This is a genomic window from Litchfieldella anticariensis FP35 = DSM 16096 (assembly GCF_000409775.1).
Classification (GTDB): Bacteria; Pseudomonadota; Gammaproteobacteria; order Pseudomonadales; family Halomonadaceae; genus Litchfieldella; species Litchfieldella anticariensis.
In genome coordinates, this window is the sequence record NZ_KE332377.1 from 747373 (window position 1) to 860676 (window position 113304).

Sequence of the window (113304 nt, forward strand, 5' to 3'; positions counted from 1 at the left end):
AAGATCCTCAACGACAAAGTGGTTGGCGAGGCGGCGCGCAATTTGTTCGCCGATGCACAGGCAATGCTGCGCAAGCTGATCGACGAGAAACATATCACGGCACGTGGCGTGATTGGCCTGTGGCCGGCCAACAGTGTCGATGACGATGTGATCGAAGTCTATGCCGATGAATCGAGAACCCGAGTCATCGAGCGGTTGCATCATATCCGCCAACAGATGACCAAGAATCGCGACGGCACCTGTTACAGCCTGGCCGACTTCGTCGCACCTAAGTCGAGCGGCAAACCCGATTGGGTCGGTGGGTTCGCAGTGACTACCGGGCATGGCGTCGAGGAACTTACCAAGCGCTACGAGGCCGCTGGCGATGACTACAACGCCATCATGGTCCAAGCGCTGACCGACCGTCTCGCCGAAGCTTTTGCCGAGCGTATGCACGAGCGAGTTCGCAAGGAATTCTGGGGCTATGTCCCCGAGGAAAACCTCGATAACGAGTCGCTGATCGCTGAGAAATACCAAGGCATTCGACCTGCCCCCGGTTACCCTGCCTGCCCCGACCACACCGAGAAGGCCACTCTGTTCCGCCTATTGGAGGCCGAACGCAATACCGGGCTCACACTGACCGAAAACTATGCCATGTGGCCTGCCGCAGCGGTATCCGGCTGGTACTTCTCGCATCCCCAGTCCAAGTACTTCTCCACCGGCAAGATCACTCGTGATCAGGTCGAGGTGTTGGCTGAGCGCAAAGGCATGTCGCTGAATGAGCTAGAGCGTTGGCTGTCACCGGTGCTCTCGTACGATCCCGACTGAACCGCCTCCATCTCGTGGGCCCGAGCAAGTGCTCGGGCCCTGAACCCACATACTGGAACACGGCATGCTGCCTGAGCGCTCCCGCCGCGACATCATCTTGAAACTCGCCCTACCGATCATCGCCGGCATGCTCTCTCAGAGCTTGCTCAATCTGATCGATGCCGCACTGGTCGGCTCATTGGGCGAAATCGCCTTGGCGGGTGTCGGCATTGGCGGCTATGCCATGTTCCTGATCACAGCCATGGTGTTTGGCCTCTCTTCTGGGGTACAGGCCCAAACTGCACGCCGACATGGGGAACAAGACTGGCAGCACCGAGCGATAGCTCTGAATGCCGGGTTGGTGATCGCCCTCGCAGTCGCCTTGCCCTTGATGCTGCTATGTCTATGGCAGGCACCACGCCTGATGTGGTTGATCAACCAAGACCCACAGGTGAATCAGATAGCGGTCGAGTATTTTCGCTGGCGTGTCGCGGGGTTGATACCTGTGGCCATGATCTTCTGCTTTCGTGGCTATTGGAACGGTATTCAACAAACGGGAGTCTACCTGCGCATCATTCTGATCATGCACATCGTCAATGTGCTGTCTAGCATTGGACTGATTTTCGGCTATTTCGGGTTCCCTGAAATGGGAGCCACGGGTGCCGGAGCCGGCACGACTCTGTCGTTGTTCGTGGGGCTCGCTATCTGGTCGGTATTCAGCATCAAGAGTGCGGCCAGCAGCGGCTTCCTGATGCGTTTGCCCCGTCGCGAGACCTTCGTCGCCACTCTGAAGCTGGCTACCCCTCACTCCTTCCAACAGCTATGGTTCGCCGCAGGATATGCTGTGTTGTTCTGGATACTCGGCCAACTGGATACGGCTAGCGTCGCGGTGGGGCATGTCCTGGTCAACCTGTCGCTGTTTCTGATCCTGCCAGGTGTCGGGCTGGGAGTTGCCGCCATGAGCCTGGTGGGACAGGCCATGGGGCGTGAGGCACATAACGATGCTCATCGTTGGGGATGGGAAGTGGTTCGAGTCGCCTGGGTTTGCCTGGGACTATTGGCATTGCCAATGATGTTCATGCCTGATCTGGTCCTGGGGCTTTTTCTACGCGATGCCGAGCTGATCCAGATGGGGGTGGTTCCCCTCCAACTCACTGCCTTGATGATCGTCCTCGATGCTGCTGCCTTGGTTCTGGGGCAAGCATTGCTGGGCGCTGGCGCTAACCGGACCGTCATGGCCACAACGCTGACCATGCAGTGGCTAGTCTTCTTGCCCCTGGCCTGGTGGGTTGGCGTCGTGCTGGACTATGGCCTGATAGGAATCTGGTGGATCCAGCTCGGCTATCGTTGCTTGAATTCGTTGTGGTTCGCTGCGATTTGGCAGCGCCGTCACTGGCAACGTCTGGTACTCTGATGTTACAGAACGTTCCCATTCAACCAAGAGACCCTTGTCATGTGTCTGGTTGTTGCGTACCTGCTTAGCCTCATGTCGGAATTGCCTATTGCTGGCTTCTGGCAGGTGCCAACGGAGATCGAACGATGATCCAGCATGCCTCATTGAATCGCTTCTTCCTGGAGCGCATCATCCCTCTGGGGCTAGTGGTCACTCTATTCTTGGGTCTGATCAATGCCTGGCACCTGCAATACCGCTTCGAGCAAGAATTGGCACGCAAACAAGTCGAACTGCTACGTATTGGTGCCACGACTCTAGCGGTACCGATGTGGAACTTCGATCAGCAAGGTATCTCCGATCTCGTCGATACTTTGCTTGCCGACCCGGATGTGGCAAGTGTCGCGATCCACGATGCCGATGGCACCCTACTCCTCGCTCGACACGACAATCATCGCCTTGGTGGCCAGCAAGCCCAATCCAAACCGATCCTCTTCGAGGATATGCAACTGCGTCGTGTGCTGGGGAGTGTCGAGCTCGTATTCACTCGACAACGCTTGGCTTCTCAAATTCTCTGGTCAGTACTCTACACCCTGCTAGCCGTGGGTCTGATGGTGCTTGTTGTCTCATTGTGGACGCTGAGCTTCAATTCCCGACATGTGATCGCTCCACTCAATGCCATCCTCGACACACTTCGAGCACTGCGTGCCGGGAAGGGGTTCTCACCAGTAGGAACCCATGCTCCCGGGGAAGTTGGCCAGGCGCTGAGAGCCTTTAATACACTCGGAAGACAGCTTGACCACGCTCGTCACGAAATTGCCCAACAGGCGCGGCACGATGGACTGACCGGCCTGCTCAATCGCATCGGCTTCCAGGAAAGACTCGCCGACTGGCTCAAGGCCAATCCCGGGCAACCCTTGGGTATCCTGCACTTGGATATCAACCATTTCCGCTGGATCAACGAGAGCTTCGGCCAGGATGCAGGCAGCGGCATCTTGCACGATGTCGCCCAGCGCCTCCTGGTCATCACCGATGGCCGTACCGCCCTCCCCCCCGCGCGGCTCGGTGGCGACGAATTCGTACTCGTGTATACCGATGCCGATGCGACGCGCTTGGCAAAAGAGGTCCGCCACCTGCAGCAAGCCATGCTTACCCCCATGTCAGTTGCAGATGAAGAGCTGTTCGTTTCATTCAGCATTGGTGGTGCGCTCTTCCCTTTACATGCCAACACGATGGAAAGTCTTCTCAAATGCGTGGAGCAAGCCCTTCATCAGGGCAAAGAGCGTGGGCGTGGCGATTACCGGCTCTATCGCCCCACGACCTCACGTCTTCCCGCCAGTGAAATGATCAGTCTGGAGCGCGATCTGCATTATGCGCTGCATCACGATGGCTTGCGTTTGGTGGTACAACCCATCGTCAGCCGTCATGAAGCAGCAATCAGTGGCGCGGAGACGTTGGTTCGTATCGAGCATCCTACCCGTGGCGAGCTCTCTCCCCAGACCTTTATCCCGGTGGCCGAAGAATCCGGGCTCATCATTCCCATCAGCCAATGGATGCTGGAACAAGGCATGGCTTGGCTAGCCACTATCAGCACACAGGGGTATCAAGACCTGACGCTGTCATTCAATGTATCGGTGCGTGAATTCCATGATGGCGGGCTGGTCGAACGGCTGAGCACGGCCCTGGCACGCCATGAACTCGCTGCTGACCGTATCATTCTCGAGGTGACGGAGAATCTGATGCTGGAACCAAGCCAAGGAATCCTCGACCAGTTCAACGCTATTCGAGCACTGGGCTGCCGTCTTGCCATCGACGATTTTGGTACCGGTTTTTCCTCGCTAAGCTACCTTCAAAGCCTGCCCTTCGATATCATCAAGGTTGATCGCAGCTTTGTCCGCGATATGCCTCACAACCGGCAACATACCTTACTCGTCGGAGCCATTGCCGAGATGGGCCACGCACTTGGGTTGGCAGTCACGATGGAAGGAATCGAGTCCGCCGAGCAAGCTTCGCAATGCTGGCGTCTTGGGGCTGACCATCTTCAGGGCTATTACTTCAGCAAACCCTTGCCAATGGAGCATTTCCAAGATCATTTGGCGGGCGGAGTCGATTGCTCGACGCTACCCTGAGGCGCTAATAACTCTTTAATAAAATTCTATGATCATTTATTCTTTCATAGAATAAACAGAGAGGAGTATGGTCCTATCTCGGCCTATTCCTTCATCCGCCCTGACTAGCAGGACACGCCTGAATGTATCGGTACGACACCTACGACCAGACGCTTGTCGACGAACGCGTTGCCCAGTTTCGCGACCAGATGGAACGCTATCTGGCCGGGCGCCTGGGAGAAGACGAATTCCGACCGCTGCGCCTCCAGAATGGTCTCTATATTCAGAAGCATGCGCCTATGCTGCGTATCGCCATTCCCTACGGCATGCTATCGAGCCGGCAATTGCGGGCACTGGCCGCAATCACACGCCGTTATGACCGGGGTTACGGCCACTTCAGCACTCGCCAGAACCTGCAATTGAACTGGCCGGCGTTGGAGGATATCCCCGATATTCTCGGTGAACTTGCCAAGGTGCAGATGCATGCCATCCAGACCAGTGGCAACTGTATCCGTAATACCACCAGCGATCAGTTCGCCGGCATCGCCGAAGATGAGATCGAGGATCCGCGCCCTTGGTGCGAGTTGATCCGTCAATGGTCGACGCTACATCCAGAGTTTGCCTTTCTGCCACGCAAGTTCAAGATTGCGGTGACTGGCGCCAAGGAAGATCGTGCCGCCATTCAGGTACACGATATCGGTTTGCGGCTATGGCGTGACGATAACGGCGAACTCAAGGTCAAGGTTTTGGCCGGAGGCGGCCTGGGGCGCACACCGATGATCGGTGACGTGGTATGCGAGGATCTGCCATGGCAGCACCTGCTGACCTATCTGGAAGCCTGTGTCCGGGTCTATAACCAGTTCGGCCGCCGCGACAACAAATTCAAGGCGCGTATCAAGATTCTGGTCAAGGCGCTTGGTATCGAGGAATATCGGCGCCGAGTCGAGGCCGAGTGGACGCATCTCAAGGATGGTCCGCAGACACTGACCCAAGCTGCCGTGGATGCTGCTCGCGCCCATTTCCCCGAACCCGAACGTCGCCCCGTGCCCGAGCAAGCTATCGCCGATTTCGAGCGCTTGAGAGCGGATAACCGCGCCTTTGCACGCTTTGTGACCAACAATGTCACTGCGCACAAGGTAGCTGGCTACAAGGCGGTAACGCTGTCACTCAAGCGTCGTGAACATGCGCCTGGTGACGTCACTGCCGACCAGATGGAAGCCGTTGCCAATCTTGCCGACCACTATAGCTTCGGCGAAGTTCGTGTCACCCATGAGCAGAACCTGGTGCTTTCCGATGTTCCTGTCGACCAACTCGAGTCCTTGTGGCAGGAACTCGATGCATTGGGTATGGCCAATCCCACGGTCGGTACGCTTAACGATATCATCTGCTGTCCAGGGGGCGATTATTGCAGCCTGGCCAATGCGGTATCGATCCCTATCGCTCAAGCATTGCAGGAGCGCTTCGAGAGTCTCGACTTTCTCTATGATCTCGGCCCGTTGGACCTGAACATTTCCGGTTGTATGAATGCTTGCGGACACCACCACGTAGGCCACATCGGTATTCTTGGCGTCGACAAGAAAGGTGAGGAATACTACCAGGTCTCGCTGGGTGGCAATGCCACCGACGATGCATCGTTGGGCAAGATCCTGGGCCCATCCTTCTATCGCGAGGATATCCCCGATGTGATCGACAAGGTGCTCAACGTCTATGTCGAGCAGCGCCATGATGACGAACGTTTCCTCGATACCTATCGACGGATCGGCTTGAAACCCTTCAAGGAGCGGGTCTATGCCTGACAGTCAACTCGAGCATGCCCAGACCTTGATCAAGCTGGGACAACCTGAAAAGAACACTTGGGCGCTGTCTCGTGTCGACGATGCCCTGCCTCAAGCACGGCCGGTCATCGTGCCACTTGCTCTATGGCTCGATAACAGCACCGATAGTCAACTGGCGCCTTGGTTGTCGAGTGACACCGAGTTGACGAGCGACCTCGTCAAACGGCTGGGCGATGCTCCGCTGATCGCCATCGACTTCCCAAGCTTCACCGACGGACGTGGTTACACCTTGGCTCGCCTACTTCGCGAGCGTTACGGCTATCAAGAGGAAATCCGTGCCATCGGCGATGTGTTGGTCGACCAACTCTATTATATGAGTCGCTGCGGCTTCGATGCGCTGGCGTTACGTGAGGACCAGCATCTCGACGACGCTTTACGCGCCTTGGGAGCCTTCAGTGTCAGTTACCAGCCAGGCGTGGATGTCAAGGAAGCGCTCTTCGAACGTCGCCTTCGCGAAGAGCGACGTACCTGACTCCAAGTCGTCAGAACCCTCCGATACCTACCCGGCCTCGTGCCGGGTATCACCCCCGCCGTTTCTGCTGTCGCTCCCGATTACGTGCCCGCGCCCGTTCGGATTTCCTGAGCATCACATACGTGGCCCCCAGCCCGCCGTGTGCCGGTTGAGCTGACACATAAGCCTGGACTTCCTCGAATTGACACAACCACTTGGCCAGATAAGAACGCAACACATTAGGTGGGCTATCGATCTCCCGCCCTCGCCCATGCACGATCAGCACACAGCGCAACTCATGCTCATGTGCCTCTCGAATGAAGGAGAATAGCTCGCGCCGACACTCGGCCAGGGGGCGTTTAAGAAGATGCAAGCGTGCTTCCGGTGCATAGCCGCCATGTCTGAGACGCTCCAATACGCCGGTTTGAATGCCGTCGCGACGATACTCGAAAGGATCATGGGGAACTACCAGATCGACGAAATCGTCAGACAGGAAGTTGCTATCCTCATCGCTGGCCATCGCGCTCTCACGGCGTACCAACTGTGCCTCGGAAGGTGTATCACGACGTTGTCGTGACAGGTCGGCCTTGTTCTTTCCCCGGGATAGAGGGGTGACCTTGCCCATCAGGTCCTGAAAATCCACATCGCCCTGAGACATGTGCAGCCCTCCCGGATCGCTATTCGGCACCAATAATATCAAAATCAACAGGGCATCTTCAGGGACCCTTGAGTTCGTTAGTCATTACAGTGCATACCGTGGCTGGGAGAAAGCGTCAAAATCGTGACATCATTGGCGCGATACTTTGAACGTTCCGGAGATGGCCGTTGATCTACCTGCGATACCTGCTGCTCGGTACTACAGGCACTACCCTCGCGGTGTTCGGCTATCTGTGGCTAACGCTGCTAAGTCCCTTCACTTATCACCCCCCCGAAGGCTTACCAACGATCAAGAGCGGCGAACATCAGGTTTTCGTGTACGGTACGTTGCGCTATCCCCTTGTTCGTTGGCTGGTATATGGCCGTACAGGAAATCCTGAACCCGCCACCCTCGAGGGTTATCGACGTAAAGCACTAGATCTTGCTACCGCGCCGAAAGGGAAAGTCGAAGGTCTGTTGCTACGCGTCAGCGCCAAGGAGCTAGCAAGACTGGATCGTTACGAACGTCTGGGCATCCGATATGAACGCACCCGAGAGACATTGTCGAACGGTCAACAGGTATGGGCTTATCGGCGGCTTTGAATATACTCATCAGGCAACAAAATAGATAACGGTATAAATGATAGCATCGGTTGTGAACTTGCCGCCGGGGCCCCTACAATACGCTAATCTGTTGATTTCACGGTAAACCAAAACGCCATGGCCAGTTTGACGCTCTACCACAACCCGCGCTGTTCCAAATCACGTCAAGCACTAGCTCTGCTAGAAGCTCAAAATATCGAATTCCAAGTGCATCGCTATCTCGATACCCCCCTTGATGTACCGGCACTGGAAGCCTTACTTCAGCGGCTCGACGGCGGACTTCCCCAACTGCTGAGGACTTCCGAAGCCGAGTGGAAAACTCTAAGCGTGTCCAGTGATGACACTCAAGGGGTACTGGCCGCTATCGCTGAGCATCCTAAACTGATGCAGCGTCCTATCCTTGATCGTGGCGATCGTGCAATCGTTGGTCGCCCGCCCGAGGCGGTCTTGCCACTGCTCTCCGACTGATGTCGCGCCTCCTTCTACTGGAGTCTCCATGACCGCTGATCTTCCCTATGTCCTGATCCTCTACTATTCCCGCTATGGTGCCACTCGCGCCATGGCTGAACAGGTGGCCGCTGGTGTCGAGTCCCTATCTGGAATCGATGCGCGTCTACGTACCGTTCCCGCTGTATCCCCAACCTGCGAAGCAGTGGCGCCAGAGATTCCTGCAGAAGGAGCGATTTATGCCAGCCTGGACGATCTACGCCATTGCTCCGGGCTAGCATTAGGAAGCCCAACTCGCTTCGGCAACATGGCTGCCCCGCTCAAGCACTTCCTCGATGGCACCAGTGAATTATGGATGAACGGCAGCCTAGTCGACCGCCCGGCAACCGCTTTTACTTCAACGGCCAGCCTACATGGCGGCCAAGAGAGCACACTGCTGAGCATGCTGATGCCCTTACTGCACCATGGCATGGTTTATGCGGGTTTGCCTTACAGCGAAACCACCCTCTTCACGACCCAAAGTGGCGGCACTCCCTATGGCGCCAGCCACCTGGCTGGATCGAGAAGCGACCGTCCACTGGATGATGATGAACGTCAGCTGGCTTTCGCCCAAGGCCGACGGGTGGCCAGATTGGCGCTGGCCCTAAAGACACTGCATGGGGGCCTCTGATGCGCCAATTATTCGAACGCCTGGAAGAGCGTCATGGACTGGATATCTTGTCTCAACGGTCACGCCAGGTCGTGTTAGGGAGCTATGTCGCCCTACTCGTGCTATTGAGTTACGGTGGGCTGAGACTACATGGAGTAGAGGAAAGCAGCATAGCTCCTTTTGTACTTCGAGTGCTCCCGCTGATCCTGTTTCTGCCTTCGATCCTGGCTCAGCGCCCACGCGGACACGCCTGGCTAGCTTTCGTCAGTCTGCTGTACTTCATGCAAGGCGTGATGATCACCACCCTGCCAGGACAAACCTTGCTGGGTATGCTCGAAATTCTGGCGTCGTTGACCCTGTTCGTCGGCAGCATGTGTTATGCCCGCTTCCGCAGCCGCCAGCAACGTCGGTAACGTAACTGGACATCTGATCGGGTGTTGAGCCCGACGTCATCAACGGCGAAGATGTAGAAAAAACCCAGGGAGATCGCCATGACACGTGATATTGCCAAGATTCGGCGCGACTATGAAGGGGGCAGCCTGGATGAGTCCACCACTCCAGATACGCCGATGACGCTGTTCGATGAATGGTTGACCCTAGCACTGGAGTCAGAGGGAGATGATGGCAATGCCATGACCCTTGCCACTGTCGACAGTCAAGGGCTTCCTCATGCACGCATCGTCTTGCTCAAGGGCGTCGACCAGGGTGGATTGGTGTTCTATAGCAACTACCAGAGTCACAAGGGCAGTGAGCTGGCCAACGTTCCCTATGCTGCCCTAGTGTTTTGGTGGCCATCGCTCGATCGCCAGGTCAGGGTCGAAGGGAGTGTGGAGCTGATTTCCGATGACGAGTCCGATCGTTATTTCGCCAGCCGCCCACGTGGCAGCCAGCTTAGTACCTGGATTGCCACGCAGAGCGTGGAGATTCCTGATCGCAGTTGGATCGAGGAGCGCAAGAGACGTTTCGAGCAACTCTACGAAGGCCAGGAGATCACTCGCCCTGCACATTGGGGAGGATACCGAGTAGTACCGGAGATGATCGAATTTTGGCAAGGCCAACCCAACCGACTGCACGATCGCATTCGCTACGAACTACGCGAAGGGGATTGGGCCAAGTTTCGTCTCGCCCCCTAAGCGGCTTCTTGCATCAAGACGCCCGGCTTCTGAACCGTCCAATAGTTGGGGACAGCTCATTCAAGCCGGGCGTTCATGTCTCCAACCATGGGTCAATCCGGCTGGCTTTCCAGACGATGCCGCTGCCACTCGCTTTGCGGCTCATTCAGACGCAGACTGGCATCCACCACCTGTTCTTCCATGTTGTAATGCATGCGAAAGCCCAGATGCTTCATCAAGGCGCGCATGGGGTGGTTATCGACCATGATCTTGCCGAACATCTCCAGCGTTCCCACGCTCTTGCAGTAACGGATCATCTTGTTCATCAGCAAACTTCCAAGTCCTTGGCCATGAAGATCATCGCGGATGATCACCGAGAACTCGGTACGTATGTTGTCCGGATCGTTCCATACCCTCACCACGCCCAACATTTCCTTGCTATCGTCGTCCCGGTGATGCTCGGCAATGAATGCCATCTGCCGGTCATAGTTGATATGGGCAAGCAACGACAAGTCGCGTTTGGTCAGATCGGCCTTGTGATGGAAATAGCGAAAACGAATGCTTTCTTCGGAAAGCTGGGTATGGAAACTGGTGATCAGAGGAGCATCCTCTGCACGAATCGGACGCACCTCTACCTGCATGCCGTTGTCGAGTATCACCCACTCACGTAATTCCTCGGGGTACGGCATGATCGCATAGCGGGCCGGCATGCCCAGGTCCATGGCAAAATCCACCGCCATCAATCCATCGCGGTTGAGCAACAAAGGATTGAGCTCTAGCCCTTTCATCTCCGGCAGATCCGATGCCATCTGCGATAATTTGATCAAAATCTGGCAGAGACGCTGAATGTCGCACTGAGGGTCTCGCGAGTGTTCGCGTATCAGCTTGGCCGCGTGTGTACGCGACACCAGGTCATCGGCCAGTGTCATGTTCAGAGGCGGCAAGGCCACATGCCGATCGGCGAGCACATTCACCTTGTAACCGCCGATACCGAATACGATCACCGGACCGAAAACGGCGTCACGTGTTACTCCGGCGCAAAGCTGCATGGAGTGCTTGCCACGCTGCATGGGCTGGAGACAGTACTCACGAATGGTGATATCGGGAAATTTCTCGCACACCTTCGCTTCCAAGCGACGCATGCCTTCGGCTACCTGTTCGTGCGTTTCCAGGTCTTGCAGCAGGCCGGCAGAGAGCTTGTGCGGATGGCGTCGATAACGATACGGCACGCAATTGTGCTCATGCACGACTTTCAGAGCCATGGATTCATTGAAGTCGGTCGCCGCCTGGGCGCCCTCTTCCGGTGTGGAGCAATACCGGCTGGGCGCCACGGGAATCCCGTAGGCTTCTAGAACTTGAGCCGTCTCCGAGTGCGTGAGACATTCACGCCCTTGCTCCTTGGCCTGCTCGATCAATGTCCTGCAACGCGCACGAATCTCTGGCGTCGCGGTGAACGGCAAGCTCGGCGGTGTCTCCTGCAATAGCGCTTGCACACGTTGATAGTCGACCATGTGCATGAAGGCCTTGACGGCCTTCTCCGGTGATACGTAGGTCGGAATCCCCGCCAAGTTGCTTTCGTGACGTGCCGATAGCGCCTCTTCCAACCCCATCCAACTGGTCAGCAGGTTGCGCCTGAAGCGCTTGCGATTGGCCACGATGGCCTCAGCCGTGATCTTGGAAGGCGCCAGCCGAGTCGGTGCATGCACCACCAATACCGCATCCACATTGGCATCGGAAGCCACTATCTCCAAGGCATTGACCATCTTTTCCGGCGAGGCATTTCCACCCAAATCAACCGGATTGCGTCCCGGCAGGGTCATGTCGAAGTCTCCCTCGCGCAGCGCCTGGCAAGTTGCACCATCGAACTCGGCCAGTCGTCCCCCTGAGCTGATGAGCTTGTCGATGGCGAGCATGGCCGGCCCCAACCCATTGGAAACGATCGCCAGCCGGTCTCCACGTAGAGGCTTCATGCGTGACAGGGTCTCCAGCGCGTCGAAAAGCTCGTCTGAATCATCGACACGCACGACCCCGGCTCGGGCCAAGGCGGCATCGAAGATGACATCGCGATTGTCAATGCCAGGGGTCGGAGGTACGCCAGACAACTCCGATTGCGGTGTGCGCCCACTTTTGATCGCCAGCACCAACCGGTGACGCGAAGCCTCGCGCAAGGCTGTCATGAAATGCTGAGCATCGCGGATATATTCCAGATGCAGCAGGATCGCTTGAGACGGCGCATACTGATTGATGTAATCGATCAGGTCAGGCAACAACACATCGACACTGTCGCCAAGGGTGACCAAATGCGAGAAACCAATGCCGCGACCTGCTGCCCAATCGATCATGGCATTGCCCAGCATTCCCGATTGCCCCAAATAGGCAACGCGTCCAGGCCGGATTGGCTGGCTAGCATAGGTGGCATTCAACTTCCGGCCCGGTACGACCACTCCCAGACATTCTGGCCCCAGAACCCGGATGCCAGAACGGCGCGCGGCCCTGAGCATGCGCTCACGAATCGAACCTCCATCGCGGCCACGATCATCAAGATGCGAGCCGCCAGCAAGCACCATGGTGGCCTTGACACCGAAGCGCCCCAACTGCTCGATCAACCTGGGTACCGTGTCGACCGGAGAGCAAATCACTGCGAGATCGGGGACTTCAGGCAAGTCACGTACATGCTTGACACAAGGTCTTCCGAAAACATCTTTATATCCTTTGGGATTGACCGCCCATACCGGCCCTGGGAATCCAGCTTCCTGAAGGTTGCGGATGACCAATCCCCCCATCGAATGGGGTTTCTCGGATGCGCCTATCACTGCCAGACTACGTGGCTCGAAGAAGTGGCGCAGGAATCGTGTGCCCAAGTCTTCCTCCCTCTTCAGGATGGTCTGCCTCTGTGTACGACTTATTGACACTGTCGTGCAAGGGGTATCGCCAATTATGGTCGCTCTATCTCGGCTGGAGTCCACCATGATCACCTCCTATATCACACACCCCCATTACCATTGTCACCACATGGGGCCTGAACACCCTGAGAGCCCCCAACGGCTCGAGGCGATCCGAGCGCGCCTGGCACTGACCGGTATTCTGCAGCAGACCATGCAGTCGGAAGCCAAGGCCGCCACCGATGAGCAAATTGCCCGGGTGCATCCTGCACGACACATCCAAGCATTGGCTAAATGTGTCCCGAAACATGGCCTTGTCGCTCTCGACGGCGACACGTTGATGAACCCCGACAGTCTAACAGCTGCCTATCTGGCTGCCGGTGCCGCAGTTCGTGGGGTCGATCAGGTCTTTCGCCAACAGGCCGACAATGTCTTCTGCGCAGTGCGGCCACCGGGCCACCATGCCGAAACCACCGACGCCATGGGCTTTTGCTTCTTCAACAACGTCGCCGTAGGCGCCGCCCATGCGCGAGCCCACTACGGGGCTGAACGGGTCGCCATCCTTGACTTCGATGTTCACCAAGGCAACGGTACCGTGGACATCTTCAAAGGGAATCCGAACGTCTTGGTCTGTTCGAGCTTCCAATTCCCCTTCTATCCGTGGCGCTACCTCAGAAGCGAATGGCATAACATCATCAACACGCCGCTGGCAGCCGGTACCGGCAGCGACGAGTTCAGACGCGCCATCGAGGACGACTGGCTACCTGCCCTGCATGCCTTCAAACCTGACTTGGTACTAGTGTCGGCAGGTTTCGATGCCCATTACAACGATCCATTGGCCGAGTTGTGCTTGAAAGAAGAGGATTACTATTGGGTCACACAACTGGCCATGGACATCGCCGCTCTGTACGCCGATAACCGCCTGGTATCGGTGCTTGAAGGTGGATATGACCTCGACGCCCTCGGGCGCAGTGTCGAGGCCCACGTTACGGCCTTGCTGGGCTTGCCCTATTCGCATTGAGGTTGTTGTTTCCCTGCCTCCGGAAACCCTCACTCGATGTGCAACACCGCTTGACGGACCACGATACTTGGCGAGGTGTCGTGGTTGAGTATTCGGGCTACGTGCCCGGCCACTCGTCGGGTATGATTTGTGATAGGCTATCAGGAAATAATGTTTCCAATAGTGAATCGCCCATGTCCGCCACCACCGATCAGGATGCCGCCCTGCGCATCGCCTCCGGTCGCAAGGCCTTCGTCGAGCCGCTGCGGCTGGGAGAGCGCCTCAAGGAGATCCGGCTCGCCAACCAGTGGACGCTGGAAGACGTCAGCCAACGCACTGGTCTGGCCCGCTCCACGTTGTCAAAAATCGAGAATGACCAGATCTCACCAACTTTCAGTGCCGTTCAGAAGTTGATCGGTGGCTTGGGTATCGACCTGCCCCAGCTTCTCAGTCCACCCAAGACTCAAGCTCGCACGCTCGGCCGTCGCGATCTCACACGGGTCGGCGAAGGGCAATTGCATCCTACCCCGACCTACGAGCACGAACTGCTCTCTTGGCAACTGGCCCAGAAACGCATGATCCCGTTCAAGACTATCGTCAGGGCTCGCCACTTCGAAGAGTTCAGCGAATGGGTACGCCATGACGGTGAAGAGTTCTTGATCGTGCTCGATGGCGAGATCATGCTCTACACCGAATTCTACGAACCTCTGAATCTCGTGCGTGGCGACAGCATCTACTTCGACAGTGACATGGGCCATGCCCTGGTCTCGATTAGCGAAGAAGATGCCGTGGTGCTTTCGGTATGCACACGGGGGATGCAGCCTGATTGAGCCTGGAGCGTATTGTCAGTACCTGCAGTGATACCAAAGACCAAGTCGGCCGGCATTTTGCCGGCCGACTTGGTCATAAGTTTTCTTATCTGGATAACAGTCCAGGCAACCAAGTGATCAGTCCGGGCCATAGAGCAAGCACGAACAGCATACACAACTGGATCAGAATAAAAGGAGTCACTCCTTTATAGATTTCGACGGTTTTCACACTCTCCGGTGCAACACCGCGTAGATAAAACAGCGAGAAACCAAAGGGCGGGGTGAGAAAAGAAGTCTGCAGGTTAATGGCGATCATGATGCCCAACCATACCGGATCCAAACCCAAGGTAAGCAACACTGGCGCCACGATGGGCACCACCACGAAAGTGATCTCGATGAAGTCGAGGATAAAGCCCAGGAAGAAGATCACCAGCATAACGATCAAAGTGGCTCCCCACACGCCACCAGGCATATCTTCGAACACACCATGCACCAGGTCATCACCGCCAAAGCCACGAAATACCAACGAGAACAAAGCAGCCCCGATCAGGATCAGAAACACCATGCACGTGATCTGGGTAGTTGAGATGACGACTTCGCGGAGCTTCTCTTTACTCAACTGCTTCTGTGACAGTGCCAGCAGCAAAGCTCCCATCGCGCCAACACCGGCCGCCTCGGTGGGAGTGGCAATACCGGCAAGAATGGAGCCCAGCACGGCCAGGATCAGCAATAGCGGCGGCACGAGGCTACCAATGAATGAAACCCTACGCTCTGATTCGACCTCGAGATCATTGGCCGTCAAGGCTGGAGCCGAGGTGGGCTTGAGCCACGCCACCAAACAGATATAGACCACATAGCACAGCACCAGCAGCAAGCCAGGGATCAACGCACCCACGAACAGATCGCCTACCGAGACGGTTTCCGGTGAGAAGAGGCCCATGTTGATCTGGGCTTGCTGATAGGCACTGGAGAGCACGTCCCCCAACAATACCAACGCAATGGAAGGCGGGATGATCTGGCCCAAGGTACCGGTGGCACAAATGGAGCCGGTAGCCAAACTCGGGCTATAACCACGCTTCAGCATGGTGGGCAATGATAACAAGCCCATGGTGACCACGGTGGCCCCCACGATACCGGTACTAGCGGCCAACAACATGCCAACCAGTGTCACCGAGATTCCCAAGCCTCCACGCAGGCGGCCAAACAAAAGTGCCATGCTGTTGAGCAGGTTCTCGGCGACCTTGGATTTTTCCAACAGCGTACCCATCAGCACGAACAGGGGAACCGCCATTAACGTCTGATTGGTGAGGATGCCGTATATGCGGCTTGGCAAGGCATGCAGGAAGGCTGAAGCGAAAGTGTCGGTGACAATACCGATGCCTGCGAACAGCAAGGCGGTACCCGCCAAGGAATACGCCACTGGATAGCCGAACAACAACACCAGGCATACCGCGCCGAACATGAACAAAGGGATGAGTTCAACCAAGGCTAGCGCCCTCCTTTGCAACAAGGGTTGGGTATCGACCGACGAGAATCATCAAGTTGCGAGCCAATTCCGCAATCCCCTGTAGGGTCATGGTAACGACCAGTACCAGCATCAAACTCTTGAGCAGGTATACCAATGGCAGGCCACCTGATTCCGGTGATGCTTCCATGAGCGCCCAGGATTTGGCGACGTAACCGAAGCAGAACCATCCGGTGAAAAGACAGACCGGCAGCAGGAGGAATAGCGTACCGAGCAGGTTGATCACTGCCCGACCGCGCGGTGACAACGTCCGATAGAAAATATCCACTCGCACATGCCCGTCATGTTTCAGAGTAAAAGCAGAAGCTGTCATGAACAGGATGGCATGCAGATACATCACGCTTTCCTGCAAGGCAATGGAACCGGTGTTGAACAGATAGCGCAATACCACCACCAGGAACATCAGCGCCATCATCACCGGCAGCAGCCAAGCAGTGGCACGGCCGACGACTTCGGTGAAGCCATCAATGGTTTCGCATAGTTGCTGTAGCATTCGCAGGCCTATTTGAATGATAACGAGAAATACTAGGAGTAATCGGGATGTGGGGAGCATGCCTGATGCGCTGATTCCGCAATCAAAACTCCCCACACGAAGCCATTTATCTACCCAATTGCCTATTGCCCCCGTGTCTCGATATAAGCCTGTTCCGCTACGTGGTTATAAGCTGCCGCCCCCTGCTGGTAGGCTCGGTATGATTCATATATCCGGGTAGCCATTGGATCTTGCTCAGCCAACTCTTGCACCACTTCATCTGCATAGCCCTGTAGCTTCTGGAGCAGATCTTCCGGGAATCGACGCAACTCGACACCAGATTCCTGCAATTGATTCAAGGCTTCGATATTGCGCGCATCATATTCCACCAGCATGTCATAACTGGCAGTCTTGGCTGCTTGTCGCACGATCGCCTGCAGATCTTCCGGCAGCGTTTGGAAAGCCTCTTCATTGACAATGAATTCAAACATGCTGCCGGGCTCGTGCCAGCCTGGATAGTAGTAATACTGAGCTGCGGTGTTCAGGCCGAATGCACGGTCATTGTATGGACCGACCCACTCGACGGCATCGATAGCACCAGTCTGAAGCGCGGTGAAAATCTCGCCGCCTGGCAACGATACCGGAACACCACCGGCACGGCTGAGCACTTCTCCACCCAAGCCCGGAATACGCATCTTCAGACCTTCAAGGTCTTCGATGGAATTGATCTCCTTGTTGAACCATCCCCCCATCTGAGTGCCAGTGGAGCCTGCTGCCAGCGGTACCACACCATGAGGCCGATACAACTCCTCCCACAACGCCATTCCCCCGCCATATTGCAACCAGCCATTGGTTTCAGATGCAGTCATCCCGAAAGGGATAGCAGCGAAGAACTGCGCTGCGGGAAGCTTGCCTTTCCAGTAATAGGAACCGCTATGCCCCATTTCGGCCGTGCCATTGGAGATCGCATCGAATACTTCAAAGCCTGGCACCACCTCTCCAGCTCCAAATACGCGGATCTTGAGCCGACCACCGGACATGTCATCGACCATCTTGGCAAAGTTCTCTGGTGCAACACCCAACCCGGGGAAATTCTTCGGCCAGGAGGTCAGCAGTGACCAGCGATAGGTTTGATCACTGTCTGCAAGAGAAGGAGCGGATACACTAAGAGTCACGAGAGTGGCAAACAAGCTGCCCACCCCGAACCTTTTCAGGAACTGGCGTTTTTTCATCATGATAGGAAACCTCAAAGCATTTATCGTTATTGAAATCATATGGCTATCTTCCAATACCCAGAGCCACTGTAATGGAAGTCACCAGCAGGAAATATTCGTATGACTACGCAGATGACCTACGGAGAATCACTTAGCCTTATCCGTAAAACTACGTACTGATACGACCTTGGTCGCAAAGAAGGTTGTCCAGCAATAAATTCGCTTACAATGCCACGTCATAGGGAAAGCCAAAGCGAAACGGACACACTCCCTTCTTGCTGACCAATACACTATGTCGTCATCATCCATGTCCCTCAGAACGAAGATTCTTCTGCTCGCTGTGTTGCCCTTACTGGTGGTGACATCGTTGATCACACTGATGACCGTCAATCAGGCCCGCCAGCTGGGAAAGGAAGAAATCCTCACGTTCGAGCGCAATTTACTGGAAGCCAAGCGCACTGAACTCAAGCACTACGTCAGTTTGGCATTGACCTCCATTGAACCGGTGTACCGTAACGCCGATCCCAATGACCCTGCTGCAAGAGAGTTGGTGAAAGCCATCCTGAATAGCTTGACTTACGGAGAAGATGGTTATTTCTTCGTTTACGATCTGGAAGGGACCAATCTGGTACACCCCAAACAACCTGAGTTGGTTGGGCAAGCACTTTATGACCTGCAAGACATCAATGGCAACTATGTCATCCGAAACCTACTGGAAGTCGCTATCAACGGCGGTGGGCATTACCGTTATATGTGGAATAAGCCCTCGTTAGGCAAAGTCGTGGACAAGTTGAGTTACGCAGTCATATTGCCAGATTGGGATTGGATGTTAGGCACAGGCATTTATATTGACGATGTCGTCAATGAAATAAACAATATCAAGGCTCAAGTCAACAGAAATGTCCGCAACACATTCCTTACAGTAATGGCAATTATCACCGTAGCCACGGCATTTATCGTAATGGTAGGAGTCGTTATCAACGTACATGAACATCGATTGGCGGATGGCAAACTAAAAGAGTTATCTCAGCAAACAGTACTGTTCCAGGAAGATGAAAAACGGCGGATTTCTCGAGAACTTCACGACGGCATCAATCAACTCATGGTGTCGGTGAAATATCGTATCGAGTTGAGCATCGAGAAAATGCGACTGAGCGATCATAGTGCCAAGCAAGACCTCCACAAGGGAGCACAGGTACTGAATGAAGCCATTCACGAAGTGCGCCGCATCTCGCGTGACTTGCGTCCCAGTATCCTCGACGACCTAGGACTAATGGCCGCATTGGATAGCTTGCTGGGAGAGTTCGTCGAACGCACCGGCATTCACCTGGAGCAGCATACACCACCCTACCGACATCGCTTGCCAGACCAGATTGAAACCACACTATACCGCATCGTGCAGGAAGCGCTGACCAACATCGAACGACATAGCGAAGCTAGCCATGTCCGCTTGAATACCAGTTGGAGCAACCATTCATTCCAGCTGACGATCCAGGACAATGGCAAGGGATTCCTGATCAAGGAAGCGCTGTATCAACGTGGCATTGGCTTGAGAAACATGCGGGAACGGGTGGAGTTCCTCGGTGGGGACTTCACCATCCATTCAGAACCAGAGCATGGAACGAAGCTGAAAGCTCTGTTTCCGATCCCCGTTCACGTTTGAGGCCCCCCCTGCTGATAGTCATCAATCCGAGCAGCACATGACAAGGACAATAAACATGAGCACGAATCAGCCGATAAGCGTTCTCCTCGTGGATGATCATCCACTGGTGCTGGATGGCATTCGCGCCCGACTGGAACATGAGAACTGTATTCAAGTCGTCGGAGAAGCCAATAACGGTGAGCAGGCACTGTCTCTAGCAGCACATCTGCGGCCCGACGTCGTCTTGATGGATATCAGTATGCCAGTCATGGGCGGGCTGGAGGCAACCCGCCAGTTCCACGATCTCTTTCCCGAGATGCGTGTACTGATTCTCAGCATGCATGACAATCAGGAATACATCATGAGTGTCATGCAAAGTGGCGCCAGTGGCTACATCCTCAAGGATGTCTCCTCCCAAGAAATGATTGGCGCCATCATCAGTGTCCACCAAGGCAACAGCTATTACAGTTCAGGCGTATCTCAAACCCTGCTGGATGGATATAGTCGGCATCAAAACGAGTCCCGGCTTCTTACACCTCGCGAAGAAGCCGTATTGACATTGCTAGCGCAAGGCAAGAATACCAAGGCGATTGGCCGAAATTTGGGTATCAGCCCCCGTACAGTGGAAACACATCGCCAAAACATCAAGCGCAAACTGGATATCCACACGCCTACAGGGCTGGCAAAATATGCCATCGAACATGAACTGACCTGATACCCGTAGCGATCGGTCAGCCCGCTGAGCGACGGCCCGAAACATCGCCTGGGCGTTTGGCCGGCACCGCATCCAATATCAGACGATCGCTGGCATGAATGGCTTGAAAATGCTTCCCCTTGGCTCGTGCGATCAACAACACGCCAAAACGCTCGGCCAGTTCTGCCCCCTTCTGCGTCACCCCCGAGCGCGACACCAATACACTGATACCCATCTGCGCCACTTTGAGTACCATTTCCGATGTCAATCGGCCGGTGGTATAGAAAATATCCGCCCCAGTGCTAGGTACCTCGTCGAGCCACTGGCGGCCTGCCAGGGTATCCACGGCGTTATGCCGCCCCACGTCCTCGATGAAATCCAACACTTCTTCTTGCCGGCACAGTGCACAGCCATGTACGGCCCCAGCACTCCGGTAGGTTTCGTTATAGGCACCGAGATTTTGTAGCAAACGATAAAGCACCGACTGCGACAGTATGGTTCGAGGTAATGGTTTGAGGGCAGTGGAATCGAGTAACCGACCAAACACTGTGCCTTGGCCGCAACCGGTGGTGACAGTGCGCTGCCCCAGGCGTTCCTCCAGATCCTCGGGTAGATGGCGAGCCACCACGGCAGCCGCTTCTACCTCCCAATCCACATGCACGGCCTGTAGATCTTCCAGGCCCCCCAGCAACCCCTGATTACGCAGATAGCCCACCACTAACGCCTCGGGATCGGCGCCGAGCGTCATCAGTGTGACGATCTCACGCTTGTTCAGGTACACGGTCAAGGCACGCTCCGCTGCGATCGCTTGGCAGCGATGCTCACCGTATTCGTCAATGACATCGATCTCCAAGGTCGCGGGTAGTCGCGCTCGACTCAAGCTAATCTCAGTCATCCGCTGGCTCCGTAGCAAAGCGTTGATAGTTAATGATGGCATTCTCGACACCCAGTGTCTTTACTCAAGAGTGGATAGTACGAGAGCGAGAATCATGACAGCCACTAGCAGCACTCGAGTATTGAGTTTCGACTTGGCGAGCGAATCCCGGCAAGTAAAAGGGTTTACCACCACCCACTGGAAAATCAAAGACCTGCAACCCGGCGACAAGGGCCTTTGGGCTTTGACACTGCAGCTCTACCTTACCGAACGAGCCGCATACCGTTTCAACCTGATGGCGGATACCCCGCGGCTATTCATTCGTTGCGGAGTGGCTGACGACATACCACGACCGTCGGCCATTACTGCCAGCCAGGACGTCGCTGCCAGTTGGCTGGATGGGGAACAACAAGTATTGGAAATCGACATGCCATTGGCGATCCAGGCCTGGCTGGAGGCATACCTTGCTCGCCACGGCGAAGCCCCCGACGAGGGTCGCAAAAAGAAACGCAATGGGCCTGGGCGTGCCCGGGAGAACATCGCATGAACCGACTGTCCCGTTGGTCGCAGCGCAAGCTTGGTGCAAAAGACGCTGACAACGAATCGGAGTACACAGAGCAAGCCGAGGAGCCAGTCACGCCGATCCGTGACCAAGCCGATATCAAGCCAGCAACTCAAGAAGATACCGAGCCTTCCGATCTCGAGCCCGGCAGCCTGGACGATACGTTGCCCGACCCAGACACCCTGCCCCCCGGCAGTGACATCAAAGCCTTCATGGTGCCAGGAGTCAGTGCCGGCCTGCGCAAACGCGCCTTACGCCGCCTGTTTGCCGCGGAGCGCTATGGCATCCGGGATGGCCTCGACGACTACGACGATGACTACCAGCAGCGCCTCAAGCCCTTGGCCAGCGAAGTCGCACAGCGGTTAAGGAAGTGGACTGACAAACTCGATGAGACATCCAGCGAAACGGCTGAGACCAATCACGAGGCAAAGGCGACCAACGAACAGGCAGCGGCAGCAAAGTCCGCCAATGATGGAGACACTCCTGAAGAGACCCCCGACCTGACGATTACGGCTCCCCATGATAGCGAGTCGCACTCCACGACCAAACATTAGACGAATGATGTGTTGGCAAAAAATCACAAACCGACCAACACTGAAACATTAGTAAAACTTAACAATAACGAAACGACCATCGACCGTGAGACTTCATGAATCAGCGAATCACCCTGATGCCGGTGGATGACTCTCGCAACCGGCAAGCAAGAGAGCACGCGCATCATCGGGTATCCTGGCCAGTCAACCTCACACCTGCCAGTGTGAGTTATGTCAGTGACGGCCATGCCCTGATTGTGGGCAATGAACGTGACGCCCGATTTGCCGCTCGCTCGCTCCGAAACAAGGGTCTGTCATCCGTGACCCTATTGTTTACCGCTCCTGTCAGCGAGTCCCACGACTCACTCGACGAGGAAACCATCGACATCTTGCTGGCCGATACCGTCGACCTGAACAGCCATACCCTGGCACCCAGCCAAGTCCAAGCACTGCGTATCGAAGGATATCTGGGCCGTTTCTCGGTCAGCCTTTTACAGGATGGTGTCTCGCTGAACCTGGCAACAGCCCTGGTCTCTCGTGACCATTTCGATCTGATTCTGGATCTCGGTGAAACACCGGTCCTACCACTTGAGCTACCTCCCCCCGGTTACATAACCAGCGGCCTGGACGACAGTGATCGGGATGCGACGCTTGACGCGTTCGCCAACCTGGTCGGTGAATTCGACAAGCCGCGTTATTTTCAGATCAACAACGACCTCTGTGCTCACTCCAACAGCGGTAACATCGGCTGCACGCGCTGTCTGGATGTGTGTCCTGCCGATGCCATCACCAGCCATCAGGGACGCATCGAAGCATGGGTCGAGATCGATCCCTTCCGTTGCCACGGTGTTGGCAGTTGCACCAGCAGTTGCCCTACCGGCGCCATTCAATACCGCATGCCGGAAACCCAACGTCAGCAGGAGACCCTACTGGCTTGGCTGGATGCATACCGACAGGCCGGGGGCATAACCCCGGTGGTACGCTTTGGCGAAGCGGAGGATATGGCTGGTGAGGATGCTGCCGGTCATGTCCTTGATATCCCTCTCGAGGAACTCGGCGCCGCCGGCCATGACCAGTGGCTTGCTGCCTTGGCCGGTGGCGCGGCCGAGGTACGGATTCAGTACCACGGGCGTATGCCCGAACGCCTCGTTGCCTTTATCGATGACCAACTCGCACAGGCCCATACCCTACTCGAGGCTTTGGGCCACTCCCGAGATCGTGTGAAGCGCATTGACGCTGGTGATAACGTAGCCCGTGACGCCTTGCCAACGTTTCCCCCGCTGACAACCGGCACCTTGGCTTTCGAGACCACCGGAAAGCGTGAACGCCTGAATCAGGTGCTCGCGCGACTAGTCGAACTGGGCCGATTCGATGGGCAACGCCACCGGATGCCGGCTGGTGCCGCTTACGGCAACATCGAAGTGAACACTGCAGCTTGCACACTCTGCATGGCCTGCGTCGCCAACTGTCCCACCCCCGCGCTGGCAGCCGGACTGGACAGCCCACAGTTGAGTTTTCGAGAAGCCGACTGTGTCCAGTGCGGACTCTGTGCTGCCGCCTGTCCGGAGAATGCCATCTCTCTAGCCCCAGGATTTTTGTCCGACAAGACCCGCGAGCAGCGGCATGTATGCCACGAGGAAGCAGCATTCGAGTGTATTCGCTGTGGCAAGCCCTTCGCCTCGGCCAGCGCCATCGCCAACATCAAGGCCAAGCTGGCCGACCATCCCTATTTTGCCGGCGACGCCCTTTCGCGACTGGAAATGTGTGAAGACTGCCGCGTGCGGGATGTCTGGCAAGAACTGGCACGTGACCCCGAATCGCAACTCAAGGTATGACCACGATGAGCGAGATCACCACGCTACCGAATGACGCCGAACTCGAGGAGACTCAAGCGCTTCGGGCCGAGATCTATCGACTGCTGTCACGACTGCTTCGAGAGGCTCCTGACCAGCCACTGCTCGACTGGTTGTCCGCCTTGGAAGTCGAGAACGATGGCAGCGCACTCACCTCATGCTGGTCGTCGCTAGCCATCGCTGCTCGTGAAGCCTCATCCGACGCATTGACGCGCGCCCATTTTCGTCATCTGGTGGGGGTGATCGAGGGTGACGTGATTCCTTATGCCTCCTGGTATCGAAACGGCGACTTGATGGATGAAGCCCTGATTACTCTGCGCCGCGATATTAAACAGTTGGGGTTTGAACGCTCCGAGGACACTCAGGATCCGGAAGATCACCTGGCCGCGATATGCGAAGTGATGGCCATGTTGATCGAAGCCCATTCCAGTGCCGAAGCGACATTCTTCATGAAGCATCTGGCACCTTGGGCCTCACGCTGTTTCGCGGATTTGGAAGCGGTTGACACCCTCTTCTATTCGCGACTCGGTCGTCTCGGACGAACGTTTATCGATATGGAGTTTGGTCGCCTAGAGGATGAGGCGAATCATGAAACGGTTCGGCTCGTCGAGCCTTGACACCATCACATTGGATCGTGATGACACAACGACAACAACGCCAATCAACGGCCATTGCTTGATCGAGGAGACACCCATGCGCAAGACACGCAACCCAGAGCGGCGCCGCTTCCTGAAAACGCTCGGAATGGGCACGGCAGCAGCCGGTGCGGCTGCAACCGTCGGCCACATCACCCTGGCTGAAGCAGAAACCGCCCCTGCGAAAAACACGGAAACCTCCCAGCAATACCGGGAAACCGACCATATTCGTACCTTTTACGCCACCCTGCGTGATTGACGGCTCGCCAGCCAGGAGATCGATGCCATGCGTTTATCTCGAAAATCCGATACCCCGAAGGCTGCCGGTCTAGGTATTTCCCGTCGCCAATTCCTCAAGCGTAGCGGTGCTGCCACCGGCGGGCTGGCCGCTGCCGGTTTCCTGAGCGCCCCGATGATGCGCAAGACCAAGGCTGACGAGAAGACGCCGGTGCTGGATGGGAAGGTAGAAACGAAGCGTACCATTTGCTCCCACTGCTCAGTGGGCTGTGGCGTCTACGCCGAGGTCCAGGAAGGCATCTGGACGAAGCAGGAACCAGCCTTTGACCATCCCATCAACCGCGGTGCCCACTGTGCCAAGGGCGCTTCGCTGCGTCAGCACGGCCACTCCAAACATCGTCTGAAATATCCCATGAAGCTGGTCGGTGGTGAATGGCAACGCATGAGTTGGGACGAGGCCATAGAGGAAATCGGCAACAAGGTACTGGAACTCACCGACCAGCACGGCCCCGACAGCATCTATTGGCTAGGCTCAGCCAAATTCAACAACGAGCAGGCCTATTTGCTGCGCAAGTTCGCTGCGTTGGCCGGCACCAACAATACCGACCACCAGGCACGCATCTGTCACTCCACCACCGTGGCCGGGGTCGCCAATACCTGGGGCTACGGGGCGATGACCAATTCGCTCAACGACCTGCAGAACAGCAAGTCGATCATGTTCGTCGGCTCCAACCCTTGTGAAGCACACCCTGTCGCCATGCAGCACATCCTGCTGGCCAAGGAGCGCAGCCAGGCCAACATCATCGTGGTCGATCCGCGCTTCACACGCACGGCAGCCAAGGCCGACAGCTATGTACGCATCCGGCCCGGTTCCGATGTCGCCTTCATCTGGGGGCTACTGTGGCACATCTTCGAGAACGGGTGGGAAGATCGCCAATACATCGACCAACGCGTCTACGCCATGGACGAGGTCCGTGATGAAGTCGCCAACTTCCCTCCCGATGTGGTCGAGAACATCACCGGTGTCCCCGAGGAGACAATGCGCGATACCGCTCGGCGACTGGCCGAGAATCGGCCCGGTTGTGTGGTGTGGTGCATGGGCGGTACTCAACACACCACCGGCAACAACAACACCCGCGCCTACTGCATCCTCGAGCTGGCACTGGGCAACATCGGCAAATCCGGTGGCGGTGCCAACATCTTCCGCGGCCACGATAACGTCCAGGGCGCTACGGACCTGGGACTGATGTCTCATTCCCTGCCCGGCTACTACGGGCTGGAGGAAGGTGCCTGGAGGCATTGGGCTCGCGTCTGGGACCTCGACTACGATTGGCTCGAGAGCCGCTTCGACCCGAACGAATACGTCGATGGCAAGCCGATGAATGCCAACGGCATCACCGTCTCACGCTGGATCGACGGGGTGCTCGAGGAAGACGAGAGCATCTCCCAGCGCACGGCGTTGAAGGCAATGTTCTACTGGGGCCATGCCGTGAATTCTCAGACCCGTGGCCCGGAAATGCGCCAGGCGATGCAGAAACTCGACATGATGGTGATCGTCGACCCCTACCCGACCGTGGCAGCCGTCATGCACGACCGCAGCGACGGGGTCTATCTGCTGCCTGCCTGCACCCAGTTCGAAACCACTGGCAGCGTCACCGCCACCAACCGCTCGCTGCAATGGCGCGACAAGGTCATCGAACCGTTGTTCGAGTCGAAGCCAGACCACGAGATCATGTACCTACTTGCCCATAAGCTAGGTTTCGCAGATCAGCTCTGCAAACACATCCAGGTCAACGGCTCCGAACCATTGGTCGAAGACATCACTCGGGAGTTCAACCGTGGTATGTGGACCGTTGGCTATACCGGCCAGAGTCCCGAGCGTCTCAAGGCTCATCAGCAGAACTGGCACACTTTCAGCTTCCGTACCCTGCAAGCCGAAGGTGGTCCAGCAGATGGTGATTACTACGGCCTGCCTTGGCCCTGTTGGGGTACCGCCGAGATGGGCCATCCTGGTACGCCAATCCTCTACGACACCAGCAAGAAGGTCTCGGAGGGTGGTCTGACCTTCCGTGCCCGCTTCGGTATCGAGCGCAATGGTGAGAACATCCTCGCCGATGGCGTCTTCAGCCAAGGCTCGGAACTTGAAGACGGTTACCCGGAGTTCACCGCCGACATGCTCAAGGATCTCGGCTGGTGGGCTGATCTCACCGACCAGGAAAGGACAGAGGCCGAAGGCAAGAACTGGAAGACCGACCTTTCCGGTGGCATCCAGCGAGTCGCCATCGCCCACGAGTGCGCACCGTTCGGCAACGCCAAGGCACGCTGTAACGTCTGGACTTTCCCCGACCCCATTCCCAAGCATCGCGAACCGCTCTATACCAGTCGACGCGATCTGGTCGCCGACTACCCGACCTGGGACGATGTGGCATCTCACTACCGCCTACCGACCCTCTACAAGAGCATCCAGGAAAAGGATGTCACCGGAAACTACCCGATCATCCTCACCTCCGGACGCCTGGTCGAATATGAAGGCGGCGGCGAGGAAACCCGCTCCATGTCCTGGCTAGCTGAACTGCAGCAGGAAATGTTCGTCGAGATCAACCCGGCACTGGCCAATGACTTGGGAGTTGCGGAAGGCGATATGGTCTGGGTCGAGGGCGCCGAAGGGGGACGCGTCAAGGTCAAGGCCTTGGTGACTCCTCGCGTTGCGCGCGAGGTGGTATTCATGCCCTTCCACTTCGGCGGCATGTTCCAGGGCGAAAACCTTCATGACCGTTATCCCGAGGGGTCGGCACCCTACGTGCTTGGTGAAGCGGCCAACACTGCCACCACCTACGGCTATGACTCGGTGACCCAGATGCAGGAAACCAAGTGCACCCTGTGTCGCATCGAGAAGGTAAGCTGAGGAGAATACCATGGCCACAATGAAATTCATGTGCGACGCGGAACGCTGTATCGAATGCAACGGCTGCGTTACCGCCTGCAAGAATGCCAACGAGGTGGAATGGGGTATCCAGCGTCGCCGTGTGGTAACTCTCAATGACGGCGAGCCCTCCGAAGTCTCCATCTCGGTGGCCTGCATGCACTGCGACGATGCCCCGTGTATTGCCGTCTGCCCTACCGAGACGCTGTATCAGCGCGATGATGGCATCGTGCTGCATGACAAGGATCTGTGCATCGGCTGCGGTTATTGCCTCTACGCCTGCCCCTTCGGGGCACCGCAGTTCCCCACGCAGAGCGCCTTTGGTGAACGCGGCAAGATGGACAAGTGCACCTTCTGCGCCGGTGGCCCCGCCGAGACCAAGGAAGAGGAATACCAGAAGTACGGCGCCAATCGCATCGCCGAAGGCAAACTGCCACTCTGTGCCGAAATGTGTTCGACCAAGGCACTGCTTGCCGGTGATGCGCAGACGGTGGCCGATATCTTCCGCCAGCGGGTCGTCCAGCGCGGTCACAAGGATGGCGCCTGGTCCGGTAACCCGAGGGCCGATGCCGACAACCTCGCCTACGATGCCAGCCGTCAGGGCTAAGGAGGTACCATGTCCACTCCCCACACCTGGCTGGTGTTCTGGCGAACGCTGGCATTCGCCCTGGTGGTATTGGGCAGTTTGAGTCTTTCCACCACCACGGCACTGGCACAGGCCGATCCGGAAAGGGAAATTTCCACTGCCGTGCCGGCGGTGGATGCCGACGTCTGGCGGCAGGTAAAAAGCGGTGAAACGGGAGCCAACTACCGCGACAGTCGCTTCGACTCCAACTACAACCTGATCAATGCCAGTGGTGAAACCTGGCGACAGATTCGTAACCGATGGGTCTCGCCCTTCGGCATGATCGCAATTGGCGCGATGCTGGCGATGATCGTGCTGTTCTATCTGATCGTCGGCCGCAAGCACCTGGATGAACCACGCAGCGGGCGCAAGCTACTGCGCTGGACGATATTGGAACGCTCTCTCCATTGGTCGGTTGCAACACTTTTCATCGTTCTGGCCCTGTCCGGGCTCAACCTGTTATACGGCAAGTTCGTGTTCAGGCCGCTATTCGGTGATGCCATCTGGGCCAGCATGATGTCCGGTACCAAGGTGCTGCACAACTACATTGGGCCAGTGTTCGGGATCCTGTTGGTGATCATCCTGGCCAAGTTCCTGGTGCGCAACCTACCCAAGAAGCATGACTGGGCATGGTTCAAACAAGGAGGTGGGTTGATCGGTAAGGGTCGCCATCCAGATGCCGATTTCGCCAATGCCGGTGAGAAAGTCTGGTACTGGTTGCTCGCTACCGCCGGGCTCGCAGTGGTCGTCAGCGGGTTCGTCCTCGACTTCCCCAACTATGGTCAGGACCGCGATGCCATGCAATGGGCCAATATCATCCATGCCATTGGCGCACTCGGGCTCACGGCGGTGGCATTAGGACACATCTATATCGGCACGCTAGGGACCGAAGGATCGCTGGAAGGCATGGCCACCGGTTACGTCGATGAGACCTGGGCCAAGGAGCACCACAACCTGTGGTACGAAAAAGCCAAGGACCAGGCCGTCGATGTCAATGATCCCGGCCAGCCCAGCCTCGGTAACGAACCCACCAGCCCCCAACGATCGAGTTGATCATGATGTCGTTCCGACACCGCCCACGGGCGGTGTCTTTTGTTATGCTTGAGGCAATTTCCTCAAGGAGTTCCATGTCATGCATCAACTCGACGATAGCACTCGCACTGAATTGGAAGCCGCCGCCTTCCGTCGCCTGCTCAGACATCTCGACGAGAACAAGGACGTGCAGAACATCGACCTAATGATCCTGGCCGACTTCTGCCGCAACTGCCTGTCGAAGTGGCTGGTGGCTGCTGCCGAGGAGCGCGGTACCGAACTCGATTACGAAACGGCACGCGAATACGTCTATGGCATGCCTTATTCTGAATGGAAAGACAAGTATCAGATGCCGGCAACACCCGAACAGCTGGCCGCTCTGGAAACCCGTCAACAGAAGAAGAAGGCACAGGAATGAGCGACGAGTTCGTCCCACTGCAGTGTGCGGTGCTGACGGTTTCCGATACCCGCACCGAAGAGACTGATCGCAGCGGCCAAGCCTTGGTTGAGCGTCTAACCGAGGCTGGTCATGTACTGGTTGAGAAACGTATCGTCGTCGATGACGTTTATCGCATTCGTGCCCAGGTTGCCGCTTGGATCGCTAATCCGGAGATCCAGGTGGTACTGACCACCGGAGGTACCGGCTTCACCGGGCGTGACTCGACACCTGAAGCCGTGCGTGTGCTGCTGGACAAGACCATTGAGGGCTTTGGTGAACTGTTCCGGCATCTATCCTGGCAGGAGATCGGCAGCTCGACCATCCAGAGCCGTTGCCTTGGAGGGCTATCCAACGCCACGGTGGTGTTCTGTCTGCCCGGCTCTACCGGAGCCTGTCGCACCGCATGGGACGGCATTCTGCGCGAACAACTCGATAGTCGCCACAAGCCATGCAACTACGCGAACCTGGTCATTCCCGGTCGAGGTACGCATGGCTAACGAGCTACAAAGTGTCGAAACGGCACTGGATGCACTGCTCGATGGCGTCGCTACCTTGCCTAGTGAAATCTTGCCTTGCGAGCAAGCTGCCGGTCGGGTACTGGCCAATTCCGTGACTGCACGCCTGGATGTCCCACCTTTCGACAACAGCGCGATGGATGGTTATGCCGTGCGCGCTGTGGATACCGGCCGGGTGCTACCCATTTCCCAGCGCATTGCCGCCGGAGAGTCTGGCGCACCGTTGGATGCCGGCACCTGTGCACGCATCTTCACCGGCGGTGCCATCCCTGCTGGCGCGGATTGCGTGGTGATGCAGGAACGAGTGGAAATACGCGACGAGGGCGTATGGATCCCAGCTGACATTCCAGCCGGAGATAACGTCCGCCGCCGCGGCCGTGATGTACACGCCGGTCGCGAATTACTGCCCGCTGGTACACGCCTCGAGGCAGCTGCACTGGGTCAGCTCGCTTCCCAGGGGATCACCGAGGTGGCAGTGCGCCGGTGTCCACGCATTGCATTGCTTTCGACAGGGGATGAAGTCATCTCACCCGGCGAGCCACTTGCTGCGGGACAGATCTATAACTCCAACCGACCGATGCTGAAACGCCTGCTGGAACGTTTCGGGGCGGATGTCGTGCACCTCGCCAGTGTCCCGGACGACTACGTGACGACTTGTGACATGCTGGCCGAAGCCGCCGAAATCGCCGATGTGGTGATTACCACTGGCGGTGTCAGTGTCGGTGAAGAAGACCACGTCAAACGCGCTCTGGAGCATCTGGGACAGTTGGACATGTGGCGCTTGGCCATGCGACCCGGCAAGCCCCTGGCCTTGGGTAGGCTACCCAAGACACATGGTGAAGCCCGCTTCGTCGGGTTACCTGGCAATCCGGTTTCTGGTTATGTCGGCGCCTGGCTATTTTTGCGTCCATTGATCGGCGAACTCCTCGGCTGCCCAGTACTCAAGCAGCTGCCACGCATTCATGCACGTAGTGAGTTCGCTACGCGTACCCAGGCGAGGCAGCACTACATGCGAGTCGCACTGATATTCGACCCCGCAGGCCCGAGAGCCGCAGCATTTGCCGACCAGAACTCCGCAGTACTGTCATCATGTATCGCAGCCAATGCACTAGCCGTAATTCCTGCTTACAGCGAACTAAAGGAAGGCGATACAGTGGAATGTTTATGGCTGGTCGAGGGCTGATCCCACGGAAACACTGAATAAATGCCTGCGCAGCTCAATCACCGCGTTACGCGGTGCTCACAAGCCTTACATATACCCCATATGCTCCAGTTGCTGCGCTCCGGGCGCCTTGTGCTTGAAGCCACTCGTCGATTTATTCAGTGCTTCCTACACCCAGTCGTTCGTGTAACTCTTTCCATAGCGCCTGGAAATCCACTTCCAGGCGCTGGTAGTCGGCTTCCATCCATGGCACCAGCAAAGCCAGTCGATTAGGCCCCGACAGGCGGCGGCCGATATTTGTCACCGCCATGCACGTGAAGGAAAAGTCAGCGTAGCGACGTAACCAGTCCTCTTCGACCAGCACCGGCATCATCGGCGCCAGCCGCTCCGGTGCCGGACGTTCTTCAAGCAGACGATAACAGCGAGCTACCAATCGCTGGTGAGCCGTTGACGTTTGCATGCGCCGGGCTAGGAAATGATCCCATAACAGATCCAGAGCGATCCCGGCGTAACGCCGCTGATCTACAGGAGCGCGATGTCGCGCCTGGAGTACGATATCGTGAGTATCGACGAACGCATCGACCCGCCGGTGATGTCGAATGCCGTCGGCAACTATCGGCCTCCAGGCCGACAGATCGGGCCCTTTCACACCATCAGCAATCAAATTTCCGTACAGAAAATCGTCGCTGCCACCATGGGCCAATGCGGCATGGGCAAGAAAATTCATGTGGGTTACAGGCAGTTGGCTGGTTTGGGCAATCCAGCCAAACGTGCCCCTACTTTGGCAGGGCTATCAGGAAATAATTTCATCAGGTGCAAGGATTTGCCTTTCTCGGGACCTAACGCCTGCCCCACGGCCTTGACCAGGGGCCGCATTGACGGCGCTGCCTCAAAGCGAGTGTAGAAATCGCGTAGCACCCTGATGACATCCCAGTGATCCTGAGTCAGCTCGCGACCTTCCTCAGTAGCCAGTGCTTGTGCCACTTCGGGCGACCAATCTTCAAGGTGCACGAGATAGCCTTCGGGATCCAAGGGGATATCCCTGTCGCCCACCCTAAGATAACGGTATATTTCGGTTGCTGCCATCAGAACCAACTCACTGTCTTGTCGGCTTCTTCGGTCAAAGTGACGAAACCGTCTACATCGACTACCAATACCCGATCATCACAGCGCCCCTCCAGCCCACGCGATACCAGATCCTCGCGCAGTGCGAAGAGCCGACCGATCACCGGCTCGAAATAGCGCACTAGTTGCGGCAATGCGCCTTGCACCGCATCCTCGATCAACAACAAACGGTCATCCGGTCCCATGGCATCCAGGGCCTGCTGAAAGATGCGACTCGCGGACGGCGACCGGTTGAGTATGTGCAGAATCATGCCGGCTTACTCCTTATGAGGCCCAGCCCCGTCGACTAGAAATTCAAGATCTGCCGATGATGAGCCAAGACATTGGCAATGTCCTCACTCTCGACGAGCGATACCGTCACGGACAGGTCACTGACGCCGATTCCGCGCTCGACCAATGCTCCCCGATCGACCAAAAGCGTCTCGATATCGTACATTCCCAACATTTCTAGCATCGGTTGCGTCCCTTTCTGCCCCAACGGCCCCACCTGCTGCCCCCCCAACAGGGCCATTACACCATCACCGAGAAACAGCAGGCTGACACGCTGACCAAAAGCAGCCGCCACCAGAGCGGCATCCAAACCCTCTCGCAACCAGCTACTACCATGGGGCCCATGGCGTAAAATCACTAGTAGATCACCGTTGGGAATGGCACTCATATCCTGTCTCGTCATGTTGCATCTCAAGGGGAGAAGGTCACCAGACGATCATGGTGACTACCAGCCTCAATCAGTTGACCCAGTCCGGTCAATTCAAAGGGGGCCTCGAGACTGTGCCCCTGCTTTCCATGGCGCGCCGCTTCGCGCTCATCAAGCAGCCCCCGACGCAAACCTGCCGCAATGCACACCAGCAGCTCAGTACCATGCTCGTCATTCAAGCGACGCCAGGCATCGAGTAGATGCGGTTCATCCTGAGGAGGCGCTGACAGGCGCGCAGCGTTGTAGACACCATCATGATAGAAGAACACCGTTGCCAGATGGTGGCCACGCGCTACGACCGCCTGCGCAAAGCGCAGCGCTGAATGCGATGCCTGGTGGCTATAGGGTCCGCCTTGTACCAGTAGCGCATAACGCATGACCTGAATCCTCATCGATGAGAGCTACAAACAGACTGGCCCCACCAAGTCGGCGGGGCCAGCGCTTTACCACACGCATATTGTCAATCGCTGCTCATGATGCCCAGCAACGAAAGCAAGCTGATGAACAGGTTGTAGATCGACACATACAGCGTAATGGTGGCGAGAATGTAGTTGGTCTCACCCGCACGGTGGACAATCTCACTCGTTTGGTAGAGGATCGCCGCCGAAGAGAACAGCACGAAACCGGCGGAAACCGCCAAGGAAAGCGTCGGGATGTTGAAGACCAGCGCCGCCACCATGGCCAGAACCAGTACGATGGCTCCCGCCAACAAGAAGTTCCCCAGGAAGCTGAAGTCCTTCTTTGTCACCAAGGCCACGGCCGACAGACCAATGAAGGTTGCCCCCGTCATTGCCAAGGCGTTCATGATCAGCGTCGGACCACTGGGTAACGCCAGATAGGCGTTGAGAATCGGCCCCAACGTGAAGCCCATGAAGCCAGTGAAGGCAAAAGTAGCCAACAGGCCCGCCGCGGAATTGGCGGTCTTATGGACCAAGAACATCAGTCCATAGGCACCGATGAAGAACACCAATATGTTCATGCGTTCGATGCCCATTGCCATGGCCGCCCCAGCGGTCACAGCAGAGAACAGTAATGTCATCGCCAGCAAGGCATAAGTGTTGCGCAGTACCTTGTTGGCACTGACAGCACCCACCTGGCGGTGAGTTACCTGCGTATCATGATAGGCCATCGATCGATGCTCCTTCTGTTGTTGATCAAGCCTGCCGGCCAAGAATGCCGTCTCGAGGTTCTCAACGCAAGATTTACCGCTTAACGTTCGAACCACCGGTCACTTGCTAACCACCCTGGATTCTCGCCGCACATGCAGTGTTATGTATGGGGGCTAAGCGCCAATTTCGCAAGTGCAAATACACCGTCACTAGCACGATTACCCAAGCCGGCCACCTGCTCCAGCGTAAACCATCCCAGTGCATGGACATCATCGGCGGCCGTTCCTGAGCCTCCCTTCCAGGCACAACGCACCGCCACCAGGACAAAATGATGGTACCCGATGCCTTCAGCCACCTCCTCCGCCTGCATGTCCAACGCTGTCAGCACTTCTTCCGCGCGCGCGTCGACACCGGTTTCTTCATGTAGTTCACGTTCCGCTGCATCGAAAAGCCGTTCGCCCCATTCGATATGGCCACCGGGGAAGCCCCAACACCCGGCATCCGGGGGGTTGCTCCGCTGTACCAACAACACCTTGTGATCATGCACGACGACAGCCAATACCGCAGGCACGGGCCTGTGCTCCCTCTCGCGCTTCGTCACCTCGCCTCCATGACTCATTCGCCGATCATCCTGATCACATCCACAAGTCGTATCAGCGTAAGTCGCCCCGTAGTGAACGCTCCGGTATCGATATAGTAGACGTTACCCAACCATAGCGGTTCCCTAAGGATGGTATGGCCAACCACCACGCCATCGATGCCTGTGACTCGTGACGTATCGCGTCGCTCGATGCGTCGGCGCGACCATACCAGATGGTGTTCCAAGGCATCGTCGCCGGGCACGATCATGGACCAATCGGTTGGCGGCTCGGCATGCACGATCCCCACGCGGGCTCCTTCAACCTCGATCTCGAATGCATAGGGCATATGGGGCAAGGCCTCGCGCAAGCGCTCGCGGACCTCCTGCGGGTCCTCGTCGCGCACCCACACACCACCATTGAGCAGCCACATGCCCCAACGTCCCAGTTCAAAGGCATCATGGGCCAGCAACTCGTGATTGCCGCGTACCGAATGGAACCAAGGTTCGAAAGGAAGTTGCAGGCACTCCAGGGAACTGGGCCCTCGGTCGATCAAGTCCCCGACACAAAATAGACGATCACGCTGGTAATCGAACCCGGCCCGCTTGAGTTCTCTTACCAGCAGGTCGTAGCAACCATGTATATCGCCCACGACATAGTCCGTACCCGCTGTGTTGGTTGCGAAGCGTTGCAGCATAACCTCCCCTCTACCAGCGTTCCTATCACCAGTATCGCTACTGGGTAGCCGAGTTGTCGAAGCGTCATGGACGCAATGTGGTGCCTTGGCAGGAACATCCAAAGAACATCGGGAGTCTCTACTACGAGTCAATCAATCACGAGGTAAGAATGCTAAGAAACGCCATAGAAATCAGGAAGGTATTCGGCAAGGAAGGCGTTCGCTACGAAGTCTACGATGCCGATACCGGTACCAGCCTTGGCGTATATGACACCATTGCAGGGGCTGAAGAAATGCGCCAAAGCATGAAATCCTCCCAGGATGCCGAACAGGAAGAAGCGAACGATCCCGATCCCACGGTGGAATGACGGTAGCACCGACGCGCACACTCTTCATTGAATGCAAAAAGCCCACCGCACCTTTACGATTCGTGGGCTTTCTCATCTCTGTCCAGCCAGCAGTGTTACGCACATGTTTGTAACCATGTGTTACGAAAGACTATGCTAGTAAAAACGCGCAACAATAATAGGCTTGGACAATGAAGAAAATAATAGTCCTGGGAATGATATGTATTGTTGCCGCAGGCGTTTACGTACTAGTCCTGGATCAACCCGAACAAGAGAACGTGGTGGTCGATCCTAAGAACCTGACTCCTGAGCAGGAAGAGTATTGTGAAAGGGTCGAGCAATGGAACAGGGAAGAAATGCTGGACATCGAGCAAAAGTGGCGTTGGGGCAGCCCCGATACCAAAGGCACCTATGACCAGTGGTGCAGGGAACGTTGAGTTCCGCGCAGTAAAAAACTGAACAGAAACATTCGGCAGATCACCTGCAAAGAAAAAGGCATCAGCCAAGTAGCTGATGCCTTTCGATATTCTGATAGTGAGTGGCGGAGGGACAGGGATTCGAACCCTGGAAGGGCGTTAACCCTTGCCGGTTTTCAAGACCGGTGCATTCAACCGCTCTGCCATCCCTCCGGCTCACGGCGGTGAATATTACCAGCTCTTACGTGTTCGTCAAGAGCCTGTTTGCGATCAAGACGTTATCGCTTCTTGATGACGGGTCAATGATAAAGGCGTAGCCCGACCTTGGTGACCTTATTGCCTTCCATCTCACTGACGACCCAGTGGATACCATGCCAGCCCACGTCATCGCCTACCACAGGGTGCCCACCAACGCGCAGCGATACGAACTCCGCCAGGGTCATGTCCTGTTCCCCTGGGCTCAGGGTCAAACCATAGGCCGCCGCCACATCGCTCATCAGGGCATCGCCATCCAACGTGAATGTCCCGAAGAAGGCACGTTCCCGCTTCAGCTTGGCATCGCCATTGAACAGGCGATTGAGCGCCGGCAGGTCACCGGTACGTCCTATCACACATACCACATCCCCCGCCCGTAGACGCGTACTGCCTTTGGGATGCAGCATGGCATGCTGACGGAATAGTGCCGATATCAAAGCGCCGGATGGAAAACGCAACAGTCGGATCGGAACATCGTCGAGATCTTCATTCTCGACCTGGTAGACGAACATTTCATAATCGTTTTCTGGCAGGACACCCAAGGGACCACGCCGGTTGGGAGTTACACCCAGCGGAACCTCGACCTTCATCCAGCGCGCCACCTGCGAGAGAGTCGCCCCTTGGATCAACAGCGACATCAACACCACAGCGAAGGCCACATTGAAGTAAAGGGAGGCATTTTCCACCCCGCCGATCACCGGAAAGATCGCCAGTACGATCGGCACGGCACCACGCAAGCCCACCCAAGAAATGAAACCAATTTCTCGCCAGCGGAATTTGAAGAACGGCTTGATCGATATCAGAACCGCCAAGGGCCTGGCGATGAAGATCAAAGCCAGGGCCACCAAGGAAGCCGGTAACGCATATTCGAGCATCTCGCTGGGTGTGACCAACAGCCCCAACACCAGGAACAACCCGATCTGGCTCAGCCAGGCCAACCCATCATGGACAGGCAAGATGAAGTTGAGATGTCGACCAGGCTGGTTGCCGATCATCAATCCCGCGAGATAAATCGCCAGGAAACCGCTACCTCCAAGCCCGCTGGTCAAACCGAAGACACAGAAACCCAATGCCAGTGCCAGTAATGAGTAAAGTCCTGGCGCCAGGTCCAACGAGCGCAACAGACGGGCGATCGACCAACCGGCTCCAATACCAATGAGCAGCCCTAGCCCGAACTGAGATACCAGAAAGGTCAGCGTCTCACCGATGCCGCCGATTTCGCCCACTAGCAGTTCGACCAGCATAATGGTCAAAAAGATCGCCATCGGGTCGTTGGTCCCCGACTCGATCTCCAAGGTGGCCCCGACCCGCTCATTGAGATTGACACCGCGCCCACTGAGCATCGAGAACACGGCTGCCGCATCGGTGGAACCGACAATCGCCCCAACCAGCAACCCTTGTACCAAGCTGAGGCCAAAGACCCACATCGCGATCAATCCGACCAAAGCGCTGGTGATGAACACTCCCAAGGTAGCTAGCGACAAGGCCGGTTTGAAGCCAACACGAAAGGTCTTCAGCCGTGTACGCAAACCGCCATCGAGCAGGATCATGGCCAGCGCCAAGTGCCCGATCAAGAACGCCAGCGAGTAGTCGTCGAACTGGATACCCAGCACTCCTTCTTCGCCCGCGAGCATCCCCAGGCCCAGGAAGATCAATAACAAGGGAAGCCCCACCATTGCCGACAAGCGGCTGGCAAGGATACTCAAGGCGATCAGGAGGCCGCTGAACAGGAAGAGAGTATTGATGCTATCCATGGCAACAGAACGTAATCGAAAAACGAATTATGCCATGCTCCCGGCTCGGCGGCGATGACGAAGGCCAGGAACGACAGCTTAGCGACTATGCAGACAATGTAACCAAAGGATAAACTTGGCTTTCCGTATCACTGGTCATGCTTGCCATCGCAGGCCAGAAGATTCGCTGGTGGAGACACTCTGATGACGAGCATGCAACGCCGCTTGGGTGGGGTATGCCTGGCCCTGTTCGTAGCGTTGATTCTGAGCACTCCGCTGCTTACCGGCAGGCCAGATAGCGTTCAGGCCAACCAAGTCGACGACGAAGCCGCACTAGAGGTAATCGAGGTAGTATCCCGTATTGCGGATGGTGAGCCTACGACCGGTGGCGGCCCAGGCATCGATACACCAGGCCCGCCGTCAGGCGTTCCCGTAGTGCCACCCTCCATTATCCTGCGTGCCCCGGAACCTATTGCGCCGCCGCCTACGCGGGAACTGAATGTGGTACTCGATTGGTACCTCAGTCCTCAGCATGCGGCCTTCATCGTGGCGCGTGAGCGAGGTGATTTCGATCAGCAAGGGCTCAAGGTCAGCTTTTCAGCGCCCGCCGATCCAAGCGTACCCACCAAACTCGTCGCTGCCTCACGGGCTGACCTGGCCTTAGGTCGTCAACCACAGCTACACCGGCAGATCGATCAAGGGCTACCACTGATCCGTGTTGCTACCCTGGTTGGCACACCACTCAATAGCTTGGTCGTTCGCGAAGGTAATGGCATCGGTGCCATCTCTGAGTTGAGGGGCAAGACCATCGGCTACGCTACCCAAGACGATATCCAGCCGGCTTTGGCCATCATGCTTGCCCATCACGGCGTGACACTCGACGATGTCACCTTGAAAAGAGTGGATTTTGCCCTGGGGCCGGCATTGGTAGAAAAGCGTGTCGATGCCGTGATTGGCGCCATGCGTCATGTTGCCCCTTTCCAACTTGTGGAGGAAGGGATTGTGCCCTTGAGCTTCATGGTCGAGGAGCACGGACTGCCGCGTTATGACGAACTGATTCTGATAGCCAATCGCGATCACCTCAATGGACAGCGAGACGATATTCGCCGGCTAATTGCCGCTCTCGAAGATGCAACCCACTGGATCATCAACCATCCCGACGAAGCCTGGGAGCTAATGATACGTAGTGAGCCGGGACTGAATACCAAAGCCAACCAGCAGGCTTGGCCAGGCATGCTACGCCGACTGTCGTTGCGCCCGGCAACGCTTGATGCACGCCACTATCTGAACTTCCAGACCTTTCTTTATGAACAAGGACTAATTCAGGAGCGATACCCCATCGAAAGGCTTGCTGTGGATCTGAGTGCTCCCTGACGGAACGGCCAACCTAGTTTAGACCTGCCGTCTTCCTTCGACCTGGTCGAGAAAGGCATTGACCGTGTCCTGGAAGGCGTCAGGGCGTTCAGCGTGTAGCCAATGCCCCGCATCGAGCGAGACGATCTCAGCCTGCGGCAACACCTCATGCACCCGAGGCAACATCTCATCGGTGACATAATGCGAGTTGGCTCCTCGCACCACCAAGGCCGCCCCCTCATAAGGGCGATCACCATCTGGCTCAGCCCGGATGTCCTCATAAGCGTCCTGGATCTGATCAAGCCCGACCCGCCATCGCATGAGACCGTCTTCATCGCGTACCAGGTTGGTAGCCAGGAACAGACGAATGGGCTTTTCCGGCACATACTCCGCCAACAGGGCATCGACTTCACGTCGATTGTCAGGCGACTTGGCCTCCACATGGCGCAACCCGGCAAATATTGCATCGTGACCATGGCCATAGCGTACCGGCGCGATATCAGCAACCAACAGTGAAGCCACTCGTTGTGGATGGAGTCGCGCCAAGGTCATGGCCACTTTCCCCCCCATTGAATGGCCCAGCAGATGGCAGTGCTCGATATCCAACCGATTCAGCACGCCCAGCACATCGTCAGCCATGTCACGGTAACTCATTCCTTCGGCATGCGGTGAGCGACCATGATTGCGCAGGTCCATGGCCACCACGCGTCGCCGTTGCTGCCACTGCTTGATATGCGAGCGCCAGTTGTCGGCACTCCCCAGCAAACCATGAATGACCACCAGTGGAGTCCCCTCGCCGCCGGTGTCGAGGGTGTGAAGTTCCAGCGTCATGGCATTCTCCTTGCGATATCTCCAAGAGGTTGGCTGCTCAACGTGAAATAGGTGTCGTCAACTCAGGGGCACGATCTGTCTGGCCGGTCCTTCCCATCAGGCGACGACTGAGCCATCCCAACAACAGCCCGTACAGCGGCAGGAAGAACAGCAGACTGATCCCTAGCTTGATGACGTAATCGACCCAAGCGATTTCCGGCCAGTTAGCAGCCATGAAAGCATCGGGGCTATTGTGAAAAGCAATCGAAAAGAACGCGAAGGTATCGGCCAAATTGCCGAACAGCGTGGAAACCGCTGGCGCCACCCACCACAAGCGCAGTCGGCGCAAGCGATCAAAGACATGAATGTCCAATAGTTGACCGAGCACATAGGCCATGAAACTGGCCAACGCAATACGCGCCACGAACAGGTTCCAATCCCCCAGCCCTTCGAGACCGGCGAAGCTTCCTCGTGGAAAGACCACCGAAACCACATAGGAAATCACCAACGCTGGCAGCATTACCCGCGTGATGATTGCCCTCGCTGGTTCCTTGCCGAACAGTCGCACGGTCAGGTCAGTGGCCAAAAAGATGAATGGAAAACTAAACGCTCCCCAAGTGGTATGCCAACCAAACATCGTGAACGGCAACTGTACCAGATAGTTGCTGGCAGCGATGATGAGGATATGAAAAGTGACCAGAGCCGCCAACAAGCGACGAGTTTGGGAAGACGACAGTGCGAACATTATCTGCAAGCCTTTTTTTGCCAGGAGGGGTGAGGGAACCCTCGAACATACGCGACGCCACGGCTTATGCCGTGGCGTCAATCATTGGTAGGGAGTGATTATACGCGAGTCAGGGCCATACTGCGCAAGCTCATACCTGCCGCGCATCCGTAGCCTGCCCTACGTCACGGGCACACATGGCATCACGCACGTGCTCGAGGCTAGTGGGATCATCGATGGTCGACGGCACGCCATATTCCTTGCCATCCGCAATATGACGCAGCAATTTGCGTAGGATCTTGCCAGAGCGCGTCTTGGGCAACCGCGACACCACCAGCACCTGCTTGAAACAAGCGATGGCGCCGATCTTCTGGCGAACCAGAGCGATCAGCTCTTCTTCCAGTGCCACCTCATCACCGGAAAAGCTATCCTTCGGAATCACCAGCCCCACTGGCACCTGCCCCTTCAGAGCATCGTGAATGCCGATTACAGCGCATTCAGCCACCACTGGGTGTGCCCCCAACACCTCCTCCATCTCTCCGGTTGAAAGCCGATGACCGGCGATATTGATCACATCATCAGTACGCCCCATGATGAAAAGGTAACCTTCGTCATCGAAGTACCCTCCATCTCCGGTCAGGTAATATCCCGGAAAGGCCGCCATGTAGGCGCCATGGAAGCGCTGGGGATCGCGCCAGATACCCGCCAGACATCCCGGCGGCATGGGCTCGCGAATCACCACGCTGCCCTGCTCGTTGGCCGCGGCCGACTCACCGTCACGGTTCAGTACTTGAACATCGAACCCTGGCACCGCCACGGTTGCCGAACCAGCCTTGATCGGCATCGCTTCCAACCCCTGCAGGTTGGCGACAATCGGCCAGCCGGTTTCGGTCTGCCACCAGTGATCGACGATAGGCACTGACAATAAATCTTCCAACCAGTGGAAGGTTGGTGGATCGAGTCGCTCACCCGCCAGGAATAATGCCTTAAGACTGGAAATATCATGCTTGGCCAGCCACTGACCATCCGGATCCTCTTTCTTGATCGCCCGGAACGCCGTGGGAGCGGTAAAGAAGGTCTTGACTCGATACTCCTCGATCAAACGCCAGAAAGCGCCCGCATTCGGGGTACGCACCGGCTTCCCCTCATAGACGAGCGTGGTGCACCCCCGCAGCAGAGGACCATAAACGATATAGGAATGTCCCACGACCCACCCCACGTCGGAGGCCGAGAAGAACACCTCGTCCGGTGCCATGTCATAGATGGTTTCCATGGAGTAGTACAGAGCCACGGCATGACCGCCATTATCGCGCACTACCCCTTTGGGCTTGCCGGTCGTACCTGAGGTATACAGGATATACAAAGGATCCGTGGCTTTGACCGGCACACAAGGTACCGGCTTGGCAGCATCTACCAATGCTTGCCACTCGTGGTCACCTTCACCGAGTTCGGCATGCAGCTGATCGCGCTGCAGGATCACAGTCGCATCCGGTTGATGGCGGCTGGTGCGTAGCGCTTCGTCGACGATTGGCTTATAGGGAATCACTCTGTCGACTTCCACACCACAAGAAGCGGCAATGACGACCCGGGGTTCGGCATCTTCAATGCGCACCGCCAGTTCATGAGGCGCGAAGCCGCCGAATACGACCGAATGCACAGCACCCAATCGCGCGCAGGCATACATGGCGATCAGGGCCTCCGGCACCATAGGCATGTAGATCACCACTCGATCGCCCTTTTCAACACCTAACTCGGCCAAAGCACCGGCGAACATTGCCACCTGGTCACGCATCTCACGATAACTCAGTTGCCGCTTGGCGCCCGTAACCGGAGAGTCCCAAAGTATCGCGGCCTGCTCACCACGCCCCGATTCGACATGATGATCCAACGCCGCATGGCAAGTATTCATTTCTCCATCCACGAACCAACGAGCATGCCCCTGATCGTCATATTCCAGAATGGTCTGTGGCGAAACGAACCAGGGAATACGTTTGGCCTGCTCGGCCCAGAAGATTTCAGGATGCTCGATGGACTGGCGGTATTCATTCTTGTAGGAGCTCATGACAGTACCCAGTTGGCGGCCCAGTATGCGAGATGGATGACGACATCCACTCTGCTGATTGTTGACACTGTAGAGCATGAAAACAAATTTTCACTTCATACCATCGGCTAACTAGCCGACAACCCACGCCTATTGTCAACAATCTTACGGCCCCATCCATTCAGGACTAAATCCTTAGTCACATTGACTTATCGTTAAATGCTTGCTTGAAAAAGGCTTGCCGAGTTCTTGAAGCTTTACTAAACAAATATTGAGGCTTCACTAAAATGAGATAACAAACAAAAGACGGGAGCGTCACCCACTCGCTGCCACGGCGTCGGGTAATGGGATGGTCGTGAATGGCTTGAATGGCGGCCGCTACCCGCAAAGCCTGACGACCAGGAGACATGACATGAGCACACGCCAACCCGCTAGCCAACTGCTGGATGCAGGGGATCCGGTACTCGGCGAAGCCACCGCCTTGCTCAAGGCGATGGCCAACGAAAACCGGTTGCGTATTTTGTGCTTGCTCAACGGTACCGAATTGTCGGTGTCGGAGCTCAATGCCAAGCTAAGTCTGAGTCAGTCGGCGCTTTCCCAACACCTGGCCATTTTGCGACGCGAAGGCATGGTGACGACTCGTCGCTCCTCACAGACTATCTATTACTCGCTGCAAGGAGAACATGCCAAGCGCATCATCGATGCCCTGGCCAAACTCTACTTGGCATGATCGTGACATGCGGAAAGCGATCACATCGATGTGATCGCTCCGCGGAAGCGGCTATTTACGTAGCCAACGGCTGGCATCGGCCACCTCGATGGTGCGTTCCACTCCTCGCTCCACTCCCTTGGCGATGGCCAACCCCAAGCGCTCGCTCAATCCTTTGCGTGTTTCCAAGCGCACGGTCAGTATCCTGGCATCGCTCATACGCTCCATCAGGTAGGCCTCACTGGTGCCCAAGCTATCCGCCAATCCACGCTGCACGGCATCGCTGCCATACCAGATCTCCCCAGTCGCCGCGCTATCGATATCCAACCCAGACCGCCGCTCGGCGACATAGCGCTTGAACAACTCGTGAGTGTTTTCCAGATCTTCAACGAACTTCTCCCTGCCCTCTTCCGTGTTTTCTCCAAAAACGGTGAGGGTACGCTTATAGCGACCGGCGGTAAGTACCTCGACATCGATATCATGGCGCTTGAGCAAGCGATGAACGTTGGGCAACTGCGCCACCACACCGATCGAACCCAACACGGCGAATGGCGCGACATGCAGCCGGTCAGCGCAACAAGCCATCAGATAACCACCACTGGCCGCTACTTTATCGACACAGACCGTGGTGCTCACTCCAGCCGCACGCAGTCGATCCAATTGGGCAGCCGCCAGACCATAGGCATGTACTAACCCTCCAGCCGACTCCAACCGGATCACCACCTCGTCACCTTCTTTGACGACCCCCAACAGGGCGGAGATTTCCTCGGCCAGGCGTAAGGCCCCGGAAGCCTTCAAATCCCCATGAAAATCCAACACCCAGACACAGGATCGTTCAGACTGCCCTTTTGCCTGGCGTTTCTCATCCTTGTCTGCACGCCGAAAGGCTTTGAGTTGCCCTTTGCGCAATCCCCGGGCGGTACGGGCCAAGCGCAAACGTCGACGGCGCTGAAGGTAGCGTTCATTGAGTTCTTCGATGCACAGTCGTGTGCGATCACTGGACTCATGCCGGACTCTCGCCACCAAGGCTATGACCAATGCCGCAACGACCAGCAAGGTCAACGCCTGGGCCAGAAACATACCGTAATCCGTTAGCCATTCGGTCACTAAACACTCCTCCAAGAAACGACCCGTTCCATTGTCCGTGCCACCACGGTGATACAACACAAGAAGCTTGCTCCAAACGCGTGTTTTAAATAATCTCCTTTTCCACCCGTGGTTCGACATCAAGGATATACGACATGGCCAACCCCATTATCGAGAAGCTTCAGGCTCGTTTCGATACCTCTGCCGCCCAAGATATGGACGACGTCTTCCAGTTTCTTTTCGACGACACCGACGACTACTACTTGATCGTCAAGAATGGCAATCTCGACGTCAAACAAGGTGAGCACGATGATCCTTCAGTCACCCTGTCGATGAGCACCGACACCCTGAAAGGCATCATGAACGGCGAAGTCAATGGTATGACCGCCTTCATGACTGGCAAACTCAAGGCATCAGGCAATGTCATGCTGGCTACTAAGCTGACGAGCCTCTTCCCTACCACATAAGCACAGCTCTCTGCCCAAAGGCCGCTCGCCGCCTTCACCGGACCTTACGCGCCACACTTCCCAAGTGCATCTCGATCAGGGTCCGGGAAATGGAATAGAGCGGCGGCAATTGCGGCAACTTCCCCGGCGAGAACCACGCCGCATCGACAATTTCCTCGCCATCGATACGAATACGGCGGCTAGCAGCCTCGGCAAAAAAACCCAGCATCAACGAATGGGGGAAGGGCCAGGCTTGGCTACGGTAATAACTGACACGCCCCACCGCGATACCCACTTCCTCATAAATCTCACGCCGCACGGCATCCTCGGCAGACTCACCCGGCTCGATGAAACCTGCCAGAGTCGAGTACCGGCCGGGAGGGAAACGCGGGCTGCGTGCCAACAACATGGCATCCCCATGCGTCACAAGAGTAATGATGCACGGTGATATACGCGGATAGTTGCGGTGTTCGCAAATAGGGCAGCGCATGGCAAATTCGTGTGCCACACGCGCTGTCCGACTCCCGCAGCGACCACAGAAACGATGGTCTCGCCACCAGGTTCCCACTTGCAGGGCAGTCGACAAGAGTGAGAATTGCGACTCGGGGAGTTGCGATAACCACGCCCGACCATCTAGCCAATCCGCTCCCGGCGCCGACTCCTCAACCACCAGAGCCACTGGAGTATCATGCCACCACCCCAGCGGCAACGCCGACTCAGGCCATTTCTGGAGCGATTGCAGCAGACCACCATCCGCCCCAGGAGCGATATGCCCTTGAGCCATACGAATCAGAAAACCCTGGTCTGCATTGGTTGGCAGATCACGGCGGAACATCACTGCTGCTTCCGATCCAGCGCTCCCCAGCCTGGCAACTCATCCCACCGACACTGCCCAGCCGTTTGGCGAAGCTTTTCCAGCTTAGCGTGATGAGCCGCCAACTCGTCATCATCGGGACACAGTACCGCCAATCGCCCCCGTTCTGCCGCCAACCGACGAATACCGGCATGCCCAGCATCAGGTTCATCACTAGCGTGCTCTTGCGACAATCCATCCAGAGATAGAGCCGTCTGGCCCCCAGTCATCGCCAGATAGACCTCGGCCAGGATCTCGGCATCCAGCAAAGCGCCATGCAATACACGGTGGCCATTGTCAATGTCGTAGCGCTTGCACAGAGCATCGAGGCTGTTGCGTTGCCCCGGATGTTTGTCACGCGCCATCTTCAGGGTATCGAGTACACGACAATGCTCTGCCACGGGACCCAGCATGGGTTCACTGCGAGCCTGATTGAGCATCAGGAACTCATGATCGATGAAGCCCACGTCGAAGGCAGCGTTATGGATGATCAGTTCGGCGCCGCGAATGTAGTCCCAGAACTCATCGGCGATGGCCGCGAACACAGGTTCGCCGGCGACCCGCTCGTTGGTAATGCCATGGACCTCGATCGCTTCGGCATCGATATCGCGTTGAGGATTGATGTACTGGTGATAGTTGTTGCCGGTAAACCGGCGATTGACCATCTCCACTGCCCCGATCTCGATCAGCCGATGGCCTTCCTTGGGATCGATGCCGGTGGTTTCGGTATCCAGAATGATCTGACGCATGCTATTTCTCAGCTCTCGGCAAAAGCGTGCGATCAGACTCGCGACGCTTGATGATCGTCGATGGCTTCATTGGCCAGTGCATCTGCCCGTTCGTTACCGGGATGCCCACTGTGTCCCTTTACCCAATGCCACTGGATGCGGTGTCGGGCCACTTCGTCCAGCAAGGACCGCCACAACTCGGCATTCTTCACCGGCTGACGGGCCGATGTTTTCCAGCCGCGCTTTTGCCAGCCATGAATCCACTCGGTAATTCCCTTGCGCAGGTATTCGGAGTCGGTCCACAGATCAATCGCACAAGGGCGCTTGAGCTCGCGCAGTGCCATGATGGCCGCCGTCAGTTCCATGCGATTGTTGGTAGTATCGGTTTCGAACCCCTTCAGGTCCTTCTCATGGCGGCCACTGACCAGCACAGCGCCCCAACCTCCTGGCCCAGGGTTACCACGGCAGGCACCGTCGGTATAAATGGTTACATGGGGAAGCGAGGTATCAGTCACCCTCTGTCATCCTTTCCGGTTGGCGACTTATCCGGGTGGCATGCCCCAACGAGGCTCCCCCGAGCGACGACCCAATGGCCAACTTGGGCCGTTGGATCTGCGCCAATTGTGACTTGCGCCGGGCACGTATCATGAAGGTGTCACCCAATGGCAGATTATGACGACGTCCCAGGGTTTCCAGCATGGCATTGCGTGGCGCTCGGCCCGGCAAGTGAAAACCGCAGTAGTCTACCCGCTCGATCTCGAAGTCGACAAACGCTAGCCAATCACCCAACCGGCCGGGAGTACGCCAATGCCCCCGCCATGGCAAATGACGACGACGCTGAGGCCACACCCGCGATAGGCCAGTCACTCCCAGCGGCCCCCAGCCAAAGATGATCAAGCGCCCGCTATCGGCCGTCACTCTCGCGGCCTCTTGCAGCACATGGTGTGGATCTTCCACCACTTCCAACAGGTGGTGAACGATCACCAATTGCATCACCCCGTCAGGCAATGGCAAGCGATCGGGTTGGCAAACCAAAGTTTGGGATGATTCTGCCAATTCTGCGGTCGGTGCCCAGCGTATAGGGTGACGTATCGGGCACATATCCCCCAAGCGTGGCGCCATCCCCAACTCGAGACTGTAGGCGCCAAACAGGCGCTCACATACTGGCCCCAAGCAAGCGCGCTCCGCCTGCCAATGAGCCTGCCCATCGGCCGAACCCCAATAGCGGCGGCCATCGCGCACCAACTGCGCCAGCGATATCATAACATCCGAATTTGACACAGCGCGGCGTTCTCCCCACAGTATTCGGTTTTGCGCAGCCTATTCGTCACTAGGCAATGTTTATTATTTACCACCGGTCGGCCCGGCACCAACGACCTCGCTTGAAACTCTTGAAACTATAGCGGGAGCGGCACGGATGGTTAAGTCGATGACTTGCAACGCGAGGACAGCGATCCCATGTTGAGCGTGACACCGATTCCGGCCTTTAGCGACAACTATATCTGGCTAATGCGCCAGGATACGAGCCCCGAAGTTGCCGTTGTCGATCCCGGCGATGCCAGTCCTGTGATCGACGTGTTAGAGCGTGAAGGGCTCAAGCTTGGAACGATTCTGATCACGCACCATCATCATGACCACACTGGCGGCCTGGCCGAACTCATCCGCCAATACCGGCCACGCGTCATCGGGCCGCAAAACCCTAATATCGAGGGAATCGACGAACGTCTCGTCGAGGGAGACGAATGCCTGATCCTGGGGCGCCGCTTCGAAGTTATCGAAGTACCCGGCCACACCCTGGATCATATCGCCTTCTTCGCCGCGGGTATTCCTCCCCTGCTATTTTGTGGCGACACCCTGTTTTCCAGCGGCTGCGGGCGCTTGTTCGAAGGTTCGCCCGAACAAATGCATGCCTCCCTCACGAAATTGGCGGCACTGCCCAATGAGACGCTGGTATTCGCCGCTCATGAATACACGCTGGCGAATCTGCGTTTCGCCAAGGCTGCCGACCCTGAGAATACTGTCATCGACGAGTATCTCGAAGAATGCCAACGAGCCCGAGAGCAGGACAAGCCCACCCTGCCAAGCAATCTCGCCAGGGAGTTCCAAATCAATCCCTTCCTGCGAGCCGACCAAGCCGGTGTGCAAAAAGCAGCTTCCACACAGGGTGATGTCGACTCAGCGCTTTCCACGTTCACCACCTTGAGAGCCTGGAAAGATCGTTTCTGACCCCATGGACGCCAAACCTACCGTCTGCGCCCCAGAGGAATCCGCGACATGACATACCGAACGGCCCGCCGCCAGGCCTCCTGCCTGGCGGGTGCTCTTTTTTTGACCATTGTAGGCCTTGCCGCTACTGCGCAAGCCCACCCCGGCCTCTCCTCTTATCCCTATAGTTCCGATGAAACACCCACGCATTTCATGGAGGAACTGGTACTCGAGCCAGCCGCAGCGGAAAGTGCCTGGGCCCGGTTACGCGACGCCTTTCAGTGGCAGACCGACACTCACCGGCCACGTGTTCAGGAATGGATAGATCGCTATCTGTCCAGCCCTGAAAACATTGCCGAAATCACCGAACGCGCCACGCCCTGGCTACGCTGGATCACCCGGCAACTCGAGGCCCGCGATCTACCTGGCGAGATCGCCCTGCTACCTTTCGTGGAAAGCTCTTTCGATCCCGCAGCCCGCAGCTCTCGAGGCGCCAGCGGGCTTTGGCAATTCATGCCGGGAACCGCTGATGCACTGGGCCTTCCGCGCAACGGTGTGTATGACGGCCGTCTCGATGTCGTGGCCTCGACCAATGCTGCTCTCGACTACATCCAGCAGCAAGCCGAGCAGTGGTACGAGGGCGACATGGAACTCGCACTTGCCGCCTACAACGCCGGTGCCGGCACCGTGAACAAGGCACGTCGCGCCGCCTCCAGCCGTGGAGAATCCGACGACTACTGGCATCTTGAACTGCCCGGCGAAACCATGCATTACCTGCCCAAGCTGCTGGCCATTTCGGCCATCATCGCCGAGCCGGACAAGTACGACATCGTGTTACCGGATATCGCGGATGCACCCGCCATTGCTGAAGTCGAACTAGAGAAAACACTTAACCTCAAAGATGCCGCCATATTGGCTGGCACCACACGTGAAGCACTTGAAGCACTCAACCCTGGCCTTCTCAATGGGACCTTATCGCCCTCCTACTCCAACGTCTTGCTGGTACCGGCGGAAAGCCACGAGACGCTAGTCGCCAGCCTGGAGACGCTGCAACCATCCAAGACGCCTTCGGGAAGCGATACCTATGTCGTACAACGCGGTGACAACCTCTCGACTATCGCCGCCATGCATGGCATTTCTCTGGCCATGATCCGTGAATATAACGCTCTGGACGGTGACCTGATCCGTGAAGGTCAGATACTGTTGATACCACAACCTACATTCGCCCAGGCTCAGGCCTCCAGCAGCTGACCCAATATCTGCTTGAAAAGCTCTGCCTGGATAGGGTTGAAGCTACGCTGACAGTCGGTATTTACAATTGCGACTGCGGCTGACACTTTAGCGATGGGCGGCCAGGCTGGCCGCCATATTGTGGTGTACTGCAACGTCAGGCAGTGCCTCATTTCTTGAATGACCTCAAGGATGTCATCCATGCTTGCTGTCCATCGCCGCTTGGCTGCCCTGCCACTTGTCGCCATGTTGTTCCTGGTCGTCATGGCCTTGCCAGCCTTCGCGCAGGATGACGTGCCCACGGTTCACGGCTTGGCACTCTACGACGAACCGGCCTTGCCACCCGATTTTTCCCACTTCCCCTATGTCAACCCCGACGCCCCCAAGGGGGGCAGTATGGTTCGCTCCGCGGTAGGCAGCAGCTTCGACTCGACTAACCCTTTCATCATCAGGGGCACCCCGGCGATCGGCATTGGCGAAATATACGACACGCTAGTGGAAAGCAATCCCGATGAACCCTTTTCCGTTTATGGATTGCTCGCTGAAGGCATTCGTCTCGACCCCGAACGCCATTGGATCGAATTCGACCTGCGGCCCGATGCACGCTTCCACGATGGCGAGCCGGTCACCGCTGAGGATGTGGTATTCAGTTTCGAGCTACTGATGGAGAAAGGTAGTCCCTTCTATGGTGCTTACTATGCCGATGTCGACCAGGTCACGGCTCTGGATGAGCACACCGTACGTTTCGAATTCAGCAATAACCTGTCTCGTGAGCTGCCCCTGATCGTCGGTCAATTGCCCATCCTGCCCAAGCACTACTGGAGTGAACATGATTTCACCTCTCCCACTCTGGCACGGCATCCTGGCTCGGGGCCTTATCGTATTGCAGAAGTCGATCCTGGACGGCGCATCGTCTATGAACGAGTACCCGACTATTGGGGCCAAAACCTGCCGGTGAAACGCGGCCGTCACAACATCGACCGCCTGATCTACGATTACTATCGCGATCGCGACGTAGCCATGGAAGCCTTCAAGGCCGGGGTCATGGATCTTCGTATCGATGCCCGAGCCGCCACCTGGGCTACCGGCTACGACTTCCCGGCCTATCAGGAGGGTTATGTCAAGCGCCTCACCATTCCTGATGGCCAGCCGGCCGCCATGCAGGCCTATGCCATCAACTTGCGCAAGGAGAAGTTTCAGGACATACGAGTGCGCGAAGCGCTCAACCTAGCCTTCGACTTTCCCTGGCTCAACGCCAATATCTTCTATGACAGCTACAAGCGCACCAGGAGCTTCTTCCAGAATTCAGAAATGGCCGCCGAAGGGCTCCCCAACGAAGCCGAACTGAAACTCCTCGAACCTTTTCGCGACCAATTACCTGAACGCGTCTTCACTGAACCGCTTCCCATCGATCACCCGAAAAACCTTCGCGATCGCCTGAAACTAGCCTACGATCTATTGCTTGATGCCGGCTACGAAGTGCGTGATGGCGTACTGGTGAATAGCGAAAACGGCAGAACTCTGACAGTGGAAGTGTTGCTATACGACACGGGCCTGGAACGTGTCGTACAACCAATGCTGCGCAACCTGTCACGACTGGGCATTCGGGGAAGTATTCGTATCGTCGACGTCAATCAATATCTCAACCGTTTGCGCAGTTTCGATTTCGACCTGGTGACCGCGCAGTTCCCGCAGTCTAATAACCCGGGGAATGAGCAACGCGAATTCTGGACCAGCGCCTATGCCGAACAGCCCCAGGCGCGCAACATCATGGGGCTGAGCAACCCAGTGGTAGATGCCTTGGTGGACAAACTGATCCGTGCCGATAGCCGCGAAGAACTCAATACTCGTGCACATGCGTTGGACCGAGTGCTGCGCTTCGGCTTCTATGTCATTCCCCATTATCATTCGGGCGAAACCCGCATCGCCATGTGGGATAAGTTCGACTATCCCGATTTCCCCGAATACGGTATCGACCTATCATCCTGGTGGGTCGATCCCGAACGGGAAGATGAGATCCTGCGCCGTCAGGGGCGAGCCAAGTAGCAGAAAGACAATCGATAAGGATGCATCGTGGCCAGCTATATTCTTCGCCGACTGCTACTGATGATTCCCACCCTGCTGGGCATCATGCTGCTCAACTTCATCATCGTTCAGGCTGCCCCGGGCGGCCCTATCGATCAGTTGCTGGCCCGCTTTGAGGGCATGGACTCCATGGCCAGCACGCGTCTTGACGTAGGTGGCGGAGAGGTAGTGACACGGGATGAGTCAAGGGGCTCGCGAGGGGTGGATCCGCGTTTCATCGAACAGCTGGAGAAGCAGTTCGGCTTCGACCAGCCTGCTCATGAACGCTTTCTCGGGATGATCGGCGACTACGCGACTTTTGACTTCGGAAACAGTTTCTTTCGTGATCGGCCCGTCGTATCACTGATGATCGAGCGCTTGCCAGTATCTATCTCGCTGGGCCTGTGGACCACCCTACTGGTCTACCTGGTGTCTATCCCACTAGGCATTCGCAAGGCACTGCAACACGGCTCATCCTTCGACATATGGACCTCAGGGTTAGTGATCGTGGGCTATGCCATCCCCGGCTTCCTGTTCGCCATCCTGCTGATCGTCCTGTTCGCCGGCGGCAGTTATTGGGATCTCTTTCCACTGCGCGGACTCGTTTCTCCCAATTTCGAGGATTTATCCACCTGGAGCAAGATCAAGGACTACTTCTGGCATATCACCTTACCAGTGATAGCCATGACGATCGGCAGTTTTGCCACTCTGACCATGTTGACCAAGAACAGCTTTCTCGATGAGATTCACAAGCAGTACGTACTGACGGCTCGAGCCAAGGGCGCCAGCGACCGTCGTGTCCTCTACGGCCATGTCTTTCGCAACGGCATGCTGATCATCATCGCCGGCATGCCTTCCGCACTGGTTACCATCTTCTTCACCGGCTCACTACTGATCGAGGTGATCTTCTCGCTGGAAGGCTTGGGACTGTTGGGTTTCGAAGCAGTGATGCAGCGCGACTATCCGGTGATCTTCGGCACTCTCTACCTCTATACCTTGATCGGACTGATTCTCAAGTTGATCTCCGATCTCACCTATGTATGGGTAGATCCACGCATCGATTTCGAGACTCGGGAGTCCTGACCGATGTCGGCAACCATGACCCTTTCACCCATCTCCCGCCGCCGCCTGGCAGTCTTCCGACACAACCGACGCGCCTGGATTTCGCTGTGGATATTCCTGGTCCTATTCGGCATCAGCTTGTGTGCCGAGCTGATCGCCAATGACAAGCCTCTTATCATGCGCTACGACGGCCAGTGGTACGCGCCGCTGCTCGTGGACTATCCCGAAACCGAATTCGGTGGGTTCCTACCCACGGGTACCGACTACCACGACCCCTTCATCATAGAGCAGTTGGAGACCCACGGCTGGGCTCTGTGGCCACCAATTCCCTTCTCCTATCAGACACTCGACATGCAGATGCGTCAGCCTTCACCGTCGCCTCCCGACAGTCGTCACTGGCTAGGTACCGACGACCAAGGGCGCGATGTCCTGGCTCGCGTGATCTACGGCTTTCGACTGTCAGTATTCTTCGCTTTGGTGTTGACCGTGGGGTCGTTGGTATTGGGCGTCGTGTTCGGCGGTATTCAGGGCTATTTCGGCGGCAAGACCGATCTCATCGGACAACGCCTCATCGAAATCTGGTCCGGGCTACCGGTGCTGTTCCTGTTGATCATCCTTGCTAGCCTGGTACAGCCCAACCTATGGTGGCTATTGGGCATCATGCTATTGTTCTCATGGCTAGGCTTGGTCGACGTCGTGCGAGCGGAATTCCTGCGCGCTCGCAACCTCGAATACGTACGCGCGGCCAAGGCACTGGGATTACCTTCTCATCTGATCATGCGGCGACATGTATTGCCCAATGCCATGGTCGCTACCCTGACCTTTATCCCGTTCCTGTTCACCGGCGCCATTACCACGCTCACGGCTCTCGACTTCCTGGGGTTCGGCTTACCGCCGGGCTCACCCTCGTTGGGCGAACTCGTGGCCCAAGGCAAGAACAACCTGCAAGCTCCCTGGCTAGGAATTACGGCTTTCGTCAGCCTTTCGGTCATGCTGTCGCTATTGGTCTTCATCGGTGAAGGCCTGCGTGATGCCTTCGATCCACGCCATATTCAGGCCACTAATGGCACAGCCACGAGGATAACGCCGCATGCCAGTTGAACCCCTCTTTCGCTTACAGGATCTCTCCGTCGCTTTCGATGGCGTGACGGTCGTCGATCGGCTGTCACTGGAAGTCCGCCGCGGCGAAACGTTGGCACTGGTCGGTGAATCAGGATCCGGCAAGTCGGTCAGCGCCCTTGGAGCCATGGACCTGCTACCGGCCAATGCCGCCGTCAGCGGAGGCCGTTGGCTGGAAGATACAAGCCTAGATCATTTGTCGGCCCGCGCATGGCGCGCTCTGCGCGGTGGCCGAGTGGGTTTCATTTTTCAGGAGCCCATGACATCGCTCAACCCCCTGCACACCGTAGCCAAACAAATTGGCGAGACACTGCGTCTGCATCAGGGACTCAGCGGTCGTGCCGCACGCGAACGCACTCGCGAATTGCTGGTGCAGGTCAAGCTGCCACGTCCCGACGAACTGCTCGATGCCTGGCCGCATCAACTTTCCGGCGGGCAGCGCCAGCGCGTGATGATTGCTATGGCGATAGCCAACGATCCCGTGCTACTGATTGCCGATGAACCGACCACCGCTCTTGACGTCACCGTGCAACGGGACATCCTCAATCTGCTCGACGAACTACGTGGCCACTACGGCATGGGTATGCTGTTCATCACCCACGATCTAAACCTGGTCAAACGCCACGCTGACAGAGTCTGCGTTCTCTACGAAGGACGTGAGCAGGAAACCGGCCCGGTCGGCGACGTCTTCGCCAATCCGCGCACTGCCTATACCCGAAACCTGATCAATGCTGAGCCAGAGGGCCAACCCCAGCCTCTCGCTTCACAGCACTCCTTACTTGATGCCAAACAGCTATCGGTGGCTTTCTCCCGCCCCAAGCGCTGGCTGTTTGGCAAGCAGCCAGCCCCGTTCGTGGCCGTGCAGCCGTTATCGCTCGAACTGGCTCGTGGCGAAACACTGGGTATCGTCGGTGAATCCGGATCGGGCAAGACGACACTGGCCATGGCACTGCTACGCCTGACTCCCAGTCAAGGAGAAATACGTTTCGATGACGAACGCCTGGACAGACTTACCGGAAATGACCTTCGCAAGCATCGAAAACGTTTCCAGATCGTCTTTCAGGATCCTTACGGGTCACTCTCACCACGTCTACCGGTTTCCGAGATCATCAGTGAGGGTTTGAGATTCCACCATCCGGAACTCTCCGAGCAAGAAGTCCTACACCGTGTGCAAGCGACACTCAAGGAAGTCGGATTGCCACAAGATTGCGCCTCACGCTATCCACATGAGTTCTCCGGCGGCCAACGCCAGCGCATCGCGGTGGCGAGAGCCATCATTCTCGAACCCGAACTCGTGGTGCTAGACGAACCCACGTCGGCGCTGGATCGCAGTGTACAGAAACAGCTCGTGATCCTGCTTCGTGATCTCCAGCGCAAACGTGGTCTCAGTTATCTGTTCATCAGTCACGATCTGGCAGTGGTCCGGGCCATGGCTCACCGAGTGCTCGTACTCAAGGATGGGGAGGTCGTGGAGCAAGGCGAATGCGATCAAGTACTCGGTGCTCCTCGCCACTCCTACACCCAAGCCCTAGTGGAATCCTCGGGCCTGGGCATGATGGCCAGCGCCTGACCTCTGGGAACGGAACCAATGGGAATAGACTAGGTTTGACAGCAGTTCGGCAAGGAAGATAACGGTATAAGTCAGAAAACGGCAATTTCATCGGCCGTTAATTCTCGCCACTCGCCCGGCGCCAGTGTCGCATCCAGCGTGATGTCTCCAATCGACTCGCGATGCAGCGCCTCGACACGATTGCCGATGGCGGCAAACATGCGCTTCACCTGATGATACTTTCCTTCGTAAATCGTCAGTCTGACCTTGTGATCTGAAAGCAACTCGAGCTCAGCAGGTCGTGTTGGCTTCTCTTCGCCATCAAGCAGTATCCCCTCGCCAAAGACCTTCACCGCCGCTTCGGCATCCTTCCCTTCCAGAGGGTCGGCTAGGCTTGCGCGATAAACCTTCGCACATTGTCGTCGCGGCGAGGTGATACGATGCGCCCATTGGCCATCGTCGGTCAGCAGCACCAGTCCGGTCGTGTCTACATCAAGCCGCCCAACGGCCTGTAGCCGCTCCACCTTAGGCAAGTCGACCAGATCAGTTACGATCGGGTACAACCCTCGACGAGCCGTACATTCGACCCCCACCGGCTTTTTGACCGGCTTGTGCAGCATCAGATAACGCAGGCCGACCAATATCAAGGTCCGCCCCAACCACTGAACACGACTATGAGCGTCGACCTGGGTAGCAGGATTTTTGACCACCTCACCATCGACACTAACCTCCTCGCGGTGCATGGCCTTCTTGGCTAATGTGCGAGTCAACTCCGTGGTCTCGCAGAGAAACTTGTCCAGGCGCATCTAGGTCAGCACCTCGAAACGATCGGCATCCATCCAGGCCGGAAATTTTTCGCGGAACTGGGCCAACGTCTCGCGATCGAGGGTGGCGGTACGCAAGAAAGGTTGATCGCGCGGTTCATCGACTAGCGGTTCGCCCTTGAAATCGACCAGCATCGAGTCCCCGGCATAGTCCAGGCCCTTGGCATCTTCGCCGACCCGATTGACACCGATGACGTAGCAAAGATTCTCTATCGCCCGGGCCTGCAACAGCGTTCGCCAAGGTTGGCGTCGCGGTGCCGGCCAATTCGCGACACATAGCATCGCATCGTACTCGAACTTTTCATCACCACGGGGCTGCTGGCGCAACCAAACCGGGAAACGCAGGTCATAGCACACCGTCAACAATAGGCGGAATCCCTTGAGCTCGACGACGACGCGCTTCTGGCCCATGCCATATCGCTCGTGTTCCCCCGCCATACGAAAGAGATGTCGCTTGTCATAGTGAATTGGCTGACCACCGGGTGTGGCCCATATCATGCGGTTGTAATAATCGTTGCCATCCTGTACTGCCACACTGCCGGTCACCACACAACCACGCCTATCGGCCTGCTCACGCAGCCAGGCAACGGTATGACTACTTTCCATTGGCTCAGCCATCTCGCGCGAATTCATGGTGAAACCGGTGGCGAACATTTCCGGCAGCACGATCAGATCGGTTTCCTCTCCTCCCAAGTCACCAAGTAACTCCTCGAGCATCTGGCAGTTGGCCTCGGGATTCTCCCAACGCAGGTCGCACTGCACCAACGTAGTGCGTAACTTGCTCATTTCCTTGTCCTCCTATCGCTCGTCATGGCGGCCCAGTTCTCGTCGACAGCCTAAACGAGTCTTCGTTTCGTCGCAGCTTCCAGATGGCGTCCCCCCAGTAGCGCTGGGTTCGTAGCCGCATTGTGTTAGATTAGAGGTTTTCGATAATGAGGTCACGATGAGTCTCGCCCCAGGCGCTTCCCCACCCATCGATCCAGAAGCCAGCAAAGGTGTGGGCTTTGGGCTAACCGCCTATTTGATGTGGGGTTGCTTCCCGCTCTTTTTCGCCCTGTTCGAGGGCATTCCCGCCTGGGAAGTTTTGATTCATCGGGTCATTTGGTCGTGCGTGTTCCTGGTCGGTCTGGTGACACTCTTGAGACGCTGGGCCCCGGTCGTACGGGCTTTGGCCGAGCCAAGGCGCCTGGGGCGTGTTCTGGCGTGTGCGCTATTGATCGGGCTCAATTGGGGGATCTATATCTATGCCGTGGAAAGTCGCCAGGTTTTCCAAGCCAGCTTAGGGTACTTCCTTACCCCACTGGTCAATGTCGCCTTGGGCATGCTGATACTGCGTGAAAAAATGGCTTGGCTGCAGGGAGTCGCTGTCATCCTCGCCATGCTGGCTATTGCCATCCAGCTGTTGATACTGGGTGAATTGCCCTGGATCACGCTGACCTTGGCGCTTTCCTTCGGCACCTACGGCTTGCTACGCAAGCAAGTACCACTGGATGGGCTATCGGGCCTGTTCGTCGAAACGCTGCTGTTGCTTCCCTTGGGGCTCATCGCCCTAGCCTGGTTGAGTGCCAGTGATGCCTCGCACTTCTTATCGACGCATCAAACGACTCTGCTGCTTATCGCCAGTGGTGTGATCACGGCGCTGCCCCTGATGGCGTTCGCTGGCGCCGCTCGTCGCCTTCGCCTGGCCACTCTGGGTTTCTTGATGTACTTGAATCCCAGCATTCAGTTCTTCATCGCCTTGCTGATATTCCACGAGCCTCTGACAACGACCCAGCTCACCACCTTTGTCCTGATCTGGTCAGGGCTGGCGCTCTACTCGTGGTCGGCGTGGCAAACACGCTCCAAGCCGCGTAGGGCAGCACCTGATCAAGGATGACGCAGTGGCTAGGCACGGGTTCCAGAATACTTCGAAAGGGACTCTTCCCGCACCGAACCCTTGGCGAAGTAATCGATCAGCCCTTCGAGAACCGCCATGGTTGGCACCTGGAACTGCCACAGCTGTTGCCCCGGTGCTGTAAGAAAGCTCTCCTGATAAAGCCGGGCCGCAGGGTCGTCGCTACGATTTTCTAGCGCCTGAGCACCCAGGAGTTTCAGCGGCTCAGCATCGTCCAGGGACACCATCATCAGGCAATGCTGTATTCCTTGGGAATTAATTGCGAAACGCTGCCCTGTGGCACGCACTTGCCACTCGCTCAATCGCAACCGGCTGATCTGGCGACGATGCTCCACCTCTGACAACTGTGCTAGATGCGCTGCAGCGAGCCGCCCATTGATACGACGTTCGCGGCTGGCGGCATTGATGGCGGGATAGAGAAACCCCTTGCGCTTGATCATCCAATCCATGGCCTCGCCGATTTCGACGCCTTCACCTCGGCGAAAACGCATCTCTCGACGCGATAGCGCATTGCGCACGGTAGCCAAGCGGATTGAGCAAGCTGCCGCAATCTCGAGGTGATCGACAACTCCCGGATGCTGGATCATCAGGCCCACTCTTTCGGCTACCATCTTGGCAAGTGCCGGAGAAGGATCCAGTTTCAAGCGTAGCGCAGCCAGTCCCAGCAGATGCTCAAGGCGTGGCCAACCAGCCTTGCTGTGCTGCATAGCCACCGCACGTGTCAACGCAACGAAATCGACGAAATCTTTCAGGATATGAGTGATATCCGAGGCCTCGGCTCTCCATTGCTGAAGATCCTGCTTACCACATGCCAAGGCTTTCCATTGAAGTGCGGCACGAATCATCTGATGTTGAAGACAGTCTTCTGACTTCAGCGGCTCATCTCTCCCACCTGATAACCGCCGCAAAGGTTCTGCCACTTCCTCGCCAGCAGAAGCGACATCAGCCGAAAGCGCATCGTCGTCGAACAGTACGTCAGCAGGCTGCCCCAATAGAGCATCCTGTAACCCCTGGCCCGATGGTCTCGTGTCTTTCGCCATGCCCCCTCCGCCGGCTCCCGCCCTTTTAAGAAAGGTTATTTTAATTAACTACACTGTAATTCGGGTTAACGGCCTATGGGGGAAAAACTTGAGCGTAAACATGGCAGAATCGCCTTCCATGCGCCCTTTAGCACAATTTAGAGGCACGATCTAAAGCTCCCTCGAGGCAATACCTCTCAATCATCAAGCCGCTTCGGGTTGATAACCGACACGAAAACCTCCCCAGTGCTCTCCCTTGACGAAGATCGGTACCGACAAGTCGTGCATCACCTCGCCGGTATCGCGCTTGTATGTCTGCACCAACAAAGGGGCTTGGTGTGCACCGCACCGGCTTCCCGTGGGATCATCGAAGATGCGCTTGCTGCGACTGTGTTGCAGGTCGTGTGTGTAGTCGCCGGTCAGTGGCTGGCTGACTTTCAGGTTATGAGTCGGCACGTAGCCGCGCTGATTACAAGTAATGGCATAGGCAACACCCAGCGACTGCAACAGCGGTTCCTGTATGGCGGGAAGATGTCGATCGGTAAAGTCGTCGTAGGCCGTTCGATATTTGGGTGGATTGGTCTGGTCGATGAGCTCGTATTCATCGGCGAATAGCGCATTGCGGTCGAGCTCACCGCGCTTGAGCGCCTGTTCGAACAACGTACCGATGCGATCCGCCGCCGCTCTGGCCGCCAGAAATACCTGCTGGTGGCGTCCATCCAAGCGCTGCTGGGCAAGCTCGCCATCAACGCCTTCGGCAGCTTCCATCAAGGCATGAGCCTGGGCCGCCAAGTCGTGCATGTCACGGGTGCCTTCGTACACCTCGGTCTCTAACGTGTTCAAGACTTCTGCTACCTGACGACCGTGCACGCTGGTATCGGCCATGGCCGTGGCGATGCTGCCGATCTGCTGCTCGACGCTATCGAAATCACGGGTCAGGTCACTCAAGTGGCTTCCGACTGATTCCACTTCCTTGGCTCGATCGCCAACACGCTTCATGAGATGGCCGATGGTATCGACCACACGATGGCTGCTGTCGCCAATCTCGCCAACCAACGTCTCGACCTGGTGCGTAGCATCGGCCGTGCGTTTGGCCAGCTCACGTACTTCACCCGCCACCACAGCGAAACCACGCCCATGCTCACCGGCACGTGCCGCCTCAATGGAGGCATTGAGCGACAGCAGATTGGTCTGCTCTGCGATTTCCTCGATCAGTGCGGTGACATGCCGCACACTATCGCTCTTGCGGCCCAGCGCCTCCAACAGCTCAAGCGCCTCCTCCGACCGGGAGGCGAGCGAACGCATCTCCTCGATCACTTGGTCCAGTGCTTCGCGGCTGGCCAGATTCGACTCTCGCGAATGACTGGCCAACTCCGCCACCTGAGCCGCACTCGCCGAGACTTGCTCGATCGCCGCAGTGATTGCGGCCATGCTCGACACCGCTTCCTTGACCACGCTGTCCTGGCGCGCCAGGCGCTGATCCAGGCGATCGGCATGGTGCGACACCTCGGCCGAGGCAATAGCCGTGCGTCCTGCACGTTTGATCAGACGATGAGCCATTCCCTTGAGCGACAGATAATCATGCTGCGGGGGAAACCAAGGCTGCTTGCCTTTACCGGCCAAGATGTCGCCATCCGCTGAATAGATCGACAATGCCCCGGCCGACATCAAGCTCGCCCCGCTCAATGCCGCCAGTAGCATCGACAGGTAATTTCCCCACGGCCCCGACACCAGATTGAGGACAGCCACAGCCATCGCTGCCAATGCCAGAGACAACACCATCACGATCTTGCCCATAGACTTGCTCTCTGTTGTTGTTCCCAAGAGAGCTTATCGGCATTTTCTCGAGGATCTGTTTAGTACTTTGGGTGCATCCACCAAAGTTCAGCCCACAGGACGGCAAACGTCCGCGGGACGCTCAAGGCGTCTCGAGAGAAAGTTGGTAGACAGCGACTCCAGGCTGAAATCATTCGCCATTTTCCTGTACGCTCACGCTTTTGATCGCCCGCCAAACAAGGGCCTGCGATGCTCAAACGTTATTTGCCGATACTGACGTGGCTGCCACACTATACGTTGCGGCTGTTTGGCGCCGATCTGCTGGCCGGTGTCATCGTCACCATCATGGTGATTCCACAGTCTTTGGCCTACGCCATCCTTGCTGGTCTTCCCGCCGTGGTGGGACTTTATGCCAGCCTTCTCCCACTGCTTGCTTACACTCTCTTTGGCACCAGCCGCACTCTGGCAGTGGGACCAGTAGCGATTCTCGCTTTAATGACCGGTGCAGCATTGGTCAACGTCGCAACGCCGGGCAGTACCGCCTATCTCGAGGCAGCAACGGCACTCGCCCTACTCTCCGGGCTGATGCTGGCCGCCATGGGATTGATGAAACTGGGATTTTTCGCCAACTTCCTAAGCCACCCAGTGATCTCGGGATTTTTGACTGCCTCAGGCATCCTGATCGCTACCAGCCAAGCAGCCAATCTATTGGGGATCTCTGGATCCGGGTTCACGGTAGTCGAACTCGCCGTTAGCCTGACCGCCAACATCGCCAATATCCACTGGCCAACCCTGGCCATCGGCGCGGGCTGCCTCGGCTTTCTCGTTCTCATGCGAAGCCGGGGGAAAGCTCTACTGCAGTGGTTAGGAGTCGGCAAGGGACTCGCCTCGCTAATAGCGAAAGCCGGACCGGTCTTCGCAGTGGTAGCAACGACCCTGCTAAGCTGGCAGTTTGCATTAGCAGAAAAGGGCGTTGCCGTGGTGGGTATCATCCCCCAGGGCTTACCCCCCTTCTCCTTCCCCAGCCTTGATCTGCCTTTATGGCGAGAGCTGTTGATCCCAGCCCTGTTGATCAGCATCGTTGGTTTCGTCGAGTCGGTTTCCATGGGCCAAATGCTTGCTGCCAAGCGCCGACAACGCATTTCCCCCAATCAGGAATTGATCGGCTTGGGAAGCGCCAATATCGCTGCTGCCATTTCCTCGGGTATGCCGGTGACCGGTGGACTATCACGCACTGTGATCAACTTCGATGCCGGCGCCCAGACACCCGCCGCCGGGGCCTTCGCCGCACTCGGTATCGGACTTGTCACCCTGTCCTTCACACCACTGCTCCACCATTTGCCGATCGCCACCCTGGCCGCCACCATTACGGTGTCGATCCTTACCCTGGTCGATACCCAGATGATCCGTCAGACTTGGCGTTACTCGCGCAGCGATTTCGCTGCCATGGCAGCGACCATTGCACTGACGCTTGTGGAAGGGGTGGAAGCCGGCATCATTGCCGGTGTGACGCTGTCTATCGGATTATTCCTGTATCGCACCAGCCGCCCCCACAGTGCTCTGGTGGGACGCGTACCCGGTACCGAACACTTTCGCAACATGGCACGACACGAGGTGGAAAGTGTCAGTCATGTGGCTTTGCTACGCGTTGACGAAAGCCTGTACTTCGCCAATGCCCGCTACCTCGAGGATACCGTCTATACCTTGGTCGCCAGCCACCCGGAACTCGAACATGTGGTACTGATCTGCTCGGCAGTCAATCTGATCGACGCCTCGGCACTCGAGAGTCTCGATGCCATCAATGCCCGACTCAAAGACTCCGGCGTCACCCTGCATCTAGCCGAGGTGAAGGGGCCGGTCATGGACCGATTGAAGAACAGTGATTTCCTCGACGAACTCACCGGCCGAGTCTTTCTCAGCACCTACTCGGCGTGGAGCGAACTGAAGCAACCCCGTGAATGACGCTATCGAGGCAACAACTATCGATGCAACAACACCGGCTGCACCGCTGATCGCAAAATGGCTTCCGTGGTCGAGCCCAGCAACCACTCGCGGATTCGACCGTCGCCGAAGGCACCTATGGTGATCAGATCACCCGGCTGCGCCATCTCCAGAATCACATCGGCAGGATCTCCTTTGCGGACTTCTGTCTCGACCTCAATCCGATGACTTTCGGCATATTGCGTAACGGTTCGCAAGTGACGATTGGCGATGACGTCGTCATGATGCACGCTGACGGCCGTCAACGGCAGTAACAGGCGCTGCGCCAGTTCGATGGCATAGACCATCGCTTCGCGGGCAGGCTTGGTGCCATCAACCCCCAGCAGGATCCTCGAAATGTCCTGAAACTCGGCACCTGCCAGCAATACTGGCTGTTCCGCAGTTCGCAGCACACGTTCCACGACCTCACCCAGCCCCTTGCTATCGCCCAGGCCCGCGGACTCACCACGTCGCCCCATGACGATCAAGTCGCTATCGGCAGCGGCATCGAGGATACGCACGGCAGGTACGCCACTAAGCATTTCGCCACGGCAATCGACACCAGCAGCCTTGATCTCCGCTTGCATCGACGCCAGCAGGCGTTGCCCCTCGGCCTCTAGCTGTTCCAGATTTTCCCGCCTGAGCCGCAAGGCCGCTTCGATCATCTCCGGGCGCGCATCCTCCCCATAGAACCCCACCTCCGTGAGACGGGAATCAGTGACGAAGACGATATGAACGCCCCCTTCGAGCTTACGTGCCAGATCGATTGCATACTGGCTCGCCACCTTGCCAGATGGCGACATGTCGATAGCCAACAGAACCGACTGAATCATGACCCAGCCTCCTGTCGTGAATGAAGATCACCCTGACTCGTATTTTAGTCAATTCCGCATCCTATGGCGGTGACATTGCAGGGGCTTGGCTTCCTGTTCACGGCTATGTCTATCCTTCAAGTACAACGCCAGTCGAGGAGAGGGCAGTATGAAACTATCCGACGGTTTCGCTGGCGCGGTCGGCAACACTCCCCTGATCCGCCTACAACGGCTATCCGACGAAAGCGGTTGCGAGATCCTGGGCAAGGCCGAGTTCATGAATCCCGGCGGCTCGGTCAAGGATCGCGCGGCACTTTATATCGTGCTCGATGCCGAACGCCGCGGCGCTCTGCAGCCGGGAGGTACTGTCGTCGAGGGTACCGCCGGCAATACCGGCATCGGTTTGGCGCACATCTGTAACGCACGCGGCTATCGCTGCGTGATAGTGATTCCTGAGACACAGACCCGAGAGAAAATCGACCTGTTGCGCACCCTGGGTGCCGAAGTGCATACCGTTGCTGCAGTGCCTTATCGCGATCCCAATAATTACCAGAAGATCGCCGCACGTATGGCTAATGATCTGGACAATGCCATCTGGGCCAACCAATTCGACAACCTTGCCAACCGCCAAGCACATTACGAAACTACCGGGCCGGAGATCTGGACGCAGACCGGAGGACACATCGATGCATTCATCGCCGCCACCGGTACTGGCGGTACCCTGGCGGGAGTGGCGCGCTACCTGAAGGAGCAACGTGAGAATATTCGCTGCGTGCTCGCCGACCCCACTGGCAGTGCGCTGTACCGCTATGTCACAACCGGCCAGCCGGAAGTCGTGGGTGGCAACTCGATTACCGAGGGTATTGGCAGTTCCCGTGTCACCGCTAACCTCGCAGACTCACCCCTAGATGATGCCCTAATGATCGACGATCAGCAGGCGGTCACGTATGTCTATCGCCTGCTGCATGAAGAGGGGCTGTTTCTGGGCAGCTCTTCTGGGATCAACGTAGCGGCAGCCATGCAACTCGCTGAGCAACTGGGCTCAGGCCACACCATCGTTACCGTGCTATGCGATGGCGGTGCTCGCTATTATTCTCGGCTCTTCAATCCCGAATGGCTGGCCGGCAAGGGGTTGACGCCACACTGAGAGGCGTCACCCTTCGACCTGCTCACGGACCTTGGCAACGATATGCGCACCGATAGGCAGCGCTGAAGTCGCCGCTGGTGAGGGTGCATTGCAGACATTAACCGTGCGACGACTGTTGACGAACAGGAAGTCATCAATGAGTTTTCCGTCGCGCGAAATTGCCTGGGCCCTAACCCCAGCCGGATAGGGAGCGAGATCGTCGATCGTGAGAGAGGGGCAATACTTGCGAACCTCTTCAAGGTAGCGCTTCTTGGAGAACGAGTTCTTGATCTCAGTCATCCCCGGGCGCAGATTGCCCATCAGTGCCTTGAGGATGCCACGATTGCTGAACATGGACGCCATATCCGGCAGCGAGATGTCAGACTTGCGATAACCTTCACGCTTCAAGGCCAGTACAGCGTTGGGGCCCACCGTGACGCTTCCATCGATCATGCGTGTCAGATGCACCCCCAGGAACGGCATGCTCGGGTCGGGAATCGGATAGATCAGATGGTTGACGATGCGATTGTGCTGGGCCGGCAACTGGTAATACTCGCCGCGAAAAGGACAAATGGTGAACCCCGGATTCTTGCCTACCATCCTGACGATCCGATCGGCCATCAATCCCGAGCAGGCTATCAGGTAACGTGTCGTCAACTCACCCTGACTCGTCTTGACCACCACCTCATGAGGTCGCTCATCGATTCCGGTGACACGGGAGGATAGCTGTATTCCACCTCCCAGGTGCTCGAATTCACGTGCCATGGCCCGTGTCACCTCACCGAAATCGACGATACCGCTGGAAGGCACGAATATCGCCCCCGTCCCCGTAATATTGGGTTCACGCTCACGCAATTCGTCAGCATTCAGCCAGTGGCGCTCGAGACCATTGGCTCGGGTTCGTTCCCATAGCGCCTCCATGCGCTGCATTTCCATATCATTGGTTGCTACCAACAGCTTGCCGCAGGCCTCATAGTGAATGCCATGCTCGTCGCAGAAAGCCTTGGTCGCACGGTTGCCTTCCAGACAGAATCTGGCCTTGAGACTACCCGGCTTGTAATAGACACCGGCATGAATCACACCGCTGTTATGTCCGGTCTGATGCTGGGCGAGAGCATCTTCCTTCTCCACCACCAGCATCTTGTGATCGGGGTAGGCCTTGATCAGTTGCATGGCGGTCGACATACCGAGGATGCCACCCCCGATGACTATGAAGTCGTACACCTAAGCCTCTCGCATCGTCGTTAATGTAGATGTTATTGCATAATATCAGCCTGTTTCGCATTGTTTCGCCAGCTCAATTCACATTGCGTATCATGACGACATACTCATACGAGAAGCCTTATGGATAGCCCACCTCGTCAGAACCTTGGCATCAGCGCCTATGCATGGCTGAAACACGACATCATTCGTGGCGTATACCCGCCTGGGGAAAAGCTACTAATGAGTCGACTCAAGGAGCGATATGACCTCGGTATCGGCCCATTGCGCGAAGCACTATCGCAGCTAGTCGCCGAGCGATTGGTGGTCGCGATCAGCCAGCGTGGCTACCGGGTCGCCTCGATGTCACTGGCTGAACTCAACGATATCTACGATGCGCGTTCCCAACTCGAGGCCATGCTCTTGAAGCTGGCTATCGAGCGCGGCGATGACAGCTGGGAAGCGGACATCCTGGCCAAGGCCCATACACTGTCCAAGGTGGTCGAGGTCAACACGCCCGATGAGGTGCTCGACGTTTGGGATACCCGCCACAAGGCTTTCCATACCGCCATGATCGCTGGTTGCGGCTCACAACATCTGCTACAGGTCAGGGCAAGTCTTTTCGACCAAGCCGAACGTTATCGACACCTATGGCTGAGAGAAACGGTTTTCTCCGAACAAGCACTTGAAAAGAAGCGCCTGGAACACGCCGCTCTGGTTGAGGTGGTGCTGGCACGCGATGCAGAACGGGCCACGGAAATGATGCGTGAACACCTGTTGACACCAGTGCCGATCATTACCGATGTGATGCAGCGCCAGGGACTGCTGTGACATCGAAGCGAAGACGAAAACGCCGGTACTCCTCTTGGGCATGTTGCGGTGTTTCGGCAACCAGCCAGACTTCCTGTTCCGGCAAGCATTGTGCCAGTCTCGCACAAGCCAGTGGCGTCAAGGTGCCAAGCCTGGGATAGCCGCCAATCGTCTGACGGTCATTGAGCAGTACGATCGGCTGGCCATCCGGTGGTACCTGTACTGCACCCAAGGGGATCCCTTCGGAAATCATCGTGCTCAGTCGGCAGCGTAGCGGTGGTCCCTTGAGCCGCACCCCCATACGGTCGGCCCGGGAATCGACATGCCATGGCCGGTTGAAGGCAGCGAACAAGCTCACCCCGCTGAATTCAGAAATCTGCGCACCGGGTATCAGGCGCAATCGTGCAGGCTCTCGATAATCAATACGTTCCTTGCCAGGTGCTCGCCTTCCCACATAGCGCTCACGGGAGGATGCCTGGCAGCTCCGATCGATGTGTAACCGGTCCGCCATCGCCAGCGATCGGCCGTGCCCATCATGCCCTCCCAAGCCTTCTCGACTCACGCAGGCCACGCTACCCAACACTGGCTCGGCCAGGAAACCTCCCGCCACCGCCAGGTAAGCCCTGGCACCACTGCGCGCAGAGCCAAAGCGAAGACGCTGCCCTTGAGTGACACTTACCACCTGCCAAGACAGCCAAGGCTTGTCGTCCAGTGTCGCCTCCAAATCAGCACCGCATAGCGCCAGCGTCATGTCATGCTCGGCGATCAGTTCCAGCCCCCCAAGGGTAATTTCCAGCACGGGAGCCCCCCATGGATTGTCCAACAGGTGATTCGCCCAGGCCCAAGCATGCAGATCAGCTGGCCCACCCTGAGTCACGCCCAGTCGACGCACGCCAAAACGCCCGGCATCTTGCAACAACGCCAATGGCCCTGCCTTTTCCACACGCAGGCCACATACAACATCGATGGGCGCCGTCATGAGCGCTCCTCCACCGGTGTCGTATCTCCGCCAAGGCGTTCGAATTCCACGCGGTCGACACTGACGAACCTGACACGATCACCAACACGCAGCAGACTGAATCCATCACGATGACGGTCGAAAAGACGTGCCGGCGTTCGCCCGATCAGGTTCCAACCACCGGGAGACTGCCGAGGGTAGGCAGCAGTCTGACGGCCGGTAACCGCCACACTACCCGCCGGGACACGCTGGCGAGGCGTGTCCAGGCGTGGCACTGCCAAGCGCTCGTCGACACGCCCCATGAAGGCAAACCCGGGGGCAAAACCCAGCGCAAAGACCCGGTATTCTCGGGCGCAATGCACTTCGATAACCTGGTCACGACTCAAACCACTGACACACTCCAGCCGCTTGAGCTCGGGTCCTACACTGTCGTCATACCAGACAGAAAGCTCCTTGACCTCCGCGCTGCCAGATTCATCGTCAGGCACCAGGTCTCTCAACGCGCTCTCAAGGTATCGCCGAGCCTCATGCGAAGAAAGCACCAGCGGGTCATAGTGCACCAGCAGTGTGGTATATGACGGCACCATATCGATCAGAGTCGAAGCGAACATTGCCTCGCAGCGACGCATCAAAGCCGTCAACCAAGGCATGTTGGCTTCGTCAACCTCATCGAACAGACGGACCAGCCAGGCATCGATACCGGCATGCTCCAGACGCGGAAGCCGGAGATTGCGAGTCATGGAGCCACTCCAATCTCCTGAAGCGACTGACGGATGGCCTTCACCGCAGCAACCGACTCAGGATTGTCGCCATGCACACAGAGGGTATCGGCCTCGAGCACAAACTCGCTGCCATCAATGGCCGTCAACGGTTGGCCCAATGCGATCCGGCGCGCCTGATCGACGATCACTTCAGGGTCATGGTGAACCGCCTTGGGCTCGCGCCGCGATACCAAGCGCCCCTCTCCGTCATAGGCACGGTCGGCAAAGGCCTCGAGCCACAATGTGACCCCTTCGCGCTGCGCCATTTCCCGGACCGATGCAGGATCACGCGTAGACATGACCATCAGTGGCAGATCGGGATCAAAGCTCACCACCGCACGCATGACCCCGGCTAACTTCTCGGGATCACGCATCATGTCGTTGTATAACGCACCGTGTGGCTTAACGTAGCCAAGACGAATTCCCTCGCCACGACAGATCCCTGCCAAGGCACCAATCTGATAGAGCACCAGATTTTCGATTTCGGATACTGAGCAGGCAAGGGAGCGGCGTCCGAATCCCACCAGATCCATATAAGCGGGATGGGCGCCCACGCTTACCCCATGACGTACTGCCAAACGAACCGTGCGTCGCATGGTATCGGGATCGGAAGCGTGGAAACCACAAGCCACGTTGGCCAGATCGACATGCGGCATCACCTCTTCATCGAGCCCCATGACCCAAGGACCAAAGCTTTCGCCCATATCCGCATTCAACAACAGCGCTGACATGACATTTCCTCTTACTCGACAACGACAGAAAATTTATAAACAAATTATCGTCAAAATACCAATAAATAGTCAGAATATTGTTGACGACTTGATCATAGGGTGCCTAGTCTTGGTAAATGTTAGTCATCTATGCTCAAGATAAACGCTGAAACATGCGGTGCTTCTCTCAGTGAAGATGCGATCTCACTGCACCGCAAGCGCCACACGATTCGGCGCTCGACAAGCCAACAACAACACCTTTACAAAGTGAGGAATCCCGATGATGACCAGATATCCATTGCTGACCGGCTTGCTAACCGCCGCCACACTGGGAGTGGGCGCCAGCATCCTGATGATGGCTACGTCCGCTTCGGCCGCTACCGAATGGGACATGCCCACACCCTATGGTGACCGTACCTTTCATACCGTCAATATCCGCGAATTCGCCGACAATGTTGCTGAGCGCACTGATGGCGAGCTGTCGATCACGGTTCATTCCAATGGCTCCCTGATCGCTCATCCTGAAATCAAGAACTCGGTACGCCGCGGGATCGTGCCGATCGGCGAGCTGATCATGTCACGCCTGGCCAACGAGAACCCCATCTTCGAAGTCGACTCCGTCCCCTACCTGGCGACCAACTACGAGGATGCCCAAGCTCTCTGGGAAGCATCACGCGAGGTGATCGCCGAGGAACTGGCGGAGCAGCAACTGCGCCTGTTGTTCGCCGTCCCGTGGCCGCCGCAAGGCATCTATACCCAAAAGCCTGTCGAGACGATCGACGACCTGCGCAACCTCAACATGCGCGCCTATAACACGGCCAGTGAACGCCTAGCACAGTTGGCCGGTGCCGTACCGACTCAGGTGGAGGTGCCAGACATTCCCACCGCCTTCAGCACCGGTCGGGTGGATGCCATGGTCACCTCTCCGGCCACCGGCGCCGACACCCAGGCCTGGGACTATCTGAGCCACTTCAACCATGCCCAGTTGTGGATCCCCAAGAACATGGTGATCGTCAGCGAGCGAGCTTTCTCCCAGCTTGACGAGGCTACGCAACAGGCCGTGCTGGACGCGGCGCAGGAAGCTGAGAAGCGCGGTTGGGAAATGAGCCGTCAGGAAACCGAGGAAGCTCTGCAGACCCTGCGTGACAATGGCATCGAGGTCAGCGAACCGACCCCGGAACTGGCCGGGGCCCTGCAGGAAATCGGTGACACCATGACCGAAGAATGGGGGCAGAACGCGGGCGAACAAGGCATGCGTATCCTCGAAGCCTATCGTCAGACACGCCAGTAACCTCGCTTCCTCCGGCGTCGACGTCGGGGAAGCGTTCCATGGCCAAAATCCTTGTGAGTGCCCCCTCATGCACTATCGATTGCGAGCTCTCTATGATGCGGGAGCCTACCTCTCAGCCACTTGCCTGTGCCTGATCTGCGCCATGATCACGGCGCAGATCATCGGACGTATCGTCGACCGGCTCGCCACGTGGGCCGGCGGCGAGCGAATCGGCTTGGCGATTCCCGGCCTGGCGGAAATTTCCGGTTTTCTGTTGGTCGGTGCCACCTTCCTGGGCCTCGCCTACACCTTCGTCAACGGCGGCCACATCCGCGTCACCCTGCTGATAAGCAATCTGCCGGCCAGGGTACGCGTCTTCATGGAATTGTGGTGTCTGAGCATCGCCCTACTACTGTGCCTGTACCTTGCCTGGTACACGCTATGGCTGCTCGAGGACAGTATCGCTTTCAACGAAACCTCCTACGGCCTGCTGAGTATTCCGCTATGGATTCCCCAAAGCACCATGCTGCTCGGCATCCTGCTGTTCTGCCTGGCGTTGATCGAGACCTGGGTCAAAACCCTGATCACCGCCCTGACCCGCCCATCGTCTTTCCAGGCTGATGACGGCGCCCACGAATGATCGAGGTTACTTGTCATGCTGTTGATGATAGTCGTTCTAACGGTCGCTATGCTGGTGATGCTGGGAAGCGGCGTCTGGGTCGCCTTCGCCCTGCTGGGTATGGGTTGGTTGGGCATCAGTCAGTTCACATCCATCCCCACCGGCGACATCATGGCCTCGGATATCTGGGGTGCCAGCTATAGCTGGGAACTTACCGCCTTGCCAATGTTCATCTGGATGGGCGAGATCCTGTTCCGTTCGCGTCTGGCGGAGGACATGTTCACCGGACTCACGCCCTGGATGCGGCGTATTCCCGGCCGACTGCTACACACCAACGTGGTCGGCTGCGGCCTGTTCGCCGCCGTGTCCGGTTCCTCGGCGGCGACCTGCGCCACCATGGGCAAGATGTCGATTCCCGAGCTGACCCGGCGTGGCTATGACGAACGCCTGGTGCTCGGCACCCTGGCAGGCTCCGCGACACTGGGACTACTGATTCCGCCGTCGATCATCCTGATCGTGTTCGCGGTGGCAACCGAGCAATCGATCGCTCGTCTGTTCGTGGCCGGCATTCTGCCAGGCTTGCTATTGATCAGTCTGTTCGCGGGTTACCTGATGCTGTGGTCCTGGCGTTACCCGCACAAGGTGCCTGCCGCCGATGCGAGCATTCCGCTGCTGGAAAAGTTGCGCCGCTCGAAACGCCTGATTCCCATGCTCGGCCTGATCGTGGGGGTGATCGGTTCCATCTACACCGGTCTGGCGTCTCCGACCGAGGCCGCCGCCGTTGGTGTAGTGTTGTCGCTGTTGCTGGCGCGCCTGCAAGGTGCCATGAATGCCGCCATCTTCCGTGACGCCATGCTGGGTACCGTGAAAACCTCATGCATGATCGCCTTCATCCTGGCCGGTGCTTCGTTCCTGACCGCAGCCATGGGCTTCACGCGGATTCCCAGCGACCTGGCGGCATGGATCGCCGGTATGGAGCTGTCGCCCTACATGCTGTTGGCGGTACTGACAGTGTTCTTCGTCATTCTCGGCTGTTTCCTCGACGGCATTTCGGTGGTGGTGCTAACCACCTCGATCATGCTGCCAATGGTCGAAGCCGCCGGTATCGACCTGATCTGGTTCGGCATCTTTCTGGTGATCGTGGTCGAGATGTCGCAAATCACGCCACCAGTGGGATTCAACCTGTTCGTATTGCAAGGCATGACCGGCAAGAACATCTTGCATATCGCCAAGGCGGCCCTGCCGTTCTTCTTTCTGATGCTATTGGGTGTGGTGTTGATCACCCTCTTTCCGGCAATCGTCACCTACCTGCCCAATGCCATGGGGGGCCATTGATGGACAAGGAATCATCCTCCACACAACTGCGCCATGCACGCGGCCCAATCGTGTCCTCGGAGCACCTGTCACGCAATGCCCAGGAGCTCTCGGAATTCGAGTTCGGCATGATCATCTCGAGTCATGCCTTCAATCGCTGGATGGTACGTTGTATGACCGCCACCGGATTTCCCGAGTTGGGTGCCTTGGACGTACTGGTACTACATAGCGTCAACCACCGTGAACGTGCCAAACGTCAGGCGGATATCTGCCTGGTACTCAATGTCGAGGATACACATACCGTGACCTATGCCTTGAAGAAGCTCACCAAGTTGGGGCTGGTCGTCGGCGAGAAAAGCGGTAAGGAAACGTACTTTCGAACCACCGAAGAGGGTCGTAGTGCCTGTCAGAGGTATGCCGAGATTCGCGAGGCCTGCCTGGTGGATTCCCTGGCATCGCTGGGGATCGGTCGCGAAGACATACACCAGATCGCCGGCGTGCTGCGCGCCATGTCGGGGCTTTACGATCAGGCGGCACGCGCCGCGGCCTCACTGTAAATCACAGTGCGTCCTCGACTCGCTGCACTGTGGGTGAGCTGTCCTCGGTTCTGGGATTCTTGGGATAGTAGCGCTCCGGTAGGCGCTCGATATGTGGGAAGAACTTGGTGTCCTTGTAGGGCATTTTCATGAACCCGGAAACACCGAGCCCTTCGATCAATCCGATGGCGGAGAGGATATCATCCAGCCGACGACGAAACTCTTCTTCGCGATCAGGGTCCAGCAGACGATAGTAACTATGAATTTTCAAGTGGTTGGGTAACGCCTCGAAGATGATCATACCGGTATGGTGAATGGTATTGAGCGCCTCCAGCGACGTCATGATCTCCTCGGGAAGTATCAAGAACTCCTCAGGATCGGGCCCATCCTCGAAGTAGGAGTGCATACGCGAACGGTCCTCGAGTTCCGGTGCCGCACTCACCTCATAGGGCAAACGCATGCCAGGTGAAAGCTCGAAGGCTTGGTGTGGCCCCTCACGATCGATATGCAGGGTATCTCGGGCATTGAACAGACAACTCTTGAAAATCCCGCGACGATAGATCGCCCGTGCCAGGTTGACCATGTTATTGACCGCCGTCACGAAGGCTGTCTTGAGATGGGAATCGTGTAGGTTGAGCGAGGTATCGATGTAGATACCGTCGGTTTCCCAACGTACGGCCAATCCCCCTACCACAGGGTATTTGCCCAACCGGCTGACCGCAGCGAGAAATGCTTTCTCGGTTTCTCCCATACCTTGCATGAAATTCTTGTAATAGCGATCGAGCTGTACGTCGTTGACGTCGCTGAGCGTTTCCGGTGCGCCCTCTTCACGTAGAAATGATTTGCGCGAGCTATACACCACCGTATCGATTTCATGCTTGGCCGGCCGTACCCAGACCGGCACCATCGGCGTCGGAGGTGATGTCTCGAGATCGAACATCACGGTGCGCGCGATGCGCGGCATTTCCTTGAGGAAATAGTCACCTGCATGCCGACGTCGCTCCGGATCCGGATCAAGCAGTCCATCGAGCATACGCGCGAATTCCATAGGGAGGCCCAGCGAGGTGGCGGGAATGGCTTTGTGACCGAATCGACAAGACTGTCCCGAGGCCAAGGCATACAGTGTGCCAGCCACCCCTTGTTCGTCGAAACGCGGTGACGACAACCCACCATTCAACTGCTCTTCGCCGATGAAGTAGACATCGCCCAGTCGTGCGTTGGTCTGTTGCAAATTGTCGGACATCAGCTCCATCACATTGGCAGCGACAAACTGTTGATTTTCGTCGAGCTGAGCGAACACTGAGGATCCCCAATCGATCAAGGCAATGTTCTCACGCTCGGCATCGAATACCAGATTGGAGGGCTTGATATCACCGTGCACGATAGGGCGACCGGCAGGGCCGGATTCCTGCCTCAGGCTACGCAAGATATCGGCCAGCTGCGCGGCGATCCTCACGACGAGCCTTGGCGAAAGTCGACCTTCACGCAGCGATACCTCTTCCAGGTTCTCACCCGGCGCACGCTCCATGACCAGAATCGATTGATTACGCAGCCGCTGGAAGGCAATCAGGCGTGGCACCCGCGAGTGATCGACCTGCTCGAGCATGAAGGCCTCTTCCTCGAGCCGATCCTGCAGGTGTTGGGGCAAGGTAACGCGCGTGAACTTGAACACGTACTGGGCATCGCGTGCCGTCACGCCAGAGAACACGAAGCCATAGGCCCCCTTGCCGATCAGCTCGATGTCACGATAGCCGAGTTGCTCGAGCTGGGTGGTGCACAGTGCCACCCAGTCCTTGAGCTTCTTAGCATCGTCATGACTGAGCAGATAGATCGACTGCTCTTCGGGAATATAGAACTGCTGCAGGGGAGCTTGCGCTTGCGTCATGATTGGCCAACCTCGCTATCGTCAGCCCATTTGCAGCAACATCGACTGCGGCGACTCGAGATAACCTTTCCAACGATTGCAGAAACGCGCGATGGTACCGCCATCAATGATGCGATGGTCGCCGGCCCAGCTCACGGTCATGATCGCTCGCTCCGTTACCTGCCCCCTCTCGTCGAAACGCGGTAGCCGTTGGACTCGTCCGAGAGCGACGATGGCAACCTCCGGGGCATTGATGATCGGAGCGGCATAGGTACCTCCCAAAGCCCCGATATTGGAAATGCTGATAGTGCCCTCCTTGAGATCCGCCTGCCCAACCCGCCCCTCACGGGCCGCTTCGGTCAAACGCGCCACCTCCCCAGCAACCTCCAACAAGGTCAGACGTTCAACATGCTTGACGTTGGGCACAATCAAGCCTGCCTGGCTGTCCACCGCCATGCCGATATTGCAGTGAGGTAGGTAATGGATTTCGGTGACGTCGTCGTTGATTCGGCTATTGAGAATAGGATACTCCTGTACTGCCAATGCCATGGCCTTCATGATGAAGGGCATTAGCGTCAGACGTGTACCCAAGGCTTCCGCGTCGACCTTGAGACGCTCCCGCAACGCCAGAAGTTCGGTGACATCGACCTCATCGCCATAGATGAAATGGGGGATGGTCGACGCCGCGTGGGTCATATGCCGTGCCATGACGGCCTGCATGCCCTTGATCGGCTCGATTCGCGCCTCGCGTTCACGCTCGACAATCGGACGCGCCTCTTTCCCTGCTGCCGGTTGGGCGGCACCACGTGCAGTTGCAGGGGATTTTTCGAGGTGCTCAAGTACATCGGCCTTGAGCACGCGACCATCCTTTCCAGTCCCGGCGATATCAGCCAACACCAAGCCATGCTCACGCACCAACCGGCGTACCGCCGGGCTGGCGGGAATTCGCTGTCGTCGCTGGCTGACGGCGGGGCGGGTACCCGGCGTCTTCACGGATACTACAGAATCCTCCGATGCCCCGGTAGCTTCGCGCTCCCGCGGAATAAAGGCAAACAACGGTGAATGCACCCGAGCACTATCGCCCTTACCGTAGTAACGCCGGGTCACTCGACCTGCCTTGGGTGCCGTGATCTCGACCAATGCCTTGTCGGTCATCACATCGATCACTGGCTGGTCTTCCTCGATCTCGTCACCTTCACTGACACGCCACTCAACCACCTCGCACTCGACGATCCCTTCACCGATATCCGGCAAGATGAAGTCTTCGCTTTCCTCATCGCCCGAATTGGCGACCACCTCACCGCGACGTTCTTCAGTAGCGGATGGCGTTTCTGTTCCAGTGACCACATCGGTTGGCATCTCATCCGAAACGTCTGCAGTCTCAGATGCCGAGGTCTCGGTTTCTTCCCCTACACCGGCTTGCTCACCTTCGGCGACCAAGGCGAACAGTGGCGAGTGTACTTTGGCCGTTTCCCCTTCACGGTAATAAAGCTGGGTGATCCGTCCCTTGTAGGGAGCGGGTATCTCGACCAAAGCCTTATCTGTCATGACCTCGGCTACCGGCTGATCCTCCTCGATCAGATCACCTTCATTGACCAGCCATTTGACCAGCTCGCACTCCACGATACCTTCGCCGATATCGGGCAGCATAAAATCGCTCATGGTTGCTCTCCTGTCCTGATATCGACCTAGAACTCGATGTTGGCCTTGATGGCCTCGAATATCTTTAGATGATCGGGCAGATACTCTTTCTCCAAGGTCAATGGGAAAGGCGTATCCAGCCCCGTCACCCGTGCGATGGGCGATTCCAGATAAAGGAAACAACGATCCTGGATGGTCGCGGCAATCTCCCCGGCGAAGCCACCCGTCAAGGGCGCTTCATGCGTCACCACCAATCGACCGGTCTTGAGTACTGAGTCGATCACGGTTTGCGCGTCCCAAGGCAGGATGGTGCGCAGATCGATGACCTCACAGGAAATACTCTCCTTCTCAGCCAGTTCGACGGCTCGTTCGATGACTTCCATCTGTGCGCCCCACCCCAGTACCGTGATGTCATCGCCTTCCTTGATGATCTCGGCCTCGCCTAGCGGAAGCTCATAGTCACTTTCCGGTACGTCGCCGGTGGAAGCCCGATATAGCCGCTTGGGCTCGAAGAACAGCACCGGATTGGGATCGCGAATCGCCCCCAACAGCAATCCCTTGGCCTGATGCGGGTTGCGTGGCACCACGACCTTCAACCCCGGCGTATGGGCGAAATAGGCTTCCGGCGACTGCGAATGGTAATGGCCACCCGAAATGCCACCCCCATAGGGGGCCCGAATAGTCAACCCACCGACATTGAAGAGATTACCGGAACGATAGCGGAACTTGGCGGATTCGTTGACGATCTGGTCGAAGGCCGGAAAGATGTAATCGGCAAATTGGATCTCGGCGACTGGGATCGAACCTTGAGCGGCGAGCCCGTTGGCGAAACCGATGATGCCCTGCTCCACCAGCGGGGTATTGAAGCAGCGTGTCTTGCCGTATTTCTGCTGCAGATGGCTGGTGGCACGGAATACTCCACCGAAACCTCCCACGTCCTCACCGAAGCACAGCACCCTTTCGTCGGCAGCCATGGCAGTGTCCAAGGCATTGTTGATGGCCTGCAACATGTTCATCTTCGCCATGTCATGCCCCTCCCTTGGCTTGACCGGCGCTCTTGGGATAGGCTTCCGGGTACTTGCGAATATGCATCTTGAGGTGCTCGAACTGCTCGGCAAGCGCTGGGGTGACTTCGTCATAGACATCGCTGACCAGCGTTTCCAGTGCCGGCGGTGGACGTTTCTCGGCACGCTTCATGGTTTCCAGCACTTCACGGCGCAAACTTTCCTGCAATGCCTTTTCATCGTCCTCATTCCACCACTGCCGATCCAGCAACCAGCGCTGCATACGCAGGATGGGGTCTTTCTCCCGCCATGCCTCTTCTTCTTTCTTGCTGCGATAGCCGGAAGGGTCGTCGGACGACGAGTGCGCCGCGAGTCGATACGTCATGGCCTCGATCAATACCGGACAGTTGTCTTCGACCGCCATTCGGCGTGCGGCCTTGGTCGCCTCGTGGACGGCCAGAATGTCATTGCCATCGACACGGATGACCTGCATCTTGTAACCGAATGCTCGCGGTGCCACCCCATCGGCAGCAAACTGCTCGATGGCCGGTGTCGAGATCGCATAGCCGTTGTTACGACAGAAGAAAATCACCGGCACTTTGTGCACCGCCGCCATGTTCAAGGCGGCATGAAAGTCGCCCTCAGAGGCGGCTCCCTCGCCGAAATAGGTAATGGTGCAGTGGCCCTTGCCGGCCAGTTTCTGCCCATAGGCATAGCCCGTGGCCTGAGGAATCTGCGTGGCCAAAGGCGAGGAAATGGTCATGTAGTGAAGTTTCGCCGAACCATAATGGATCGGCATCTGGCGGCCCTTGCCATAATCCTGCTCGTTGCCGAACAGCTGGTTCATGAATTCGTCGGTGGTAAAGCCGCGATAGGCCAAGGCCCCCTGTTCTCGGTACTGGGCCATGATCATGTCGGCATCATCCAGCGCCGCGGTGCTGCCAATGACCGCCGCCTCCTCGCCAGTACACTGCATATAGAAGCTCAGCCGCCCCTGGCGCTGGGCCGCCAGCATGCGCTCGTCGAGTACGCGCGTGAATACCATGGCGCGGTAGATGCGCAACGCCTTGTCACGGTCCAGGTCCGGGGTTTCGGCCCCGTCATATAATGTGCCGTCCTGTTGCAGGAGCTTGAAGGTAGGCAGGCGAAACTCGTCACCGTCGGTAAAGGTCGGGGTATATACGACCTCGGATCTTGTTGTCGTCATGATCCTCTTCCTTGGGTAATGGATGGAGGAACGCCACTCCCCTTGTGGGGGTGTGGTTAGTTCAACTGTAGTTCAGTGGTAGTGGAATTAGATATGCGCTCCACCAACGCTAAGCTGAGTCATCATTCTACCGTTAACGTTAACGTAAATTTCAGCAAGAGGACATGCTGGAAGCACCGCTCGGGATACGACGATGGTCGGATGGCATCGTTTGGTTACAGAAGACGTGAAAAACGTTCGAAGCTGCTGTCGACGCACAGTGCCAACAGCGCGATGAGAATGGCACCTTGCAGGATATAGGCAGTGTTACCGTTGATGATGCCAGCAATGATGGGATCGCCCAGGGTCTTGGCGCCGATCGTCGAGCCAATGGCCGCGGTGGCGATATTGATGGTCACTGAGGTCCGGATACCGGCGACGATTACCTTGAACGCAAGTGGGAGTTCCACCTGCCACAGAATCTGGATAGCCGACATGCCCATACCACGCGCCGCCTCCAACACATCGGCATCGATGCCTTGCAGGCCGACCAGTGTGTTGCGCACGATCGGCAGCAAACCATAAAGCACCAGCGCCATGATCGTAGGCTCGGTGCCAAAACCCAGCATCGGAACCGATAGTGCCAAAACGGCCACCGGTGGAAATGTTTGTCCCATGGAAGCGAGTTGGGCGACCAACGGCAGGAAATCCCGTCCCCAGGAACGCGTCACCACCACCGCCGCCCCCACTCCAGCGGTGATGGCCACCAACGACGCTACGCCGACAATAGCCATGTGATTGGCCACCAGTGTCAGGAAATCATCACGGCGATAGATGACTGAGCGATTGTCAGGGGCAATCTGACGGAAGATATCTTCCCCATCCGGCATTATCTGGATCATGGCCAACAATGCCACCAACCAGGCTAGTGGTACCCACCAAGCCCATAAAGATGACACCCCTATCCTCATTACACCGGCCTGTCGTTTCATGGCGCTGTCCGCAACAAGTCGTGGAACGCCAGCGTACCCACCGGCTGACCATCTTCGCTGGTCACCATCAGGGATTCGCAGCGATGCCACAGCATCAACGACAGTGCCAAGCGCAAGCTATCGTCAACACCAACCGTCGGCAGGTCCGCTTTGGCTTTGGCTTGGGCAGGGTCGAGCGGCTGCATGAGCGTTGCCACCCGGGTCAAGCCAGCCTGTTTGAGCCCCCGATCCGCCCCACCCAACAGCGACTCGACGAACTCGTCCGCCGGTTCATGCAAAAGCGTCTGTGGTGTACCTTGTTGCACGATGCGCCCTTGATTCATGACCACGATGCGATCAGCGAGCTTGAGCGCCTCGTCCATGTCATGAGTCACGAAAACGATGGTCTTCCTCAGTCGCGATTGAAGCCGCAGCAGTTCGTCTTGCAGCGTCTCGCGAGTAATGGGATCTAGTGCGCCGAAGGGCTCATCCATTAGCAGGATGTCCGGATCGGCAGCCAGTGCTCTCGCCACCCCCACGCGCTGAGCCTGACCACCGGAAAGCTGGGCGGGCATCTTGTCGGCAAAAGTCGCAGGCTCGAGACCCAACAATTCCATCAACTCGGTGACCCGTTCCTCGATCCGTGCCGGTGTCCACTTCAGTAACCGAGGCACCAAGCCGATATTGCGAGCCACGCTCCAATGCGGAAACAGCCCAGTGCTTTGGATCGCATATCCCATGCGCCGGCGCAATACCTGCCCATTGAATGAACGGATCTGCTGACCATCGATCAGGATCTGCCCAGCACTGTGCTCAATCAAGCGATTGATCATGCGTAGCGTAGTCGACTTGCCACAACCCGATGTCCCCACCAGCACGCAGAGTTCGCCACTGGCCACTGTCAACGAGATGCCATCCACGGCATGTTCCCGGCCGAACAGCTTGCTGACCTCTCGCAATTCAATCATGCACGACTCCACGCCGGAAATACGCCGCCAGGGCGCTGAAGCCCGCATCGACGATCAGGGCCATGATCAAAATCGGCAACGCACCCAGCACCACCAGATCCATGGCCGCTTGCCCCAATCCCTGGAAGATGAAAGTCCCAAGACCTCCAGCTCCAATCAAAGCCGCCACGGCGGCCAGACCGATTGCCTGAATGGCGGTGATACGGATTCCCTCGAGTAAAACCGGCAAGGCGAGCGGCAAGCGTACCTGGGAGAAGACTTGCCAAGGGCTCATCCCCATTCCGCGTGCCGACTCGATGACATCGGGCGGTACCTCTTCCAGTGCCACGAATGTGTTGCGTGTCATGGGTAGCAGGCTGTATCCCACCAATGCGATCAGCGCCGGCGCCCAACCGATACCTTTCACACCAAGATCGGCAAGTAGAGGGTAACGAGCCGCCAACCATGCCAACGGCGCCAACAGTAGTCCGAACAGAGCCAGACTGGGAATCGTTTGAATGATACTAAGGACACTGAACGCTGGGGTCTGAAGCCGCGTAAGACGCCGAATCAACAGCGCCAGCAAGAAACCGATGACAAGGCTAAGAGCCACTGCGGCACCCACCAGCATCAGGTGATACAGCACCGCTGCCGCAAACTGTTCTCGGCGCCCGGCATATTCGCGCGCCAGAGCCAGTGGCTCCAACCAACCTGATATCAAAGCCAGCGATAGCGACCCCACCACCAGAGCCGCCGCCATGTTCTGGAGCCCTTTAGACAACTGCAGCCGGGTTCGCAGTTCGATCAGGATCAACAGCAGCAGGAACAGCAACGTCCAGATACCCGGCCCCACACCGGCGCGGGCATAGGGTTGATCGGCATCGACGAAGCTCATGCAGAAGAGAGCCAGAGCCCATGGCAGCGCCATTAGCAAGGCGATATTGATAACGAATATCACCCGCATGCGCTTTTCCGACGGACGCCAAGCAAGCCATAGAACGGCCACAAAGGGCAACGACAGCAACAGTGCCCCGCCCAACCCGACAATTTCCATCAACCGATAAGCATCACCGGGAACGATGCGATTGGGCTGGACACTGGTCAACGCCAAACCGTGAAGTGCCGGCAACGCCAGCAGTATCATGGCGATGATGACCCGATTCGCCGGTTGCTTGGCGTCAGACATAGCGTCGACGCGATCAGGAGCCCATGGAATCGAGATAGTCGGCTGCCACCTGCCGTGGGTCGGCACCTCCCACCGCCACCTCGCCATTGAGGCGCTGTAGCGTTTCGAGGTCGAGCGATTCGAATACGGGGTTCAAGAGCGCCTCGATCTGCGGATAGGCCTCCAACACCGATTCCCGCACCACCGGAGCAGGCTGGTAGACTGGCTGCACACCGAGGGTATCCTCGAGCACCACCAGATCCAACGCATTGAGCCCTCCATCGGTACCATAAGTCATTGCGCCATTGACACCGTCAGTCTGTTGGGCAGCAGCACGCATGGTAGCTGCTGTGTTGCCACCCGAAAGCACCACGAGCTGATCGGATGACAACTCGAAGCCATAGGCTTCCTGGAATGCCGGCAAGGCCGACGGAGATTCGACGAATTCAGCGCTGGCAGCAAACTTGAACTCACCGCCGTCAGCCAAGTAGCCCGCCAAGTCCTCCAGCGATCGTAGTTCATGTTCCCGAGCCAAGTCACCACGCACACTCATCGCCCAAGTATTGTTGGCATTCGCAGGCTTCAGCCACACAAGCCGATTTCGCTCGTAATCGATTTCCTTGACCGTTTCATAAGCCTGCTGGGCATCGTTCCATACCGGGCTATCGCTCATATCGAAAAAGAACGCGCCGTTACCGGTATACTCCGGATAGATATCGATCTCTCCCGAGGTAATAGCTCCACGCACGATGCTGGTAGCCCCGAGCTGCAAGCGGTTTTCAACCTCGATGCCGTTGCGCTCCAGCACCTGCAGGATCAGTTGCCCCAGCACAGCGCCCTCGGTATCGATCTTCGAAGAAACCACTACCGGATCCTGCGCTTGAGCGACTCCCAAGGACAGCACAGAGCCCGCCACAACCGCCGACATCCATTGCATCGTTCTGTTCATCGAGACCACTCCGGTATGAAAAGATGTGCTGTCAGTATAAGGAAGGCATCACGATGTGTCAGACGCCCGATCAACGCTTACATCCACTCTGGGAGCGTTACCATCACCCTCTCGTTCGCGACCTGGCATGGCTGCTCGAGACACCTGATGTGCTCGAAAGCCCCGGGATTGCACGACCTGGCCTGAAGGAACTCGGGCTGGACGGTAGAGCGCTTGCCGCTTGGCTGGATGCCCTGGAACAGGCCCCGCACACCTTGGGCGCACGCATTGGCTCCAGCCGACGAGGCCGGCTTGGCCACTATCACGAGCGACTGTGGCAATTCCTGCTCGCCGAGGCGCCAGGAACTCACCTGCTGGCGCACAACCTGCCGATTATCGAAGACAAACGTACCTTGGGAGAGTTGGATTTACTCTATCGCAACAGCGCTACCCCTGCGCCGATACACCTTGAGGTCGCTATCAAGTTCTACCTGGGGCTACCCGAAGGCCCTGGCGAAGACAGTAGCCAAGCCCGTTGGATCGGCCCAGGTTGCGCCGACAGTCTGGCCATCAAGTACCAACACCTGCAGCAGCATCAGCTTCCTCTGGTGTATTCCCCCCAGGCAAGACGTTTGCTGAGCGATTTGCTGGATGATTGTGGCGACCCAACATCGGAAATCAAACAGCGACTCGCGTTGCCAGGAGTGCTCTTCTATCCCTGGCAACACGACATGTCACCCCCACAGGGAGCTCATGCCAATCACCTACGGGGTGAGTGGCTGACTTGGCGATGCTGGCCGGCATTTCGTTACCGGCTGCCGGCCAATACCCGTGGCTGCATATTACGCAAACCGCATTGGCTGGCCCTGCCGCCACACACCGACCTGTACTCGTTGTCCGATCTGAGCGCGCAACTAGTCCAATACTTCAACCTGCCACGCGCTCCCTTGCTACTGGGCCTGCATTCCCCAGAAATAGGCTGGAGTCGAGTCTTCGTGGCAGGAAACGAATGGCCCTACCAAATCCCGCTTCCGCCAATTCCAACCCTTCACTCACCCTGAGTGGCAGGTGTATCGACTACCCAAGTGGTACCCTCGCGTGAGTCCTTGAGCACAATTCCAAGTTCTGCCAGTTCATCTCGGATGCGATCCGCCGTAGCAAAATCCTTGGCCTTCTTGGCCGCTGCCCGTTCCGCGATACGCATTTCGATTTCGACCTCGCTGATCGGCAGTGCCTCGCCACCGCCCTTCAGGAAGGTGGACGGATCTTGGCTGAACAGCCCCAGAATCCCCCCCAGACGCTTCAGTTCGAAAGCCAGGGCTGGCGTCCACTCCGAGGCTTCCTGCTTGGCCCGATTGAGTTCGCGGGCCAAATCGAACAGCGCCGCCAGCGCTACGGGGGTATTGAAGTCGTCATCCATGGCGGCCACGAAGCGCTGATCGAAGCGCTGATCGACCTCGCCTTCCTGCGGCACCACGCCTTCCAGAGCCGTATAGAAACGCTCCAGCGACTTACGCGCTTCGCTTAGCGAGTCCGGGGCATAATTGATCGGGCTGCGATAGTGGCTGGCAACCAGTAAGTAGCGCACCACTTCGGGATCGTGAACCTCGAGCACATCACGAATGGTGAAGAAGTTGCCCAGTGACTTGGACATTTTCTCCTGATTGACGCGCACCGCCCCGGCGTGCATCCAGGTATTGACATAAGGTTTGTCGGTTGCCGCTTCGCTCTGGGCAATTTCGTTCTCATGGTGCGGGAACGTCAGGTCCGGCCCCCCACCATGAATATCGAAGGTCTCGCCAAGGCAACGGGTGGACATCGCCGAGCATTCGATATGCCAGCCGGGACGTCCCTCACCCCAGGGTGAAGACCAACTGGCCTCACCGGGCTTAGCCGTTTTCCAGAGTACGAAATCGAGAGGATCTTCCTTGTGTTCATCGACTTCGACCCGGGCGCCGGCACGCATCTCGTCCAGATCGCGATTGTTCAACTTGCCATAGTCGGTGAACTTACGGACCCGGTAGTAAACATCACCGTTATCCGCCGCATAAGCGTACCCCTTGGCTACCAGGGTTTCGATCATGGCAACGATATCGCTGACATGGCCGGTGGCACGCGGCTCCTGATCCGGACGCAGTACCATCAACCGGTCTTCGTCCTCGTGCATGGCAGCGATCATGCGCTCGGTCAGACTGGTGATCGATTCGCCATTTTCCTCGGCACGCCTGAGGATCTTGTCATCGATATCGGTGATGTTACGCACGTATGTGACGTCATAGCCTCTGGCCCGCAGGTAACGGGTAATGACGTCGAAGGCCACCATCACCCGAGCATGCCCTAGGTGGCAGTAGTCATAAACGGTCATGCCGCACACATACATTTGAATCTTGCCCGTTTCCAGGGGCACGAATTCTTGCTTGCGCCGTGTCAGTGTGTTGTAGATCTGCATGTCAGCCCTTCTTCTGAATCTTCGCCCAACTGTCCTTGAGTCCCACGGTACGATTGAATACCAGATGACCTTCGCGACAGGCATGACGATCGGCACAGAAGTAGCCGACACGCTCGAACTGGAAACGCGTTTCAGGCGTCACCTCAGCCAGGCTGGGTTCCCCAATGCCCTGCATGGTAACCAACGACTCGGCGTTGAGGTGCTCGAGGAAGTCGGCATCCTTGTCCTTGTCGGGCTGCTCCACTTGAAACAGATTATCGTAAAGTCTGACTTCCACAGGCACCCCCTGCGACGCGCTCACCCAGTGGATCACTCCCTTGACCTTGCGACCTTCGGGATTCTTGCCCAAGGTATCGAAATCCACCGAGCAACGTAACTCGACGATTTCATCTCGATCATCCTTGATCACTTCATCACAGCGAATCACATAAGCATTGCGCAGCCGCACTTCCTTACCCGGCGCCAGGCGGAAAAACTTCTTCGGCGGCTCTTCCATGAAGTCGTCACGATCGATCCATATCTCGCGGGTGAAAGGCAGCTTGCGCGTGCCCATGTCGTCACGCGCTGGATGCCCCGGCACCTCGAAGACCTCATTATGATCTTCGGAAACGTTGGTCAATACCACCTTGACAGGGTTCAGCACGCACATGGCGCGTGGTGCGTTGTCCTCGAGATCCGCACGAATCGCGTGATAGAGCATGGCGATGTCGACCAGGCCACCATCGGCTCGCGTCACTCCGATCATTTCGCAGAACTTGCGTATCGAGGCCGGCGTATAGCCACGACGACGCATGCCGGAGATGGTCGGCAGGCGAGGATCGTCCCAACCGTCAACGATCCCCTCATCCACCAGCAGCTTGAGTTTGCGCTTGGAGGTCAGGGTGTAGTTGAGGTTCAAACGCGCGAACTCGATCTGACGCGGCTTGCAGGGTACCGGTAGATTGTCGAGGAACCACTCATAGAGCGGACGATGGTCCTCGAATTCCAGGGTGCAGATGGAGTGCGTTACCCCTTCGATAGCGTCCGACTGGCCATGTGTGAAGTCGTAGGAAGGATAGATCTTCCACTTATCACCGGTCTGATGGTGACTGGCATGGCGGATGCGATACAGGATCGGGTCGCGCAAGTTGATATTGGGCGAGGCCATATCGATCTTGGCACGCAATACCTTCTCGCCTTCGGCGAATTCACCGGCACACATGCGCTCCAACAGGTCGAGGTTTTCCTCGGGAGAGCGGTCGCGATAGGGGCTGGAGCGGCCCGGTTCGGTCAGGGTACCGCGATACTCGCGGATCTCATCCGGCGAAAGGTCATCGACATAAGCCTTACCTTCACGCACCAAGTGCTGTGCCCAAGCATAGAGCTGATCGAAATAGTCGGAAGCGAAGCGTACGTCCCCTGCCCACTGGAAACCCAGCCAGGAAACATCCTCCTTGATGGCATCAATATAGGCCTGTTCTTCCTTGGCAGGATTAGTGTCGTCGAAACGCAGATGACAGTCACCGCCGAACTGCTCGGCGAGCCCGAAATTCAGACAAATCGACTTGGCATGGCCGATATGCAGGAAGCCATTGGGCTCCGGGGGGAACCGCGTCACGATAGTATCGACCTTGCCCACATCGACTTCTTCACGAATCTGGTTGCGAATGAAGTTCGGGGCGCTGGTGCTGTCATTACTCATGGGGCGTCTGGGAACCTCTGGTTGCTCGCGATGGCCGGCGGCGCAGCGTATGGCGAGCCGGTTGACTCGCGCCGGCTTCGCGCGCCGATGCAAAACGGCTATTATAGCGTGACGCAGTCGCGCTACGCCAAGGCGCGCCACTCAATACCGCTCGGGATTCTGACATGATCGTTCTGCAAACCAACTTCGGCGATATCACTATCGCGCTCGACTTTGACAAGGCACCGAAAACCGCCGCCAATTTCCAGCAATACGTGACTGACGGGCACTACGACGATACCCTCTTCCACCGAGTGATCAACGGCTTCATGATCCAGGGTGGTGGCTTCGACACCGATTTCGAACAGAAACCCACCCGCGAACCTATCGAGAACGAGGCCGACAATGGCTTGCAGAATCGTACCGGCACTTTAGCCATGGCCCGTACCCAAGACCCCCATTCGGCGACGGCACAGTTCTTCATCAACGTTGCCGACAACGACTTCCTCAACCATAGCGCCAAGACCCTTCAGGGCTGGGGCTATTGCGTGTTCGGCGAAGTCGTCGAGGGTATGGATGTGGTGGAGAGGATCAAGGAAGTCCCCACCACACGTCGTGGCATGCATGCCGACGTACCCGCCGATGATGTGGTGATCCAACGTGCCTATCTCAAGGACGGCGCACAGGACACCTGAGTCCTTGGCCACCCTTCACACGCCCGCACCATGCGGGCGTGTTGCGTTCTGCCCCAAGCGAGAGCCCGTCATGACCACCCTACTGATTTCCGACCTCCACCTGGATACCGATACCCCTGAGATCGCCGATGGTTTTTTCGCCTATCTTGATGGCCATGCCCGAAACGCCGAAGCCTTGTATATCCTCGGCGACTTCTTCGAGGCCTGGATCGGCGACGACATCCTTGATCACCCCGCCATGGCGCCTTTGGCCACGCAAGTCGTCGAGGCCTTACGGCGCGTAAGCGATGCCGGGACTCACCTCTACCTGATGCATGGTAACCGCGACTTCCTGCTTGGTGAGCGCTTTGCCACCGATGCGGGACTGACCTTGCTCCCCGACCCCACCGTCATAGAACTGGCTGGCGAGCGGGTGCTGTTGATGCATGGTGATAGCCTATGCACTCGAGACACGGCCTATATGGCCTTTCGCGAACAGGCCCGCAATCCGCAATGGCAAGCACAAGTTCTGGCCATGCCCATCGAACAGCGACTGGAACTGGCCAAGAACCTTCGCATGCAATCAGGCGAGGCCATTTCCAACAAGGCCGAGGACATCATGGACGTCACAGCGGATGAAGTGGTGCGGGTGATGGCCGAACACGATGTCCGCACCCTGATCCATGGCCACACCCACCGTCCCGCTGTGCATTCCCTAGAGGTCAATGGCCGCCCTGCCACACGGATGGTGCTTGGCGATTGGCAGCCTAAACGCGGCTGGGAGATTCGTGCAGAAAGTGGCCAGATGCCAAAGCTGAGAGACTTCCCCCTGCGTGGTTGACCCGCACGAAACCTCATCGCGAGTCCACGGTAGACACATCGTCCTGACAAGCTGACAAGCGCTCCGCCAACACCTTGGCCGCTGGAAGAGCCTCCTGCGGCCCGATGAGCTCCAGACGCGAATCACGGCGCCACACGCTGGCTGTCAGGGTAGCTCGACCTTCGGCCTGATTGTAGAGCTTCCAACCGGCATCGGTATGCATGACAGCCTTGACCCGCAGCGATGCCGGCAACCGGTCAAGCAATATCGTCAAGGCATCCAAAGAAAAGCGGTCACTCGGATGCCAACGCCAACCCAAGCTGGCATGTCCCAACGCCTCTCCCTTCTCGCATATCGGCTGTCTTGGGCTCGGCTCACGATATCGATACTCATCCAGAACGACCAAAGGCGACGAGCTCCTCAAATCGCGATGAGAGTCGACACCCTGCCGGTGGGCGACATCAACCTCACGCTCATGGTGAAGCCCATCGAGCAACAGAGACAATGGCATCCGACCATGTGTGGCCTCCATCATCCAGCGCTTGGGTGGCCACATGCTCTCGAGATAGCGACGGGCTTCCTGGCGTTGTTGATGGCTGGCCAAGTCAGTCATGGTCAAAGCCACCCCATCGGCCATCAGTAGTTGGTCCTGAAAGGTGTCGTGCTCACGCGAGCGCGGATCGTCGAGACGACGAGGATCGAGCAAGGCAATGACTTCCTTCAATTGAAGTGCTCCGGCAAAGGCCTCACCACGCAACATCTCGATCAAGCCAGCAGGGTGGCCCAGCCCGGAAGGTTCGACCAACAAGCGATCAGGACGGTGTCGATGAATAAGGTTGACCAATGACGCCTGCAGCACGAAGGCCAGTTGACAGCACATGCAACCACCCGGCAAGCCTTTTACGATAACGTCGTCTTTCTCTTCGAATATCGCCTGGTCGATACCTACCTGACCGAACTCGTTGATGACGATCGCCCAGCGTTCATCATGAGGTTTGTGAGCGACCAAGTGACGGATCAGAGTGCTCTTGCCACTGCCCAGGAAGCCTGTAATCACGTGCACCGGTATCGGCATTGCGCGCTCGTTTGTCATCATATGAACCTCGCTACCAACGCCAATGGTTACAATATAACATTATTGCCTCAAAAAAATGCGCGGTAACAAATACCGCGCGATCTTTTTTCTCGTCAGAGACGCTCGATGTCCGCCTTACGATGCAAGTCATCAAGCAACCCTTGGATGGCAGCCTGGGCACGCAGTCTCTCGGCCATCTGCGCCACGAAGCCCTCATACTCTTCATCGACATCTCCCGGCTCGATTGCGTCGAGGGCGATGATCACCACCTCATTCTCAACCACGGCATGGCCATAGACCGGTTGGTCGCCTTGAGGATGCGGTAAACGGAACGCCGCCTGGCGCACAGCTTGGGGAATGTCTCCTCCCGATTGACGACCGACGCTGTTCGCCTGCTGCCATTCGAAAGCCGGTTGTTCACCATCACGCAAATCCGTCACGTGCTTGCGTGCCAGTTCAAGCAAGGCCTCGCGTTGCTTGCTTGCCTTCACCTCGGCCATGACTTGGCTTCGCACCTCATCCAGATCGAGAACGGCAGCTTCACGGTGATCGGCAACCCGCAGCACCATGCGGCGATCCTCATCAAGCTCGATGACTTCACTATTGAAACCATCTTCAAGTACATCAGTACTGAAAGCAGCACTCATGACCCCAGGCTCGGAAAGCACCCCTCTCCCACCGTCACGAGACACCCAGTCGCTTTGCTGAAGCTCAAGCCCAAGATCGTCGGCCACACTCTTCAGGTCATCGGCAGCAAAGCTTTCATCGATGAGGCGCTGCACGCGCTGGTTGAATTCATCATTGACGGCTTCCTCTGCCGCCTCGTCACGTAGCTCATCACGCATCGCTTCAAATGGCGGCATCTCGATCTCAGTCACTTTGATCAAGTGCAGTCCATTCTCGGTTTCGACGATGGAAGACACCTGCCCCTCATCCAGCGAGAAAGCGGCATTCTCAAAAGCCTCACCAAAAAAGCCACGACTGATGATGCCCAGATCACCACCTTCGCTGGCAGTGGTAGTGTCATCAGAATACTCAGCCGCCAATTCAGCGAAGTCCTCTCCATTTGCCAGCCGATCCCGGACGTCTTCAAGGCGGGCACGTGCTTCTTCACGGCTACGTTCCCCATCAAAGGTCACCATGATATGTGACACACGGCGCTCGGCATCACTAGCCCGACTCTCATAGGCGTCGCGTAATGCCTGTTCGCCCACTTCGGCCTCTTCGGCCATCTCCATCCGATCGACAATGACATATTCCAGGCGAACCTGCTCGGGACGTCGATAGTCCTGAGCATTAGCTTCGTAATAGGTCTTGAGTTCAGCCTCGCTGACTTCGACTGGAGTTTCGAGGTTCTCGGCGGTCAGAGCATGATAGCGGAAGCTTCGCGTCTGTCGCTGCAGTTCCCCGAGACGCTCACGCTCGGAAGGCAGGGTGAAATCGCTGAGCGCCAGCCCCTGCTGTAGCTGTCGGCGCTGCATATCAACCCGCAATGCTTCACGGAATGACATGGGAGTATAGCCGGCACTGGCCAGGCGATTGCGGAAGAGATCTTCTGAGAAACGCCCCTCCTGGTCCTGAAACTCAGGTAACGACACGATCACCTGATCGATTTGGCTCTCGGAAAGATGTAAGCCGCCATCGTCGGCATACTGGTCCAGTAGCGAGGTGGTGATCAGTTCATCCAGCACTTGGCGGCGCAATTCCCGCTCCTGATCCGGTGGTATCTGGCCACTACGTATGGCACGTTGAACTTCCAGCTCGACTTGACGACGAGTAATGGACTCGCCATTGACCTTGGCCAGGTCATCCGCCCCACTCGTGAACAGCCCCACCAAGGCATCCGCCCCGAACAAAGCCATGGTGACGACTATCGCCCCGATAATGATCTTGGCGCCCCAACTCTTGGAGCGATCCCGAATATTTTGCAGCATGCTGGCCTCAGCTGAAGATTGGCACGAAAATGCGAGACATTATACCTAGTGGGACGGCATTGAAGCCAAGTCTCTACGCCCCGTCACCAAGATGAACGTGAAAATGCTTCCTGTCCGCTCGCCGGCACCGAATTTTCCGACAATAAAAAGGCGCACCGCGTTCGCGATGCGCCTGATGACGGGCCACCAAGCCCGCTGACGACGAGTCAGCGTCTTAGTTGACCGAGTCCTTGAGCGCCTTGCCAGCCTTGAAGCTCGGCACTTTTGCGGCACTGATCTGAATCGGCTGCCCCGTTTGAGGGTTACGGCCGGTACGCGCGGCGCGCTCCTTGACAGAGAAGGTACCAAAGCCCACCAGAGACACGGCATCACCCTTCTTCAGGCTTTCAGTGACACTCTCGACCATGGCATCGAGTGCACGACTAGCGGCTGCCTTGGGAATATCGGCAGACGCGGCAATGGCTTCAATCAGCTCGGATTTGTTCACACTTCACCCCTTGACTGTTACGGAAATTGACTACTAATCGGCGCTATCTTCGGGTGGCTTACGCGATCACGGCAAGGCGCAATTTATAGCAATGCGATGAAACGTCTGTCAAGCAACCTTTGGCGCCAAGCCCCATCATGGCGGGGTTTACCCTTTACCATAATGGGACAATTATCGCTAATGCGTACTGATCATCGAGCGGGAAGAAGCTGGGTCATCGGGTCGCTTTTCGTCACCCTCAATCTCCGGCGTTCCTACCAGTGCCGCCTCCAGGATTTCATCGATCCATCGAACGGGCCTGATGTCCAACGCATCCTTGATATTATCCGGTACCTCCTTGAGGTCACGGCGGTTCTCTTCGGGTATTAGCACTATCTTTATACCACCGCGTCGGGCAGCCAGCAATTTCTCCTTCAATCCACCGATAGGCATGACTTCACCACGCAGATTGACTTCACCTGTCATGGCAATATCGCACCGCACCGCGCGCCCAGTATAAGCCGATACCATGGCCGTCACCATGGCAATGCCGGCACTAGGACCATCTTTGGGTGTAGCACCCTCCGGCACATGGATATGCAGGTCTTCCTTTTCGAACCTCTCGGGATCGATACCCAATGACATGGCTCTTGCGCGTACCACAGTGTGTGCTGCGCTGACAGACTCCTTCATGACTTCGCCCAACGACCCAGTCTTGTTGATACGCCCCTTGCCCGGCGTCACCACTGACTCAATGTTGAGCAGTTCGCCCCCTACGGACGTCCACGCCAGGCCTGTCACGCGCCCGACCTGATCGTCCTGATCGGCAAGACCATAGCTATAACGGCGCACACCGGCATAGGCTTCGATCTCGGCCGCCGTCAATGTCCGGGGCGCTTGGGCTCCTTCCTTGCCTTCGGCCTCCAACCGTTCGCGCAATACCTTGCGGCAGACCTTGGCGATCTGACGCTCGAGCTCACGCACTCCCGCTTCACGAGTATAGTAGCGGATCAGTTCCAGTAGGGCATCGCCGTTGAAGGCCAACTCATCGTCTTTGAAGCCGTTGGCTTTCAATTGCTTGGGCACTAGATAGCGCTTGGCGATGGCTTGCTTCTCGTCCTCGGTATAACCCGGCAAGCGAATGATCTCCATACGATCCAGAAGCGGGCCGGGAATGTTCATTGAGTTGGCAGTGCAGATGAACATGGTCTCGGAGAGATCGTAGTCAAGTTCCAAGTAATGGTCGCTGAACTTGTCGTTCTGTTCCGGATCCAGCACCTCAAGCAGCGCCGAAGCGGGATCGCCGCGATGATCCATGCCGATCTTGTCAACCTCATCGAGCAGGAATAACGGATTTTTGACCCCGGCCTTGCTCATGCGCTGAATCAACTTGCCGGGCAAGGAGCCGATATATGTCCGGCGATGCCCCCTAATCTCGGATTCGTCACGAACTCCACCCAATGCCAAACGCACATACTTACGATTGGTGGCACGAGCAATCGACTGCCCGAGAGAAGTCTTACCTACCCCAGGTGGCCCAACAAGACAAAGCACCGGCCCTTTGAGCTTCTTGACACGCTTCTGTACCGCCAGATACTCGAGGATGCGCTCCTTGACCTCTTCCAGCCCATAGTGATCCTCGTCCAGTACCTGGCCAGCACGCGCCAGATCGTGCTTGACCCGAGTGCGCTTTTTCCACGGCACCGAAATCAGCCAATCGAGATAGGAACGCACCACCGTGGCCTCGGCTGAGGTCGGCGCCATCATCTTCAGTTTGCTGAGTTCCTGGTTAGCCTTGTCGGCAGCCTCCTTGGGCATGCCGGATTCCTTGATGGCCTGCTCATACTTCTCGGCCTCATTGGGCACATTTTCGAGCTCACCCATCTCCTTCTGGATGGCCTTCATCTGCTCATTGAGATAGTACTCGCGCTGGGACTTCTCCATCTGGTCCTTGACCCGGGAGCGAATCCGCTTCTCAACCTGCAGCAGATCGATCTCGGATTCGATCAGCGCCATCAGGTGCTCGATACGATCGCGCACCCGATCCACCTCCAACAACTGTTGCTTGTCATCGATCTTCAATGACAGATGCGCACAGATGGTATCCACCAGACGGCTGGGATCCTCGATGCCGGAGAGAGAATTGAGCACCTCATTGGGCACTTTCTTGGACAGTTTGACATATTGTTCGAACTGATTGAGCAATACCCGTACCAGGGAATCACGCTCCCGCTCGGTCAACGGTTCGCTTTCACGCAGGCTCACCTCAGCTCGACTATAACCGCTATCAACAACGGTGATTTTTCCGACATCGGCACGCGACGTCCCTTCGATTAGAACCTTGACGGTTCCATCGGGCAACTTGAGAAGCTGCATGATCTCGGCCACCGTCCCCACGGCGAACAGATCGCCGCTATCCGGATCGTCCTGACCTGCTTCACGCTGGGCGACCAACAGTACCCGCTTGTCGGCCTCCATGGCCGCTTCAAGGGCCTGGATAGACTTCTCGCGTCCCACGAACAGCGGAATGACCATCTGCGGGTAGACGACCACGTCACGCAAGGGGAGTAATGGCAGACTCAGGGTCTGTTCGGCGTTCTGCTGCATCGCAGACGTTCCTCAACAAATCGGGATTTACTAAGGTGATGGGGGCACGGGTGGCAATTTGCAAGGCGCAACCTACGAGCGGCCACCCGTTGTGTCAGCACACGAAAAAGGGCCGCTGGGCGGCCCCTCTTCGAGCGGGTCTTCGGCTCGTCAACCGTCCTTGCCGGCCACCTTACTTTCTTCCTGCTGCGAATAGATCAACAGTGGCTCGCTTTCCCCGGCAATTACCGACTCATCAATGACCACCTTGGTGACACCCTCCAAGGAGGGAATTTCGTACATGGTATCGAGTAACACCGACTCGAGAATCGAGCGCAGACCACGAGCACCGGTCTTGCGTGCCATAGCCTTGGCTGCCACTGCACGCAAGGCGTCTTCACGGAAGTCGAGTTCCACCCCTTCCATTTCGAACAATTTGCCGTATTGCTTGATCAAGGAGTTCTTAGGCTCGGTGAGAATCTGAATCAGAGCGTCCTCGGAAAGCTCAGTCAGAGTGGCGATCACCGGTAGACGGCCCACGAACTCGGGAATCAGGCCAAACTTGACCAGATCTTCCGGTTCGACATCAGCCAGAATATCGCCAATACCCTTGCCTTCTTCCTTGCTCTTGACCGAGGCATTGAAACCAATGCCACCCTTTTCGGCACGATCGCGAATCACCTTGTCCAATCCGGCGAAAGCCCCGCCGACGATGAACAGGATGTTACCGGTGTTGACTTGCAAGAACTCCTGTTGAGGGTGCTTGCGCCCCCCTTGGGGAGGCACTGACGCGGTGGTTCCTTCGATCAACTTGAGCAGCGCCTGCTGCACGCCTTCACCCGATACATCCCGGGTAATGGAAGGATTGTCGGACTTACGCGAAATCTTGTCGATCTCATCGATATAAACGATGCCCTTCTGCGCCTTGTCGACATCGTAATCACACTTCTGCAGTAGCTTCTGGATGATATTCTCGACATCCTCACCCACATACCCAGCTTCAGTGAGCGTGGTCGCATCCGCAATGGTAAAGGGCACATTCAGCAAGCGCGCCAGCGTTTCAGCCAACAACGTCTTGCCGCTACCGGTCGGCCCGATCAACAGGATGTTCGACTTACCCAACTCCACATCGTCGGACTTCACCTCGGCGCGCAAACGCTTGTAGTGATTGTAGACCGCCACGGACAACACCATTTTGGCGCGATCCTGGCCAATCACGTAATCGTCGAGGGTATGACGAATTTCGCGCGGAGTCGGCAAGCGATCTTCGTCGCCCTCAGCGTCGGCCTCGAGGACTTCCTCGCGAATGATGTCGTTGCATAGATCGACACATTCATCGCAGATATAGACGGAGGGTCCAGCTATCAGCTTACGGACTTCGTTCTGGTTCTTGCCGCAGAACGAGCAGTACAGCAGCTTGCCACTCTCGTCCTTGCCTTTGCCGTCGGCCATTCGCGTACCTCTTAACGGGAGGCGGCCCTCATGCCGCCGGAAGTTGCCTGTTTCTGATGCGCCTTGAAATTACGCTATCAGGAAGCCGGACGCTTATCCAGCATGGCATCGATCAGGCCGTATTCTGCAGCCTGGGCGCCGTCCATGAAGTTGTCACGATCAGTATCTCGAGCAATCGTCTCGATATCCTGTCCCGTGTGATGCGCCAAAATCTTGTTGAGCTTGTGGCGGATATTGAGGATTTCCTTGGTGTGGATCTCAATATCCGACGCTTGCCCCTGATAACCGCCAAGCGGCTGATGGATCATCATCCGCGAGTTTGGCAGACAGAAGCGCTTGCCCGCTGCACCACCAGCCAGTAACAGAGCCCCCATGCTTGCTGCCTGACCGATGCAAACGGTCGACACGTCGGGCTTTATGAATTGCATGGTGTCATAGACAGACATTCCCGCCGTCACCGACCCTCCTGGAGAGTTGATGTACAGGTGGATATCCTTGTCGGGGTTCTCGGACTCGAGAAACAGCAGCTGGGCAACCACCAGGTTAGCCATGTAATCTTCCACTGGCCCGATCAGGAAGATCACGCGCTCCTTCAGCAGGCGCGAATAGATATCGTAGGCCCGCTCTCCGCGAGCGCTCTGCTCGACCACCATCGGCACCAGGCCGCCGGCATTTTGAATATCGAACTCGTTACCCATCTGATTGGCGTCCTATTTATCCGATGACTGAAACCACGACACTATCGACGCGGACCCATTATCTCATTAAATCATAACACCAAGCCCGGCATAAGCCGGGCTTGGCTATGCCTTATCCGACGTTCAGGCCTTGGCTTCTTCGCTCTCGCCATCTTCCTCGTCGGCTTCGTCACTGTCTTGAGCCTGCTGCTGAGCGGCCTGGAGCGCTTGCTCGTAGCTCATCTCGACATCCTTGACATGGGCCTGCTCTAGCAGTGTGTCAACGGCCTTTTCCTCGAGGATGGACGACTTGACCTGACCTTTGAGCTGTTCGTTACCCAGATAATAGTCGATGACCTGCTGTGGCTCCTGATACTGCTGGGCCAACTCCTCGACCTTCACCTTGATCTCATCATCGCTGGCATCCAGCTCATTGACCTTGATCACCTCGGCCAGCAGCAGCCCGACCTGGACACGACTCTTGGCTTGATCGGCAAACAATTCATTGGGCAGTTGGGAAACATCGAAATCCTCGCCCAGACCAAACTGCTGAGCCGCCTGGCGCTTGAGTGCATCGGTCTCCTGCTGAACCAACGCCTGGGGCACAGGGATCTCGTTGGCATTCTTCAGCGCCTCGAGAACCTGTTGCTTGACACGATTGTCGACGGCCTGCCCTACTTCACGAGTCATGTTCTTCTTGACTTCGGCACGGAACTTCTCGACGTCACCATCTTCCACGCCGAACTGCTTGATGAAGTCGGCGTCGATCTCAGGAAGCTGTTGAGCGCTGACACGGTGCACCTTGACCTTGAACGTCGCTTCCTTACCCGCCAGATTCTCGGCCTGATAGTCCTCAGGGAACGTCACCTTGATCTCAGTTTCGTCGCCGGCTGAGACACCAGCCAGCTGCTCCTCGAAACCGGGAATGAAGCTCTCCGATCCTAGCACCAGGTCATGGTTCTCGGCCTGACCACCCTCGAAAGGCTCGTCGCCAAGAAAGCCCTGGAAGTCGATGGTCACTTGATCGCCATCTTCAGCAGCTCGCTCCACCGCTTCCCAGGAAGCATTCTGCTTGCGCAGCGTATCGATCATCTGCTCGACATCGGCATCGGTCACTTCAACCGCCGGGCGCTCTACCTCGGCACCATCGATGCTCTTGAGCTCAACCTCAGGGTAGACCTCCAGAGTGGCAACGAATTCAAGATCCTTGCCACTCTCATTGACAGTCGGCTCGATCTGCGGATAGCCAGCGGGATTGAGACTCTCTTGGGTGATGGCCTGAACGTAGCGCTCGCGCATCAGTTCGCCCACCACTTCGTTACGCACGTCGTGACCATAACGCTGACGAACCACGGCCATCGGCACCTTGCCTTGACGGAAACCGTTGAGGCGGACGTTCCTGGCGGCGTCCTTGAGGCGGGCCGTGACGGCCTGGTCGACCTCATCCGCCGGCACCTGAACCGTGACACGGCGTTCGATCTGGGAGGTCGTTTCGACGGAAACTTGCATGAATAGTCCTCTACCGACTGGGGGCGTTCTATGGAATGCGTTGAAGGGTCAAAAGAGTAATTCTAAGAACCTCATCACGCGCTGGCAAGCGCGCCATGCCTTCACTATGGGGGCAGAATCACAAGGCACAAGGGGATCTTTCAACAGAATCGGCAAATGTGACCGCCACACCGCACACTCCACACAAGAGCAAGGCTCACGAGCACAAAAGCACAGTGCGCAATAGACAGGCTCTCATGAGCATGAGACATACGACAAAAAGGAAGAATAAAAGGGGAAGCTGTGTAATGGGGTGGATGATGGGGATCGAACCCACGACCACCGGAGCCACAATCCGGGGCTCTACCACTGAGCTACATCCACCATTACACGAGACACAATCCATTCCTGGCGTGAAAAATCCCAGCCATGGAAGCCGATGAAGTGGGGTGGATGATGGGGATCGAACCCACGACCACCGGAGCCACAATCCGGGGCTCTACCACTGAGCTACATCCACCATATCGGCGCTCGATCCAGCCGGCCTGCCAACGTCGCTATCGGAGATGGCACGCCCAGCAGGATTCGAACCTGCAACCTACGGCTTAGAAGGCCGTTGCTCTATCCGGTTGAGCTATGGGCGCATTCTACGGCCTCAAACCTCTTGCCTGCAACCAACTGAAGAAATTAAGCAAGTAAAATCAATTGGTTGTGGTCGGGGTGGAGGGATTCGAACCCCCGACATCCTGCTCCCAAAGCAGGCGCGCTACCAGACTGCGCTACACCCCGCCGGCATATTGCACGGCCTTGACTAACGACCTACGGGCCGCGTCAGTGCGAGGCGTATTCTACGTATATTTCTCCGCCGGTCAAGCCATTAGAAAAATCATGTCCGCCATACCGCCCTTCAAGCGCTTTGACTGTTCGTCTGGGCATGCGAAAATCTGCTCCCTTACTTTTCATGCTACCGCCCACCTCGGGGGAAACGTTTGATGACCGCCCAATTGATCGATGGCAAGCTTGTTGCCACTCATGTCCGCCAACAGGTCGCCCGACAAGTCGAGGCTCGCCGCCAGGCTGGCGCGAGAACGCCTGGGCTTGCCGTGATTCTGGTCGGCGACAATCCGGCCTCCGAAGTCTATGTACGTAACAAGCATCGTGCCTGCGAAGAAGTCGGCATCTCCTCCTTACGTCACCAACTGCCCACTGATACAACCCAAAAGGAGCTGGAAGCGCTGGTCGACGACCTGAACGCAGACTCTTGCGTGGACGGCATTCTGGTTCAACTTCCACTACCCGATCATCTGGACCCCCGCCCTATTCTCGAGCGCATTTTGCCGCACAAGGATATCGATGGTTTTCACCCATACAATCTTGGACGCTTGGCGCAGCGACTGCCGGTTCTGCGCCCCTGCACCCCCAAAGGCATCATGACTCTGCTCCAGGAAACGGGACTCAAGGTTCGCGGTCTGGATGCTACCATCGTTGGCGCTTCCAACATCGTAGGGCGCCCCATGGCACTCGAACTGATGCTGGCAGGGTGTACAACCACTGTCTGTCACCGCTTCACCCGCAATCTGGAAGCCCACGTCAGGAATGCCGACCTGCTAGTCGTAGCAGTCGGCAAACCCGGCTTGGTCAAGGGTGAATGGGTCAAGGACGGGGCGATCGTCATCGATGTAGGCATCAATCGGGAGGAGGACGGCCGACTGGTAGGAGATGTGGAATTCGAACCAGCTGCACAGCGTGCAAGTTACATCACCCCGGTGCCCGGAGGAGTCGGCCCAATGACCGTGGCTTCGCTACTGGAAAACACCCTGTTTGCTGCAGAACTGCACGACGCCATGCAGGACTGAGCGCCTTGCGTTAGAATGCGCGACTTTTACGCTTCACCCTTCAATAATGAATTTCGAGGCCCCGCCATGAACGAGCATCCGCAAATGAACGTGGAAAGCTTCAATCTCGATCACACCAAGGTCAAAGCCCCCTACGTACGGCTGGCCGGCATCAAGGTCGGAGACAATGGCGACGCCATCCACAAGTATGACATGCGTATCTGTCAGCCCAACAGGGAGCACATGGAGATGCCCGCCCTCCACTCCTTGGAACATTTGATGGCAGAACTATCACGCAACCACAGCGACAAGATCGTGGATATCAGCCCCATGGGTTGCCAGACCGGCTTCTATGTCGCCCTGATCAACCACGATGACTATGACGACGTCCTGAGCCTGCTGGAAAAAACCCTCAACGATGTACTGGATGCCAATGAGGTTCCAGCATGCAACGAAATGCAGTGCGGCTGGGCTGCCAGCCATAGCCTGGAAGGTGCCAAGGACATCGCGCGCGGCTTCCTCGCCAAACGCGACGAATGGACACAAGTCTTCGCCTGAACAGAGCACCGCTTTTAGCAAGGAACATTCAGAATGAAAAAGATCGGCATCATTGGTGCCATGGCCGAGGAAGTCGCGCTGCTGGCCTCGCGATTGGACGGCTGCCAAACTCGACAGCACGTCGGCTCGACCTTCCACCTCGGCCGCTTGCACGGTGTCGATGTCGTGATTCTGCAATCGGGTATCGGCAAGGTGAATGCCGCCGTCGGCACCACACTGCTTCTCGATATGTATCACCCGGAAGCGGTCATCAACACCGGCTCGGCCGGCGGCTTCGACGACCGACTCGAAGTTGGCGATGTAGTGATTTCCACGGAGGTACGCCATCACGATGTCGATGCAGTAGCGTTCGGTTACGAACACGGCCAAGTCCCCAGAATGCCGGCAGCTTACCAACCAGATCCACGCCTGGTGAACATCGCCCGAGAGTGTATCGAGAGCATGGGCGAGCTACGTGTGCTAGAGGGGCTAATCGCCACCGGTGACGTCTTCATGGCCGACCCTGACGCCGTGGCTCTCGCCAGGCGACGCTTTCCGACCATGCTGGCTGCTGAGATGGAAGCCGCCGCCATCGCTCAAACCTGCCACCTCTATGGCTGCCCTTTCGTGGTAATCCGTGCGCTTTCCGATATCGCCGGAAAGACATCCAATCTGTCATTCCAGCGCTTTATCGAGCAAGCAGCCACGCACTCCGCACGCATGGTCGAAGCCATGATTCAGCGCCTGGGCATCGCCGACACGACCCCCATCGAAGCCTGACCCCCTCCCTCCCGGCGCCCACCTTCTCTTCGGTGGACGCCCTTCTCAGGATAACTCTCAAGTTTTTCCGCGATCAGCCGATAGTGGGCAATGACACCCACTACGATCAAGGAACGGGAGGGGTTTATCATGAGCGACCTAATCCAAGACATCAGCCAAGCCACCAAAGGATTAAGCGTCCAGCAGCGCCTGGACAACATGCTTGCCCAACTCGACAAGGCCCAAGCCCCCCTCCCTGAAGAAGATGCGACCACTGGCCCCACCGAAGAGCCTGCTGCCGGAAAGCTGGTAGAGCCCGTCAACTGCATCAATGAGGTCATGCGCGCCTATGGCATCGAATTCCATATCAACGAATACGACAATCGCACCGTGACCCGCATTGTCGACCGTGAGAGCGGGGAGGTCATTCGCCAGATTCCATCCGAAGAAGTCTTGCGTATCGCCGAGTCGCTAAGCGAATTACAAGGCCGTTTGATTCGACTGGAAGCGTAACGCCCTGCGGAGCACGGCGAACGCCTGATCCACCTCGAGCGGCACAATCGTCCATCGAGCGCTCTCGTTCGGCTATCATGGCGGCTGATCGTCATGCATGCCGCATACAGGAGAGCTTCATGCCCCAGGACCACAAACCACTGCTCGTCATCTATACCGGAGGCACTCTGGGGATGATCGAAGGACCACGCGGACTAGAACCGGGCCGCGATTTCTCTCGACGGCTAAGCCAAGCGCTGCAATCGCTCCCCCCCACACGCCGCGCCTCGCTACCGGAGTTCGATTTTCTCGAAACATCACGGCCAATCGATTCCAGTGCCGCTGCGCCTAGTGACTGGCAAGACCTGGCCTCTTTGATTGCCTTGCACCACCCTCGCTACCGTGGTTTCGTGATCCTGCACGGCACCGATACCCTAGCCTGGACGGCCAGCAGCCTAGCCTTCCAACTGCAAGGAATCGACAAGCCGGTAGTCTTGACCGGCGCCATGCAGCCGCTGGAAGCGCCATCCAGTGACGCCCTAGGCAATATAGAGGATGCGCTGCGATTTGCTGCATTACCTGAATTGCAGGAAGTGGCCGTGTGCTTTGCAGGAAAGCTGTTACGAGGAGTGCGCACACGCAAGTGGCACACCCGTGCTGCGGACGCCTTCGTCAGCCCCAACTATCCTCGACTAGGCGAGATTGTCGATCACCAACCCATTCTTTTCTCTCAGCGCGGACTCGATATCCAACAGCGCGGAGCCCCCCGATTCGAGCTCCCCGACTACCGAGCCTTACCCGCCTCGCCCGTTGCCAGAATTGTATTCTGGCCAGGGATAAGCCATCGACAGCTGGCTGCCTGGCTCGATGCCCCCCAAGTCCAAGGCGCCCTACTGGAAGTCTGGGGTGGCGGCAATATCCCCGAAACTCCTGAGCTTCTGGGCGTTCTAGCCAAGGCAAGTGGAGAAGGCAAACTGCTGGCAGCTATCAGTCAATGCCCACAAGGAAACATAGCTATCGGCGCCTATGCCGCCGGCAGCGGCCTCGTGGATGCCGGTGTCTTATCCGGTGACGACATGACACCTGAAGCGGCGATGTGCAAATTGATTCATCTGCTTGCACAACCACTGCCCATCGCCGAGCGACATCGGCGTTTCGTCACCCCATTGGTAGGCGAGCGCTAAGGTTCAGCGTCAAGCATCACGACAGCAAACGGACTAAGGTAGAACAAAGACTCGCCAGATGCCCGGAGGACTCATGGAACAGCCTGTCCACCACTTCAGTGAACTGTTCGAGCAGCTCGGCCTACCTTCCGACGCCACTGCCATCGAGCAATTCATCAAGAGACACGCACCGTTGCCTGATGAAATTGCGTTAGCCGATGCCCCCTTCTGGAACGAAGCTCAGGCCAACTTCCTGCATGACGCCTTGGAAGAGGATGCCGACTGGGCTGAAGTGGTGGATCACCTAGATGCCTCACTGCGCAAGCCTTGAGCCAGCCCTCCTCATGACGAAACGCCCGGTGGCTTGGCCACCGGGCGTTTGGATATAGACGACATACGTAGATCGCCGACTCACACTTGCATATTCATCACGTCCTTGTAGGCCGTGACCAGCCGGTTACGAACCTGCACTCCCATTTGAAAGGCTACACTGGCCTTCTGAGCATCGACCATCACGTCATTGAGAGCCACATCTGGATCGCCGGATTGAAAGGCCGTAGTTTTGGCGCTTGCAACCTGCTGCAACTGATTGATGCGCTGAATCGAAGCATGCAGTTCGTTGGCAAAACCACCTTCTCCCACCACGGTGGAAAGCTTCTGCCCCTTGGCTGATGTACCAGCCGCCTGACTGGCAAGAGTCTGCATCTGTGACAACGCAGACTGAATGGCGGGCGAACTCATGTAACGCACTCCGCAAGATATTAAGGATGACGCAAGCCTAGCAAGTCCCAGCACGATTCCAAACGCTCAATTGGGCAATAAAAGGCCAGCTTTTCTTGCCTTTAGCCTCGACGCTTGCACGGATAATGGCCTTCATCACACGACCGCCTGACGCGCAGGCAGGCGGCGAATCGCGACGGATTGTGGAGCCGGACGCTGACATGCTTGCAGAAAACAATTCGAGATTCCTTGCCACCCGCTGCCGGAGGAGCGCATGAGTAACGCGGCCTCGGCCAACGATGGCGCCACCAGCGAAGCCTCTAAAGGCCGCCAGGGACCTTCCGTGGCTAAGCTTCTCGACTCACTTCGTGCCAACCCTCTGATCCCGCTACTGATCGCCGGGGCTGCTGTGGTGGCCATCGTCATTGCCCTGTTGATGTGGGCCAGAAGTCCCGATTATCGGGTGCTCTACAGCAATCTGAGCGAGGCTGACGGTGGACGTATCATCAGTGAGTTGGACCAGCGCGGGGTCCCCTATCAGTTTAGTCAGGGCGGCCAAGCCCTGTTGGTCCCCAGCGATCAAGTCCATACACTCCGCCTGCAGCTTGCTGAAGCCGGCCTGCCCCAGGGGGGTAACGTCGGCTTCGAACTGATGGACAACCAAGCCTTCGGCATCAGCCAGTTCGCCGAGCACGTCAATTATCAGCGCGGCCTGGAAGGTGAGCTGGCACATTCCATCGAATCGCTGGGCCCTGTCTCGCAAGCCCGCGTGCATCTTGCCATGGCCAAGCCCTCGGTATTCGTGCGTGACCGCGAGCCGGCCAAAGCCTCCGTGATCGTCACTTTGCACAGCGGACGCGTGCTCGGTGAAGGACAAGTCAATGCCATCGTTCACATGGTGTCCAGCAGCGTACCCGAACTTGCTGCCGAAGACGTCACCGTCGTTGACCAGAACGGCCGTCTGCTGTCGTTACCGGGAGGCAAGAACCATGATCTCGATGGCACCCAGCTCGACTACATCGAAGAAGTTGAACGCTCCTATCGACGCCGCATCGAAAACATCCTGATCCCCCTTCTTGGCGCACAAAATGTTCGCGCCCAGGTCGCTGCTCAAATCGATTTCTCCCGCCGTGAAGAGACCTCTGAACGCTACGGCCCCAATCAGCCCCCTAATGAAGCCGCTGTACGCAGTTCCCAGCACAGCGCTTCATACACTGGTGGAGATGAGTTGGCACGGGGCATCCCCGGCGCTTTGACCAACACCCCACCCGGTGTAGCGCCCTCACCTATCGAGTTGCCGGCCCAAGAAGGTCAAGAAGGTCAAGAAGGTAATGAAAACAACACCGAAGAAAATGGCACTGAAGAGAACCGTCCCCCCAGTAGCCTGCGTCAAGACAACGTTATCAATTACGAAGTCGATCGCAGCGTCGAACATATTCAGCATCGTACTGGCGAGGTAGAACGTCTCTCGGTAGCCGTGGTGGTCAACTACCGCGACAGCGTCGACGAGGAAGGCGAACCGACCCGCGAAGCCTTGAGCGATGAGGAACTGGCCCAGATCGATCGTCTGGTGCGTCAGGCCATGGGCTTCTCCTCTACACGCGGTGACGAGCTCGAAGTGGTCAACAGCCCCTTCACCCAACAGCCGGACGCTGACACAGATAGAGCCTGGTGGGAATCTCCGGAGCTGCATGACCTGGCCTTGGCCTTGGGTCGCTACCTACTGGTAGGCCTGGCTGCACTGCTGCTTTACCTGTTGATTCTGCGACCGCTGATCAAGCGTCATACCCAAGCCCCGCTGCCAGCGCCGGCTCTCGAGTCGAACTTCCGCGCCACCGTGGGCGACGACGAAGAGGATAGTGATGATGCTGACAGGGATATCGACGACACCTATGAGGCACCACGCCGCAAGAAGCGCAAATCAGCTGGCTACGAGCAGAGCCTCAAGGAGCTGCGTGAAATCGCCCAGGAAGATCCACGCCTGGTGGCCATGATCGTCAGGAGCTGGATGAGCAAGCATGACTAACATCGACACGAGCAAGCTGAGCGGTGCCCGCCGCGGCGCCATCCTGCTACTGGCCCTTGATGAGGACAGCGCCGCCGAGGTCTTCAAGTATCTCTCGGCCAAAGAAGTGCAGGATATCAGCCAGGAGATGGCCACCCTCGATCAGGTTTCGCATGAAGAGATGCGACAGGTCATCAATGATTTCCATAACGAGTCGGAGGAGTTCACCGCTGTCAATCTGCACTCCAGCGATCATATTCGTGCGGTGTTGACCAAGGCCCTGGGTAGTGAGCGTGCATCGAGCCTGATCGAAGACATTCTCGAGTCGTCCGGCACCAGCTCAGGGATCGATGCTTTGAATCTGATGGAAGCCTCAATGGTGGCTGAGCTGATCCGTGATGAGCATCCGCAGATCATCGCCACCATCCTGGTACACCTCGAACGCCATCAGGCCGCCGATGTACTCGAGCTGTTCGATGACAAGCTGCGTAACGACGTGGTTCTGCGCATCGCCACCTTCAGTGGTGTCCAGCCCGCCGCCCTTCAGGAACTCACCGAAGTGCTTGGCGGCATGCTCGACGGCCAGAACCTCAAGCGCAGCAAAATGGGCGGCGTGAGGACTGCAGCCGAGATTCTCAACCTCATGAACTCCAGTCAGGAAGAGGCCGTTATCGAGACGGTACGTGCCCACAGCGAGGACCTGGCCCAGAAAATCATCGACGAGATGTTTCTGTTCGAGAACCTTCTCGACTTGGACGACCGCGGGATCCAGCTCCTGCTCAAGGAAATCGATACCAACTCACTCGTGGTTGCCCTCAAGGGGGCGCCGGATGCGCTCATGGAAAAGTTCATGCGCAACATGTCCCAACGTGCCGCCCAGTTGCTGCAGGAGGATATGGAAGGTCGTGGTCCGATCCGCATCTCCCAAGTCGAAGCCGAACAGAAGACCATTCTTCAGGTGGTCCGCCGTCTGGCAGATACCGGCGAAATCGTGATTGGTGGTGGAGACGACACCTATGTCTGAACGCCGCCCCTCCCGTCACGACGATGGCCACTGGCATCGTTGGCAAATGGGCGAGCTCGCCAACCCTACACGCGAACGTCAGCAGCGTGAGCAGGCTCGCTACGAAGCCATTCGCCAACAAGCCTTCAAGCGCAATGCCGAACTCGAGGCCTTGCGCGAGAACGTACGTGAAGAAGCTCGTCAGGAAGGCTACCGTGCCGGCTTCGAGGCTGGCCATTCCGAGGGCTTCGAGCAAGGCCAGCGCGAGGGACGTGATTCCGGCGAACAGGAGATGCAACGTCAGATCCAACAGGCACTATCCCCTCTCGCCCCCCTAGCCCAGCACTTCCGAGAGGCACTGGAACAGCTGGATGAAGATATCGCTTCCGAATTGGTAGAGCTGGCCCTGGCCACTGGACGCCAATTGGCTGGCGAAGCTCTGGAAGCGCATCCAGAGCAGATTCTCGAGATCGTCCGAGAACTGCTGCACGTGGAGCCCTGTCTTGGCGGCCATCCGCGACTGTGGCTGCACCCCGCCGATCTCAGCCTCGTGCAGGCGCATCTTGGCAATGAATTCGCGGCTGCTGGCTGGAAACTGCAGCCCGATGATCAGATAAGCCGCGGTGGGTGTCGCGTCTCCAGCACCAGCGGTGAACTCGATGCCACTTGGGAACGTCGTTGGGAATCCATTACCGCCCAGATCCGGCGGCGCGTTTCACAAGGGGAACTCGATGCCCCCCCCAAGCGGGAGGATGGCATATGACACAACCCGCTTCCGCCAATGTTCATCAAGCTCGCTGGCAGCAAACCTTGACCCGTGTCAGAACGCGGGTCGAAAACGTTCCCAGCTATCGCGCCAGCGGCCGCATCATCCGAGCAACGGGCCTGGTTCTCGAAGCCGTGGGGCTGCGAGTGCCGTTGGGAAGCGCCTGTCGGATCGAGTTGAGTAGTCCTGGATCAGAGCGTACCGCCCAATTTGCCGAAGCTGAAGTGGTTGGCTTTTCCGGCGAGAAACTGTTTCTGATGCCACTAGCAGAAATCAGCGGTCTCACTCCTGGGGCCAGAGTCTTTCCCTTGGGCGAAGGCGAGCTCACCAGTGCACGCCGCTTCCCCTTGGGCGACAGTCTGCTGGGCCGGGTGCTCGACGGCAATGGCCGCCCTCTCGATGACCAAGGGCCATTGCTGGACATTCCACACGCACCTCTGGCTACTCCACCGCTGAACCCATTGTCGCGCGCGCCAATCAATACCCAGATCGATGTGGGTATCCGCGCCATCAACTCCCTCCTCAGCGTGGGACGCGGGCAGCGCATGGGATTGTTCGCCGGCTCAGGGGTCGGTAAGTCAGTGCTGCTCGGCATGATGGCACGCTATACACAAGCTGACGTCATCGTCGTCGGCTTGATCGGCGAACGTGGTCGCGAGGTCCAGGACTTCATCGACAACATTCTGGGTGACGAAGGCCTGCGTCGCTCGGTCGTGGTGGCCGCTCCGGCGGACACTTCGCCGTTGCAACGTCTGCAGGGAGCGTCCTATGCCACACGCTTGGCCGAAGCGTTTCGCGATGAGGGGCGTAACGTGCTGCTGATCATGGATTCACTGACACGCTATGCCATGGCCCAGCGTGAAATCGCTCTGGCCATTGGTGAACCGCCTGCCACCAAGGGCTATCCGCCCTCAGTCTTCGCCAAGCTGCCGAGCCTGGTGGAGCGTGCCGGTAACGGCAAACGTGGTGGAGGTTCGATCACGGCATTCTATACCGTGCTCACAGAAGGCGACGACCAGCAGGACCCGATTGCCGACTCGGCTCGTGCCATTCTCGATGGTCATATCGTGCTCTCGCGCGAACTCGCCGAAGCCGGCCACTATCCAGCCATCGATATCGAAGCGTCGATCAGTCGCGCCATGACGGCCATCGTCGAAGACGATCAGCAACGCCAAGCCCAGGCCTTCAAGCAACTGTTCTCACGCTATCAGCGCAACCGCGACCTGATCAGTGTCGGTGCATATAGCCCTGGCCACGATCCCCAACTCGATCAGGCCGTGAAGCTCTACCCCCAATTGGAAAACTTCCTGCAGCAACGCATCGATGAGCGCGCCGACATCGGCCACTCCCGTCAGACCATGGCAGTACTACTCGGAGTAGGAGGCACGCGATGACGCATCAGCAACCGCTCGACACTCTGATCGACCTGGCTCGTAAGGCCCGCGACAATGCTGGCCAGACACTGGCAAGCGAGCGCCAAAACCAGCAACAGGTAGAAACTCAACTAGAAGCATTGGGACGCTATCGCCTGGAGTATGCCCAACGGCTGCAAGAAGCGATGTTCAGTGGCATCGACCCAGCCACCATGCACAACTACCGGGCATTTCTTCATTCGTTGGATGCGGCGCTAGAGCGGGCTAGACAAGCACTTGACGAGCAGCAGCGACGTGTCGAAAACAGCCAGCAACACTGGCGACAGCAGCAACGCAAGCTGTCCTCCTTCGACACTCTGGCAACGCGACGTACCGAACAGGCCAGCCGCAAAGAGAATCGCCGGGAAATGCGCCACAACGACGAAATCACCAATAACACCTTGTTGCGGCAACGCGACCGCGACACGACCAGTCACAGCGGTGCCTGACCAAGGAGGCTCAATGGACATTACTGCGATACTTACCACGGCTGCCCAGAGCACTTCAGCGTCCAACGACACCAAGTCGACTGGACCTCAGGTGGATGAGGCCTTCTCACGCTTGTTCGATCAGGCAAGTGCCAACGCCAAGCTTTCCGGCGGAAGGGACCTAAAGAATGCACTCGCTGAGTCAGTTGCCGTGATGACCGATGTGCAAACGGGGGTGCAGACAACCGAGGGCCAAGTCCAGCAACAGGCGTCTATCTCCGCCTTGGCACCGCTTTCCGAAGGCATCGCCCAGGCCAGCGCCATGCTGACCCAGCCCCCTGTTACACACCAAACGCTGGAAGAGCTGGAAGACATCCTCAACGCCGATGTTGCACTCCAGGGCGCTCCCTTGATCGATGTGCAACTGCCCATCGATGAGCCTCTCGTGGAGCAGAAGCCGTTGGCCAGCATCCGTGAGCGCATGAACCTGATCGACCATGCCGGACAGCTCAACGGTGCCTCCCCTGCCTTGGCGGCCGAGATACCGATCGATCGCAATCAACGAACCGCAGGGCAGCAGGTGGCAGCCCTTTCATCGGGTAGCAGTGCAGGGCCGGAAACAAGCCGGCAAACACCGCCTGCCAGTCCTCTCACCGAACTCCATGCAGGGTCCCACCAAGATGGGAGCCGAGGTGACGCAAGCCGCTATCAAGCCCTGAATGAGTTGCGCCCCTTGGCGACTCAAGCACCTTCCGGAACATCGGCATCACTATCTAGCCAGACACCCTTGGCGCCCCCTCAAGCTGAAACCATCATGCACGACGCCAGCTTCGCCAGTCAGTTGGGGAAGAATAGCGAGCTTGCAGCGCATAGTGGCAAGGAAACACAGCATCATCTTGCTGGCGTGCTGAACCAAACTCAATCCGGCGCACAGGCAGGAAGCCTCACAGCGGCATCTACCACGACCCCCAGCGTCACTCCAGGTGGTGTATTACCGGCACCGATGACCAGTCCCCAGTGGTCACAACAGTTGGGGCAACAGCTCATCGGCCTTCACCAGCGAGGTGGTCAGCAGATTGAACTACACCTCAATCCAGCCGAACTGGGCCCGCTGTCTGTCAGTCTGAAAGTCACCGAGCACGGCGCCCAGGCCCAGTTCCTATCGGCTCATGCCCAGGTACGCACCGCTATCGAACAGGCCATTCCACAGTTACGTGAAGCGTTGGAAGAACAAGGCATCTCACTAGGCGAAGCCATGGTTGGTGAACATCCCCAGCAGCAGCAACAGGAACAGCCAGCATTTGCTGGGAACCCAGGCATGCAGGCGTCTGGAATCAATGCCCCACAAGGTGGTGAGACGCAAGGCAACGAGATGATCACCCCCTTACATGATGCACTTGATGGACGTGTGGACCTGTATGCATGAGCGCAACCAGGCCTTCACTTCGAGACAACACTGCCGATAACTCTTGAGGTCAAGGCAGGCCTAGCAGTGCAAAACGGCAAGATAAGCCTGTAAGGCCAGCCTTTTCGAGCCATGGTGACGGTCCGGCTGTCGCCATACTGCACCCAATGGAGGCCTCGATAGGTCGACTCAATTCTTGATGGCGGACGCAATGGCAAAATCTGCAAGTACAGGCACTCGCAAGCCTTGGTGGTTACTGGGGATCCTCGTCATTCTCTTTTCTATGGGCAGCTCGATCGCCGTGTTCTATTTCATGGACAGCCGGGGTGAAGCCCATTCTCAAGTGGAAGTGCAACCCGAGCCGCTGCGCGGGCCGACACCGGTTTTCGTCGAAATCAAGCCTTTTACCGTCAATGTACAGAGCCGCCAATACGAGCAGCGCTTGCTCTACGTAGGACTATCTCTACAGGTCGGTGATGAGATGACTCGCGAGTTGCTGCAAGAGCACATGCCCCAGGTTCGCAGCCGTCTTCTGACGCTGCTTTCGAGCCAACACGCCGAAGACCTGGTTACCCCCGAAGGTAAGAAAGTGCTGTCGTCACAGATACTTGCTCTACTCGAGCGACCTTTGACCGACCCCCAGCCGCCTCTTGCAATCAATGACGTGCTCTACACTGAATTCATCGTCCAGTAATTGTCGATTGTTGGTCTTTTAGCCCTTACAGAAGTGCAATAGCGCCATGTCCCAAGACGATCTGCTCTCGCAGGATGAGATAGATGCCCTCCTCAAGGGTGTCAGTGGAGAAGAGGACGCTGCCCCCACCGACAGCAAAACGGGCAATCCCCGCGTGCGTCCTTATGACCCGGCCACCCAGCATCGGGTGATCCGAGAGCGGCTGCATGCACTGGATATCATCAACGAGCGGTTCGCCCGGCATTTCCGCATGAGCTTGTTCAATCTTCTGCGTCGCAGTGCGGATATCACCGTCGATAGCGTGCGTTACCAGAGCTATAGCGACTTCGCTCGCAACGTACCGGTACCGACCAACCTGAACATGATCGCCATGAAGCCGTTGCGCGGCTCAGCCTTGGTGGTTTTCCCACCTAGCCTGGTGTTCATGGTCGTCGACAACCTGTTCGGGGGTGACGGCCGATTCCTGACCAAGTCAGAAGGCCGTGAGTTCACCCATACCGAACAGCGCATCATTCGACGCATGTTGAAACTTGCCGTCGACGCTTACCAAGAGGCCTGGCGCTCCGTCTATCCGTTGGAAATCGATTTCCTGCGTTCCGAGATGCAAGTGAAGTTCGCCAACATCACCAGCTCTCCCAACGAAATTGTCGTCAACAGCACCTTCCATTTGGAAGTCGGTAATCTCGCCAGCGATTTCCAGATCTGCATGCCCTACTCGATGATCGAGCCATTGCGCGAACAATTGAGCGGCCCCCTGACCGATAGCCAACCGGAAGAAGAATATCAGTGGGGCCAACGTATGGCCGGCGAGATCAAGCACTCGCAGATTGAGCTGGTAGCCGATTTCGTCGATATCCCGACTACTGTCGGGCGTGTCATGTCTCTGAAGGTCGGAGATGTCCTGCCCATTGAGCTACCAGATCTCGTCA

General features: G+C 57.2%; 112 protein-coding genes and 5 tRNA genes (2 of these 117 cut by a window edge). 61 read left to right on the forward strand and 56 right to left on the reverse strand.

Annotated features, from left to right (window positions below; genetic code table 11):
- The 5 genes from metH to L861_RS03440 form a co-directional block, all read left to right on the forward strand.
- Positions 1-807, forward strand: the 3' end of a protein-coding gene (gene metH / locus L861_RS03420; protein WP_016415161.1) for a methionine synthase. The gene continues 2895 nt to the left of window position 1, outside the view; only the last 807 of its 3702 coding nucleotides appear in the window; its start codon lies off the left edge, out of view; its stop codon occupies positions 805-807.
- A 64-nt stretch (positions 808-871) separates the two neighbouring features.
- On the forward strand, positions 872-2200 hold the full coding sequence (locus tag L861_RS03425; protein WP_016415162.1) for an MATE family efflux transporter: 1329 nt from the start codon (positions 872-874) through the stop codon (positions 2198-2200).
- 125 nt (positions 2201-2325) lie between these two features.
- Positions 2326-4305 carry a putative bifunctional diguanylate cyclase/phosphodiesterase gene (locus tag L861_RS23495; RefSeq protein ID WP_016415164.1) on the forward strand — a complete coding sequence of 660 codons (1980 nt, stop codon included), beginning with the start codon at positions 2326-2328 and terminating at the stop codon, positions 4303-4305.
- Positions 4306-4427: 122 nt separating this feature from the next.
- Entirely contained in the window at positions 4428-6080 is a 1653-nt protein-coding gene (locus L861_RS03435; protein WP_016415165.1) for a nitrite/sulfite reductase, read from the forward strand.
- On the forward strand, positions 6073-6591 hold the full coding sequence (locus tag L861_RS03440) for a DUF934 domain-containing protein (RefSeq protein ID WP_016415166.1): 519 nt from the start codon (positions 6073-6075) through the stop codon (positions 6589-6591). Before L861_RS03435 ends, L861_RS03440 begins: the two co-directional genes overlap by 8 nt.
- A gap of 49 nt (positions 6592-6640) precedes the next feature.
- Here L861_RS03440 and smrA read toward each other — a convergent pair whose 3' ends face one another.
- Positions 6641-7228 (reverse strand): DNA endonuclease SmrA, encoded by a 588-nt coding sequence (gene smrA / locus L861_RS03445; protein WP_016415167.1) that lies wholly within the window; start codon positions 7226-7228, stop codon positions 6641-6643.
- Positions 7229-7395: 167 nt separating this feature from the next.
- On the opposite strand from smrA, the gene L861_RS03450 reads away from it, so the two are divergent.
- The 5 genes from L861_RS03450 to pdxH all read left to right on the forward strand — a co-directional run bounded on the left by L861_RS03450 (position 7396) and on the right by pdxH (position 10038).
- Positions 7396-7809 carry a gamma-glutamylcyclotransferase family protein gene (locus tag L861_RS03450; RefSeq protein ID WP_016415168.1) on the forward strand — a complete coding sequence of 138 codons (414 nt, stop codon included), beginning with the start codon at positions 7396-7398 and terminating at the stop codon, positions 7807-7809.
- A 117-nt stretch (positions 7810-7926) separates the two neighbouring features.
- A complete protein-coding gene (arsC, locus tag L861_RS03455; protein ID WP_016415169.1) occupies positions 7927-8277 on the forward strand; it encodes an arsenate reductase (glutaredoxin) in 351 nt (116 codons plus the stop codon).
- A gap of 28 nt (positions 8278-8305) precedes the next feature.
- Positions 8306-8926, forward strand: a complete 621-nt coding sequence (gene wrbA / locus L861_RS03460; RefSeq protein WP_016415170.1) for an NAD(P)H:quinone oxidoreductase — start codon at positions 8306-8308, stop codon at positions 8924-8926.
- Positions 8926-9318 (forward strand): DUF2069 domain-containing protein, encoded by a 393-nt coding sequence (locus tag L861_RS03465; protein WP_016415171.1) that lies wholly within the window; start codon positions 8926-8928, stop codon positions 9316-9318. Before wrbA ends, L861_RS03465 begins: the two co-directional genes overlap by 1 nt.
- Positions 9319-9396: 78 nt before the next feature.
- Positions 9397-10038, forward strand: coding sequence for a pyridoxamine 5'-phosphate oxidase (gene pdxH, locus L861_RS03470; protein ID WP_016415172.1), 642 nt, complete (start codon positions 9397-9399; stop codon positions 10036-10038).
- A 92-nt stretch (positions 10039-10130) separates the two neighbouring features.
- On the opposite strand, the gene L861_RS03475 is transcribed toward pdxH, so the two are convergent.
- Complete coding sequence (locus L861_RS03475; protein WP_016415173.1) at positions 10131-12878, reverse strand: bifunctional acetate--CoA ligase family protein/GNAT family N-acetyltransferase; 2748 nt, start codon at positions 12876-12878, stop codon at positions 10131-10133.
- A 106-nt stretch (positions 12879-12984) separates the two neighbouring features.
- Between L861_RS03475 and L861_RS03480 the strand changes: the two genes are divergently transcribed.
- Positions 12985-13920, forward strand: a complete 936-nt coding sequence (locus tag L861_RS03480) for a histone deacetylase family protein (protein WP_016415174.1) — start codon at positions 12985-12987, stop codon at positions 13918-13920.
- A 173-nt stretch (positions 13921-14093) separates the two neighbouring features.
- Positions 14094-14729 (forward strand): helix-turn-helix domain-containing protein, encoded by a 636-nt coding sequence (locus tag L861_RS03485; RefSeq protein ID WP_016415175.1) that lies wholly within the window; start codon positions 14094-14096, stop codon positions 14727-14729.
- An 85-nt stretch (positions 14730-14814) separates the two neighbouring features.
- Here L861_RS03485 and L861_RS03490 read toward each other — a convergent pair whose 3' ends face one another.
- From L861_RS03490 to L861_RS03500, 3 genes are all read right to left on the reverse strand, one after another.
- Positions 14815-16194 carry a TRAP transporter large permease gene (locus tag L861_RS03490; RefSeq protein WP_016415176.1) on the reverse strand — a complete coding sequence of 460 codons (1380 nt, stop codon included), beginning with the start codon at positions 16192-16194 and terminating at the stop codon, positions 14815-14817.
- Entirely contained in the window at positions 16187-16726 is a 540-nt protein-coding gene (locus L861_RS03495) for a TRAP transporter small permease subunit (RefSeq protein WP_016415177.1), read from the reverse strand. Before L861_RS03495 ends, L861_RS03490 begins: the two co-directional genes overlap by 8 nt.
- A gap of 122 nt (positions 16727-16848) precedes the next feature.
- Positions 16849-17937: a TRAP transporter substrate-binding protein gene (locus L861_RS03500; RefSeq protein ID WP_027947461.1), complete on the reverse strand. Its 1089-nt coding sequence runs from the start codon at positions 17935-17937 to the stop codon at positions 16849-16851.
- Between the two features lie 340 nt (positions 17938-18277).
- On the opposite strand from L861_RS03500, the gene L861_RS03505 reads away from it, so the two are divergent.
- The gene (locus tag L861_RS03505; protein WP_236617076.1) at positions 18278-19582 is read left to right on the forward strand and encodes a cache domain-containing protein; all 1305 of its coding nucleotides are present in this window, start codon (positions 18278-18280) and stop codon (positions 19580-19582) included.
- A 55-nt stretch (positions 19583-19637) separates the two neighbouring features.
- On the forward strand, positions 19638-20276 hold the full coding sequence (locus tag L861_RS03510; protein WP_016415180.1) for a response regulator: 639 nt from the start codon (positions 19638-19640) through the stop codon (positions 20274-20276).
- 16 nt (positions 20277-20292) lie between these two features.
- On the opposite strand, the gene L861_RS03515 is transcribed toward L861_RS03510, so the two are convergent.
- The gene (locus tag L861_RS03515; RefSeq protein ID WP_016415181.1) at positions 20293-21150 is read right to left on the reverse strand and encodes a formate dehydrogenase accessory sulfurtransferase FdhD; all 858 of its coding nucleotides are present in this window, start codon (positions 21148-21150) and stop codon (positions 20293-20295) included.
- A gap of 94 nt (positions 21151-21244) precedes the next feature.
- Here L861_RS03515 and L861_RS03520 point away from each other — a divergent pair, with 94 nt between their 5' ends.
- The 11 genes from L861_RS03520 to L861_RS03570 all read left to right on the forward strand — a co-directional run bounded on the left by L861_RS03520 (position 21245) and on the right by L861_RS03570 (position 31666).
- Positions 21245-21676: a DUF3305 domain-containing protein gene (locus L861_RS03520; RefSeq protein WP_016415182.1), complete on the forward strand. Its 432-nt coding sequence runs from the start codon at positions 21245-21247 to the stop codon at positions 21674-21676.
- The gene (locus L861_RS03525) at positions 21673-22245 is read left to right on the forward strand and encodes a DUF3306 domain-containing protein (RefSeq protein ID WP_016415183.1); all 573 of its coding nucleotides are present in this window, start codon (positions 21673-21675) and stop codon (positions 22243-22245) included. Before L861_RS03520 ends, L861_RS03525 begins: the two co-directional genes overlap by 4 nt.
- Before the next feature lie 95 nt (positions 22246-22340).
- Positions 22341-24059, forward strand: a complete 1719-nt coding sequence (locus tag L861_RS03530; RefSeq protein WP_016415184.1) for a 4Fe-4S dicluster domain-containing protein — start codon at positions 22341-22343, stop codon at positions 24057-24059.
- A gap of 5 nt (positions 24060-24064) precedes the next feature.
- Positions 24065-24694, forward strand: coding sequence for a TorD/DmsD family molecular chaperone (locus L861_RS03535; RefSeq protein ID WP_027947459.1), 630 nt, complete (start codon positions 24065-24067; stop codon positions 24692-24694).
- Positions 24666-24971, forward strand: coding sequence for a twin-arginine translocation signal domain-containing protein (locus tag L861_RS03540; protein ID WP_236617039.1), 306 nt, complete (start codon positions 24666-24668; stop codon positions 24969-24971). The genes L861_RS03535 and L861_RS03540 overlap by 29 nt, the downstream gene beginning before the upstream one ends.
- A 27-nt stretch (positions 24972-24998) precedes the next feature.
- On the forward strand, positions 24999-27854 hold the full coding sequence (locus tag L861_RS03545; protein WP_016415187.1) for a formate dehydrogenase subunit alpha: 2856 nt from the start codon (positions 24999-25001) through the stop codon (positions 27852-27854).
- Between the two features lie 10 nt (positions 27855-27864).
- Positions 27865-28479 (forward strand): formate dehydrogenase FDH3 subunit beta, encoded by a 615-nt coding sequence (gene fdh3B / locus L861_RS03550; protein WP_016415188.1) that lies wholly within the window; start codon positions 27865-27867, stop codon positions 28477-28479.
- 9 nt (positions 28480-28488) lie between these two features.
- Entirely contained in the window at positions 28489-29550 is a 1062-nt protein-coding gene (locus L861_RS03555) for a formate dehydrogenase subunit gamma (RefSeq protein WP_016415189.1), read from the forward strand.
- Between the two features lie 79 nt (positions 29551-29629).
- Positions 29630-29947 (forward strand): DUF1244 domain-containing protein, encoded by a 318-nt coding sequence (locus tag L861_RS03560; protein ID WP_016415190.1) that lies wholly within the window; start codon positions 29630-29632, stop codon positions 29945-29947.
- A complete protein-coding gene (gene moaB / locus L861_RS03565; RefSeq protein ID WP_016415191.1) occupies positions 29944-30465 on the forward strand; it encodes a molybdenum cofactor biosynthesis protein B in 522 nt (173 codons plus the stop codon). The genes L861_RS03560 and moaB overlap by 4 nt, the downstream gene beginning before the upstream one ends.
- Complete coding sequence (locus L861_RS03570) at positions 30458-31666, forward strand: molybdopterin molybdotransferase MoeA (RefSeq protein WP_016415192.1); 1209 nt, start codon at positions 30458-30460, stop codon at positions 31664-31666. Before moaB ends, L861_RS03570 begins: the two co-directional genes overlap by 8 nt.
- 133 nt (positions 31667-31799) lie before the next feature.
- Here L861_RS03570 and L861_RS03575 read toward each other — a convergent pair whose 3' ends face one another.
- From L861_RS03575 to L861_RS03610, 8 genes are all read right to left on the reverse strand, one after another.
- The gene (locus L861_RS03575) at positions 31800-32372 is read right to left on the reverse strand and encodes an acyl carrier protein phosphodiesterase (protein WP_016415193.1); all 573 of its coding nucleotides are present in this window, start codon (positions 32370-32372) and stop codon (positions 31800-31802) included.
- Between the two features lie 5 nt (positions 32373-32377).
- A complete protein-coding gene (locus tag L861_RS03580; RefSeq protein ID WP_016415194.1) occupies positions 32378-32731 on the reverse strand; it encodes a TusE/DsrC/DsvC family sulfur relay protein in 354 nt (117 codons plus the stop codon).
- Positions 32731-33021 (reverse strand): sulfurtransferase complex subunit TusB, encoded by a 291-nt coding sequence (gene tusB, locus L861_RS03585; RefSeq protein WP_016415195.1) that lies wholly within the window; start codon positions 33019-33021, stop codon positions 32731-32733. Before tusB ends, L861_RS03580 begins: the two co-directional genes overlap by 1 nt.
- 35 nt (positions 33022-33056) lie before the next feature.
- Positions 33057-33443 carry a sulfurtransferase complex subunit TusC gene (gene tusC, locus L861_RS03590; RefSeq protein ID WP_236617040.1) on the reverse strand — a complete coding sequence of 129 codons (387 nt, stop codon included), beginning with the start codon at positions 33441-33443 and terminating at the stop codon, positions 33057-33059.
- A gap of 8 nt (positions 33444-33451) precedes the next feature.
- Complete coding sequence (gene tusD, locus L861_RS03595; RefSeq protein ID WP_016415197.1) at positions 33452-33844, reverse strand: sulfurtransferase complex subunit TusD; 393 nt, start codon at positions 33842-33844, stop codon at positions 33452-33454.
- An 83-nt stretch (positions 33845-33927) separates the two neighbouring features.
- On the reverse strand, positions 33928-34596 hold the full coding sequence (locus L861_RS03600; protein ID WP_016415198.1) for a Bax inhibitor-1/YccA family protein: 669 nt from the start codon (positions 34594-34596) through the stop codon (positions 33928-33930).
- Between the two features lie 140 nt (positions 34597-34736).
- Positions 34737-35195 (reverse strand): NUDIX hydrolase, encoded by a 459-nt coding sequence (locus L861_RS03605; protein WP_016415199.1) that lies wholly within the window; start codon positions 35193-35195, stop codon positions 34737-34739.
- The gene (locus tag L861_RS03610; protein ID WP_016415200.1) at positions 35192-35851 is read right to left on the reverse strand and encodes a metallophosphoesterase; all 660 of its coding nucleotides are present in this window, start codon (positions 35849-35851) and stop codon (positions 35192-35194) included. Before L861_RS03610 ends, L861_RS03605 begins: the two co-directional genes overlap by 4 nt.
- A 149-nt stretch (positions 35852-36000) precedes the next feature.
- On the opposite strand from L861_RS03610, the gene L861_RS03615 reads away from it, so the two are divergent.
- Together L861_RS03615 and L861_RS03620 are read left to right on the forward strand one after the other, a co-directional pair.
- Positions 36001-36198, forward strand: a complete 198-nt coding sequence (locus L861_RS03615; protein ID WP_016415201.1) for a hypothetical protein — start codon at positions 36001-36003, stop codon at positions 36196-36198.
- Between the two features lie 170 nt (positions 36199-36368).
- Positions 36369-36614, forward strand: a complete 246-nt coding sequence (locus L861_RS03620; protein WP_027947456.1) for a hypothetical protein — start codon at positions 36369-36371, stop codon at positions 36612-36614.
- Positions 36615-36716: 102 nt separating this feature from the next.
- Here L861_RS03620 and L861_RS03625 read toward each other — a convergent pair.
- Positions 36717-36806 (reverse strand) — tRNA-Ser (locus L861_RS03625).
- An 86-nt stretch (positions 36807-36892) separates the two neighbouring features.
- Complete coding sequence (locus tag L861_RS03630; RefSeq protein WP_016415202.1) at positions 36893-38602, reverse strand: potassium/proton antiporter; 1710 nt, start codon at positions 38600-38602, stop codon at positions 36893-36895.
- A 183-nt stretch (positions 38603-38785) separates the two neighbouring features.
- On the opposite strand from L861_RS03630, the gene L861_RS03635 reads away from it, so the two are divergent.
- Positions 38786-39955, forward strand: coding sequence for an ABC transporter substrate-binding protein (locus L861_RS03635; RefSeq protein ID WP_016415203.1), 1170 nt, complete (start codon positions 38786-38788; stop codon positions 39953-39955).
- An 18-nt stretch (positions 39956-39973) separates the two neighbouring features.
- On the opposite strand, the gene L861_RS03640 is transcribed toward L861_RS03635, so the two are convergent.
- The 3 genes from L861_RS03640 to L861_RS03650 form a co-directional block, all read right to left on the reverse strand.
- The gene (locus L861_RS03640; RefSeq protein WP_016415204.1) at positions 39974-40765 is read right to left on the reverse strand and encodes an alpha/beta fold hydrolase; all 792 of its coding nucleotides are present in this window, start codon (positions 40763-40765) and stop codon (positions 39974-39976) included.
- 37 nt (positions 40766-40802) lie between these two features.
- The gene (locus L861_RS03645; RefSeq protein ID WP_016415205.1) at positions 40803-41489 is read right to left on the reverse strand and encodes a 7-cyano-7-deazaguanine/7-aminomethyl-7-deazaguanine transporter; all 687 of its coding nucleotides are present in this window, start codon (positions 41487-41489) and stop codon (positions 40803-40805) included.
- 130 nt (positions 41490-41619) lie between these two features.
- Positions 41620-43608, reverse strand: coding sequence for a propionyl-CoA synthetase (locus L861_RS03650; RefSeq protein ID WP_016415206.1), 1989 nt, complete (start codon positions 43606-43608; stop codon positions 41620-41622).
- A 313-nt stretch (positions 43609-43921) separates the two neighbouring features.
- Between L861_RS03650 and L861_RS03655 the strand changes: the two genes are divergently transcribed.
- Positions 43922-44239: an ArsR/SmtB family transcription factor gene (locus L861_RS03655; protein ID WP_016415207.1), complete on the forward strand. Its 318-nt coding sequence runs from the start codon at positions 43922-43924 to the stop codon at positions 44237-44239.
- Between the two features lie 51 nt (positions 44240-44290).
- Here the strand turns inward: L861_RS03655 and sohB are convergent, their stop codons facing one another.
- Positions 44291-45325 (reverse strand): protease SohB, encoded by a 1035-nt coding sequence (gene sohB / locus L861_RS03660; protein WP_016415208.1) that lies wholly within the window; start codon positions 45323-45325, stop codon positions 44291-44293.
- 134 nt (positions 45326-45459) lie between these two features.
- Between sohB and L861_RS03665 the strand changes: the two genes are divergently transcribed.
- On the forward strand, positions 45460-45771 hold the full coding sequence (locus L861_RS03665; protein WP_016415209.1) for an SCP2 sterol-binding domain-containing protein: 312 nt from the start codon (positions 45460-45462) through the stop codon (positions 45769-45771).
- A gap of 34 nt (positions 45772-45805) precedes the next feature.
- Here the strand turns inward: L861_RS03665 and nudC are convergent, their stop codons facing one another.
- Genes nudC through L861_RS03685 form a run of 4 tightly spaced genes read right to left on the reverse strand, consistent with a single transcriptional unit; the run spans position 45806 to position 48612 of the window.
- Positions 45806-46585 (reverse strand): NAD(+) diphosphatase, encoded by a 780-nt coding sequence (gene nudC, locus L861_RS03670; RefSeq protein ID WP_016415210.1) that lies wholly within the window; start codon positions 46583-46585, stop codon positions 45806-45808.
- A complete protein-coding gene (dnaQ, locus tag L861_RS03675) occupies positions 46585-47352 on the reverse strand; it encodes a DNA polymerase III subunit epsilon (RefSeq protein ID WP_016415211.1) in 768 nt (255 codons plus the stop codon). The genes nudC and dnaQ overlap by 1 nt, the downstream gene beginning before the upstream one ends.
- Positions 47353-47384: 32 nt before the next feature.
- Positions 47385-47846, reverse strand: a complete 462-nt coding sequence (rnhA, locus tag L861_RS03680; RefSeq protein ID WP_016415212.1) for a ribonuclease HI — start codon at positions 47844-47846, stop codon at positions 47385-47387.
- Positions 47839-48612 carry a class I SAM-dependent methyltransferase gene (locus L861_RS03685; protein WP_027947454.1) on the reverse strand — a complete coding sequence of 258 codons (774 nt, stop codon included), beginning with the start codon at positions 48610-48612 and terminating at the stop codon, positions 47839-47841. The genes rnhA and L861_RS03685 overlap by 8 nt, the downstream gene beginning before the upstream one ends.
- A 177-nt stretch (positions 48613-48789) precedes the next feature.
- On the opposite strand from L861_RS03685, the gene gloB reads away from it, so the two are divergent.
- Together gloB and L861_RS03695 are read left to right on the forward strand one after the other, a co-directional pair.
- Positions 48790-49557, forward strand: a complete 768-nt coding sequence (gene gloB, locus L861_RS03690; protein WP_016415214.1) for a hydroxyacylglutathione hydrolase — start codon at positions 48790-48792, stop codon at positions 49555-49557.
- 48 nt (positions 49558-49605) lie between these two features.
- A complete protein-coding gene (locus L861_RS03695; protein WP_016415215.1) occupies positions 49606-50787 on the forward strand; it encodes a transglycosylase SLT domain-containing protein in 1182 nt (393 codons plus the stop codon).
- Here the strand turns inward: L861_RS03695 and L861_RS03700 are convergent.
- Entirely contained in the window at positions 50769-50969 is a 201-nt protein-coding gene (locus L861_RS03700) for a hypothetical protein (RefSeq protein WP_016415216.1), read from the reverse strand. The genes L861_RS03695 and L861_RS03700 overlap by 19 nt on opposite strands.
- A gap of 43 nt (positions 50970-51012) precedes the next feature.
- On the opposite strand from L861_RS03700, the gene L861_RS03705 reads away from it, so the two are divergent.
- Genes L861_RS03705 through L861_RS03720 form a run of 4 tightly spaced genes read left to right on the forward strand, consistent with a single transcriptional unit; the run spans position 51013 to position 56581 of the window.
- The gene (locus tag L861_RS03705; protein ID WP_051149291.1) at positions 51013-52812 is read left to right on the forward strand and encodes an extracellular solute-binding protein; all 1800 of its coding nucleotides are present in this window, start codon (positions 51013-51015) and stop codon (positions 52810-52812) included.
- Positions 52813-52839: 27 nt separating this feature from the next.
- On the forward strand, positions 52840-53913 hold the full coding sequence (locus tag L861_RS03710) for a microcin C ABC transporter permease YejB (RefSeq protein ID WP_016415218.1): 1074 nt from the start codon (positions 52840-52842) through the stop codon (positions 53911-53913).
- A gap of 3 nt (positions 53914-53916) precedes the next feature.
- Entirely contained in the window at positions 53917-54993 is a 1077-nt protein-coding gene (locus tag L861_RS03715) for an ABC transporter permease (RefSeq protein WP_016415219.1), read from the forward strand.
- On the forward strand, positions 54983-56581 hold the full coding sequence (locus tag L861_RS03720) for an ABC transporter ATP-binding protein (protein ID WP_016415220.1): 1599 nt from the start codon (positions 54983-54985) through the stop codon (positions 56579-56581). The genes L861_RS03715 and L861_RS03720 overlap by 11 nt, the downstream gene beginning before the upstream one ends.
- A gap of 71 nt (positions 56582-56652) precedes the next feature.
- Here L861_RS03720 and L861_RS03725 read toward each other — a convergent pair whose 3' ends face one another.
- Both L861_RS03725 and L861_RS03730 read right to left on the reverse strand, forming a co-directional pair.
- Positions 56653-57366, reverse strand: coding sequence for a pseudouridine synthase (locus L861_RS03725; protein WP_016415221.1), 714 nt, complete (start codon positions 57364-57366; stop codon positions 56653-56655).
- Entirely contained in the window at positions 57367-58170 is an 804-nt protein-coding gene (locus L861_RS03730; RefSeq protein ID WP_016415222.1) for an amidohydrolase, read from the reverse strand.
- A gap of 157 nt (positions 58171-58327) precedes the next feature.
- Here L861_RS03730 and rarD point away from each other — a divergent pair, with 157 nt between their 5' ends.
- On the forward strand, positions 58328-59260 hold the full coding sequence (gene rarD / locus L861_RS03735) for an EamA family transporter RarD (protein ID WP_016415223.1): 933 nt from the start codon (positions 58328-58330) through the stop codon (positions 59258-59260).
- Positions 59261-59268: 8 nt separating this feature from the next.
- Here the strand turns inward: rarD and L861_RS03740 are convergent, their stop codons facing one another.
- Positions 59269-60318, reverse strand: coding sequence for a hypothetical protein (locus tag L861_RS03740; RefSeq protein WP_144062949.1), 1050 nt, complete (start codon positions 60316-60318; stop codon positions 59269-59271).
- Between the two features lie 183 nt (positions 60319-60501).
- Complete coding sequence (locus L861_RS03745) at positions 60502-62094, reverse strand: methyl-accepting chemotaxis protein (protein WP_016415225.1); 1593 nt, start codon at positions 62092-62094, stop codon at positions 60502-60504.
- Between the two features lie 228 nt (positions 62095-62322).
- Here L861_RS03745 and L861_RS03750 point away from each other — a divergent pair, with 228 nt between their 5' ends.
- Entirely contained in the window at positions 62323-64035 is a 1713-nt protein-coding gene (locus tag L861_RS03750) for a SulP family inorganic anion transporter (RefSeq protein ID WP_016415226.1), read from the forward strand.
- Positions 64036-64052: 17 nt separating this feature from the next.
- Here the strand turns inward: L861_RS03750 and L861_RS23500 are convergent, their stop codons facing one another.
- Entirely contained in the window at positions 64053-64886 is an 834-nt protein-coding gene (locus L861_RS23500) for a universal stress protein (protein WP_016415227.1), read from the reverse strand.
- Positions 64887-65034: 148 nt separating this feature from the next.
- On the opposite strand from L861_RS23500, the gene L861_RS03760 reads away from it, so the two are divergent.
- Entirely contained in the window at positions 65035-66012 is a 978-nt protein-coding gene (locus L861_RS03760; RefSeq protein WP_016415228.1) for a cysteine synthase A, read from the forward strand.
- Between the two features lie 6 nt (positions 66013-66018).
- Here L861_RS03760 and lhgD read toward each other — a convergent pair whose 3' ends face one another.
- Positions 66019-67215 carry an L-2-hydroxyglutarate dehydrogenase gene (lhgD, locus tag L861_RS03765; protein WP_016415229.1) on the reverse strand — a complete coding sequence of 399 codons (1197 nt, stop codon included), beginning with the start codon at positions 67213-67215 and terminating at the stop codon, positions 66019-66021.
- Between the two features lie 120 nt (positions 67216-67335).
- Here lhgD and csiR point away from each other — a divergent pair, with 120 nt between their 5' ends.
- Complete coding sequence (gene csiR, locus L861_RS03770; protein ID WP_016415230.1) at positions 67336-68022, forward strand: DNA-binding transcriptional regulator CsiR; 687 nt, start codon at positions 67336-67338, stop codon at positions 68020-68022.
- Here csiR and L861_RS03775 read toward each other — a convergent pair.
- Genes L861_RS03775 through L861_RS03785 form a run of 3 tightly spaced genes read right to left on the reverse strand, consistent with a single transcriptional unit; the run spans position 67988 to position 70451 of the window.
- Positions 67988-68980, reverse strand: a complete 993-nt coding sequence (locus L861_RS03775; RefSeq protein ID WP_016415231.1) for a 5-oxoprolinase subunit C family protein — start codon at positions 68978-68980, stop codon at positions 67988-67990. The two genes, csiR and L861_RS03775, sit on opposite strands and share 35 nt — an antisense overlap.
- Positions 68977-69699: a 5-oxoprolinase subunit PxpB gene (pxpB, locus tag L861_RS03780; protein ID WP_016415232.1), complete on the reverse strand. Its 723-nt coding sequence runs from the start codon at positions 69697-69699 to the stop codon at positions 68977-68979. The genes L861_RS03775 and pxpB overlap by 4 nt, the downstream gene beginning before the upstream one ends.
- On the reverse strand, positions 69696-70451 hold the full coding sequence (locus L861_RS03785; protein WP_016415233.1) for a 5-oxoprolinase subunit PxpA: 756 nt from the start codon (positions 70449-70451) through the stop codon (positions 69696-69698). The genes pxpB and L861_RS03785 overlap by 4 nt, the downstream gene beginning before the upstream one ends.
- A 259-nt stretch (positions 70452-70710) precedes the next feature.
- Between L861_RS03785 and L861_RS03790 the strand changes: the two genes are divergently transcribed.
- The 4 genes from L861_RS03790 (at position 70711) to L861_RS03805 (ending at position 74190) form a co-directional block, all read left to right on the forward strand.
- A complete protein-coding gene (locus L861_RS03790; protein WP_016415234.1) occupies positions 70711-71721 on the forward strand; it encodes a TRAP transporter substrate-binding protein in 1011 nt (336 codons plus the stop codon).
- A gap of 67 nt (positions 71722-71788) precedes the next feature.
- Complete coding sequence (locus tag L861_RS03795) at positions 71789-72340, forward strand: TRAP transporter small permease (protein ID WP_016415235.1); 552 nt, start codon at positions 71789-71791, stop codon at positions 72338-72340.
- A 15-nt stretch (positions 72341-72355) separates the two neighbouring features.
- Positions 72356-73654, forward strand: a complete 1299-nt coding sequence (locus L861_RS03800; RefSeq protein ID WP_016415236.1) for a TRAP transporter large permease — start codon at positions 72356-72358, stop codon at positions 73652-73654.
- Positions 73654-74190 carry a winged helix DNA-binding protein gene (locus tag L861_RS03805; protein WP_016415237.1) on the forward strand — a complete coding sequence of 179 codons (537 nt, stop codon included), beginning with the start codon at positions 73654-73656 and terminating at the stop codon, positions 74188-74190. The genes L861_RS03800 and L861_RS03805 overlap by 1 nt, the downstream gene beginning before the upstream one ends.
- A gap of 1 nt (position 74191) precedes the next feature.
- Here L861_RS03805 and L861_RS03810 read toward each other — a convergent pair whose 3' ends face one another.
- The 8 genes from L861_RS03810 to osmF form a co-directional block, all read right to left on the reverse strand.
- Complete coding sequence (locus tag L861_RS03810) at positions 74192-76054, reverse strand: protein kinase domain-containing protein (RefSeq protein ID WP_016415238.1); 1863 nt, start codon at positions 76052-76054, stop codon at positions 74192-74194.
- Positions 76055-76075: 21 nt separating this feature from the next.
- Positions 76076-77695 (reverse strand): dihydrolipoyllysine-residue acetyltransferase, encoded by a 1620-nt coding sequence (locus tag L861_RS03815; protein WP_016415239.1) that lies wholly within the window; start codon positions 77693-77695, stop codon positions 76076-76078.
- A gap of 26 nt (positions 77696-77721) precedes the next feature.
- Positions 77722-78699: an alpha-ketoacid dehydrogenase subunit beta gene (locus L861_RS03820; RefSeq protein WP_016415240.1), complete on the reverse strand. Its 978-nt coding sequence runs from the start codon at positions 78697-78699 to the stop codon at positions 77722-77724.
- A gap of 1 nt (position 78700) precedes the next feature.
- Entirely contained in the window at positions 78701-79885 is a 1185-nt protein-coding gene (locus tag L861_RS03825; RefSeq protein WP_016415241.1) for a thiamine pyrophosphate-dependent dehydrogenase E1 component subunit alpha, read from the reverse strand.
- Positions 79886-80100: 215 nt separating this feature from the next.
- A complete protein-coding gene (locus L861_RS03830; protein WP_035567455.1) occupies positions 80101-80835 on the reverse strand; it encodes an ABC transporter permease in 735 nt (244 codons plus the stop codon).
- A gap of 17 nt (positions 80836-80852) precedes the next feature.
- Entirely contained in the window at positions 80853-81803 is a 951-nt protein-coding gene (locus tag L861_RS03835) for an ABC transporter ATP-binding protein (RefSeq protein ID WP_016415243.1), read from the reverse strand.
- Entirely contained in the window at positions 81796-82968 is a 1173-nt protein-coding gene (locus L861_RS03840) for an ABC transporter permease (protein WP_016415244.1), read from the reverse strand. The genes L861_RS03835 and L861_RS03840 overlap by 8 nt, the downstream gene beginning before the upstream one ends.
- 13 nt (positions 82969-82981) lie before the next feature.
- Complete coding sequence (osmF, locus tag L861_RS03845) at positions 82982-83884, reverse strand: glycine betaine ABC transporter substrate-binding protein OsmF (RefSeq protein WP_016415245.1); 903 nt, start codon at positions 83882-83884, stop codon at positions 82982-82984.
- 65 nt (positions 83885-83949) lie between these two features.
- On the opposite strand from osmF, the gene L861_RS03850 reads away from it, so the two are divergent.
- On the forward strand, positions 83950-84936 hold the full coding sequence (locus tag L861_RS03850) for a DUF1853 family protein (RefSeq protein WP_016415246.1): 987 nt from the start codon (positions 83950-83952) through the stop codon (positions 84934-84936).
- Here L861_RS03850 and cysS read toward each other — a convergent pair.
- Complete coding sequence (gene cysS / locus L861_RS03855; protein WP_016415247.1) at positions 84924-86324, reverse strand: cysteine--tRNA ligase; 1401 nt, start codon at positions 86322-86324, stop codon at positions 84924-84926. The two genes, L861_RS03850 and cysS, sit on opposite strands and share 13 nt — an antisense overlap.
- A gap of 1 nt (position 86325) precedes the next feature.
- Positions 86326-88005: a glutamine--tRNA ligase/YqeY domain fusion protein gene (locus L861_RS03860; protein WP_016415248.1), complete on the reverse strand. Its 1680-nt coding sequence runs from the start codon at positions 88003-88005 to the stop codon at positions 86326-86328.
- 164 nt (positions 88006-88169) lie between these two features.
- Here L861_RS03860 and L861_RS03865 point away from each other — a divergent pair, with 164 nt between their 5' ends.
- Positions 88170-88679: a peptidylprolyl isomerase gene (locus L861_RS03865; protein ID WP_016415249.1), complete on the forward strand. Its 510-nt coding sequence runs from the start codon at positions 88170-88172 to the stop codon at positions 88677-88679.
- A 70-nt stretch (positions 88680-88749) separates the two neighbouring features.
- Positions 88750-89499, forward strand: coding sequence for a UDP-2,3-diacylglucosamine diphosphatase (locus L861_RS03870; RefSeq protein WP_016415250.1), 750 nt, complete (start codon positions 88750-88752; stop codon positions 89497-89499).
- A gap of 13 nt (positions 89500-89512) precedes the next feature.
- Here the strand turns inward: L861_RS03870 and L861_RS03875 are convergent, their stop codons facing one another.
- The 11 genes from L861_RS03875 to L861_RS03925 form a co-directional block, all read right to left on the reverse strand.
- Positions 89513-90574 (reverse strand): CobW family GTP-binding protein, encoded by a 1062-nt coding sequence (locus L861_RS03875; protein WP_236617041.1) that lies wholly within the window; start codon positions 90572-90574, stop codon positions 89513-89515.
- Between the two features lie 92 nt (positions 90575-90666).
- Positions 90667-92487, reverse strand: coding sequence for a SurA N-terminal domain-containing protein (locus tag L861_RS03880; protein ID WP_016415252.1), 1821 nt, complete (start codon positions 92485-92487; stop codon positions 90667-90669).
- 214 nt (positions 92488-92701) lie between these two features.
- The gene (gene hupB / locus L861_RS03885; protein ID WP_016415253.1) at positions 92702-92974 is read right to left on the reverse strand and encodes a nucleoid-associated protein HU-beta; all 273 of its coding nucleotides are present in this window, start codon (positions 92972-92974) and stop codon (positions 92702-92704) included.
- Positions 92975-93151: 177 nt separating this feature from the next.
- Positions 93152-95560, reverse strand: coding sequence for an endopeptidase La (lon, locus tag L861_RS03890; RefSeq protein WP_016415254.1), 2409 nt, complete (start codon positions 95558-95560; stop codon positions 93152-93154).
- Between the two features lie 150 nt (positions 95561-95710).
- Positions 95711-96991 (reverse strand): ATP-dependent Clp protease ATP-binding subunit ClpX, encoded by a 1281-nt coding sequence (clpX, locus tag L861_RS03895; protein WP_016415255.1) that lies wholly within the window; start codon positions 96989-96991, stop codon positions 95711-95713.
- A 77-nt stretch (positions 96992-97068) separates the two neighbouring features.
- Positions 97069-97689 carry an ATP-dependent Clp endopeptidase proteolytic subunit ClpP gene (clpP, locus tag L861_RS03900; RefSeq protein WP_016415256.1) on the reverse strand — a complete coding sequence of 207 codons (621 nt, stop codon included), beginning with the start codon at positions 97687-97689 and terminating at the stop codon, positions 97069-97071.
- A 123-nt stretch (positions 97690-97812) separates the two neighbouring features.
- Complete coding sequence (gene tig / locus L861_RS03905) at positions 97813-99177, reverse strand: trigger factor (protein ID WP_016415257.1); 1365 nt, start codon at positions 99175-99177, stop codon at positions 97813-97815.
- A 288-nt stretch (positions 99178-99465) separates the two neighbouring features.
- Positions 99466-99540, reverse strand: a tRNA-His gene (locus L861_RS03910).
- 61 nt (positions 99541-99601) lie between these two features.
- Positions 99602-99676, reverse strand: a tRNA-His gene (locus tag L861_RS03915).
- 47 nt (positions 99677-99723) lie between these two features.
- Positions 99724-99800 (reverse strand) — tRNA-Arg (locus tag L861_RS03920).
- A gap of 68 nt (positions 99801-99868) precedes the next feature.
- Positions 99869-99945, reverse strand: a tRNA-Pro gene (locus L861_RS03925).
- 203 nt (positions 99946-100148) lie between these two features.
- Between L861_RS03925 and folD the strand changes: the two genes are divergently transcribed.
- The 6 genes from folD to L861_RS03955 all read left to right on the forward strand — a co-directional run bounded on the left by folD (position 100149) and on the right by L861_RS03955 (position 104273).
- Positions 100149-101012 (forward strand): bifunctional methylenetetrahydrofolate dehydrogenase/methenyltetrahydrofolate cyclohydrolase FolD, encoded by an 864-nt coding sequence (gene folD / locus L861_RS03930; RefSeq protein ID WP_016415258.1) that lies wholly within the window; start codon positions 100149-100151, stop codon positions 101010-101012.
- 66 nt (positions 101013-101078) lie between these two features.
- Positions 101079-101549 (forward strand): S-ribosylhomocysteine lyase, encoded by a 471-nt coding sequence (locus L861_RS03935; RefSeq protein ID WP_027947449.1) that lies wholly within the window; start codon positions 101079-101081, stop codon positions 101547-101549.
- A 33-nt stretch (positions 101550-101582) separates the two neighbouring features.
- Complete coding sequence (gene mtnN / locus L861_RS03940) at positions 101583-102308, forward strand: 5'-methylthioadenosine/S-adenosylhomocysteine nucleosidase (RefSeq protein ID WP_016415260.1); 726 nt, start codon at positions 101583-101585, stop codon at positions 102306-102308.
- Positions 102309-102437: 129 nt separating this feature from the next.
- The gene (locus L861_RS03945) at positions 102438-102800 is read left to right on the forward strand and encodes a flagellar protein FlaG (protein WP_016415261.1); all 363 of its coding nucleotides are present in this window, start codon (positions 102438-102440) and stop codon (positions 102798-102800) included.
- Between the two features lie 119 nt (positions 102801-102919).
- Positions 102920-103963 (forward strand): asparaginase, encoded by a 1044-nt coding sequence (locus L861_RS03950; RefSeq protein WP_016415262.1) that lies wholly within the window; start codon positions 102920-102922, stop codon positions 103961-103963.
- A gap of 73 nt (positions 103964-104036) precedes the next feature.
- The gene (locus L861_RS03955) at positions 104037-104273 is read left to right on the forward strand and encodes a DUF2789 domain-containing protein (RefSeq protein WP_016415263.1); all 237 of its coding nucleotides are present in this window, start codon (positions 104037-104039) and stop codon (positions 104271-104273) included.
- 80 nt (positions 104274-104353) lie between these two features.
- On the opposite strand, the gene fliE is transcribed toward L861_RS03955, so the two are convergent.
- Entirely contained in the window at positions 104354-104683 is a 330-nt protein-coding gene (gene fliE / locus L861_RS03960) for a flagellar hook-basal body complex protein FliE (protein ID WP_016415264.1), read from the reverse strand.
- Positions 104684-104936: 253 nt separating this feature from the next.
- Here fliE and fliF point away from each other — a divergent pair, with 253 nt between their 5' ends.
- The 8 genes from fliF to fliM form a co-directional block, all read left to right on the forward strand.
- The gene (fliF, locus tag L861_RS03965) at positions 104937-106688 is read left to right on the forward strand and encodes a flagellar basal-body MS-ring/collar protein FliF (RefSeq protein WP_016415265.1); all 1752 of its coding nucleotides are present in this window, start codon (positions 104937-104939) and stop codon (positions 106686-106688) included.
- Positions 106681-107691, forward strand: a complete 1011-nt coding sequence (gene fliG / locus L861_RS03970) for a flagellar motor switch protein FliG (RefSeq protein WP_016415266.1) — start codon at positions 106681-106683, stop codon at positions 107689-107691. Before fliF ends, fliG begins: the two co-directional genes overlap by 8 nt.
- Positions 107684-108433, forward strand: coding sequence for a flagellar assembly protein FliH (gene fliH / locus L861_RS03975; protein WP_016415267.1), 750 nt, complete (start codon positions 107684-107686; stop codon positions 108431-108433). The genes fliG and fliH overlap by 8 nt, the downstream gene beginning before the upstream one ends.
- Positions 108430-109830 carry a flagellar protein export ATPase FliI gene (gene fliI / locus L861_RS03980; protein WP_016415268.1) on the forward strand — a complete coding sequence of 467 codons (1401 nt, stop codon included), beginning with the start codon at positions 108430-108432 and terminating at the stop codon, positions 109828-109830. Before fliH ends, fliI begins: the two co-directional genes overlap by 4 nt.
- Entirely contained in the window at positions 109827-110297 is a 471-nt protein-coding gene (gene fliJ / locus L861_RS03985; protein ID WP_016415269.1) for a flagellar export protein FliJ, read from the forward strand. Before fliI ends, fliJ begins: the two co-directional genes overlap by 4 nt.
- Before the next feature lie 13 nt (positions 110298-110310).
- Positions 110311-111702, forward strand: a complete 1392-nt coding sequence (locus L861_RS23505; RefSeq protein ID WP_016415270.1) for a flagellar hook-length control protein FliK — start codon at positions 110311-110313, stop codon at positions 111700-111702.
- A 190-nt stretch (positions 111703-111892) separates the two neighbouring features.
- Positions 111893-112375, forward strand: a complete 483-nt coding sequence (gene fliL / locus L861_RS03995; RefSeq protein WP_027947447.1) for a flagellar basal body-associated protein FliL — start codon at positions 111893-111895, stop codon at positions 112373-112375.
- A gap of 46 nt (positions 112376-112421) precedes the next feature.
- A protein-coding gene (gene fliM, locus L861_RS04000) for a flagellar motor switch protein FliM (protein ID WP_016415272.1) crosses the window boundary here: on the forward strand, positions 112422-113304 show its 5' portion. Its footprint extends 170 nt past the window's final position; the window shows 883 of its 1053 coding nt (coding positions 1-883); its start codon is at positions 112422-112424; its stop codon lies off the right edge, out of view.

What these genes read in the sequence shown, in the direction of transcription:
- L861_RS03425 (WP_016415162.1), top strand. Translation starts at nt 872, where the DNA reads ATGCTGCCTGAGCGCTCCCGCCGCGACATCATCTTGAAACTCGCCCTA.
- L861_RS23495 (WP_016415164.1), top strand. Translation starts at nt 2,326, where the DNA reads ATGATCCAGCATGCCTCATTGAATCGCTTCTTCCTGGAGCGCATCATC.
- L861_RS03435 (WP_016415165.1), top strand. Translation starts at nt 4,428, where the DNA reads ATGTATCGGTACGACACCTACGACCAGACGCTTGTCGACGAACGCGTT.
- L861_RS03440 (WP_016415166.1), top strand. Translation starts at nt 6,073, where the DNA reads ATGCCTGACAGTCAACTCGAGCATGCCCAGACCTTGATCAAGCTGGGA.
- smrA (WP_016415167.1), bottom strand. Translation starts at nt 7,228, where the DNA reads ATGTCTCAGGGCGATGTGGATTTTCAGGACCTGATGGGCAAGGTCACC.
- arsC (WP_016415169.1), top strand. Translation starts at nt 7,927, where the DNA reads ATGGCCAGTTTGACGCTCTACCACAACCCGCGCTGTTCCAAATCACGT.
- wrbA (WP_016415170.1), top strand. Translation starts at nt 8,306, where the DNA reads ATGACCGCTGATCTTCCCTATGTCCTGATCCTCTACTATTCCCGCTAT.
- L861_RS03465 (WP_016415171.1), top strand. Translation starts at nt 8,926, where the DNA reads ATGCGCCAATTATTCGAACGCCTGGAAGAGCGTCATGGACTGGATATC.
- pdxH (WP_016415172.1), top strand. Translation starts at nt 9,397, where the DNA reads ATGACACGTGATATTGCCAAGATTCGGCGCGACTATGAAGGGGGCAGC.
- L861_RS03480 (WP_016415174.1), top strand. Translation starts at nt 12,985, where the DNA reads ATGATCACCTCCTATATCACACACCCCCATTACCATTGTCACCACATG.
- L861_RS03485 (WP_016415175.1), top strand. Translation starts at nt 14,094, where the DNA reads ATGTCCGCCACCACCGATCAGGATGCCGCCCTGCGCATCGCCTCCGGT.
- L861_RS03495 (WP_016415177.1), bottom strand. Translation starts at nt 16,726, where the DNA reads ATGCTACAGCAACTATGCGAAACCATTGATGGCTTCACCGAAGTCGTC.
- L861_RS03500 (WP_027947461.1), bottom strand. Translation starts at nt 17,937, where the DNA reads ATGAAAAAACGCCAGTTCCTGAAAAGGTTCGGGGTGGGCAGCTTGTTT.
- L861_RS03510 (WP_016415180.1), top strand. Translation starts at nt 19,638, where the DNA reads ATGAGCACGAATCAGCCGATAAGCGTTCTCCTCGTGGATGATCATCCA.
- L861_RS03515 (WP_016415181.1), bottom strand. Translation starts at nt 21,150, where the DNA reads ATGACTGAGATTAGCTTGAGTCGAGCGCGACTACCCGCGACCTTGGAG.
- L861_RS03520 (WP_016415182.1), top strand. Translation starts at nt 21,245, where the DNA reads ATGACAGCCACTAGCAGCACTCGAGTATTGAGTTTCGACTTGGCGAGC.
- L861_RS03525 (WP_016415183.1), top strand. Translation starts at nt 21,673, where the DNA reads ATGAACCGACTGTCCCGTTGGTCGCAGCGCAAGCTTGGTGCAAAAGAC.
- L861_RS03530 (WP_016415184.1), top strand. Translation starts at nt 22,341, where the DNA reads ATGAATCAGCGAATCACCCTGATGCCGGTGGATGACTCTCGCAACCGG.
- L861_RS03535 (WP_027947459.1), top strand. Translation starts at nt 24,065, where the DNA reads ATGAGCGAGATCACCACGCTACCGAATGACGCCGAACTCGAGGAGACT.
- L861_RS03540 (WP_236617039.1), top strand. Translation starts at nt 24,666, where the DNA reads ATGAAACGGTTCGGCTCGTCGAGCCTTGACACCATCACATTGGATCGT.
- L861_RS03545 (WP_016415187.1), top strand. Translation starts at nt 24,999, where the DNA reads ATGCGTTTATCTCGAAAATCCGATACCCCGAAGGCTGCCGGTCTAGGT.
- fdh3B (WP_016415188.1), top strand. Translation starts at nt 27,865, where the DNA reads ATGGCCACAATGAAATTCATGTGCGACGCGGAACGCTGTATCGAATGC.
- L861_RS03555 (WP_016415189.1), top strand. Translation starts at nt 28,489, where the DNA reads ATGTCCACTCCCCACACCTGGCTGGTGTTCTGGCGAACGCTGGCATTC.
- L861_RS03560 (WP_016415190.1), top strand. Translation starts at nt 29,630, where the DNA reads ATGCATCAACTCGACGATAGCACTCGCACTGAATTGGAAGCCGCCGCC.
- moaB (WP_016415191.1), top strand. Translation starts at nt 29,944, where the DNA reads ATGAGCGACGAGTTCGTCCCACTGCAGTGTGCGGTGCTGACGGTTTCC.
- L861_RS03570 (WP_016415192.1), top strand. Translation starts at nt 30,458, where the DNA reads ATGGCTAACGAGCTACAAAGTGTCGAAACGGCACTGGATGCACTGCTC.
- L861_RS03575 (WP_016415193.1), bottom strand. Translation starts at nt 32,372, where the DNA reads ATGAATTTTCTTGCCCATGCCGCATTGGCCCATGGTGGCAGCGACGAT.
- L861_RS03580 (WP_016415194.1), bottom strand. Translation starts at nt 32,731, where the DNA reads ATGGCAGCAACCGAAATATACCGTTATCTTAGGGTGGGCGACAGGGAT.
- tusB (WP_016415195.1), bottom strand. Translation starts at nt 33,021, where the DNA reads ATGATTCTGCACATACTCAACCGGTCGCCGTCCGCGAGTCGCATCTTT.
- tusC (WP_236617040.1), bottom strand. Translation starts at nt 33,443, where the DNA reads ATGACGAGACAGGATATGAGTGCCATTCCCAACGGTGATCTACTAGTG.
- tusD (WP_016415197.1), bottom strand. Translation starts at nt 33,844, where the DNA reads ATGCGTTATGCGCTACTGGTACAAGGCGGACCCTATAGCCACCAGGCA.
- L861_RS03600 (WP_016415198.1), bottom strand. Translation starts at nt 34,596, where the DNA reads ATGGCCTATCATGATACGCAGGTAACTCACCGCCAGGTGGGTGCTGTC.
- L861_RS03605 (WP_016415199.1), bottom strand. Translation starts at nt 35,195, where the DNA reads ATGAGTCATGGAGGCGAGGTGACGAAGCGCGAGAGGGAGCACAGGCCC.
- L861_RS03610 (WP_016415200.1), bottom strand. Translation starts at nt 35,851, where the DNA reads ATGCTGCAACGCTTCGCAACCAACACAGCGGGTACGGACTATGTCGTG.
- L861_RS03615 (WP_016415201.1), top strand. Translation starts at nt 36,001, where the DNA reads ATGCTAAGAAACGCCATAGAAATCAGGAAGGTATTCGGCAAGGAAGGC.
- L861_RS03620 (WP_027947456.1), top strand. Translation starts at nt 36,369, where the DNA reads ATGAAGAAAATAATAGTCCTGGGAATGATATGTATTGTTGCCGCAGGC.
- L861_RS03630 (WP_016415202.1), bottom strand. Translation starts at nt 38,602, where the DNA reads ATGGATAGCATCAATACTCTCTTCCTGTTCAGCGGCCTCCTGATCGCC.
- L861_RS03635 (WP_016415203.1), top strand. Translation starts at nt 38,786, where the DNA reads ATGACGAGCATGCAACGCCGCTTGGGTGGGGTATGCCTGGCCCTGTTC.
- L861_RS03640 (WP_016415204.1), bottom strand. Translation starts at nt 40,765, where the DNA reads ATGACGCTGGAACTTCACACCCTCGACACCGGCGGCGAGGGGACTCCA.
- L861_RS03645 (WP_016415205.1), bottom strand. Translation starts at nt 41,489, where the DNA reads ATGTTCGCACTGTCGTCTTCCCAAACTCGTCGCTTGTTGGCGGCTCTG.
- L861_RS03650 (WP_016415206.1), bottom strand. Translation starts at nt 43,608, where the DNA reads ATGCTCTACAGTGTCAACAATCAGCAGAGTGGATGTCGTCATCCATCT.
- L861_RS03655 (WP_016415207.1), top strand. Translation starts at nt 43,922, where the DNA reads ATGAGCACACGCCAACCCGCTAGCCAACTGCTGGATGCAGGGGATCCG.
- L861_RS03665 (WP_016415209.1), top strand. Translation starts at nt 45,460, where the DNA reads ATGGCCAACCCCATTATCGAGAAGCTTCAGGCTCGTTTCGATACCTCT.
- nudC (WP_016415210.1), bottom strand. Translation starts at nt 46,585, where the DNA reads ATGTTCCGCCGTGATCTGCCAACCAATGCAGACCAGGGTTTTCTGATT.
- dnaQ (WP_016415211.1), bottom strand. Translation starts at nt 47,352, where the DNA reads ATGCGTCAGATCATTCTGGATACCGAAACCACCGGCATCGATCCCAAG.
- gloB (WP_016415214.1), top strand. Translation starts at nt 48,790, where the DNA reads ATGTTGAGCGTGACACCGATTCCGGCCTTTAGCGACAACTATATCTGG.
- L861_RS03695 (WP_016415215.1), top strand. Translation starts at nt 49,606, where the DNA reads ATGACATACCGAACGGCCCGCCGCCAGGCCTCCTGCCTGGCGGGTGCT.
- L861_RS03700 (WP_016415216.1), bottom strand. Translation starts at nt 50,969, where the DNA reads ATGGATGACATCCTTGAGGTCATTCAAGAAATGAGGCACTGCCTGACG.
- L861_RS03705 (WP_051149291.1), top strand. Translation starts at nt 51,013, where the DNA reads ATGTTGTTCCTGGTCGTCATGGCCTTGCCAGCCTTCGCGCAGGATGAC.
- L861_RS03715 (WP_016415219.1), top strand. Translation starts at nt 53,917, where the DNA reads ATGTCGGCAACCATGACCCTTTCACCCATCTCCCGCCGCCGCCTGGCA.
- L861_RS03720 (WP_016415220.1), top strand. Translation starts at nt 54,983, where the DNA reads ATGCCAGTTGAACCCCTCTTTCGCTTACAGGATCTCTCCGTCGCTTTC.
- L861_RS03725 (WP_016415221.1), bottom strand. Translation starts at nt 57,366, where the DNA reads ATGCGCCTGGACAAGTTTCTCTGCGAGACCACGGAGTTGACTCGCACA.
- L861_RS03730 (WP_016415222.1), bottom strand. Translation starts at nt 58,170, where the DNA reads ATGAGCAAGTTACGCACTACGTTGGTGCAGTGCGACCTGCGTTGGGAG.
- rarD (WP_016415223.1), top strand. Translation starts at nt 58,328, where the DNA reads ATGAGTCTCGCCCCAGGCGCTTCCCCACCCATCGATCCAGAAGCCAGC.
- L861_RS03740 (WP_144062949.1), bottom strand. Translation starts at nt 60,318, where the DNA reads ATGGCGAAAGACACGAGACCATCGGGCCAGGGGTTACAGGATGCTCTA.
- L861_RS03745 (WP_016415225.1), bottom strand. Translation starts at nt 62,094, where the DNA reads ATGGGCAAGATCGTGATGGTGTTGTCTCTGGCATTGGCAGCGATGGCT.
- L861_RS03750 (WP_016415226.1), top strand. Translation starts at nt 62,323, where the DNA reads ATGCTCAAACGTTATTTGCCGATACTGACGTGGCTGCCACACTATACG.
- L861_RS23500 (WP_016415227.1), bottom strand. Translation starts at nt 64,886, where the DNA reads ATGATTCAGTCGGTTCTGTTGGCTATCGACATGTCGCCATCTGGCAAG.
- L861_RS03760 (WP_016415228.1), top strand. Translation starts at nt 65,035, where the DNA reads ATGAAACTATCCGACGGTTTCGCTGGCGCGGTCGGCAACACTCCCCTG.
- csiR (WP_016415230.1), top strand. Translation starts at nt 67,336, where the DNA reads ATGGATAGCCCACCTCGTCAGAACCTTGGCATCAGCGCCTATGCATGG.
- L861_RS03775 (WP_016415231.1), bottom strand. Translation starts at nt 68,980, where the DNA reads ATGACGGCGCCCATCGATGTTGTATGTGGCCTGCGTGTGGAAAAGGCA.
- pxpB (WP_016415232.1), bottom strand. Translation starts at nt 69,699, where the DNA reads ATGACTCGCAATCTCCGGCTTCCGCGTCTGGAGCATGCCGGTATCGAT.
- L861_RS03785 (WP_016415233.1), bottom strand. Translation starts at nt 70,451, where the DNA reads ATGTCAGCGCTGTTGTTGAATGCGGATATGGGCGAAAGCTTTGGTCCT.
- L861_RS03790 (WP_016415234.1), top strand. Translation starts at nt 70,711, where the DNA reads ATGATGACCAGATATCCATTGCTGACCGGCTTGCTAACCGCCGCCACA.
- L861_RS03795 (WP_016415235.1), top strand. Translation starts at nt 71,789, where the DNA reads ATGCACTATCGATTGCGAGCTCTCTATGATGCGGGAGCCTACCTCTCA.
- L861_RS03800 (WP_016415236.1), top strand. Translation starts at nt 72,356, where the DNA reads ATGCTGTTGATGATAGTCGTTCTAACGGTCGCTATGCTGGTGATGCTG.
- L861_RS03805 (WP_016415237.1), top strand. Translation starts at nt 73,654, where the DNA reads ATGGACAAGGAATCATCCTCCACACAACTGCGCCATGCACGCGGCCCA.
- L861_RS03810 (WP_016415238.1), bottom strand. Translation starts at nt 76,054, where the DNA reads ATGACGCAAGCGCAAGCTCCCCTGCAGCAGTTCTATATTCCCGAAGAG.
- L861_RS03815 (WP_016415239.1), bottom strand. Translation starts at nt 77,695, where the DNA reads ATGAGCGATTTTATGCTGCCCGATATCGGCGAAGGTATCGTGGAGTGC.
- L861_RS03820 (WP_016415240.1), bottom strand. Translation starts at nt 78,699, where the DNA reads ATGGCGAAGATGAACATGTTGCAGGCCATCAACAATGCCTTGGACACT.
- L861_RS03825 (WP_016415241.1), bottom strand. Translation starts at nt 79,885, where the DNA reads ATGACGACAACAAGATCCGAGGTCGTATATACCCCGACCTTTACCGAC.
- L861_RS03830 (WP_035567455.1), bottom strand. Translation starts at nt 80,835, where the DNA reads ATGAGGATAGGGGTGTCATCTTTATGGGCTTGGTGGGTACCACTAGCC.
- L861_RS03835 (WP_016415243.1), bottom strand. Translation starts at nt 81,803, where the DNA reads ATGATTGAATTGCGAGAGGTCAGCAAGCTGTTCGGCCGGGAACATGCC.
- L861_RS03840 (WP_016415244.1), bottom strand. Translation starts at nt 82,968, where the DNA reads ATGTCTGACGCCAAGCAACCGGCGAATCGGGTCATCATCGCCATGATA.
- osmF (WP_016415245.1), bottom strand. Translation starts at nt 83,884, where the DNA reads ATGCAATGGATGTCGGCGGTTGTGGCGGGCTCTGTGCTGTCCTTGGGA.
- L861_RS03850 (WP_016415246.1), top strand. Translation starts at nt 83,950, where the DNA reads ATGTGTCAGACGCCCGATCAACGCTTACATCCACTCTGGGAGCGTTAC.
- cysS (WP_016415247.1), bottom strand. Translation starts at nt 86,324, where the DNA reads ATGCAGATCTACAACACACTGACACGGCGCAAGCAAGAATTCGTGCCC.
- L861_RS03860 (WP_016415248.1), bottom strand. Translation starts at nt 88,005, where the DNA reads ATGAGTAATGACAGCACCAGCGCCCCGAACTTCATTCGCAACCAGATT.
- L861_RS03865 (WP_016415249.1), top strand. Translation starts at nt 88,170, where the DNA reads ATGATCGTTCTGCAAACCAACTTCGGCGATATCACTATCGCGCTCGAC.
- L861_RS03870 (WP_016415250.1), top strand. Translation starts at nt 88,750, where the DNA reads ATGACCACCCTACTGATTTCCGACCTCCACCTGGATACCGATACCCCT.
- L861_RS03875 (WP_236617041.1), bottom strand. Translation starts at nt 90,574, where the DNA reads ATGATGACAAACGAGCGCGCAATGCCGATACCGGTGCACGTGATTACA.
- L861_RS03880 (WP_016415252.1), bottom strand. Translation starts at nt 92,487, where the DNA reads ATGCTGCAAAATATTCGGGATCGCTCCAAGAGTTGGGGCGCCAAGATC.
- lon (WP_016415254.1), bottom strand. Translation starts at nt 95,560, where the DNA reads ATGCAGCAGAACGCCGAACAGACCCTGAGTCTGCCATTACTCCCCTTG.
- clpX (WP_016415255.1), bottom strand. Translation starts at nt 96,991, where the DNA reads ATGGCCGACGGCAAAGGCAAGGACGAGAGTGGCAAGCTGCTGTACTGC.
- clpP (WP_016415256.1), bottom strand. Translation starts at nt 97,689, where the DNA reads ATGGGTAACGAGTTCGATATTCAAAATGCCGGCGGCCTGGTGCCGATG.
- tig (WP_016415257.1), bottom strand. Translation starts at nt 99,177, where the DNA reads ATGCAAGTTTCCGTCGAAACGACCTCCCAGATCGAACGCCGTGTCACG.
- folD (WP_016415258.1), top strand. Translation starts at nt 100,149, where the DNA reads ATGACCGCCCAATTGATCGATGGCAAGCTTGTTGCCACTCATGTCCGC.
- L861_RS03935 (WP_027947449.1), top strand. Translation starts at nt 101,079, where the DNA reads ATGAACGAGCATCCGCAAATGAACGTGGAAAGCTTCAATCTCGATCAC.
- mtnN (WP_016415260.1), top strand. Translation starts at nt 101,583, where the DNA reads ATGAAAAAGATCGGCATCATTGGTGCCATGGCCGAGGAAGTCGCGCTG.
- L861_RS03945 (WP_016415261.1), top strand. Translation starts at nt 102,438, where the DNA reads ATGAGCGACCTAATCCAAGACATCAGCCAAGCCACCAAAGGATTAAGC.
- L861_RS03950 (WP_016415262.1), top strand. Translation starts at nt 102,920, where the DNA reads ATGCCCCAGGACCACAAACCACTGCTCGTCATCTATACCGGAGGCACT.
- L861_RS03955 (WP_016415263.1), top strand. Translation starts at nt 104,037, where the DNA reads ATGGAACAGCCTGTCCACCACTTCAGTGAACTGTTCGAGCAGCTCGGC.
- fliE (WP_016415264.1), bottom strand. Translation starts at nt 104,683, where the DNA reads ATGAGTTCGCCCGCCATTCAGTCTGCGTTGTCACAGATGCAGACTCTT.
- fliF (WP_016415265.1), top strand. Translation starts at nt 104,937, where the DNA reads ATGAGTAACGCGGCCTCGGCCAACGATGGCGCCACCAGCGAAGCCTCT.
- fliG (WP_016415266.1), top strand. Translation starts at nt 106,681, where the DNA reads ATGACTAACATCGACACGAGCAAGCTGAGCGGTGCCCGCCGCGGCGCC.
- fliH (WP_016415267.1), top strand. Translation starts at nt 107,684, where the DNA reads ATGTCTGAACGCCGCCCCTCCCGTCACGACGATGGCCACTGGCATCGT.
- fliI (WP_016415268.1), top strand. Translation starts at nt 108,430, where the DNA reads ATGACACAACCCGCTTCCGCCAATGTTCATCAAGCTCGCTGGCAGCAA.
- fliJ (WP_016415269.1), top strand. Translation starts at nt 109,827, where the DNA reads ATGACGCATCAGCAACCGCTCGACACTCTGATCGACCTGGCTCGTAAG.
- L861_RS23505 (WP_016415270.1), top strand. Translation starts at nt 110,311, where the DNA reads ATGGACATTACTGCGATACTTACCACGGCTGCCCAGAGCACTTCAGCG.
- fliL (WP_027947447.1), top strand. Translation starts at nt 111,893, where the DNA reads ATGGCAAAATCTGCAAGTACAGGCACTCGCAAGCCTTGGTGGTTACTG.